The organism is Planctomicrobium mucosum (assembly GCF_051466335.1).
In the GTDB taxonomy this organism is placed as follows: Bacteria; Planctomycetota; Planctomycetia; order Planctomycetales; family Planctomycetaceae; genus Planctomicrobium.
In genome coordinates, this window is sequence record NZ_CP195793.1 from 3,791,340 (window position 1) to 3,906,682 (window position 115,343).

General features: G+C 52.4%; 86 protein-coding genes and 1 tRNA gene (1 of these 87 only partly in view). 44 read left to right on the forward strand and 43 right to left on the reverse strand.

From position 1 onward, the window contains the following. Positions 1-70 precede the first annotated feature (70 nt). Together SH668x_RS15090 and SH668x_RS15095 are read right to left on the reverse strand one after the other, a co-directional pair. Positions 71-2,686: a PSD1 and planctomycete cytochrome C domain-containing protein gene (locus SH668x_RS15090; RefSeq protein ID WP_437185894.1), complete on the reverse strand. Its 2,616-nt coding sequence runs from the start codon at positions 2,684-2,686 to the stop codon at positions 71-73. A 687-nt stretch (positions 2,687-3,373) separates the two neighbouring features. Continuing rightward, a complete protein-coding gene (locus SH668x_RS15095; protein WP_437185895.1) occupies positions 3,374-4,585 on the reverse strand; it encodes an AI-2E family transporter in 1,212 nt (403 codons plus the stop codon). Between the two features lie 793 nt (positions 4,586-5,378). Here SH668x_RS15095 and SH668x_RS15100 point away from each other — a divergent pair. The 3 genes from SH668x_RS15100 (at position 5,379) to SH668x_RS15110 (ending at position 8,881) form a co-directional block, all read left to right on the forward strand. Then, positions 5,379-5,858: a carboxypeptidase-like regulatory domain-containing protein gene (locus SH668x_RS15100; RefSeq protein WP_437185896.1), complete on the forward strand. Its 480-nt coding sequence runs from the start codon at positions 5,379-5,381 to the stop codon at positions 5,856-5,858. A 440-nt stretch (positions 5,859-6,298) separates the two neighbouring features. Then, positions 6,299-7,342 carry a DUF1559 family PulG-like putative transporter gene (locus SH668x_RS15105; RefSeq protein ID WP_437185897.1) on the forward strand — a complete coding sequence of 348 codons (1,044 nt, stop codon included), beginning with the start codon at positions 6,299-6,301 and terminating at the stop codon, positions 7,340-7,342. 90 nt (positions 7,343-7,432) lie between these two features. Then, positions 7,433-8,881: a sulfatase-like hydrolase/transferase gene (locus SH668x_RS15110; RefSeq protein ID WP_437185898.1), complete on the forward strand. Its 1,449-nt coding sequence runs from the start codon at positions 7,433-7,435 to the stop codon at positions 8,879-8,881. Positions 8,882-8,987: 106 nt separating this feature from the next. On the opposite strand, the gene SH668x_RS15115 is transcribed toward SH668x_RS15110, so the two are convergent. The 4 genes from SH668x_RS15115 to SH668x_RS15130 all read right to left on the reverse strand — a co-directional run bounded on the left by SH668x_RS15115 (position 8,988) and on the right by SH668x_RS15130 (position 14,218). Next, positions 8,988-10,274, reverse strand: coding sequence for a tagaturonate epimerase family protein (locus tag SH668x_RS15115; RefSeq protein WP_437185899.1), 1,287 nt, complete (start codon positions 10,272-10,274; stop codon positions 8,988-8,990). Between the two features lie 305 nt (positions 10,275-10,579). Then, a complete protein-coding gene (locus SH668x_RS15120) occupies positions 10,580-11,074 on the reverse strand; it encodes a ComEA family DNA-binding protein (RefSeq protein WP_437185900.1) in 495 nt (164 codons plus the stop codon). Between the two features lie 710 nt (positions 11,075-11,784). After that, positions 11,785-12,798: a CNNM domain-containing protein gene (locus SH668x_RS15125; RefSeq protein ID WP_437185901.1), complete on the reverse strand. Its 1,014-nt coding sequence runs from the start codon at positions 12,796-12,798 to the stop codon at positions 11,785-11,787. A gap of 94 nt (positions 12,799-12,892) precedes the next feature. Further along, positions 12,893-14,218, reverse strand: coding sequence for an ATPase, T2SS/T4P/T4SS family (locus SH668x_RS15130; RefSeq protein ID WP_437185902.1), 1,326 nt, complete (start codon positions 14,216-14,218; stop codon positions 12,893-12,895). A 468-nt stretch (positions 14,219-14,686) separates the two neighbouring features. Here SH668x_RS15130 and SH668x_RS15135 point away from each other — a divergent pair, with 468 nt between their 5' ends. After that, positions 14,687-16,294 (forward strand): Ppx/GppA phosphatase family protein, encoded by a 1,608-nt coding sequence (locus SH668x_RS15135; protein WP_437185903.1) that lies wholly within the window; start codon positions 14,687-14,689, stop codon positions 16,292-16,294. Here SH668x_RS15135 and mobA read toward each other — a convergent pair. The 3 genes from mobA to SH668x_RS15150 form a co-directional block, all read right to left on the reverse strand. Continuing rightward, positions 16,262-16,912 (reverse strand): molybdenum cofactor guanylyltransferase, encoded by a 651-nt coding sequence (mobA, locus tag SH668x_RS15140; protein WP_437185904.1) that lies wholly within the window; start codon positions 16,910-16,912, stop codon positions 16,262-16,264. The two genes, SH668x_RS15135 and mobA, sit on opposite strands and share 33 nt — an antisense overlap. Positions 16,913-16,995: 83 nt before the next feature. Next, the gene (locus SH668x_RS15145) at positions 16,996-17,805 is read right to left on the reverse strand and encodes an IS5 family transposase (protein ID WP_437185075.1); all 810 of its coding nucleotides are present in this window, start codon (positions 17,803-17,805) and stop codon (positions 16,996-16,998) included. A 65-nt stretch (positions 17,806-17,870) separates the two neighbouring features. Continuing rightward, entirely contained in the window at positions 17,871-19,010 is a 1,140-nt protein-coding gene (locus SH668x_RS15150) for an SPFH domain-containing protein (protein ID WP_437185905.1), read from the reverse strand. 367 nt (positions 19,011-19,377) lie between these two features. Between SH668x_RS15150 and SH668x_RS15155 the strand changes: the two genes are divergently transcribed. From SH668x_RS15155 to SH668x_RS15180, 6 genes are all read left to right on the forward strand, one after another. After that, entirely contained in the window at positions 19,378-20,196 is an 819-nt protein-coding gene (locus tag SH668x_RS15155; RefSeq protein ID WP_437185906.1) for a wax synthase family protein, read from the forward strand. Further along, on the forward strand, positions 20,197-20,598 hold the full coding sequence (locus SH668x_RS15160) for a hypothetical protein (RefSeq protein WP_437185907.1): 402 nt from the start codon (positions 20,197-20,199) through the stop codon (positions 20,596-20,598). It begins immediately after the preceding gene. Positions 20,599-21,194: 596 nt separating this feature from the next. Further along, a complete protein-coding gene (locus tag SH668x_RS15165) occupies positions 21,195-21,692 on the forward strand; it encodes a general stress protein (RefSeq protein WP_437185908.1) in 498 nt (165 codons plus the stop codon). A gap of 115 nt (positions 21,693-21,807) precedes the next feature. Further along, complete coding sequence (locus SH668x_RS15170; protein ID WP_437185909.1) at positions 21,808-24,006, forward strand: catalase; 2,199 nt, start codon at positions 21,808-21,810, stop codon at positions 24,004-24,006. Positions 24,007-24,117: 111 nt separating this feature from the next. Beyond that, positions 24,118-24,342, forward strand: coding sequence for a hypothetical protein (locus SH668x_RS15175; protein ID WP_437185910.1), 225 nt, complete (start codon positions 24,118-24,120; stop codon positions 24,340-24,342). 105 nt (positions 24,343-24,447) lie between these two features. Next, positions 24,448-24,960: a ferritin-like domain-containing protein gene (locus SH668x_RS15180; protein ID WP_437185911.1), complete on the forward strand. Its 513-nt coding sequence runs from the start codon at positions 24,448-24,450 to the stop codon at positions 24,958-24,960. A 331-nt stretch (positions 24,961-25,291) separates the two neighbouring features. On the opposite strand, the gene hmpA is transcribed toward SH668x_RS15180, so the two are convergent. After that, on the reverse strand, positions 25,292-26,530 hold the full coding sequence (hmpA, locus tag SH668x_RS15185) for an NO-inducible flavohemoprotein (RefSeq protein WP_437185912.1): 1,239 nt from the start codon (positions 26,528-26,530) through the stop codon (positions 25,292-25,294). A gap of 135 nt (positions 26,531-26,665) precedes the next feature. On the opposite strand from hmpA, the gene SH668x_RS15190 reads away from it, so the two are divergent. Continuing rightward, positions 26,666-27,121 (forward strand): RrF2 family transcriptional regulator, encoded by a 456-nt coding sequence (locus SH668x_RS15190; RefSeq protein WP_437185913.1) that lies wholly within the window; start codon positions 26,666-26,668, stop codon positions 27,119-27,121. Between the two features lie 377 nt (positions 27,122-27,498). On the opposite strand, the gene SH668x_RS15195 is transcribed toward SH668x_RS15190, so the two are convergent. From SH668x_RS15195 to sppA, 5 genes are all read right to left on the reverse strand, one after another. Next, positions 27,499-27,572 (reverse strand) — tRNA-His (locus SH668x_RS15195). A 155-nt stretch (positions 27,573-27,727) separates the two neighbouring features. Further along, positions 27,728-28,846 (reverse strand): magnesium/cobalt transporter CorA, encoded by a 1,119-nt coding sequence (corA, locus tag SH668x_RS15200; RefSeq protein WP_437185914.1) that lies wholly within the window; start codon positions 28,844-28,846, stop codon positions 27,728-27,730. 34 nt (positions 28,847-28,880) lie between these two features. Then, positions 28,881-30,041, reverse strand: coding sequence for a DNA-processing protein DprA (gene dprA, locus SH668x_RS15205; RefSeq protein ID WP_437185915.1), 1,161 nt, complete (start codon positions 30,039-30,041; stop codon positions 28,881-28,883). Between the two features lie 77 nt (positions 30,042-30,118). Further along, positions 30,119-31,006 (reverse strand): tRNA pseudouridine(55) synthase TruB, encoded by an 888-nt coding sequence (gene truB, locus SH668x_RS15210; protein WP_437185916.1) that lies wholly within the window; start codon positions 31,004-31,006, stop codon positions 30,119-30,121. Between the two features lie 92 nt (positions 31,007-31,098). Next, positions 31,099-32,115, reverse strand: a complete 1,017-nt coding sequence (gene sppA / locus SH668x_RS15215; RefSeq protein ID WP_437185917.1) for a signal peptide peptidase SppA — start codon at positions 32,113-32,115, stop codon at positions 31,099-31,101. 328 nt (positions 32,116-32,443) lie between these two features. Here sppA and SH668x_RS15220 point away from each other — a divergent pair, with 328 nt between their 5' ends. The 6 genes from SH668x_RS15220 to SH668x_RS15245 all read left to right on the forward strand — a co-directional run bounded on the left by SH668x_RS15220 (position 32,444) and on the right by SH668x_RS15245 (position 40,941). Then, positions 32,444-34,114 carry a hypothetical protein gene (locus tag SH668x_RS15220; protein ID WP_437185918.1) on the forward strand — a complete coding sequence of 557 codons (1,671 nt, stop codon included), beginning with the start codon at positions 32,444-32,446 and terminating at the stop codon, positions 34,112-34,114. Positions 34,115-34,534: 420 nt separating this feature from the next. Then, the gene (locus SH668x_RS15225) at positions 34,535-36,841 is read left to right on the forward strand and encodes an ATP-binding protein (protein WP_437185919.1); all 2,307 of its coding nucleotides are present in this window, start codon (positions 34,535-34,537) and stop codon (positions 36,839-36,841) included. A gap of 334 nt (positions 36,842-37,175) precedes the next feature. Then, a complete protein-coding gene (locus SH668x_RS15230) occupies positions 37,176-38,708 on the forward strand; it encodes a sigma-54-dependent transcriptional regulator (protein ID WP_437185920.1) in 1,533 nt (510 codons plus the stop codon). Positions 38,709-39,193: 485 nt separating this feature from the next. Next, entirely contained in the window at positions 39,194-40,081 is an 888-nt protein-coding gene (locus tag SH668x_RS15235; RefSeq protein WP_437185921.1) for a DUF1571 domain-containing protein, read from the forward strand. Positions 40,082-40,185: 104 nt separating this feature from the next. After that, on the forward strand, positions 40,186-40,353 hold the full coding sequence (locus SH668x_RS15240; protein WP_437185922.1) for a DUF1328 domain-containing protein: 168 nt from the start codon (positions 40,186-40,188) through the stop codon (positions 40,351-40,353). Between the two features lie 219 nt (positions 40,354-40,572). Then, a complete protein-coding gene (locus tag SH668x_RS15245) occupies positions 40,573-40,941 on the forward strand; it encodes an Hpt domain-containing protein (RefSeq protein WP_437185923.1) in 369 nt (122 codons plus the stop codon). Positions 40,942-41,059: 118 nt separating this feature from the next. On the opposite strand, the gene SH668x_RS15250 is transcribed toward SH668x_RS15245, so the two are convergent. Beyond that, a complete protein-coding gene (locus tag SH668x_RS15250) occupies positions 41,060-41,995 on the reverse strand; it encodes a hypothetical protein (RefSeq protein WP_437185924.1) in 936 nt (311 codons plus the stop codon). Positions 41,996-42,507: 512 nt separating this feature from the next. On the opposite strand from SH668x_RS15250, the gene SH668x_RS15255 reads away from it, so the two are divergent. Continuing rightward, complete coding sequence (locus SH668x_RS15255; RefSeq protein ID WP_437185925.1) at positions 42,508-43,815, forward strand: glucose-1-phosphate adenylyltransferase; 1,308 nt, start codon at positions 42,508-42,510, stop codon at positions 43,813-43,815. A gap of 116 nt (positions 43,816-43,931) precedes the next feature. On the opposite strand, the gene SH668x_RS15260 is transcribed toward SH668x_RS15255, so the two are convergent. Further along, positions 43,932-45,251, reverse strand: coding sequence for a CCA tRNA nucleotidyltransferase (locus SH668x_RS15260; RefSeq protein ID WP_437185926.1), 1,320 nt, complete (start codon positions 45,249-45,251; stop codon positions 43,932-43,934). A gap of 134 nt (positions 45,252-45,385) precedes the next feature. Here SH668x_RS15260 and SH668x_RS15265 point away from each other — a divergent pair, with 134 nt between their 5' ends. Then, positions 45,386-46,117 (forward strand): SDR family oxidoreductase, encoded by a 732-nt coding sequence (locus SH668x_RS15265; RefSeq protein ID WP_437185927.1) that lies wholly within the window; start codon positions 45,386-45,388, stop codon positions 46,115-46,117. Positions 46,118-46,294: 177 nt separating this feature from the next. Continuing rightward, positions 46,295-47,671 (forward strand): 3-deoxy-D-manno-octulosonic acid transferase, encoded by a 1,377-nt coding sequence (locus tag SH668x_RS15270; RefSeq protein ID WP_437185928.1) that lies wholly within the window; start codon positions 46,295-46,297, stop codon positions 47,669-47,671. A 119-nt stretch (positions 47,672-47,790) separates the two neighbouring features. Here the strand turns inward: SH668x_RS15270 and smc are convergent, their stop codons facing one another. Continuing rightward, positions 47,791-51,549, reverse strand: a complete 3,759-nt coding sequence (smc, locus tag SH668x_RS15275; RefSeq protein WP_437185929.1) for a chromosome segregation protein SMC — start codon at positions 51,547-51,549, stop codon at positions 47,791-47,793. 191 nt (positions 51,550-51,740) lie between these two features. Continuing rightward, complete coding sequence (locus tag SH668x_RS15280) at positions 51,741-53,513, reverse strand: flagellar basal body P-ring protein FlgI (protein ID WP_437185930.1); 1,773 nt, start codon at positions 53,511-53,513, stop codon at positions 51,741-51,743. 541 nt (positions 53,514-54,054) lie between these two features. Between SH668x_RS15280 and SH668x_RS15285 the strand changes: the two genes are divergently transcribed. The 5 genes from SH668x_RS15285 to SH668x_RS15305 all read left to right on the forward strand — a co-directional run bounded on the left by SH668x_RS15285 (position 54,055) and on the right by SH668x_RS15305 (position 57,706). Then, a complete protein-coding gene (locus SH668x_RS15285; RefSeq protein ID WP_437185931.1) occupies positions 54,055-55,107 on the forward strand; it encodes a hypothetical protein in 1,053 nt (350 codons plus the stop codon). Positions 55,108-55,283: 176 nt separating this feature from the next. Further along, complete coding sequence (locus SH668x_RS15290; protein ID WP_437185932.1) at positions 55,284-55,439, forward strand: hypothetical protein; 156 nt, start codon at positions 55,284-55,286, stop codon at positions 55,437-55,439. 53 nt (positions 55,440-55,492) lie between these two features. After that, on the forward strand, positions 55,493-55,738 hold the full coding sequence (locus SH668x_RS15295) for a hypothetical protein (RefSeq protein WP_437185933.1): 246 nt from the start codon (positions 55,493-55,495) through the stop codon (positions 55,736-55,738). 199 nt (positions 55,739-55,937) lie between these two features. Next, on the forward strand, positions 55,938-56,441 hold the full coding sequence (locus SH668x_RS15300) for a hypothetical protein (RefSeq protein WP_437185934.1): 504 nt from the start codon (positions 55,938-55,940) through the stop codon (positions 56,439-56,441). Positions 56,442-56,533: 92 nt separating this feature from the next. Further along, entirely contained in the window at positions 56,534-57,706 is a 1,173-nt protein-coding gene (locus SH668x_RS15305) for a THUMP-like domain-containing protein (RefSeq protein ID WP_437185935.1), read from the forward strand. A gap of 324 nt (positions 57,707-58,030) precedes the next feature. Here the strand turns inward: SH668x_RS15305 and SH668x_RS15310 are convergent, their stop codons facing one another. Continuing rightward, the gene (locus tag SH668x_RS15310) at positions 58,031-58,519 is read right to left on the reverse strand and encodes a division/cell wall cluster transcriptional repressor MraZ (RefSeq protein WP_437185936.1); all 489 of its coding nucleotides are present in this window, start codon (positions 58,517-58,519) and stop codon (positions 58,031-58,033) included. Positions 58,520-58,926: 407 nt separating this feature from the next. On the opposite strand from SH668x_RS15310, the gene SH668x_RS15315 reads away from it, so the two are divergent. Then, on the forward strand, positions 58,927-59,577 hold the full coding sequence (locus tag SH668x_RS15315; protein WP_437185937.1) for a YIP1 family protein: 651 nt from the start codon (positions 58,927-58,929) through the stop codon (positions 59,575-59,577). Between the two features lie 75 nt (positions 59,578-59,652). Here the strand turns inward: SH668x_RS15315 and cobA are convergent, their stop codons facing one another. The 3 genes from cobA to SH668x_RS15330 form a co-directional block, all read right to left on the reverse strand. Next, the gene (gene cobA, locus SH668x_RS15320; RefSeq protein ID WP_437185938.1) at positions 59,653-61,167 is read right to left on the reverse strand and encodes a uroporphyrinogen-III C-methyltransferase; all 1,515 of its coding nucleotides are present in this window, start codon (positions 61,165-61,167) and stop codon (positions 59,653-59,655) included. A 107-nt stretch (positions 61,168-61,274) separates the two neighbouring features. Then, positions 61,275-62,129 (reverse strand): sugar phosphate isomerase/epimerase family protein, encoded by an 855-nt coding sequence (locus tag SH668x_RS15325; protein ID WP_437185939.1) that lies wholly within the window; start codon positions 62,127-62,129, stop codon positions 61,275-61,277. Between the two features lie 179 nt (positions 62,130-62,308). Next, positions 62,309-65,134 carry a hypothetical protein gene (locus SH668x_RS15330; protein ID WP_437185940.1) on the reverse strand — a complete coding sequence of 942 codons (2,826 nt, stop codon included), beginning with the start codon at positions 65,132-65,134 and terminating at the stop codon, positions 62,309-62,311. Between the two features lie 192 nt (positions 65,135-65,326). Between SH668x_RS15330 and SH668x_RS15335 the strand changes: the two genes are divergently transcribed. Both SH668x_RS15335 and SH668x_RS15340 read left to right on the forward strand, forming a co-directional pair. Then, the gene (locus tag SH668x_RS15335; RefSeq protein WP_437185941.1) at positions 65,327-65,719 is read left to right on the forward strand and encodes a DUF2292 domain-containing protein; all 393 of its coding nucleotides are present in this window, start codon (positions 65,327-65,329) and stop codon (positions 65,717-65,719) included. A 168-nt stretch (positions 65,720-65,887) separates the two neighbouring features. Next, complete coding sequence (locus tag SH668x_RS15340) at positions 65,888-66,358, forward strand: hypothetical protein (protein WP_437185942.1); 471 nt, start codon at positions 65,888-65,890, stop codon at positions 66,356-66,358. A 71-nt stretch (positions 66,359-66,429) separates the two neighbouring features. Here SH668x_RS15340 and SH668x_RS15345 read toward each other — a convergent pair whose 3' ends face one another. After that, a complete protein-coding gene (locus SH668x_RS15345; protein WP_437185943.1) occupies positions 66,430-67,419 on the reverse strand; it encodes a glycoside hydrolase family 18 protein in 990 nt (329 codons plus the stop codon). A gap of 299 nt (positions 67,420-67,718) precedes the next feature. Beyond that, a complete protein-coding gene (locus SH668x_RS15350; RefSeq protein ID WP_437185944.1) occupies positions 67,719-67,883 on the reverse strand; it encodes a Sec-independent protein translocase subunit TatA/TatB in 165 nt (54 codons plus the stop codon). 514 nt (positions 67,884-68,397) lie between these two features. Between SH668x_RS15350 and SH668x_RS15355 the strand changes: the two genes are divergently transcribed. Then, on the forward strand, positions 68,398-68,724 hold the full coding sequence (locus tag SH668x_RS15355; protein WP_437185945.1) for a hypothetical protein: 327 nt from the start codon (positions 68,398-68,400) through the stop codon (positions 68,722-68,724). Positions 68,725-68,893: 169 nt separating this feature from the next. On the opposite strand, the gene SH668x_RS15360 is transcribed toward SH668x_RS15355, so the two are convergent. The 3 genes from SH668x_RS15360 to SH668x_RS15370 form a co-directional block, all read right to left on the reverse strand. Then, complete coding sequence (locus SH668x_RS15360; protein WP_437185946.1) at positions 68,894-70,345, reverse strand: MFS transporter; 1,452 nt, start codon at positions 70,343-70,345, stop codon at positions 68,894-68,896. Positions 70,346-70,705: 360 nt separating this feature from the next. Continuing rightward, the gene (ruvC, locus tag SH668x_RS15365) at positions 70,706-71,245 is read right to left on the reverse strand and encodes a crossover junction endodeoxyribonuclease RuvC (protein ID WP_437185947.1); all 540 of its coding nucleotides are present in this window, start codon (positions 71,243-71,245) and stop codon (positions 70,706-70,708) included. Positions 71,246-71,486: 241 nt separating this feature from the next. Beyond that, a complete protein-coding gene (locus SH668x_RS15370; RefSeq protein ID WP_437185948.1) occupies positions 71,487-72,917 on the reverse strand; it encodes a DUF1254 domain-containing protein in 1,431 nt (476 codons plus the stop codon). On the opposite strand from SH668x_RS15370, the gene SH668x_RS15375 reads away from it, so the two are divergent. Next, positions 72,916-73,044: a hypothetical protein gene (locus SH668x_RS15375; protein ID WP_437185949.1), complete on the forward strand. Its 129-nt coding sequence runs from the start codon at positions 72,916-72,918 to the stop codon at positions 73,042-73,044. The two genes, SH668x_RS15370 and SH668x_RS15375, sit on opposite strands and share 2 nt — an antisense overlap. A gap of 21 nt (positions 73,045-73,065) precedes the next feature. Here the strand turns inward: SH668x_RS15375 and SH668x_RS15380 are convergent, their stop codons facing one another. Continuing rightward, a complete protein-coding gene (locus SH668x_RS15380) occupies positions 73,066-74,025 on the reverse strand; it encodes a beta-propeller domain-containing protein (protein WP_437185950.1) in 960 nt (319 codons plus the stop codon). A gap of 602 nt (positions 74,026-74,627) precedes the next feature. Here SH668x_RS15380 and SH668x_RS15385 point away from each other — a divergent pair. From SH668x_RS15385 to SH668x_RS15405, 5 genes are all read left to right on the forward strand, one after another. Continuing rightward, positions 74,628-76,883 carry a BatA domain-containing protein gene (locus SH668x_RS15385; RefSeq protein ID WP_437185951.1) on the forward strand — a complete coding sequence of 752 codons (2,256 nt, stop codon included), beginning with the start codon at positions 74,628-74,630 and terminating at the stop codon, positions 76,881-76,883. Positions 76,884-76,964: 81 nt separating this feature from the next. After that, the gene (locus SH668x_RS15390; protein WP_437185952.1) at positions 76,965-79,055 is read left to right on the forward strand and encodes a DUF2079 domain-containing protein; all 2,091 of its coding nucleotides are present in this window, start codon (positions 76,965-76,967) and stop codon (positions 79,053-79,055) included. Positions 79,056-79,563: 508 nt separating this feature from the next. Further along, positions 79,564-80,487: a hypothetical protein gene (locus SH668x_RS15395; RefSeq protein ID WP_437185953.1), complete on the forward strand. Its 924-nt coding sequence runs from the start codon at positions 79,564-79,566 to the stop codon at positions 80,485-80,487. A 409-nt stretch (positions 80,488-80,896) separates the two neighbouring features. Then, the gene (locus SH668x_RS15400; RefSeq protein WP_437185954.1) at positions 80,897-83,029 is read left to right on the forward strand and encodes a terpene cyclase/mutase family protein; all 2,133 of its coding nucleotides are present in this window, start codon (positions 80,897-80,899) and stop codon (positions 83,027-83,029) included. 187 nt (positions 83,030-83,216) lie between these two features. Beyond that, positions 83,217-84,245, forward strand: a complete 1,029-nt coding sequence (locus SH668x_RS15405; protein WP_437185955.1) for a DnaA/Hda family protein — start codon at positions 83,217-83,219, stop codon at positions 84,243-84,245. A gap of 36 nt (positions 84,246-84,281) precedes the next feature. On the opposite strand, the gene SH668x_RS15410 is transcribed toward SH668x_RS15405, so the two are convergent. Next, a complete protein-coding gene (locus SH668x_RS15410; protein ID WP_437185956.1) occupies positions 84,282-85,700 on the reverse strand; it encodes a DUF1598 domain-containing protein in 1,419 nt (472 codons plus the stop codon). 425 nt (positions 85,701-86,125) lie between these two features. On the opposite strand from SH668x_RS15410, the gene dapF reads away from it, so the two are divergent. From dapF to SH668x_RS15425, 3 genes are all read left to right on the forward strand, one after another. Beyond that, positions 86,126-86,971, forward strand: coding sequence for a diaminopimelate epimerase (gene dapF / locus SH668x_RS15415; protein WP_437188567.1), 846 nt, complete (start codon positions 86,126-86,128; stop codon positions 86,969-86,971). A gap of 169 nt (positions 86,972-87,140) precedes the next feature. Further along, positions 87,141-87,386: a hypothetical protein gene (locus SH668x_RS15420; RefSeq protein WP_437185957.1), complete on the forward strand. Its 246-nt coding sequence runs from the start codon at positions 87,141-87,143 to the stop codon at positions 87,384-87,386. A 341-nt stretch (positions 87,387-87,727) separates the two neighbouring features. Continuing rightward, positions 87,728-88,474 (forward strand): FHA domain-containing protein, encoded by a 747-nt coding sequence (locus SH668x_RS15425; protein ID WP_437185958.1) that lies wholly within the window; start codon positions 87,728-87,730, stop codon positions 88,472-88,474. Between the two features lie 88 nt (positions 88,475-88,562). Here the strand turns inward: SH668x_RS15425 and SH668x_RS15430 are convergent, their stop codons facing one another. The 3 genes from SH668x_RS15430 to SH668x_RS15440 form a co-directional block, all read right to left on the reverse strand. Then, positions 88,563-89,459, reverse strand: a complete 897-nt coding sequence (locus SH668x_RS15430; RefSeq protein ID WP_437185959.1) for a MotA/TolQ/ExbB proton channel family protein — start codon at positions 89,457-89,459, stop codon at positions 88,563-88,565. A 149-nt stretch (positions 89,460-89,608) separates the two neighbouring features. Next, positions 89,609-92,767, reverse strand: a complete 3,159-nt coding sequence (locus tag SH668x_RS15435) for a tetratricopeptide repeat protein (RefSeq protein ID WP_437185960.1) — start codon at positions 92,765-92,767, stop codon at positions 89,609-89,611. A 389-nt stretch (positions 92,768-93,156) separates the two neighbouring features. Then, positions 93,157-94,614 (reverse strand): pilus assembly protein TadG-related protein, encoded by a 1,458-nt coding sequence (locus SH668x_RS15440; RefSeq protein WP_437185961.1) that lies wholly within the window; start codon positions 94,612-94,614, stop codon positions 93,157-93,159. A 595-nt stretch (positions 94,615-95,209) separates the two neighbouring features. On the opposite strand from SH668x_RS15440, the gene SH668x_RS15445 reads away from it, so the two are divergent. Next, on the forward strand, positions 95,210-96,712 hold the full coding sequence (locus tag SH668x_RS15445; protein WP_437185962.1) for a hypothetical protein: 1,503 nt from the start codon (positions 95,210-95,212) through the stop codon (positions 96,710-96,712). Positions 96,713-96,831: 119 nt separating this feature from the next. Here the strand turns inward: SH668x_RS15445 and SH668x_RS15450 are convergent, their stop codons facing one another. From SH668x_RS15450 to SH668x_RS15460, 3 genes are all read right to left on the reverse strand, one after another. Then, positions 96,832-97,824 (reverse strand): deoxyhypusine synthase family protein, encoded by a 993-nt coding sequence (locus SH668x_RS15450; RefSeq protein ID WP_437185963.1) that lies wholly within the window; start codon positions 97,822-97,824, stop codon positions 96,832-96,834. Positions 97,825-98,285: 461 nt separating this feature from the next. Beyond that, the gene (locus tag SH668x_RS15455; RefSeq protein ID WP_437185964.1) at positions 98,286-99,272 is read right to left on the reverse strand and encodes a DUF1559 family PulG-like putative transporter; all 987 of its coding nucleotides are present in this window, start codon (positions 99,270-99,272) and stop codon (positions 98,286-98,288) included. 148 nt (positions 99,273-99,420) lie between these two features. Further along, a complete protein-coding gene (locus SH668x_RS15460) occupies positions 99,421-99,888 on the reverse strand; it encodes a hypothetical protein (RefSeq protein WP_437185965.1) in 468 nt (155 codons plus the stop codon). Between the two features lie 345 nt (positions 99,889-100,233). On the opposite strand from SH668x_RS15460, the gene SH668x_RS15465 reads away from it, so the two are divergent. After that, positions 100,234-101,685 (forward strand): APC family permease, encoded by a 1,452-nt coding sequence (locus tag SH668x_RS15465; RefSeq protein WP_437185966.1) that lies wholly within the window; start codon positions 100,234-100,236, stop codon positions 101,683-101,685. 307 nt (positions 101,686-101,992) lie between these two features. Here SH668x_RS15465 and SH668x_RS15470 read toward each other — a convergent pair whose 3' ends face one another. From SH668x_RS15470 to SH668x_RS15480, 3 genes are all read right to left on the reverse strand, one after another. After that, positions 101,993-102,316 carry a DUF6793 family protein gene (locus SH668x_RS15470; protein WP_437185967.1) on the reverse strand — a complete coding sequence of 108 codons (324 nt, stop codon included), beginning with the start codon at positions 102,314-102,316 and terminating at the stop codon, positions 101,993-101,995. A gap of 148 nt (positions 102,317-102,464) precedes the next feature. Continuing rightward, a complete protein-coding gene (locus tag SH668x_RS15475; RefSeq protein ID WP_437185968.1) occupies positions 102,465-104,384 on the reverse strand; it encodes a GspE/PulE family protein in 1,920 nt (639 codons plus the stop codon). A 74-nt stretch (positions 104,385-104,458) separates the two neighbouring features. Further along, entirely contained in the window at positions 104,459-105,637 is a 1,179-nt protein-coding gene (locus SH668x_RS15480; RefSeq protein WP_437185969.1) for a type IV pilus twitching motility protein PilT, read from the reverse strand. 303 nt (positions 105,638-105,940) lie between these two features. On the opposite strand from SH668x_RS15480, the gene SH668x_RS15485 reads away from it, so the two are divergent. Next, positions 105,941-107,239 (forward strand): outer membrane protein assembly factor BamB family protein, encoded by a 1,299-nt coding sequence (locus SH668x_RS15485; RefSeq protein WP_437185970.1) that lies wholly within the window; start codon positions 105,941-105,943, stop codon positions 107,237-107,239. Positions 107,240-108,283: 1,044 nt separating this feature from the next. Next, positions 108,284-110,011, forward strand: coding sequence for a sigma-70 family RNA polymerase sigma factor (locus SH668x_RS15490; protein WP_437185971.1), 1,728 nt, complete (start codon positions 108,284-108,286; stop codon positions 110,009-110,011). 250 nt (positions 110,012-110,261) lie between these two features. Here SH668x_RS15490 and lpxA read toward each other — a convergent pair whose 3' ends face one another. The 3 genes from lpxA to SH668x_RS15505 all read right to left on the reverse strand — a co-directional run bounded on the left by lpxA (position 110,262) and on the right by SH668x_RS15505 (position 112,298). Further along, positions 110,262-111,095, reverse strand: coding sequence for an acyl-ACP--UDP-N-acetylglucosamine O-acyltransferase (lpxA, locus tag SH668x_RS15495; RefSeq protein WP_437185972.1), 834 nt, complete (start codon positions 111,093-111,095; stop codon positions 110,262-110,264). 231 nt (positions 111,096-111,326) lie between these two features. Further along, positions 111,327-111,617 (reverse strand): 4Fe-4S binding protein, encoded by a 291-nt coding sequence (locus SH668x_RS15500; protein ID WP_437185973.1) that lies wholly within the window; start codon positions 111,615-111,617, stop codon positions 111,327-111,329. Between the two features lie 297 nt (positions 111,618-111,914). Next, complete coding sequence (locus SH668x_RS15505; protein ID WP_437185974.1) at positions 111,915-112,298, reverse strand: rhodanese-like domain-containing protein; 384 nt, start codon at positions 112,296-112,298, stop codon at positions 111,915-111,917. A gap of 378 nt (positions 112,299-112,676) precedes the next feature. Between SH668x_RS15505 and SH668x_RS15510 the strand changes: the two genes are divergently transcribed. Further along, the gene (locus SH668x_RS15510; protein WP_437185975.1) at positions 112,677-113,768 is read left to right on the forward strand and encodes a hypothetical protein; all 1,092 of its coding nucleotides are present in this window, start codon (positions 112,677-112,679) and stop codon (positions 113,766-113,768) included. A gap of 981 nt (positions 113,769-114,749) precedes the next feature. After that, a complete protein-coding gene (locus SH668x_RS15515; protein WP_437185976.1) occupies positions 114,750-115,076 on the forward strand; it encodes a hypothetical protein in 327 nt (108 codons plus the stop codon). Positions 115,077-115,342: 266 nt separating this feature from the next. Here SH668x_RS15515 and SH668x_RS15520 read toward each other — a convergent pair whose 3' ends face one another. Next, position 115,343 carries a 1-nt sliver of a UvrB/UvrC motif-containing protein gene (locus SH668x_RS15520; RefSeq protein ID WP_437185977.1) on the reverse strand. The gene runs 503 nt beyond the window's last position, so only 1 of the gene's 504 nt is visible here; the start codon falls outside the window, past its right edge — the gene reads right to left on this strand; only part of the stop codon is in view: it crosses the right edge, with 1 base visible at position 115,343.

A 115,343-nucleotide genomic window follows, 5' to 3' on the forward strand; every position in this document is an offset into this window, starting at 1 on the left:
GACAGCCGTTTACTTTTCCGGAACGTGAGGTCGACGAACATGCCGCCGAATCAGTTCTGAATAGGCTTAATTAATCGATGTACAGGAATTCGTTGGAACAAAATAACATCTGACACAAACAATCCAGGGCGCGCTGCTGCGCCGTCAATGTTTCAGGAAGGTTGACATCTTTCAGCCGTTCCTCAAGCAACGTCGCTTCTTCCAGAACAAACGACGTCGCTGATGCAAGTTCTGAGGAGTCCGGTCTGCGGCAGTAAACCGCTTGCCAGGCTGCCTCAATTTGAGCACTCAGATTATCTGGAGCGATCGATTCGAGATGCCGTGCGAATTTGCCCGAGTAGTCGAGAATGAAGTCGCTATTGATAAGCATGAGTGATTGTGGGCTGGCGGTCGAACTGCGACGAATAATGCAGTTCGGCGTCATCACCGGCATATCGAAAGGTTCAAGCACTGAATATGGACGACTCCGTCTCGCTTCCACGTACACACTGCGCAGGTTCTCGCGACCATTCAACGGGATCACGGGACCAGGATATCCTGTCACGAGATTCTCAATCCCCAGCACCCAAGTCCCTGTCTGATCCGCAATCACCTCGACTGGAGGACCGTACATCGTGGCGTTGAGCGTCTCACTGATCGTGAGGATAGAATCGCGGAGCGTCTCTGAATCCATTCGCCTGACCTGAGCCCCGCCGTACAACAGATTGTCAGGGTCGACCTGCTCCAGATCTCCCGGTAAGCGGGCGGCTTGTTGATAGGCGGCAGACTTCATAATCAGCCGGTGGATATGCTTCACGCTCCACCCTGAATCAATGAATTCGCTTGCCAGCCAATCGAGTAACTCAGGGTGGGTCGGCTGAGCACCGAGAGAACCAAAATCGGACAACGTCGCTACAATTCCTTGTCCAAAGTGATGGTGCCAGATCCGGTTGACGAGGACACGAGCAGTGAGAGGATTGTCCGGGTGAGTGAGATATTTGGCGAGCGCGGTTCTTCGCCCGGAACTCTGCGAACTTGATGGCGTTTCGACGTTGACGTTCAAGTTTTGGTTCATCGAAACCACTGACAACGCGCCCGGCTGAACTTCCTCCGTTGGCTGATTGAAATCACCACGATAGAACACAAAGCTCGCAGGGATGTCGCCCGTTTCAGTGAGGGCATGTACGAAGTTTTCTTTTGGTTTTGTGTTTCGAACTTCTGTAGCCTGCTCCGCCATCTTCTTCAGCTCTTCAGCCGCAGCAGAATCGTAGAGGTACAAGGTCCCTGCATTGATCTCGAGGGAAGGGTGCTGTTTGATCAGCGCGATCTGCTCTTCAGTCCGTTCCGCCATCGGAATGGAAGGCAATCCCTTCCCGATCGCTTGAACTTCGACAGGCAACTTCGCCAGCTCTTTTTCGAACGTCGCTTCAATGAGAACCTTCTCTCGGGCACTCCGCTCGACTTCAATTGCAACAGCTTGTGCTTCAATTTTCGCCGCCTGTTCCCGATCAGCAGCAGTATAGGTCGAGACCAGTCGCTGCTGTGGCGTCCGCCACTGGTTGACGTTGAGCGCCGGCGCTAAGACCGCACGAATCTGATAATAATCGCGAGTGGGAATTGGGTCATGACGATGGTCATGACACTGAGCGCAACCGACTGTCAGGCCCATCAAAGATGAGGTCACAATCTTAACCGTTTCAGCCAGCACATCATTTTTTGCGACGTTCGGATCGTCGACATTGCCTCCGGTCCCATCGGGGGCCATTCTCAAAAACCCGGTCGCTGTCAGCAGTTCAACGTCTTCAGGAGTGAGGTTATCGAGGGGGGACGTGATCAGCTCATCACCGGCAAGCTGTTCGAGAATAAAACGATCGAACGGCTTGTCCTCGTTGAAGCTACGGATCACGTAGTCCCGATATCGCCAGGCGTGCTTACGCTGCTGGTCCACGTTCGTATAGCCATCGGAGTCCGAATAGCCCGATACATCAAGCCAGTGTCGCCCCCAGCGCTCCCCATAATGTGGCGAAGCGAGTAGGACCTCAACAACCTGATCCCATTTCTCCGGAGAAAACTCGTTATTCGCCACATCAATCTCCGCGACCGATGGCGGGAGACCTGTTAGATCGAGAAACCCGCGGCGGACCAACTTCGCCGGGGCAGCTTGGGGGGAAAATCCAAATCCCTGTTCTTCCAGTTTCGCGAGCAGGAATGCATCAATAGGCGTGCGGACGCGATCCGTATTCTTCACCGCAGGAACAGCTGGGCGAGTAATTTTTTGGTAGGCCCAGTGACTCAGCTCTTCCTCGGTAATCAGCATCCCAGTGATGGTTTCGGGTTCAGGTCGCGCAGTCTGAGCCCCGGCGTCAATCCATTTTCCAATCAGTTCCACTTGATCAGTAGTCAGCTGGTGAGCTTTGTCGGGTGGCATCTCGCCATCGCGGACATATTGAAACAGGAGACTCTCTTCTCTATCTCCCTTCACGACTGAAGGGCCAGAGTCTCCCCCTCGAATCGCGAATCGGGACAGCCGCAAGTCCAGCCCCCCTTCTGGAGTGGGCGACTCTCCATGGCAATGGAAGCAAGCAGCTTTGAGAATCGGACGGATATCCTTTTCAAAGAGGACATCCGGTGTCTCCGCCAGAACGGGAGAGATCAGGAACGGCAGCAACGCCGCAATGAGGACAGCTCGAATTCGTGTGGTTCTCATGGTTCACTCAGGCTTCGAGGAGGGAACTCAAACAACTCCATGCATCCACTCGATTGACGCTTTACAAACGAGCATGTCAGTAAAGTCGCCTCATTCCTTGAGCGGAACACAAAATTGCCGTGGGGTGAGTCAAACTGGGGATTCTGGCGGGGCGACAGACGTCGGTTTCCCAGTCTGCCGTAACAGCGAGATATTACCGCAACACTTCGGAATTGAACAGTCTCGCCCCCCCGTCACACTGGACAGGCCGCCTTGAAAAGTCCTCTGAGACTCTACGGTTACGTTCATAACGACAGTAGGAAACTAATAGCGGCCTCATTCACGAACTTTTCTCGTTCACTTGCAGCTACTCCCCAAACACTCCCCCCCGTCAGGACGAATCCTCATTTTGGAGACATCACTGCCCGGCGAGAACGCAGCATGAATGTCACCCCAAAAATCCAAGCGATGTGATCGTAAATTCCGTCGACCCGCGATAAGCCGATTCAAAACGTCGACGCCATCTAAAAACCAGCCAGCGAGTTTACTGCCTGTGTGCCCCAGCAGGCGGAACCACTCCCTTTCCAGAACGCCCTCATCGAGTCGGTGATCCACACCGGCTGCATTCACCCGAAGCACAAGCGACTGAAACTCAAATGTACACACCAGTCGTTTATCAGAGGACCACAGGAAGTGGAGGTAAGCTGCTCAGGCTTTCTTGCTGTCTGCTGGCACAGCGGGAGTGCACTCGGCAGGAGTTGGTACGACCGCCGCAGGCTGAATCTCGACGACAGGAGGCTCAACTGCGTCACCATTGCCACTGCGTTCCACCGACAGTTGAGAGAGCTCTTTATTGAAGATCTTGAGCAGTGCGTGCAAGCAACATGCCACAATGGGACCGATAAACACTCCCCAGAGTCCCATCACTTCAATGCCACCAAGGACGCTGATGAAGGCGAGCAACGGATGCAATTTCGTACTGGAGTTGAGCACGTAAGTTCGCACGACGTTATCGATCAGCCCGACGAAGATGACGCAATAAAGGCAGAGAAAAATCGCCTGACCGGGGCTGCCACTGGCGAACAGCCAGATCGCACAAGGGACCCACACGATGGCTGTCCCGATCAGTGGAACCAAGGCTCCGGAAGTTGCGAGTGCGAATAGCCCGATGAGCTGGTGAAACCCGAGGATTCCAACCGCAACCGTCGTTGCAAGCCCCTGAGCAATCGCTGCCAGGAATGTCGCGATCACAACGCTGCGAACGACCGAACCAAACTCGACCAGCATCTCGTTCTGGTAATTGAGATGAACGGGAATCAGCGATTCAGTCGCTTTAACCAGTTTTGGAGCATCCGCGAAAAAATAGAACAGGGCGATTGCGTACATGGCCAAAGCGACGGCCACTTTCACGACGAATCCGGCAGCTCCTTTCAGAACTCCAAAAGTCGTCCCGGCGGCTGCCCCCATGGATCGATCTCCAAAATTGTTGAGCGATCCTTTCAGCCATTCTAACGCATTTCTAGAAACATCTGCCGCGACAAGCTGCTCGTCTTCGGCCCGAAACTGATTGACCTTTTCGACCCCCCAAGTGACGACTTTGTTGAGAACAGGCTTTACGCTTTCGTGATCCAAGTCTGTTGCGTATGAGTAGAGTTGCAATGAGGCTAGCAACGTCCCCACAACAATTGGGACCAGACCGATCGAGAGAATGATTGCTGTCGCTAATCCGGCAGACCACCCTTCTTTGTTTCCGGTCCGCTTTAACAAGTAACGGTAAAGCGGCCGGCAGACGACGACCGTCATCGCAGCGAGAAAGAGGGGAAGCAAAAAAGGAAACACGACCTGAAAAAACGTGATTCCCAAAGCCACGATCACCGCCAGGATGACTCCCAATGAGACGAGACGTGGCATATTCGACATCCGATTCTCTCCCCGAAGACTTTGCAATAATACTGACCAAAGCCAGCATATAAAGTTCCACAGTTGGACCAAACCGTCTCACAAGCTAATTCTTGAACAGAATCAACGATGATCGGATATTGCATCTTCGGACCGCTGAATGGGCTCGAATTCGGGAACGACAGGAATCAACCCGTGATGGATTCGCGTTCAGCTTTGGGGACCGAAACGCTTCGTGTCAGCCGTCGAACGCGAGTCTTTCATAGCGGTTCTTGACATGCACTAATTGCAATTTCAGTTGAATGCACCTGTAAGTGTTACATGTCACCGACTCGTCGCCATTGATGCGACATTACCCCAACTTCCCATAACCGACTCTACAGTCAAAGGTTAGGACCGATTCGGCCACAAATCTCTGGCCGTCTGGCACGATGTCTGCGTAATGACGTTTCGGTGATTGAGAGCCTGGAGGTGAAAACCGAAAGGTCGATTGAGGAGTCCACCGCCCCTTGAGAAAGGGCACCTCCTGCCGAATTTCACATCGTGAATCACAAAAGAGCCGCGTGACCCTGAGAGAGTTACGCGGCTCTTCGTGTTTTGAAGCTACCCCGCTCTCCCCCAGTGCCACCGCAATCGATTTGAAATCGCCGGGCTATCGGTTGCATCTCTGTCTATTCAGGAGACTCAAGAGATTCATCAAAAAATACAATCAAACGGATTGACGAAATTTCGCACTCAAATAAAATTACGACTTAGTCGTGCTACATTAGTCGTGGCACTTCGAATTTCCTCTGCGACAGGGATTCCTACTCCAATGGGCCACACACTGATGATCCGGGCCAGCCTCGTTTCGCTCTCAATGCGACACATCGCTTCAAGGAAATGCCTCACCCTTCTCCTGTTGGCATCACTTGCACTTGGCTGCTCGCAAAAGAACGACGACCTGGCCACAGTCACAGGGACGGTGACACTCGATTCCGCGCCGCTCAAAGATGCGTTCATCGTCTTTACCCCAGTCCAGAGCGGGACGACTTCCTACGGAAAAACCGATGCTCAGGGAAAGTATGCGATGGTCTTCTCTGAGTCCCAGAGTGGAGCCTGGCTCGGAGAAAACAAGGTTCAAATCAGTACTGCCGACGTTGGCGGCGGAGACAGACCGGGTGCAGCAGAACTTGTCCCGGACGTCTACAACAAGAAAACCACGCTCTCCGCGACTGTGGAGAAGCGTCACAACGAATTTCATTTTGCATTGAAATCCAAGGAGGGAAAAATACGCAAAGCAGCGATCGAGTAACGGCTCAGTTCACTGATTGCTCTGATTGAGTGAGGAGTGGGTCCGAAATCGGAGATGTCAACGACACTCCCATCCGTGCCCACGCCATGGCAGCACGAGCAACTGCTGCCCACCTTGTGACCGTTCGGGATTCCAGACTCGCTCGACTCATCATTGAGATGAGCCATTCGACTCGAACCACCCCGCCCCGCTAATACAGGGGTGCAGACCACGGATTGAACTGGATTCGATCCATTCTTTGGAACAGCTTGACCCGAAATTCGAGAGAGCGTTCGACGCCGTTTCATATATCGCAAACTGAATCGTTCCGTTTGCTTTCAACAAAACTGCTTCGCTGATCGAACGTCTCAGAATTGTCTCTTCGAATCAACCGATTGAGGCCATTCGCGGATACTCAGTTCTCTGACCCGATCTGCATGCCTGACGAACAAGGTCTCATCATGTCCAAAAAGACAAGTGTGCGTTCCAAAGCCTCCTCAAGCGGCTTCACGTTAATCGAATTACTTGTGGTCATCGCGATTATCGCTGTGCTGATTGCACTGTTGCTCCCCGCAGTACAGCAAGCCCGCGAAGCGGCCCGCCGATCTCAATGCAAAAACAATCTCAAGCAAATCGCGCTCGCGATGCACAATTACGAAGAGACATTCCGCCAGTTTCCACCGGGATTTCTCTTTCAGAATCCGAAAATGAGCATGTCGGGGAACATGCTCAACCGAGGGGATCGACCGAATCGATCTCCCGGTTGGGCATGGTCAACAATGATACTTCCATTCATTGAACAGAGCGCTCTTTACAATCGAATCGTCTTCGATGGTCGCGGGCTTTGGGAATCGCCAAATGATGTTGTCGTGCAAACACCGATTCCGCTCGCGAATTGCCCATCGGCTCCCAATCCATCACATCTAAAAATTGGAACGAGTTCGACAACCCCAAACCTCGTCAACCCCGGGTTAGCAGCGACCAACTACCTTGGCTCAGCTGGCTCGTTCGAAGGGAGCGCGTACTACAACCAGCCGACCAACCGAAGAAACGGAATTCTAATCGAAGATGGAAACATCAAGATGCGAGACATCACTGATGGCTCCTCTAATACTGTCCTCGTGGGTGAAGTCAAGTTTTGGGGAAATGGAAACAACTCAGGTGCCGGTGGATTTCTATGGGATCCCAGCTGGTACGGTCGCTTTCAAGCGGCGAATGGAGGCCGGGCAGATTCTCCTGAATCACAGATTCGCACAGGCGAATACCGCATCAATCCACCGAATCTGGCCATCATTTCTGATCTCGTGAAGCGCAATTCATTTGGGAGTCACCATACCGGTGGAGCCATGTTCGCGATGGCAGACGGTTCCGTCCGGTTCATCTCGGACAACACCAATCACACGCAATCGACATTCGAATGGGTGAACTCAAACAACTGGAGCGGAGTTGGAACTTTCCAACGACTTTGCAGCCGCAACGATGGAGAAGTGATTGGCGAATTCTAGTCTGGCCAATCCTTCATCATTGCTCTCAGCAGAAATTTCGTTCATCGTTTCATTCAATCCGCCCCCTTACACGCTCAGGGATTTTTCAAAATGATCAGGTTGAAAAAGCTGACATTTCTCGCTGCGACGATCGTCGCGGGACTGGCAACGTCGTTGTCGCTTGCGGCCGACCGTCCGAACGTCCTCTTCATCTTCGCGGACGACCAAACCTTCGCCTCGCTTCACGCAGGCGGCAACGAAGAGATCCAGACGCCCAATCTCGATCGACTCTACAATTCCGGGACGGTCTTTACTCATGCTTACAACATGGGTGGATATCATGGCGCTGTCTGCGTCGCGAGCAGGACCATGCTGAACACGGGGCGGTCGCTGTGGCATGCCAAGGAAGCTGACGAGAAGCTCGGTAAGAAGGAATACGATAGTCCGTTGTGGGCGCAGCGACTCGAATCCACTGGCTATCGAACCTACCTGACGGGAAAATGGCACGTCGCGACCGATGCGAGCAAGATTTTTCAGACCACCCGCCATATCCGTGGTGGAATGCCGGCTCCTTTGAATAAAACGCTCTACCAACGCCCCGTTCAGGGAGAGCCCGATGCGTGGAGTCCATCTGATCCTGAACAACTTGGCTTCTGGACAGGTGGCAAACATTGGAGCGAAGTTACGGCCGACGACGCCATCGATTTCATCGACTCATCGAAAGATCATCAAGAGCCGTTCTTCATGTACGTCGGCTTTAATGCTCCGCACGATCCCCGTCAATCTCCTCAAGAGTTCGTCGATCGCTACCCTCACGAGAAGATTCGTATCCCCAAGAGCTTCGTTCCAGAGCATCCAAATAAAGATGAAATTGGATGCCCAGCCGACTTACGAGATGAAAATCTGGCTCCATTCCCTCGTACTGAATACTCGGTACAGGTCCATCGCCAGGAATACTACGCGATCATTACACACCTCGATGAGCAGGTTGGCCGCGTACTCGATGCTCTCGAAGCGTCTGGAAAGAGAGAGAATACCTACATTTTCTTCACAGCCGATCACGGCCTTGCCTGCGGCAACCACGGACTCATGGGGAAGCAGAATCTATACGACCATAGCGTGCGGGTTCCGTTCATCGCCGTTGGCCCACGCTTCGAAGCAGGTAAAAAAATCGATGCACCGATTTACCTGCAAGACGTTCACCCAACGACGCTCGAACTGGCCGGAGTCGAAAAGCCTGACGATGTCTTCTTCAAGAGTCTCTTACCGCTCGCTGAAGGGAAAGTCGAGCAGAATTACGATTCCATCCTTGGCAGCTACCGGACTCACCAGCGTTCAGTAACCCACGCTGGCTGGAAGTTAATCGTATTTCCAAACGTTCCCCGCATCCTTTTATTCGACCTGAAGAACGATCCTGAAGAACTGAAAAATCTGGCAGAGGACGAACAACAGACCGAACGAATCGCTGACCTCTGGGATCGACTCATTGAGCTCCAAAAAGAAGTGGATGACCCACTGACCCTCAATCGCAATGAGTTGCTCGCGGCGGATGCGAAGTAGTCCCGAATTGACCGGACAACGTAACGATGCCCGATCAGACTGGGGATCGTTACGTTGTTCATTCTGGAAGAACTTCCGCTGCGGAATTTCCGTCAACGGGGAGGAGTCATCCGCGATTCAGCGCCTGCAAGTGACGCACAAAGTGTTCTTTCAACACCTCTTTGTAAGTTTCCGCGTGCTCTTTCAGAATCTGTTTGACAAGAGGGCCAAACTCAGCGTGAGTCAACACTGAACCGAATGTGCAGTGCAAAACCTGTCGCCCAAGTGCAGTGAACCCCCGGCCTTGCGGAACATCCGCCCAACATTCCAGATAAAGCTGTTCCAACTGCTTGGGGTTCGCGACCAAATCAGGGGCCGTCGTATTGGCCAAGGTCGCCGAAACATGATAAGTCGCTTTATCGACGTCATATCGGCCACGTGCAAAGTTCACGATGCGCCGAAACTCTTCCGGAGCGTGCAAGGCGATCACCCGGAGTGCCTCAAGATAGCTCGTCCCCGCTGTTTTGACGTGAAACTGGCCTTCGGTTTGTCGCGCCAGAATCCCATACATCGACAGTTTGTCTGAACCGGAATGCAGACTCAGCTTATAAGGACCGAGTGTACGGGCGATGGCGGCGTGATCGCCGAGTGACGACTCCAGCTGTTGCAGATTTCCAATGTAATCGACTCCCTTTTCCATCTCTCCGATGAAGCGTGGAGCAAGGCTCACTAGATGCACGCCGTGACGCCGCAGTTGATCCGCAATGATGTAATGCTCGGCGAGGCTGGTTGGCTGATCCGTTTCATCAACGCTCAGCTCAATTTCGTACGGCTGGCTTCTTTTCTCAGCCTCTTCGCGGATGTGCTGTGCCAACGAAACCGTCTGGTTGATCGCGCTTCCGTATTTCACAGCAGCCCGCAGGACGGTTTGATCATCAAACCGAATAACAGGCCCGCGATCAAGCGCAATCTCCTGCCCGCGATAAGTGGAACACCAGTCAACCTCATGTCGAATGGCAGCGAATTTCTCTTCCAATGTCGCTGCGTCGTAGTCATCTGCTTTCTGATCGACAAACTCACTGGGATCGATCGTGTAAAAGACGAATCCAGCATCTGCTGTGACGTCAATATCGTTTGTAGTCTTCAGATGATCTGCATCTGCTCCCCAGGCGCCAACGTAGTTCTCTGCTTCGATGGACGCTTTGGCGGCATACATCACCTCGGTCGCTGATCGCTGGGTGCGGGCCATTTCACGAATTGATTGCTGGGCAAAAATCCCCTGAATTGGACCGCCCGCTTCCTTCAGCGCAGCGAGATGTCCGGGAGTTGCGAGCCCGAGTCGATCACCAAAGCCAAAGCTCGGGGTTAAGCCAAGTGCGGAAGGCTGTGAAAGAACTCCAGATTGCAGACTCACGATTACGCCTTTCCTGAAGATGCTCTGATTTCAATGGAGGATCGTCGCCGGACGATGCCACCACACCATTCGCGACAGTAAACTCAAACCGCGAGGTCTCGCTGCGAGATTTAGCACTTCCCTGAATCGCATCAAATGCTTCATCCCACCGGACATAAAAGCTATCAGTTTCCTGATCCGTTGAGGAGTCTTTTACATTGGCTCAACTCTTCGTTTGATGAATTGTTGAGCCTCGACTCGAAATGAAACCTGGAGCAGTCGTCGTCCACTTCAATTACACCGAGACTTCAAGTTCTTTTCGCAGGTCAATCCACTGCTGACGACTTCTGGTTCGAAAGCAAATCTGATTTCTGAAGTTCGTCGACCACGAGAAACGATCTCACCGCGGCCATTGTCGCAGGACCGACCCCCTTCACGCGGGTCAGATCCTCTACCGCTAAAAACGGCCCGCGCTGGTCGCGATCGGCAACGATGTTGCGGGCAGTTACTTCGCCAATCTGTGGAAGCTGCATCCACTCAACCCAAGTCGCGCGATTCATCTGAATTTTGAAATCGATGTCATGTTGAGGAAGTCGAACAATTTCGACTCTCGGAGTTCCCTGCACGGACATGCGGACCAGATGAGCCAGAATCAACGCGACAATCACTGAGCAGAGAAATGTTACAAATAGGCGATCGGATCGATTGAATCCAAGTGCAACGGAATCGGCGCTGCCTGGAGGCGACTTCGGCTCAGGCTGCAAAAGCTCGTTGTTCTCCTCAATAGGATGGAGATGCGACTCGGCAATGTGATCGTTCACGATTCTCTGCCCGATAGAACCTGATTGATATCGACAGAACCTGATTGATATCGACCGCGATCTTGGCAAAAAAAACATCCCCCGACAATGCTGTCTGATGGAGGTGGAACTCACGATGCCGACTAAAAGCACCGAGCCAACGGATGCCGGCGGTAAGGAAACACCAATCCTGAATTGGAATTGCGTCGACACTCCTGTTCAATTTGAAACTTTTGAGTCCAGACAGGAGAGCCGGAATTACCGTCTTCATCTCAGAAAGAAAAATTGCGAACCTGATTGAAATTGGTCTTGTCTCAGATGTGATTTTTGCAAGAATCAAGTTGTGGTTTCGAGCCCTACGCAAGCTCGGAGTGACTAGAGCTCGTGAAGAATCCGGAATGGCTAAGCCGGAAGAAGCGGGAAATCTTGGCAATGGAAGGAGGTGGTCTTGATGCAATCTGATAGTTGTAGCCAAACACGAGGTGATACTGTCTAAGGCAGTCGGCGGGCTGTCGTCGACAGTCACCGGGAGAACGGTGTCGGATCTGGCTCCGACAATTTTTCTCGTTCTCCAGCTGTAATTTCTATTACAGCATCCTCGGGATCACAGATCCTCGAGCATATCGGGACCCGATACTGAAATCAGTATCGGGTCCTTTTTTGTTCTCACCCTCATCGCCGAGTGCTGTGGCTTTTCAATGCTGGATCGCGAACAACAAACGGCCATGCGATCAGGTTGCTGCCCGCGCAGGCTGGACTCCCAGGCGTCCTTGTGGGCGAAACAGTTGTTCGATCAAACCGTTTCGTGCAACGATCCCCAGAGTCTTCCCTTTATGTTCGACGACTCCGTAACTTGCATCCGCCACCTGCAAACGATGAAGAGCTTCCAGCTTGCTGGTTGTATTTTTAAAAACGGGCATCGAATAGATCAGTGGAAGCTCTCCTTCGGTGGTCAGAAGTTCAGCCACAAACGCATACCCGTACCATTTCGTCTCATCCTGATTGCGAAAGACCGCCACGGAAGAGACCCCAAACTTCCGGGCAAACTCTAACATCTCCTTTCGGGAGGCTCGATCTGAAACGCCCAGGACGCGCGCGGTTGGAATCATCGATGTGTCGACGGTTTGAGGGGCCAGATGCAGCAAGCCATTCGCCAGCCGACTCTGAATTTCGGTTAAAACTCCCTCGCTTCTCCCTCGCTGCAGAAGTTGCATGAGCCGAGTTCGCCCCAACTGAATCTCTGGAGCCTGATCGACTTCGCCTTGGAATCTCTCAATCAATCTGATGAGCTGCATCAGCGGCCAAGTGACCGGCAGGAAAATGAAAAAGATGATCCGGAACCACTTCAGTTCTCTCTTCAATGAGGAATAGGGGATCTGATAGTAGACCCCCTTGGGCAACAATTCACCGAAGATAAACAGAATCGGCGCCAGAATCAGTGTAGAGGCAATCTCAACCGTTTCGTTGGACCGCCCCAGTATGAAGACAATCAGAGAGCTGACGGCGCCAGAACAGAGATAGCTGGAGACATTGTTCCCGATCAGGCAAGTCCCAACAAAGTATCCCGGTCGCTGAGCGAACCAGAGTAACTTTACTGCCTTCTTATCTCCCGCACGCGCGTCGATGTTCAGGCGTGGCAAGCTAAGGCGGTAGAATCCGGTCTCAGAGCCGCTAAAAAAGGCACTCATTCGAATCCCGACAAGCAGCAGGACCAATGAGAGAGCAAATTGCATCCAATTTTGCATCAAACAGATTCCGTCTGTTCAGACTCCCCTGAATGCCAACAGCGCGACACATTCATTCCTGAACACGCCGCGCTTGTGAATGATGCCCATCAGGTCAGGCTTTGAAAGCACGCTGCAATTCTTCGAGCGAAGTGCTTCCTTCGAGCACAGCACGCAATCCTTCCGACTGGTAAGACTGCATCTTTTCAGCTCGAGCGGCTGCACGAATCGCTTTGGAATCTCCGTTTGACAGGATGACCTTCTTCACCGCCTCGGTGACTTCAATCACTTCAAGCAATGAAATCTTGCCGAAGTATCCGAGCCCGTTGCACTGCTCGCAGTACTGGACGTCATCCTTCGATTCTTCATCGTCCTTCGAGTGTGCCCCTTCGATTGCAGGGCGGTACAGCACGCGTGTTTCTGGCGGCAACCCGATTTTCTTGAGGAGAACTGGATTGGGGCGATACGCCCGTCGACATTTCTTGCAAAGTGCGCGAATGAACATCTGGCTCACAACCAGTCGCAATTGCTCTGCAACCAATTTCGAATCTTTGGTTGCTGCCACTAGTCGGAGAATGGCATCAGCCGCGTCTCTTGACTGAAGATCCGAGACAATTGCAGCTTTCTTGGAAAATTCCAGAATCGCCTGTGCATCGGCTGCACCTTCGATCGGAGGCACTGCAATCACATCGGCGTCTTCTCGCAGAGCACGCTGCATCGTCTTCGTTAAGTCGTCGTCGGGGAGTGGCTCAAACATCTTCACATAAGACAACTCGCGCCCGCCAAATTGATCCAGACAATAGATCGAGTACTGGTACGCATCGGTACAGCGGATCAAGCCAATCTTCAATGTGGTCAGGCCGGAGAATGGTGGTCCCGCAGCCAGAACCAATCCATTCTTCATCGCCCCGAATTCTCGCACTCGCTCAATAAGTGGTTCTGGGAATCCCAGATCGCGAGGTTTCTCGAGGACAATCTTGGGATCGAAGACGCGAACAATCAACCGCTCAGTTCCACCTTCGATAGGTTGAGAATTCAACTTCAACTCGTAGGTTTTGCCTTTGTACTCTGCTTTGACCGATCCGACCTGTGGTTTCGATTTAATTTTGATATCGAGACCGGCGAGCATTTTCAGCATCTGAATGATTGCTTGCCCTTGCTGACCTGGAAGTCTCGCAGGGGCTGTCGGTGCGCCGTCAATGAATACTGTAGAGCCAACAACTTGCCCCTTCGGGTCGAGGCGAATCATGTCGGCCCTGGCAGCCAACGCGTCGCTGATCAACTGCTTCGCAGGGACCAGCCCAACTTGAACTAATCGGGGATTGGCAGAGAGGTCCGGGTTATTCCCGTTCATCGCTCCCTGAAAGAGGACCAATTCCTCTTCTTCATCCAGGTCTTCCTTTTTGACTTTCTCGCTCTTGCGTCCAAATCCAAAGATCACGTTTCGGTCCCGATTAATGATGTCGGTCAGTAGAAGTCACAAGGCTTCGAACAGTTCCAATTCGCTTGGTCACTGTGTTTAGTAAATTGGTCACTGTGTTTAGTAAATCATATTGGGTAAACCTGCCGGCTGGCACGTTTACCCAATACGCATTCTGACAGAGAGGTCAAGAAAATCACAGTCACAATCCTGTTCACCGATACAACTTCGGCTGCCCGAAGTTCAATTTGATTCGATAATGCAGTTTTGAGCGTTTCCTGGAAGAACATTGCACCTAAAAACTGCAATTCGCCTCAGCGTTTGCGTCTCACTCCACAGTTCCTCGAGTCAGCAGACGCCATGCCAATGAACGCCCCAAAGCGAGCAATTCAGTGGTCCCTCTCAGAATAATACTGGCGAACAGGAACTGGAACTGCGATATTGCATTCTCGGCTGGAACAATCAAGAAATGTCAAGGAAAGTCATAACGTGAACGCCCCAACGCGGACAGGCTCGACGCGAGTCCGAACAGTCGCTGTGATCGATATTGGTGCTGCTTCCATTCGAATGGCGATTGCCGAAATCAAGCCTGATGGAGCGATTCGGCTACTGGAGACACTTTCGCAAGCCGTTCACCTTGGCAAAGACACCTTCAACACCGGGGAGATTTCTCGAAAAACCATCGAAGAATGCGTGTCAGTTTTTCGGAGCTACAGGCACAAACTCGATGAATACCGTATCAATCGCCAGGAAGACATTCGAGTCGTTGCCACCAGTTCTGTGCGTGAAGCAAGCAACCGCATCACTTTCATCGACCGCGTCTTCGTTGCGACCGGGCTATTTATCGAAACCCTCGACGAAGCCGAAGTTCACCGCATGACGTACCGCGGTGTGCAACCACTTCTCAAAGCGCAGCCCGCGTTGTTCAAATCGCGATCAATGATCATCGAAGTGGGCGGAGGAAGCACTGAAGTCCTGACGCTCGAGCAAGGGAACGTTTCCTACTCCCATGCATTTCGACTCGGCTCATTGCGGCTCTCGCAAACGCTGAGTTCCTACCGTGTCCCCCGCACGAAAGCACGTAGCATCATTGAAGGTGAAATCCACAGCCACCTCGAACCTTTCACAGAGTTACTCCGTTCAGAGTCAGAAGTGAATATGGTCGCGATGGGCGGGGACATCCGATTTGCCGCGGAAGAAATTCTTGAGGAGTCGATCAGCGATTCCGGGTTCTTGGAAATCAGCGTGGTCGAACTGACCAACTTCGTGAACTACATTTTCTCCCGCACAGAAGACCAGTTGGTCAACGAATTCCACCTCACCTATGCCGAGGCGGAAACCGTCGGCCCTGCGCTCATTTCAAACCTGAAAATGGCTCAGCTGCTCGGGGTGGACAAAGTACTCGTCTGCAATGTCAATCTTCGAGATGGTCTGATTCGAGATATGGCTGAAGCGAGCGGTGCCTGGACTGACGATTTTCAGAAGCAGATCATTCGCGCGACTTGGGAGCTGGCGAATAAGTACGACGTAGACGAAGACCACGCTCGAAACGTTGCGGAACTCTGCCGGCAACTTTTCCGCCAGCTTCGAAAAGAACATGTTCTTGATGACCGTTACGAAACGCTGCTCTACGTGGCAGCCGCACTGCACGAAACCGGCAGCTACATCAACACCAGCAGCATGCACAAACACTCGATGTATCTGATCATGAACAGCACGCTGTTCGGGATCACCTCGGACGACCTGCAATTGGTGGCGGTCGTCGCGAGATATCATCGCCGCTCCATGCCCAAAATCACACATCAACTCTACGCATCGATGGACCGGTATCGCCGAGTCATCATTTCGAAATTAGCGGCGATTTTACGGATCGCTATCGCACTCGATGCCTCGCGAAGTCAGCGGATTCGTTCGATTGAATGTCGTCGTGTTCGTAATCGCCTGATTATCTCCGTCCCGGCGGTAGAAGATCTCTCGATTGAGCAAATCGCAGTTCGACGAAACCGACTTTTCTTCGAGACAATCTTCGGACTGGAAGTGCTTCTTCGAAATCAGGTGAAGCCGTCAGCTGGAGTGTCTCAAACCAGCCAGCTCTAACAATCGGTGGTAGTCGTCGACGGTGTTCATATTCAGGAACGACTGCAGACCGGGATCTACGTCCGCAAGGTCACTCTCGCAGATGATCCGTCGCTCACAATGTTTCAATAGTGCCTGCAGGCTGCGTTCTCCCGACTCCAGGAGCGAAGTGACCTGCCTCGTCACAGAGAGTTGATACAGCGCCCCCAACGGTTGGAGCCGATCTGCCTGATGGACGACGACCACTTCCGAATTGACTTGGAGCTGAGTCATTAAAAACCGGAGTAGGTCCGACCGAATCATCGGGGAATCGCATCCCAGCAGAAAGGCTGCATCGGCTTGATTTTTCAGTGCTTCAAGTCCGGTCGCGAATCCGGAAAGAGGCCCTTGAAACGGTGTTTGATCACGGACGAATAGCGTCTGTTCAGAAAGGATGGGACGCTCCATTTCGGGGTAACCGACGACAACAACGGGCGACGCAACTGCACTCACGATCCGGACGACTCGCGCTAAAGAGGTCTCATCTCCAAACGGCAGTGACCATTTCGGCCTTCCCATCCGTCGACTCTCTCCCCCACAGAGTACGACAGCGCCAATACGCCGTTGCATCGCTAAAGTTTCGTTTTCACCGCTGATCATCACTTCTCCAGCGTCTTCGCCTCGGTAAAAAAACAGCGAGTGTATGGGCAATACACTCGCTGAATGAGTCTCACTAGAGCCTGTTATGAACTCTGGACGACGATCGGCGTGTATTTGAGCAGCAGTGCGACCATGGCCACCCAGTGCCATCCGGCCAAGACTTCTGCCAGTCGTTCGTAGTCACGTGCCAGCCTCCGTGATCGTCCTAGCCAGGCAAAGGTCCGCTCCACGACCCACCGACGTGGCAATAATACGAATCCTTTCTTGGCATAAGGGAGTTTCACGACGCGCAGTTCCACTCCCTGCTCAGCGGCAGCCTCTTCCGCGTTCTCGCCAGTATAACCTTGGTCCACATAGGCGACTTCAATGGCCTGATCAGTCGCCTCCTGCACAGCGACACATAAGTCGGAAACCTGGGCTCGCTCCTGTTCATTGGCTGGGGTCACTTTCAAGGCGAGAAGGTGCCCGAGCGTGTCAATGGCCACGTGAACCTTCGAGCCCTTCCGCCGTTTGCCGCCATCGTAACCGGCTCTGGCACCACTCTCGGGAGTGGATTGGATGACTCGCGCATCTAAGATCGTTGCTGAGGGGGGCTCATCGCGTCCCTGAGCCACGCGAGCCACTTCCCGCAGGTCATGAGCGATGTGCTCAAACACGCCAGCCTCCAGCCAACGGCGAGCCTGCTGATAGACCACGGGCCAAGGCGGGAACTCATGGGGCATGAACCGCCACTGCGCCCCGGTGCGTACCAGCCACCGCATGGCATTGAACACGGCTCGAAGGGAGTGAACCCGCTGCGGCGAGTCCTCTTTCACCAGCGCCAAATAGGGGGCTAAAAAGGCCCATTCGTCGTCCGTGACGTCACTGGGGTAAGGCATCCGGGGCTTGCTCATCCACGGAAACTACTTCAAAACCAACACTTAAGTCCATAACAGACTCTACTCACCTACCGTAGTTATCAGTGCACGGGAGGTGCTGACGGTGGAAGCGGCGGTGGGGGCGGAGGAGATTTCTGGAACGCGGATGCCAATGCCCCGACCTGTCCTGCTGCGGTCCACCCGGACAATGCAGGATTCCAAACAAGCGTATCCGCTGCAATCTGGCCGACTTGAATTCCAGAAAGAACCTGTTGAACGCTGAAAGGTCCTTGGCTCTGTCCATTGGCCGCAACGTGCCAGACAGAATCAGCCGGCAACGGAGGCGGAGCCATCTGTGCACCCGCTCCTGCAGCGGGAGCACCTTGCATTCCAGTGGCCATGCGATTGGCCATTGCAAATCCCAAACCAAGCCCCATGCCTTCCGCGGCCCCCCCACCTGAGGGGTTCTCGGCTGCAAGGGTCATGGCTTTCCCCATCTGGAATTGCTGGTATTTGTTCATATCACCGATGACCCCCATGCTGCTGCGGGTATCGAGGGCTTTTTCCACCTCTTCTGGAAGCGAAACATTGACGATGAACAGCTGTGGAATATCCAGACCGTATTCGTCATCGACACGCTCCAGAGCAGCCTTCCGCAGTTGCTCGGACAGGTCGGAATAATGTGCAGCCAGATCCAGCGCACTGATTTTGGACGTGCCGATCAAGTCCGCGAAAGCTGTTGCGATGATCGATCGCATCAGTTCAGTGATCTCATCGACAGAGAAATTCTGCGTCGTCCCGATCAACTCCTTGAGTAGTGCTTTCGGGTCGACTGCCTTCACGGCGTACGTTCCGAAAGCTCGTAATCGGACAGGCCCGAAATCCGCATCGCGGAGCATAATTGGATTCGGAGTTCCCCACTTCAGATCAGTGATCTGACGAGTCGAGACGAAGTAGACTTCCGCTTTGAATGGGCTGTTGAACCCATATTTCCATCCTGCAATCGTGCTCAGGATGGGGAGATTGTCCGTCTTGAGTGTGTAATGTCCTGGTTCGAATGCATCTGCGAGTTGGCCGTTCAACACGAACACTGCAACCTGCCCGGGACGAACGATCAGCTGCGCGCCGTTTTTGATCTCGTTCTGGTAGCGGGGAAATCGCCAGGCGACGGTATGACGTCCATCATCAATCCACTCGATGATGTCGATCAGTTCATTACGTAACTTGTCAAAAATGCCCATTGGGATCCCTTAGGCTGATGCGAACGTAGATATGAAGCCCGAAATGAATCAATCTGTGACGCAAACAATTCATCACGTGATCGTTGCGTAGTCTACTCGATGATCGTATCGACACCACCAATGAACGATCAATAACGGATTTCAAGATCAAAGATTTCCCAAGCCTCCGAAAGATTTCTGAGATTTCGTCGACGGCTTCTCATGAGTACGCAGGAGACCTTTCTCAGCAGAGTTCCACGATTCGAGAAATCAGGAAAGTTCGAACCAAAACCGCCAGCAGCCCTCATTCATTCTGTCTCACAGCTTATACAAGGAACGGGCGACGCCCAAACTGTGAAATCGTTGCCTTGGACCTAAGAACCAACACATGCCTGACAAATTGCCCAACAACCCGGTCTCTGCCTGGGCGGTGATGGTTCTGCTTGTCGCATTGATGTACTTTGCGCTGAAGTTCCTCACTTGGCGGAACTGCAAATGGAAAGGTCCCCCCGTTTGGAAGCAGGCAGCTTACCTGTTCGCATGGCCCGGAATGGACGCTGACAAATTCCTTGATCCCCATCCAATGCCCATCAATCCGCCCTCCTCCATTGAGTATTGCTTTGCGTTCGGCAAGTGGATCCTTGGAATCTGGCTGCTCGTGATTGCGACCACCTCCAATCTGCACTGGTACCTCACCGGCTGCCTTGAAATGATCGGCCTCCTCTTCTTCTTTCACTTCGGGTTATTTCATCTTCTCTCCTGTTTTTGGAGACGAATCGGACTGAATGCCAAGCCGATCATGAATGCTCCGATTCTCGCTCAGGGGGTTGGAGAATTCTGGGGAACCCGTTGGAACCTTGCATTTCGCGACCTGACGTACACCTACCTATTCAAGCCGTTGAACCGAATCTACAGCCCCTCCACGGCTCTCTTAGTCGGCTTCCTGATCAGCGGACTCATTCATGAAATCGTGATCTCGGTTCCCGCAAGAAGCGGTTACGGGCTCCCGACCCTTTACTTCCTGATTCAAGGGGCTGGCATCCTCATCGCCAAAACATCTGCAGGGAGATACTGGAAACTCAGCCAAGGGTTCTCAGGGAGGCTTTGCTGCTTCTGCATCGTCGCAGTTCCATCTGCACTCCTGTTCCATCCTCCATTTCTCAAGAACGTGATCGTTCCCTTCTTTTCCGCCATAAAGGAAATCTGAATGTCTCTTTCACAGGCTATTTTTACCATTGGAATCGGACAGTTTTTTGTGCTCATTGCTTCCGCATTGGTTCCCGTCCAGCTCGACTGGAAGTCGACGCTCTCTCCTCTTCCAGTATTAGTTCGACAACTCTTTTGGATTTACGGTGGGTACGTTGTCATGGCGATCATCGCACTCGCGACGATTTGCCTTGTAGCAGCAGGTGAGATCGCTTCCGGTACCGTTCTCGCTCGCGCTGTCTCTGCTTACGGGCTGATCTTCTGGGGCGTCCGCGTATCGTTGCAGCCCTTTCTATCAGCGAAGCCTCACCTGAAATTTTGGTGGCTCCATGCAGGCTACCATCTACTGACAGTCATGTTCTTGAGTTTTATGATCGTGTTCGCATGGGCGACATTTCACTGACTGAGATGATCGACCAGAGTAAGTCGACCTCAACGTTATGCTTGTTGCATCAACGCGTTCAATCAAACGGGCAAGGTAAAATCTTCATCGCAGATCCAAGCAATCTACGAATGCTCGCTGATCTCACGTTCGCAATCAGTCGCTCCCGCTCAGCAACGAGAGTGTCGCGTTCCCTTGCTATTTTTGATGACGTGATCATTCCGACCCGTAGCGCACAGCGAATTACGCCCAGCGCATATCCGCTGCTCCTGCACGCAGAAAGGTCAGCATAGAGCCCTTTTCCCGCTGCTGACCGATTGCAGTCCAGCATGGTCAGCTGGAGAACAATAATCGCTGGCATTGAGTCGCGGATGGATTATTGAAGAAAATCTCGATCAATTTCTCGAGTGCTTCGCCTCAAATCGCAAATATCGGTGAAGCGAGTCATTAACGACGCCATTACGTTTGTCGCATTCACTTAGAACAAACTCGATTGTGCTCAATCGGCTCACGTGCAGCGACGACTCGAGAGGCTGAAGGTACGACTTTTGCGACACATCATTCGACTGCCTATCAGGCCAAAGAAGATGATCGTCCACCAAACCGAGGAGGCTGTTATGTCTACGGGATCAGCGACCGATACCGTGATCGGAGTTTTCAAGGATCGGTCTGAAGCTCAGAGAGCAATCGCTGAGTTAAAGAGACTGGGCTATACCGACGAGCAAATTGGCGTGGTGTCACAACACGTTGAAGGCGAAGTGCTCGAGGATTCCAGCACCAAAGTCGAAGAAGGGGCTGTTGCAGGATTGGCGACGGGCGCTGGAATTGGTGCTTTGTGGGCGATCGGAATTTTATCAAACGTTCTTCCGGGAATCGGTCCAGCGATCTTTGGCGGAACTTTAGGTGTGCTTCTTTCCAGCGCCGCTGCTGGGGCGGCCGCCGCAGGGATCGGAGGTGCCTTGGTTGGTCTCGGAATTCCTGATGAAGACGCCAAGTACTACGAGGAAGAATTTAAAGCAGGACGCACCATTGTCACCGTGCACGGGACAACAAACATCGCCCAGGCAAAAGACGTCCTAACCCAATGTGGCGGTTACACTCGGTCGCCATCGTAATAATAAAACCCAAAAGGCTTCCGCGACCAACTTGAGGTGCGGAGGCCTTTTTTCGTAGTTGCAATGTGTGATCACTCACAATGAAGTCGCGTTCTCTTCGAGAAGGAATGAAGCGATGAAAAAAGGGCCACAACGTTCCAGCGCAAAAAAAGGGGCGAAACCCTCGAACCAAAAAGTGAAAGATCTTTCCCAGCATCTGGAGGGATCTGACGACGGCTACCTGTCGACAAACCAGGGTTTGCCAATCAACGACAATCAAAACTCACTCAAAGCGGGTGAGCGAGGCCCGTCGCTGCTGGAAGATTTCATCCTTCGAGAAAAGATCACACACTTCGACCATGAACGAATTCCTGAGCGGATCGTTCATGCACGCGGGAACGGTGCACACGGCGTTTTCCGCGTTTACAAATCGATGGAGAAATACACTCGAGCAGGATTTCTTCAGGACCCGAACAAGGAAACGCCAGTCTTCGTGCGATTTTCGACAGTCGCCGGCTCACGAGGATCAACCGATCTCGCACGTGACGCACGAGGATTCGCTGTTAAGTTTTACACTGACGAAGGGAACTTTGATCTGGTCGGCAACAACGTTCCGGTCTTCTTCATTCAGGATGCGATGAAGTTCCCCGACTTGATCCACGCGGTCAAACCGGAACCCCACAACGAGATGCCACAGGCAGCGTCCGCTCATGACACGTTCTGGGATTTCATCTCGCTCACACCAGAATCGGCACACATGGTCATGTGGGTGATGTCCGACAGAGCCATCCCTCGCAGCCTCAGAATGATGGAAGGATTCGGTGTTCATACATTCCGTCTGATCAATCAACAAGGGCGCTCCCACTTCGTTAAATTCCATTGGAAGCCTCTCCTTGGAATGAGTTCCGTGTTGTGGGACGAAGCCCAACGCATCTCGGGTTGCGATCCGGATTTTCACCGTCGCGATTTGTGGGAAGCAATCGAGAATGGCGATTTCCCCGAATGGGAACTCGGCGTCCAAATCATACCTGAAGAAGATGAACACAAGTTCGATTTCGACCTACTCGACCCGACGAAACTGATCCCTGAAGAATTGATTCCCGTCGAGCGCATCGGAAAAATGACCCTCAATCGCAACGCGGAGAACTTCTTCGCTGAAGTCGAACAGGTCGCGTTTCATCCCGGTCATCTCGTGCCGGGGATCGATTTTAGTAACGATCCGCTCCTCCAAGGACGCCTCTTCTCGTATACGGACACACAGTTGATCAGGCTTGGAGGTCCAAATTTCCATGAAATTCCAATCAATCGCCCAGTTGCTCCGCTGCACAATCATCAACGAGATGGTTTCATGCGGCAGATGATCAACCCCGGTCGAGTCGCCTATCAGCCGAATTCACTCAACCAAAATGCTCCGCTTCAGGCGCCAGCAAGAAATGGTGGATTCGTAAGCTACGCGGAAAAGGTCGACGGAGCGAAGCTTCGAGCGAAAAGTCCCAGCTTCTCCGATCATTTCAGCCAGGCTGCGATGTTCTTCCACAGCCAGGCTCCGCATGAACAACAGCACATTATCGATGCGTTACGTTTTGAATTGGGGAAATGCGAAACGCCGCATGTCAGGGAACGGATGGTTTACGTCCTGTCGCAAATCGACGCAGGTTTAGCACAAGCGGTCGCAGACGGTCTGGGAATCAGCGTTCCATCCAAGATCGATGGACCGCTCAATATGGCGATTGGAGCTGATGCAGAGGCGGGAGAGCAACAACCTCGCAAATTCACCGGCAAGCCTGTTATTTCCCCTGCTCTGAGCATGGCTAACTCGGTAACTGGGACGATTGAAACGAGAAAGATTGCGGCACTGTGTGCAAACGGGGTCAACGAACGAAGCCTTCAATCAATTCGAAAAGCACTCAAGGAGGCCGGAGCCACATTGCACGTAGTCGCGCCTCTCGGTGGTTCGATTGTCGGTGAGGATGGTCAGGAAATTCCAGTAGACTTCGCCTTACCCACCACAGCCTCCGTTCTCTTTGATGCGGTGATCATCGCAGATGGAGAGGCCAGCACAGTGGCGCTGCAAAAGCTCCCGAAAGCGGTCGGTTTCGTCGAAGAATCTAATAAGCACTGTAAGCCGATTGGCGCATTCGGAAGTGGAATCGATTTTCTGATGCAGACTCGCGTGGTCTCTCTTCTGGATACGACATCCTCGACCCAGAAGGGAGTTACGAACCAGCTTGGAGTGATCTGCTCCTCAGAATCGTCCACGGCAAAAGGAATCAAAGAGTTCATCGACACTCTTGGTCAACAGCGAATCTGGGAGCGTGAGTCGATGGTGAATTAACTCTCTTTGGTTCTCCTGATGACGAGTCCGATTCATGAACTCACGTCCGACAGAAGTGAATTCCGTTCCATCGACCATCGGGCACTTCACCCCTAGCTTGAGGAACCTCTCATGAGCAGTGAGGCAATCACGATTTACATCTGGTCCGAACAGACGGTCCACGCTGGCGACATGGCTGAGATCACGCCTAATGAATATGCAACTGCTCCCGATGACTATGACAAAATCACCGGGACAAGGGAGGAACTCGAGGCCCTCGCTGCTAAGTACAGCAAGGGAAATACGGTCTATGAACTTAAAGCGTCTCAATCCATCCGGGACTCTCTCGTGTCGTAGTTCCGGCTGAGCTCATCAAAGCGAGATCTCCCGCAATAAATCACTGGTCTACAAATTGCTCGATCGACTTCTGGTTCAAATTTCTTCCATCCTAGGAGCAGCGACATGGCTTTGAATTCATTGCAAGATGCCTTCATTGATGAACTTCGGGACGTTCTCAGCGCTGAAAAACAGCTACTCAAAGCGCTCCCGAAAATGGTAAAATGTGCGTCGGGCGACCAGCTTCGTAAGGCTCTCCAATCGCACTTGGAAGAGACAAAGGTTCACGTCGAACGTGTCGAGACTGCGATGGAATCGCTTGATCTGAAACCGCGGGCAAAGAAGTGCGAAGCAATGGCCGGAATCCTCGAGGAAGGCGCATCGGTCCTCGAAGAAGAAGGAGCCCCCCAAGTTCTTGACGCCATGATCATTGCTGCCGCTCAAAAAGTGGAGCATTATGAAATTGCGACCTATGGAACTCTTTGCACTTGGGCAAGACTATTGGGACACGATGCGGCCCTGAATGTATTGAAACAAACAATGGGCGAGGAAGAGGCGGCGGACAAGAAGCTAACGCAAATTTCCGAAACCATTAATCCCGCTGCTGTTGAACCGCAAGACGCCGTTGAAGCGGATTAGAGTTAAATCTTGCCGCAAACCATTTGAAAGAACGTCCTCGGTCGAGATGGATGTTGCTGATGCAGCCACACTGTTATTTTGGCGGCGATCCACCCCCGAGGTTCAGCAGGCACCGTTCACTTCGTTGAGCGGTGCCTGTCGCCATTCAATTTCTTCTGTTCGAAGACTGCTACCAACTTCGCTAAATTCCATGTGATAGCAGCATCCTCGTCCGTAATAGGTGACGAGAAATTTCCTCGGTGATCCGCAGATCTGTGCGCTGGAGACGTCGCCTAGAGCAGTTCTTTCCACGCGACGTCTGGAGGCCCAGAACCATTGATCGCATTGATGGTTAAACAACACTTGCAGGTGTCGTGATTTCCTGATGGGGACCGAAGAACTCGAACGCAATCCGATCGTCATCCACTCCTAACTCCTTCAAGCCAGAATAAACCGACTGCATGAACGGTTTGGGCCCACAGAAGTAGAATGATGCCTGCTTGTAGGGGGTGTGACTTTGAAGGAATCCCAGATCAATCGTGCCAACGCTATCGCAGCGTCGCCCCGACAAATCGTCGTCCAACGGGGCGTTATAGATGACGTGCGTCGAGACAGTCGAGTGCTCTCCCAGGGTGCGAACCTCATCAGCAAGCGGATGAACTCGACTATTCCGTGCTGCGTGAACGAAGTGAACTGGCGTTCGAGCCCCCTGCCTGACCAAAGTTTTCGCCATCGACAGCAGCGGCGTCACCCCAATTCCACCCGCGAGAAAGACGACCGGGTTCTCTCCGCAGGATTCCGGAGTCATTGTAAACGAACCGCAGGGAGGACCGATTTCCAATGCGTCGCCAACTTGAACCGAGTCGTGCAGGTAGTTCGAAACGACTCCATCAGGTGCTTCGTCAACAAGTCGCGACTCACGCTTGACGCTGATTCGATAGTGTCCATTTCCGGGAGCATCTGAAAGGCTGTAGTTGCGAGGAGATGTCGGAATTTGGGGATGATCGATACGGACTGTGACGTACTGTCCCGGTTCGTATGTAGGCAATTCCCCATCATCAGCAGGGCGGAGATAGAAGGAAGTGGCGATCTCACCTTCGGGGACTTTCCGTTCAACGATGAACTTCCGATAGCCATTCCACCCTCCGGCGGCGACACGCTGCCGCTGATAGATCTCCTGTTCTTGTGCGATGAAGATCTCTGCAAGGAAGCCATAGGCCTCCGCGACGGCAGCGATAATCTCTTCTGTCGCAGCCTCTCCGAACACGTCCTGAATCGCAGCCAACAGATGTTTACCGACAATTGGATAATGTTCGGGCTGGATGTTGAGAGAGCAATGCTTATGAGCGATTAAATTCACTGCGGGACCGAGCGCCGCGAGGTTGTCGATATTCATGAAATACGCACAAATTGCCCCAGCTAATGCCCGCTGCTGCCCCCCAGAGTGCTGATGCGCCGGATTGAAATAAGCCTTTACTTCCGGATTTTCTGCGAACATCAGCTCATAGAACCGTCGAGTGACTTTTTCTGCATTGGCAGCCACCAGCGGGGTGATCTGTTTGACGATCTCAATGGTTTTGGGAGAGAGCATTCTGACTCCTTGAGTGCCAAAGAAGTTGTCAGCGTGTCGCTGATCAGGTAGAGTGAAATCTGTACAAAAATGTATAGATTTAATTCTGGACGTCAAGGTCCAGAATTATTTGAATCAGAATTGAGCGAATTCCTCATGCTTTCCAAAACGGCAGAATATGCCCTGAGAGCGATCATTTGTTTGGCAAGCACTCGCGTGCAACCGCAGTCTGCAGACGCCTTGGCGAAGAAAACACAGGCCCCTCGAGCATATCTCACCCGAGTGCTGCAGGATCTGGCTGCGCACGGACTCGTTCTATCTCGCCCAGGTCCCGGCGGAGGCTATGAACTCGCGAAGCCTACGAGTGATGTGACGATTTTAGATGTGATCAATGCAGTCTCCCCCATCGAGCGTATTCGTCGATGTCCACTCGGAATCGCATCACACACAGAGCTTTGTCCGTTACATGCCGAACTCGACAAGGCCTATGCCGCCACTGAAGCCGCATTTCAGGGGGTCACGTTGAAGGATCTTCACGAATCGACGAGCCAATTCACGCCACTTTGTGAAGTCGAGATAAAGAATTTAAAGGGCAGCAAAACTAAGAAGTAAATGCATTTGGAATCAGAAGCATCCGAAAGTGAACCGAGACAGCCTCGAGTAAATGCTGGGAATGAACTTAGAGCTTAATACCCAATCGAGGGCAGTGCCGATGCGCAGCATGAATTCGGGAGGCAGGAAGAAAGCGATTCGTTCCGCGGGCCCACTGCAAAACGCCGCTCAGAAATGAAAAAGAGAGTTTTGGAAGGAGGTACCAAGGCTCAAAACGGCAGAGGCTTTCGCCTGCTTCATTAACCCTCTTGATCGCAGTGACTTCGGGTAATTCGCAAGGAGGTACCAAGGCTTTAGCGTGCAGAGGCTTGCGCCTCATTACTGATCCCTCTACGTACCTCTACAGCACGTAGGCTCGCTCGCGAATTACTCGAAAGGGTGAGTAACGGGACTTGAACCCGCGACCCCCAGATCCACAATCTGGTGCTCTAACCAACTGAGCTATACCCACCATCTCATCCCGACACAACTTTCGTTCGCGTCAGGAAACGGAGAGAATAATCAAGCGGAGGGTTCGCGGCAACTCATCCGCGTCCTCCTGTTTTCACGATTTTTTTATTGAGAGATTTTCTCAAGAAATCGGATCCGCGTCGCTCTCCTCTGACTCTACCGACGGAACCACCCCCGCCACCAGAAGAAAATGAGCATCAAGAATCCAGTCCCGAACATCAACGCCAATGAGAACGGATACCCATAGTACCAATCGAGTTCCGGCATATTCATGGGGGAAATCTCTGTTCGAAAATTCATCCCGTAAACGCCAGCGATGAAGGTCATCGGCATAAAGACCGTGGAAAACAGAGTCAGCACTTTGACCACATCGTTCGTCTTTTGGCTCAGTTCGGAAAGATACAATTCCTGCAATCCCGTGCAGGAATCCCGATCAGTTTCCGACACATCAATTAACTGAACGACGTGGTCTAGTGTGTCTCGCAGATAAATCTGAGTTTCCGGCCTGACAAACATCGTCTCCTGTCGGACCAAAGTGTTCAGCGAATCCCGGTGCTGCCAAAGCAGTTTCCGTAGCTGAATCAGATGTCGGCGGATCTCATGCAGCTCACTCAAATGCGTGCGATTTGGCTTTCGAGTCAGTGAATCGTCAATCTCATCGAGTTCAGCACCGATCCGCTCGAATCTGGGGAAGTAGGCATCAATGATGGAGTCAAGCAGTCCGTAGACGAGATAATCCGGACCACGTCCTCGGATCTGGCCATTTTTTCGAATTCGTTCGCGGATGACGTCAAAGCAGTCACCGGGATCTTCCTGAAACGTGATCACGAAATTTTTCCCCAGAAACATGCTCACCTGCTCCGATCCTCCATTTCCATCTGGTTGCAGCATGCGGGCAACAATGAAGAGGAACTCGGGGTATTCCTCCGTCTTGGCTCGCTGATGAATATGGAGAACGTCTTCGAGTGCGAGGGGGTGAAGACGAAATTTTTTTCCGATCGCTCCAATCACGTCTGCATCAGCGAGGCCTGACACGTCCAGCCACATGACGTGTCCCGGAGTCGGTTCCGGGATTTTAGATATTTCAATCAATGGGTGTTCGATGACCTCTCCCCCCCCATAGATCATCAGCCTCATCTGTGTTTTATGTTTCGAAGTATCGGACACCAGCGTCCCCGGAGCAGCCCCCGGAATGGTCCGACGATGAAACTTTCGCTGAGTTCCTAGTTCACGGACATGTTCAGGTGCGTTCTGAAGAACGTCGATGAGTCCCACGCTGCAACTCCGAAAAAAGCCTTACTGGCCAATCTCAGCCAGTCACGCGTTCAATGTAACTTCCGGGAAGACGACGCACGAGACGCCTCATCTCCAGTACCGTTATTGTGGAGAGTGCCCGAGAAAACTCCATCCCAGCTTTTGCCAATACCGAATCGATTGACGTCGGAGCAAATTCAATCAGGTTCAGGATTGTGAACTCTTGCTCGTTGAGTACCAACTCTCTGGCCACTCCAACAACCTGCTTCCCTTTCGCTGGATTGCTCGTCGCATCCGACACCGGCACCGGCTTTACCGAAGGACCAAGCGACTCCAGCACGTCATCGGCGTGGCGAACGAGAATTGCTCCATCCCGAATGAGGTCATGACACCCCTCGCTCGCAATGCAATCGATTCGCCCCGGTACGACGAAGACATCGCGCCCTTGCTCCATCGCATGTCGAGCGGTGTGTAACGCCCCACTTTTGCGATTCGCCTCAACAATAAGAACTCCCAGCGACAGCCCCGCGATCACACGGTTTCGTTGAGGAAAGAGCCCACGGAGTGCGGTCCGCTGCAAGGGAGACTCAGTCAGCAACGCCCCGTGCTGCGAGACTGTTGATGCCAGGTCTCGATGCTCTGGGGGGTAAATCTGGTTCAGACCGGGAGCGCAGACAGCGAGTGTTCTTCCATTCGCATCAAGGGCTCCCTGATGAGCAGATGCATCAATCCCACGCGCCAAACCGCTGATGATCGTCACGCCAGCAAAGGCCAGTTGCTGAGCGAATCGGTGTGCCTGCGTGCGACCATAGTGCGTGCAGTTTCTCGACCCGACTATACCGACCGCCAACATATCCTGAGGTTTCAAATCCCCGCGAACGTAGAGAACTAATGGGGGATCGTGAATTTCCTGTAGCGAACCGGGGTAGTCGCTGGAATTGCGAAAGATCAGCTGAGTATTGGATTCAACGCAACGTTGCCATTCGAGTTCCGCTTCGAGAAAATTCTGCCCGTTCGTGATTGCGACAGACACCTTGGGGCCAATGCCATCGACTCGCAGCAGTTCGGTCCCCGATGCAGAAAACACAGACTCTGCATTTCCGAAATGATTCAAAAGAAGAGATTGCAGCCGAGGACCAACACCAGCCGTCAAATTCAGTTGCAGGAGTGCCAGCTTTTCACGATCAAGCTGCGGTTTCTCATCGACGTTCTGCATCAGCGGCCCGCTTTCGCATGAAGTTTGAAAGGACAGAGCGACGAACTCGAGTTGCCCGAATGGTTCATCACCCAAGTCTATTCTTTCATGCGAAAGACAATTTGAGGAGCGAGTCTCCCTGCTTTTTCTTCCAACATTCCGACCAGCCTGTGATCGGGGCTGATCGCAGCGTAATTCTGCTTCGCCTCGCTCGCCTGAGGAAGGTCGGCCGGCCAAGGGAGAGTTTGCCCGAACAGAAGTTGTTGAGCTTCAAGCTCCGAAACGATCACTTTCTGAATGTGATCTAACATGACCAGCGGAGAGATGAGTAATTCCCGCACTTTTGACAGAGAGAGTGTCGTTGTGTCAGCAGAATCTTCGACATGAAATGGACCGACATGAGTGCGCACAAGGCGACTCATAACAGCTTCCGTTCCCCACTTGCGGGCGAGGTCTCGACCGATTGAACGAATGTAGGTCCCTGTTCCACAGTCGATCGATAACGAAAACTTCGGGAATGCGAAGCTCGTAAGCTCGAGTCGGCTCACTTCCACCTCCCGAGCTGCCAATTCAAAGACGGCGCCTTCGCGAGCCACTTGATACGCCCGTCTGCCGTTAACTTTGACTGCGGAATAAGCGGGAGGAACTTGCTGAATTTTCCCGATGAACTCCGGGAGTGATTCTCGAATCTGCTCTGCACTCAATTCAGGGTCAACCAGCACTTCTTCCACGACACCGTCTGTATCATCAGTGTCGCTACGACACCCGAGAATGAACTCCGCCTCATAGCTCTTCTGATGTTCGTGGATGAAAGGTTCAAGCCGAGTCGCTGGCCCGACACAGACGACGAGTACCCCGGTCGCGAGCGGATCGAGGGTTCCTGCGTGGCCCACCTTGTAGTTTCGACCGACGAGTCGCGCCACCTTCGAAACCACGTCACGCGAAGTACAGCCAGCCGGCTTATTGAGATTCAAAAGTCCAAACATGTTCGCAGCAAATTATTCGTCAAAAAAGCTTATAAAAATAAAACTGCCGACGCCTGTCGTAAGAAGCGTCGGCAGTTCTCAAGTGCAATCGACTACTTCGCCAGTCCAATTGGCGAGCCAAAATAGTACATGGCCCGTGGAGTACTCAGATCGATGAGTCGAGAAACGGGATCTTGTGCTTTGGATAGGTCGGCAGTGGCACCGAGGAGAGTTTCCGAAAGCGATTTCGGGAACGTGAAGTCAACAACCTTGGCCTCGGAAAGCCCCAGCTTCAACTTGAGCGCTTCAATCGCGTCCTCCTCGTAGCCAATCTTGTCGATCAGCCCATTCTCCAACGCCTGATTCGCGGTATAAACCTGCCCCGTTGCGATGGCTTCGACTTGCTTGCGATCCAGGTTCTCCCGGCTGTCATCGATCACAGCCAGAAACCGTTGAAAGGAATCATTCAGAATCGCGTCCCAAACAGCCTTTTCACTCTCACTCATTGCTTTAAAAGGACTGAGTGTCTCTTTGAATGGTCCAGTCACAAGTGAGTCGCTCGTGATTCCTACCTTCTTGGCGAGCTCGCTGGCGTCATAGCGAGGCATGATGACCCCAATGGATCCGGTCCATGTTGTCGGCTCGGCGTAAATGGGAGATCCGGGCCCTGCTCCCATCGCGATGTAATAGCCTCCGGAAGCAGCGATTCCCTTCATCGACACATAAATCGGCTTAATTTTGTTCAGCTTCATCAACTCGTGGTAGATCTGGTGGCTATCAGAGACGAGCCCTCCCGGGCTGTCGATCACCAGCATGATCCCCTTGACGTCATCATCTTTCGCCACGTGCTTGATGGTGTCGATCAGACGATGTGTGTGGGGGGGCATGATCGTGAAATCAGTCACGATCCGAGCGATTTTTGCGGAAGCCTTTTTGTCTCCGGAGTGGTACTGCTCTATCGGAGGATCTTCGGTTGTCATGTAAACCGAAAGCATTGACCCGAGCATCAGATTCAGGGCGAATGAGCTGAGCAGCACAAGTACCAAGAAGCCAATCACCCAGGTCTTCCAGCCAGATCGACGGCCAGCGGTGTGGACAGGCGGATTCCCATCTGTTGTCAGTGCGTTCATGTGAAAATAGGGTACCTAAATAGGGTTTTTGGATATTTTCGCCTGTGCAGCTTTCTCACAATCTTCGGATCGAATCGAATTCAATTCGATCAACCCCCGTCACGTCATCTTAATCAGCCAGACGATATTTCCAAAGCAGCCAGTAGTAACGGCTGTAGGAATTGTCCGACTTCTTCGCAACGCTGCCGAAAGTTTCGGAACTCCAAGCAGATTCAGCAAGGTGCTGAACAACATTTCAGAATTCGTCCTGCCTGTCCCTCACGAGATCACAAGAGCGATCACCGCTGATCGGGACGTCGAATTCGATCTACCTGGGAGCACTCGAGAGATGACACTTCATCCCAACCTTCTCGCGCAAACTCGCCCCATTGTGCTGGCTTCAGCAACGGGGTTGGCACTTTGTTCACTCAACGCTCTCGCCTTCGCTCAAGTCCCGACCAACCCATCCGCTCCGGGCCAGTTGCAGCCAGTTGGGGCTCAGCAACCTCGACTGTTGCCGATCCAGAATCCGCAGATGCACTCCATTTCCGAGGCCCCGCAACAAGTACAGCTTGCTGCTGGGCAAGAGACACAGATGAGCAACTACGACTCATCTCGCCCTTCGGCGAACCACCCCGTCAATAACAACCAGACTTCGCGAGGGCCGGGATTCACTGAACGGATCGGTCGAATATTTAAAGGCGCTCCAACAACAGCGCCAGTCGACCCTGGAATGGTCTACCCAAAGGCCTCGGATCATCCTCAGGCGAATACACGATCTATTCCGAGCCTTCCTCCGGCATCGATTCCGAATTCTCCACCACCGGCGCCTGCCGCCTCTGGCATGGAGATCCCATCGATTCCTCCACGCATTCCGGGGATCGAACCTCAATTGATCAACGTCCAGAATGCTCCAATCTCAGAGAATAGCATTCCTCCGATTCCGCCACTCACAACTGGAAGTCGGGACCTTCAAACAGCATCAACTGAGACCGGTTCGTTCGAATCGCCCACCACTACAATCCCTCCTCTCAACGAATTGCCCCAGTCAACACTGACTGAAGTCGCATCGCAAGATGAGCCTGCCGGCGTTGTCCGTCTTCCGAAATTGGAATCGCAACAATCCATTCCGAGTATCCCTCCAGCAGTTGCCCCCGGTGAACCATCCGCAGCAATGTCCCTGGTCGTGCCACCACCATCGGACGCATCGACACCCAAACCAAATGCCGATCCATTCTTGGAGCTATTCCCCGCGGACAAGAAATCCGAGCAAGTCGCTACGAGCCCTGAAATTGCCACCCCTTCCCCGGCACCAGCGGTGGCGAAGCCCGCTGAGCCTGTGAATCAGCCCTATACCGGACTGTCGTTGGAAATGGACTCTGTCCCTTCCATGCCAAACGAAAATGCAGCGAGTTTGACCGCTCTGGATACATCGCTTCCGAAAATCGAGTCACCAGCGAGCAGCGACTCGAAACTTGTCGTGCATCCAATGGATTTGCCAGCACTCCCTGCAAAGCAAATGGAACCCGCTCCACTACAGCTTCCTGCTGAATCTGAACTCCCCATTGTGCAGCCATCTGCCAAGCCGACTCAGGTCGCCAGCAGTGCCCCAGACCTTAATCTCGGCGTTACTTCGACCCCCAAGGCCGAAAGTCCCGCTAGCAAACTCGAGAAGATTGCTTCTCGAAAAGACCTGAAAGGGTTAAAAGGATTCTGTCCTGTTGCCTTGCGTGACGAACGAAATCTGATTGAAGCGTCTGCGGAATTTGTTGTGACTCACAACGGAACGTCCTATGAGGTTTCATCTCCAGAAGCGATGAAAAAATTCCAGGCCGAGCCCAGCAAGTATGCTCCTGCCTCGAATGGATGTGACCCCATTCACGCAGCATTAACGGGAGAGCAGCTTCCGGGTTCTCTGGAGCATGCGGTGTGGTACAAGGGCCGGCTCTATCTGTTCTCCAGCGTCGAAACGATGGAAACTTTCACGGCAGCCCCAAGCAGCCACATTGATCTCGACTAAACTCGAGATCATTCGAGTTCATTCTAAGTCAAACCACTGCGGACAGTTCTGTTCGCAGTGGTTTTTGTTTGCGCTCTCGATCCCTCGCCGAATTTCAAGACAAATACTCGCTCCTGTTCAGCCAGGCTGCTTCAACTCAACTGAAAACAGGGGGCCTTCTCCGCAAAGCCATCCGATCAATCAATTGCCAAAACGGGCTTTTATTTTAGTTCTTTTTTGAATTCTGGCATATTCCGAAGGAATTCCTGTGAGAAGATTGAGTGGATCGCAGCGGGCTCCGACAAGGACAGGTGACCGGTCCTCAAAAAGGAGCGTTGCTTTCAACACAGGCATCCCAAAGCGCGAAGGATCGAAAGTGCTCAAATCTTCGATTACGTTCAGCTTCACAGGCAACTAGCAGGATCGCTGGAATCCGTAACTATGACTAATTGGATTCATGCAATCTCAGATGTGCTGATCTTCGCTTCTTTCGTATTGATTCCAATTGTTCTGTGGAGTCTGCTGAAAAAACGAACAGACGTTGCACTCGCCCGCGTCTGGTTTTTTCTCGCAGCCCTCTTTTTGACGACAGCGACGCTGCAACTTCTCGACTCCATCATCGTCGTCGGTCCTCTCGCCCCGTTCTCCAACACGATTAAAATCGTGACGGCAATTGTCTCTTGGGCGACGCTGATTGCACTCATCTTCGCTATGCCCGTTCTGAAAAAGATCAGACGTCAGACCGAGCTGGAACATGAAATCCGTGAAAGCGCTTTGGAGTTGCAACTCGTCAACCTTCGACTTCAGGAGCACGACGACCGACTCCGAATCGCAATGCAGGCTGGTAGAATGGGAGCATGGAGCTGGAATTTGCTCACGAACGCACTTTGGATGGATCAAGCGTGCCTGGAAATCACCGGATTGAAAATCCCTTCCAATCAACTGCGATTCGATCAGTTCATTAAGAATGTCCATCCGGACGACAAGGCGGAACTGGAACTGCAAATCCAGGAAGCAATTAACAAAAAGACGAATTTTACCAGCGTTTTTCGCTTTTACGTTGATGGCAAAGGATATCGCTTTCTTCAGACTCGCGGCGCCGTTTCCTATGGTCCCAATGGAGAAGAAAATCGCATCTATGGAGTCGATCTGGATGTGACCGATCTGGTCATCGACCAGGAATCGCTGCGAGTCAACACGCGAGCGATCGAAGCTGTGAAAAACGGGATCATCATCACCGATTCCAGACTTCCGCATAATCCCATAATTTACGTTAATCCTGCCTTCGAAGAACTGACCGGGTATCCATCCTCTGAAGTGATCGGAAGATCGTGCAAATTTTTACAAGGGGCCGGCACGAACGCAGAGACCGTGAAAACCATCCGTGAGGCGATCCGCGAGCGGAAGGAATGTCAGGTGACGATCCTCAACTATCGGAAGGACGGAACCCCTTTCTGGAACAACCTTCAAATCTCTCCCGTCGAAAACGACGAGGGTGAGATCAGCCATTTCGTTGGGATTCAGAACGACGTGACAGCACGCGTCCGCGCGGAGCGTCGACTCAAGGACGCACAGCAGACGGCTGAGCAGGCGAATCGGGCCAAGAGCGAGTTTCTGGCCAACATGAGCCATGAAATTCGAACTCCTCTCACTGCAATTCTCGGCTGTGCGGACAGCCTCTGCCGCGAACTGAAGCATGGAGACGCCCACGCAACCGCCAGCACCATCCGGTCTCAATGCCAACTACTCACAGGCATTCTGAACGACGTCCTCGACCTTTCAAAGATTGAAGCTGACAAGCTTGAAATCAACAAAGAACAGTGTTCGATCATCGCGATCATCACCGAGATGAAAGCGCTTTGGGAGCCTCAGATCAATGACAAGAATCTGGAGCTGCTCATCGAATACGACAATTACCTTCCTGAGACCATTCTCACCGATCCGATCCGGTTGCGACAGGTTTTGTTCAATCTGATTGGAAACGCCATCAAATTCACCGACAAGGGTCATATCGCTCTGAAATTCCAGTGCAGGACGGAAGGGAGTAGCCTGAACCTCGTCATTTCCGTCTCGGACACCGGAGTTGGAATTCCGCCCGAGCATCTTGAAGTGATCTTTCAAGCATTCAAACAGGTCGACGGACTTAGCCGCAGACGTGCCAGTGGCACCGGCCTAGGTCTCACGATCAGCCAACGGCTCATCAAGTTACTGGGGGGCAAGCTGACCGTAAGCAGTCAGGTCGGAGTCGGTAGTACCTTCACGATCGCACTGCCGATTGAGAGAGTCAGCTTTGTCTCGACGGACGCGGCGACCTACCAGCAACACCTCAAGGAGTCGGGCGACTCCGTAAATATCCAGATCCCCATCAAAGTCCTTGTCGCAGAGGACACCCCCAGCGTTCAGTTTATGCTGAAAAGAATGTTAGCGCCGGTCGTTCTGGAGGTGCGGGTTGTTGACAACGGCAAGGAGGCTGTTCAGGCCGTTCTCGACGCTGATAAATCCCAACCGTTTGATCTCGTGCTAATGGACATCCAGATGCCGGTGATGGACGGATATCAAGCAACAGAGAAACTCAGAGAACTCGGCCAGAACATCCCGGTAATCGCACTGACAGCCAGCGCGATGGAGGGCGACCGCGAACGCTGTATTGAAGTCGGTTGCTCGGGATACATCGCAAAGCCGATCCAACACTCATTGCTGATCAGTGCTCTTCAAGCATGCAGTGGTGAAATTCGGCAACGCTCGTAACCGTGCGCCAGCGACGAATCCACAAAAACCGAAATCTTTCGCTATTCGAGGATTCTCGTTTCTGCAAAGAGATTGGGTGATGTCCGTTTCGCCGCAGGATCTAAGTGATTATGATCTTTTTTACAGTGATGTTGATCACTTCACGTACGGGCGACGCAGACACTCCGCCACTCACTGAGGCAAAATACTTCAACTGTCTCCTTTTTCAGTGGAGGCGATCATCAACTAGCATATCGAAACGATAATGTAGAGAGACTCGTGTTGGACTCCGACAGCACGTGGTGGCGGCTCTCTCTTAAAATCTCAGGGCGACTTGACCTCCGAGAAATATCTCATGGCTTTAGTGTTGATTATTGATGACGATCGTTCCGCACTTCACATTGTGCAGCGATCACTTGAAAAGCTCGACATTGAAGTTCTGACTGCGACGTCAGCAGAAGAAGGCCTAAAACTCGTTGAATCGCGTCGGCCGGATGTCGTTCTCCTCGACATCCTGATGCCCCAGATGTCCGGGCTCAAAGCCTTCGCTCGCATCACAGAGATCGACCGGAGATTGCCGGTGATTTTCATCACAGCTGACGCGGGAAGCGAGACCGCTATCGAAGCGATGCAGATGGGGGCTTACGACTATCTCGCAAAGCCGCTCGAACTGGCCAAACTCAACAATCTCGTCGCAAAGGCACTCGAAACCCGTCGATTGATGAGCGTGCCAGTCGCCGTCTCGGTTCGTGAAGAAGAGAAGCTCAACACATCGACCGGTGACTTGTTCATTGGCCGAAGCAGTGGAATGCTGGAAGTATTCAAATCAATTGGACGAGTTTCGAAGCAGAACGTCACTGTCCTGATCCGTGGAGAAAGCGGAACCGGGAAAGAACTCGTTGCACGTGCGATTTACCACTTCAGCGATCGAGCCAACAAGCCCTTCATGGCAGTGAACTGCGCTGCTCTTCCAGACACTCTTCTCGAGTCCGAATTGTTCGGCCATGAGAAAGGATCATTCACTGGAGCAGAACGCCGCCGTATTGGAAAATTCGAACAATGCAACGGGGGGACCTTATTCCTGGATGAAGTTGGGGACATGTCTCCGCTCACTCAGGGAAAGGTTCTTCGACTGCTTCAGGAACAACGTTTCGAACGTGTTGGAGGCAACGACACAATCGAGACAGATGCGCGACTCATCGCTGCAACGAACCGGCCACTGGAACAGATGGTCGATTCCTCGGCATTTCGCGGAGATCTCTTCTACCGATTGAACGTCGTCACGATTACTCTCCCTCCGCTTCGCGATCGTCCGGCGGACATTCCGCTGCTGTTGCAGTATTTCTTGACTCGCATTCGCAAGGAGCTGAACAAGCCCGAGATTGAAGGGATCTCCAAAGACGCGATCAATCTGTTGCAGGATTACCCTTGGCCGGGGAACATCCGAGAGCTGCAAAGTGTCGTTCGACAATCAGTTCTCAAAGCAACAGGCCCGGTGATCGTGCCGGATTTCCTCCCTGATACGATTCTCGACGGAGGCTCGTCGACATCAGTCTCAGTCCCAAGCTCACCTGCGATTCGCGAAAAGTCACCTGATTCGACAACCGCAACGCTCCCCCCTGAAGGCAATGAAGACGACGGTGAGTTTCACCCCACGATTCAACTTCAGGAGTTCGTTGAATCACGACTTTTGCAAGGTACAACAGACCTGTACGCGGAAACCCTGGAAGTGATGGAGCGCTACCTGTTCACAAAAGTGCTGCAGGAGACCGGCGGCAATCAAACAAAAACATCTGAGATCCTCGGGATCACCCGCGGAAAGGTTCGAGACCGGATCGCCGCGTTCAACATTTCCTTTGGGAAGAAAATCACGATCGACAGCGAGTAGCGAATTGCTACTCGATTAGAGCGGATCTCGAGGACTTTGAACCCCGCCACTCAGCTGATTCTCAGAGTCGTTTTCTCCGACCTCCACAAAAGCCTCCATTGATTCAGGGAGGCTTTTCTCTTCGTCGTCGCACGATCTTCTGGTTCGCGTTGACAGCTCGCCACCTGTTCAAAATCGATTTAACCTCGAGGGGCTGGCGAGCACCTACCGGTCTTTCGACTCATCGGCCCTCAACTAACGCCGCACAGGAGTGGTGACGAGCGAGGCTGCGTACTCCCCGGGCGTTGATGGCCTGACGCTCAAAATGCGCGTTCAACGGCCATTTGGCGCCCTAAATGCGGGCGACATCGCAGTCGAACACCTCAGAAACTCGCAGGAATACACGTTTTTCCGAAAAAGCGTTTCCATATCACGTGTTCGGCACGGGGCTTGCCAGATACTCATCACAACAGGTTTCTGAGCCCCGATTTCAATAGAAGCCAACTATGAATTGGATCACGACGGCGAGGTTAGCGACAGCGGTAATCATTGTGCTGGCCCCGGCTTCAATTCGATTGGCGATTAGCAGTGATGAAGTTGTCGCCGAAGATAAGGCGACGGTTGTCACTGCAAACAAACCGACAATCAGAGAATCAGACTCTGGAGTGATCAAAAACACGTTAGCCCTCCCTGGACGTGAGCCGCAAAATCACACGCAGCTGATTGAGCTAAAAAGCTTCCTCAAGCGTTCCTTAGAGGCAATTTCGTCCAAACATGGTTATGTCGGAACCCTTCAACAGCAGGTAAAAAAGGGGGACGTGCTACACGATGTGGAGCTCATCGATTTCAAGCTGCAGAGAGCCCCGTTTTCTGTCTACATGAAATGGCAGGTGGATGGGCAGGAAGTTCTGTACGTAGAAGGACAGAACAATGGAAGACTGCTCGCTCACCCCACTCGTGGGATCACAGCGTTTCGAAATGTGTGGTTCCTGAAGCCTGACAGTCCTCAGGCGATGCAGAAGTCGCGATATCCCTTAACAAACATCGGAATCGAAAAGCTCACACAAACGGTCAACGACTTTTATCAGACGTCACAGGCCCCTGTTGCAACGTGTGAAATCCTGCGATTGAATGAGGAGGATCAAGGGGACTCGGTCATTACGTTTCAAGTCGATTTTAAGAGCCAGGAACACTCTCCGGAATACGCACGTTCGCGAATTTCTTTCGATGCGGATCACCACTATCTGATCAAGCTCGAAAACTTTGAATGGAACCCAGAGGGTGGCGAACCCCAGATTCTGGATAGTTACCGATACAACAACATTGAATTTGTCGAGCAATTCGAGTCCGACGACTTCGACGCCAAATCCAATCGTTACGGGTTTTATCCGTAACTACCTTAAGTAATTTCACAGCAAGGCAGTCAGAGCCACTTGAACTCCTATTCACGTCACTCAGTCAGCCTTGCGCCCTTTCACGATTAGCTTGGAGAACAGTCATGCTTTCATGGGCACTCACATTTCTGGTCATCGCTTTAGTTGCTGCAGTGTTAGGGTTTGGTGGACTGTCAGGGATGGCTGCCACAGCGGCGAAAATCTGTTTCGTGGTGTTTATCATCCTGTTCCTGATTTCAGCATTGACAGGCCGTAGAACCCCAGTTGCATAATGGGAACAGCGAACCGAAATTCCATGAGCGAAAGCTGCTCATGGAATTTCGAAATCACTGCTCCGGTCACCGAAGTTTGGATTTCGCGTAGTGTCAGTGTTGTGCGATGTTCAACAGAGTCATCGCTGTTAACGGGTTGGTCTTGTCTCATTTCCTGATTTTAGCTTTCATAGCGGGCGAGTTATTATTCGGAAGCAAGCAAATTGAAGTTAAACGATCATGGTAGCTAATCGACCGATGCTCATGACGAGCACTGTACTTCACCTGAATATCGCACTTGATCGACTCGGACAGGATGAGGAGTTGCTCAGGGAACTGGCAATCTTCTATCTGGAAGATTCGCCGGAACTGCTACGCGAGATTGAATCAGCGGTGTTGTCCCGAGATTTCGAGTCGATTACACGATGCGCTCACAGCCTAAAAGGCCTTTCCTCGAATTTCGACGCAGAGGAAGCCGTTTCGACAGCGTTTGAAGTCGAGAAGTGTGGCCGTCTTCACGATCTTCAAGGGACAGTTGCACGGCTTCCGGAATTGCGACGGACAATGCAGCAGGTCATCGAAGCGCTAAAATTGCAGGTGCTCAACTAGACGCTGGCGTTCCTTGGTGAAGTGCGAATGAGCACACGCGCTTCGACCGCTCTCTATAAGCGGTCCCCAATTGACGCTCGTATTGCCCACAGTCGAGAGAAAGGCAATGGATCTTTCGTCAGCCAGATATCGGTCTGACGCGAACTTCAGCCTGCTCATTCAGACTTGCGAAGCAGCTTGACCGGATCGCCCTGGCTTTGATGACGTCGGCGATCTCTGGCACAGGGACCAAGCCTCCCGCGAGCCGGCGACCGAACAGGTCGAACATCACATCTCCAGCAGATCGATCTGTCGAGAGCACTTCAGTTAGTGACTTCGACGCATGTTGCCAGGAGAGATTCTTCTCTCCGGATAACTCGAGCGATCCGTGTCGGCACTGGACCTTGGCGGAGATGATCGGAAACGCAGACGCCTGCTGGTCGTGAAAATTCAGAACCGCGGTAACGAACTTGCCTTCGCCATCGACACGGCGAAATATCAATGTTGTGCTCTTTCCATCACTCGCAGTTGACACCGCTTGACATTCCGACTGCATGACGTTGACGCACCAATCGATCGCGTTCTCCAGTTGATGGGAATCGAGATTTGTTGCGCACTCTACGACGACTCTCTCAATCGCCCCAACCTGAGTCGCGGTCAATTCTCGCAATCTGAGAGTTGATCGAGCCCAGCGATGCAACATCTCGGGCATAATCAGCACCCGCTTTTCCAGCGATAATTGCTGCAATTCCGCGAGTTGGTGACATTGAAGTCCTGCGAGCGCCTGACTGAGGATCAGAACAGGACGTTCAATTTCTGCCGCCCGAATTATTGGCTCCAGTTCCGTCCAACCGATACTGGCAACGACAATTCCCTGAGTTTTTTTGATCAGCCCAGCCAAGTTTGGGGAACAGGTCGCTTCAAACTCCTGAGCCTGCGATTCCGCAGAAGCCAGACACGTGTCAAAGACCTCCGTCAACCGCACGCGAGGCTGCCTGAGAAGCGAGTTGACGATACCTTTCCCTGAGAGTGAAACTTCTCCCACGAGCCCCAGGTTAAAAACAGTCAAGCCCATTGGTTCGCAAATTACCTTCTGGAATCAGGTCCAAAATTCACAAGTGATATCGCTCCCGAGTACGTTGAAAAACTCTCCAACGGCACCCAACACGCGCGAACTCTGGTCATCGCGACTCCAGACCAGGCCGTCAATACACCATGAATCGAATTCCGAGACAGCACCTTGAAATCGACACAGCAGTGCGGGAGAAACACTCTAAAAATTCGTTTCTACCGCAGTCGATTCCGAAGTTCTACGACCGCAATTGGAACTCACCGGCGTTTCTATTCAGGAAGATGCTACCGGGTTCCCCGGGGAATTCAAAGACTGATCCCCCGATGTTCCGCTTCTGATCGAAACGTGTTCTAACTGCGCAGTTTCTGGCGATTTCCCCAGACTTGATCTCGCGACAATGCAATCCCCAATTTGCGTGATGACTTCCTCAAATTCAGGCTTTCGTTTCTGCAATACGTTCGACAAAATAGCCAACATCAATCCCAGAATTGTATAAGCCTCCCAAAGGGAATTTTATGAGCAACATCATCTGTTTCATTCTCGGTGGAGGAAAAGGAACTCGGCTGATGCCATTAACGGCTGAAAGGTCGAAGCCTGCCGTTCCTTTAGGCGGAAAATACCGCCTCATTGACATCCCGATTTCCAACTGTATCAACAGCGATCTGCGACGGATTTACCTGCTCACCCAGTTCAATTCCGTCAGTCTGCACCGCCACATTCGACAAACATATAACTTCGATGCCTTTACTGGCGGATTTGTTGAAATCCTCGCTGCCGAGCAGACGAACGAGTCGGTAGATTGGTACCAGGGAACAGCCGATGCGGTCCGCAAGCAACTGCGATACCTTCAGCAGCCCGGAGTTGAATATGTGTTGATCCTTTCGGGCGACCAGCTTTATCGAATGGATTATCAGAAGATGCTCGAGACGCATCTGAAGAGCAAAGCAGAGGTAACGATCGCTGCCCTGCCCATCGATCAGGAACTCGCTTCATCCTTTGGAATCATGCGACTGGACGACTCCGGTCGCGTGCAGGGCTTTTTGGAGAAACCAAAAACAGAGAAGGAACTCTCCCAGTTCCGAACTGATCCCGCGTGGATCGAATCGCAAGGGATCCCGTCAAATGGTCGCCAATACCTCGCGAGCATGGGGATTTACCTATTCAATGCGAAAGTTCTGATCGAGGCTCTGGAAAAGACGACGTATCACGATTTTGGAAAAGAGGTCTTTCCGGCATCGATCCGTAGTAAACATGTGCAGACTCACTTGTTCGATGGGTATTGGGAAGACATCGGAACGATCAAGGCCTTCTACGAATGTAACCTCGAACTGGCATCGAAGAATCCACAGTTCGAAATGAACGTTCCCGGCCTTCCGATTTTCACCCGTCCACGATATCTGCCACCATCACGTATCGATGGAGCGAAAATCACTGCCAGCTTGATTTCAGATGGCTGCCTTGTCAGTGAAAACGCGGAGATCGATGAATGCTTGATCGGACTTCGCAGCGTCATCGGTAGCAGATCAACAATTCGACGATCTGTCATGATGGGCGCCGACTTTTACGACGGAGAAGCAGACAGTCATTGCGGCGGAGCCAACTTGCCACCAGTCGGAATCGGCTCCGATTCAATTGTCGAAGGAGCAATTATCGACAAGAACTGTCGCATTGGAAAGAACGTCGTCGTGCGGGCTCCTCAGGCGAATATGCCGGACGGGCAATGCGGCCCAGTGATTATCCGTGATGGCGTGATCGTGATCCCAAAGAACACCGTTCTGCCAGACGGTTGGAAGCTCGACAAAATCGAACCTCGCGATTTCTAGAGCGAAGTGTTCCTCAATCACCCCGAATCCCAGCTTGACTGGCCGATTCAGGCGTGCTTGAAAGAACGATGAGCATTCGTCGGCCGATTCATTCATGCAATGGGTCGGCCGACTTTCTAGACCTGATCTCCACGATCAGGGCCTGTCTGCGAGTCAGTTGTTGATTCTGGATTTGCGGCGAGATCCCTGACCAGCGCAATCGCTTGATCTTTGGTCAGGATCTGCTGATCAAGCTGTGCATTCCGCACGCGAAAGAGCCACTCTTTGAACTGAGGCCCGGATCGATACCCGAGTTCAAGGAGATCGTTTCCGGTCAGCAATGGTACGGGGTGAATCTCGTTCGGCGGAGTCGATTTGAGATACGCATCGAGCCATGCAAATGTCGTGAGGTCTTCGTTTTTCAATTGCGCAAGCGTCCGTTCCAGTTGCAGCAGCTCCGGAAATCCCGGCTCCACCACCAACCGCTTGACTCGGTGAGGCGGAGCTGAATCCAAACCTGAAAACGCTGCTTTATTCTCTGACAACCATGCGATTCGATTGGTTTCATCGTTCGACAATTTGAATCGTCGACAAACTCGACGAACAGTTCCCGACGTCACCGCGTCCCTCGTCGAGTGATCCAACGGCGCCGGAACATCTCTGAGTAACGCCGCCATCGCCGCCTCGAAGGAGACAGTCTTTAATTGATCCAGATGCTGCAGGATCTGACTCCACCGTGCTGGCGATGGGCAGGACTTCTGTTCCACTTCGGGAAGGACCACTCTCAGCAGTCCCAGTTGCTGACATAGCTCCATTGCGGTCGCTCGGGATCGGTCGACCAGCATCTTTCGAAATTCCTGGGAGATCCGTTCAGCGCTGACCATTCGAATCTGGTCAGCCATGCTAACCACAGCAGAAGCGGTTTGCGGATCGAGCGAGAATTCGAACTTGGCCGCGAATCGAACTGCGCGGAGCATCCGCAATTTATCTTCGGTCATTCGGTCGAGAGGCTCGCCGATTGCACGTACGATGCGACGCTTCAAATCTTCCTGGCCACCGACAAAATCGTGCACCTGCCTCGTCATTGGATCGAAGAACATTCCGTTGATCGTAAAATCGCGGCGACTCGCATCTCCTTCCGCAGTACAAAACTCGACAGTTGACGGATGCCTGCCATCGAGATACTCCCCTTCCTTCCGGAAGGTAGCGACTTCGATACTTTCGCCCGATCCTTTTGCCCCGAGCACCACAACGACGCCAAAACTTTCACCGACTGCGAGAGTTCGTTTCGCACCAAACAGATTCCTTACCTGCTCCGGTGTGGCATTGGTTGCAACATCATAATCGTGTGGAATCTCACCGCGAAGTAAATCGCGTACGCACCCACCTGCCCAATACGCGATGAACCCTGCATCAACAAGAGTGCGGACGACCTGAGTGGCAAAATCAGAAGACATTTTCAATCAACACAAAACCAGATCGACGGTGGAAGAATTCAGTAGGCCCACTGTGAAGTTATTGATTCCGGCGTTACATTGACACCTCATTTGAAAGATTGACTTCACGAATTGATTTTCAAAGGCGACTGGCGATGTCGATTGCTGGAAAAACAGTGTTGATTACAGGCGGTGGATCAGGAATCGGAGCAGCCTGTGCGGTCTCTCTCGCTCAGGCTGGCTGCAAAGTCGCAATTTCGGGTCGACGACGTGAGCCATTGGAAAAAGTTGCTGCCAGCTTTTCAGGAACTCCTGCGATCGAAGTGCATCCAGCTGACGCTTCGGTGCGAGAACAAGCCTTTGAACTGGTCGAATGGGCCACTCAGACGCTGGGGCGAATCGATATTCTGCTCAATGCAGCAGGCATCAATACCCCGAAACGGATGATGTCGAATATTTCTCCCGACGACTGGGATAAGGTGATGCAGGTCAACGCGACCAGTGCCTTCAACACCATCTACGCCACGCTGCCCCAGATGCGGGAACGTAAAGACGGAATCATCGTCAACATTTCTTCCGTATCTGGATTGCGAGCGAGCCCATTGGGTGGAGTGGCCTACAACGCATCAAAATTTGCGATGACCGCTCTGGGAACCTGCGTTGGGCACGAAGAACGCAATAACGGAATCCGTGTCACCAATGTGTACCCCGGTGAAGTAGAGACTCCCATCATGGAGTTCCGCCCCGTCATGCCGACTGCGGAACATCGTGCCACAATGCTTCAGCCTGAAGACATTGCAGCGATGGTCCTGTCGATCGTTCAGCTTCCACCACGTGCACACGTCCCCGACATCATCATCAAGCCGACTGTCGCTGAGTTCATCTAATCACAAATCGAACTCAAAAACGCAGGCTCCTTACCTGAGCGGAGAATCACGGACATCAGCGAGAGCTTTTCGCGACGCTGATTGCGGACTTCATCGAATCCCTCAAGGAAATTCGCCTGTTACCAACGGTTCCGGCTGGTGTAGTATCCGCAAGTGCTAGTCAGGGAAACAATACCCTTGCCAGCACTTCCTGCATCCCTATGCCCCATCCGATCAGGGAAGATCGTGTTGTCGCTCGTGCTGAATCTCTGCTATGGCCTTCTCGTGATCCTGGCGTTGCCAATGGTGATCTGGAAGCGGGTTCGCACTGGCAAGTACAAAATTGGATGGGGACAAAAGCTGCTTGGCCGACTCCCCACGTCACAATCCAACGATGAGCGGATCGGTCCACGGATCTGGTTACATGCCGTCAGCGTAGGAGAAGTCCTGCAACTCCGACAGATCGTCGACCATCTACAAGTCTCTCTGCCCGACGTCAGTATTTTCATTTCGACCACGACAGAAACAGGGTACGCGGTCGCCAAAGAGAAATTGACTGGTTGTGATGTCGGTTTCTTTCCACTCGATTTCAGCTGGGCTGTGCGGAACGCACTTCGTCGCGTTCGTCCGGACATGATCGTACTTGTCGAACTGGAGATCTGGCCGAACTTCATTCTGACCGCATCTCGCCTACAGATTCCGCTCGTGCTGATCAACGGGCGATTGAGCGAAAAGAGCTTCAAGGGCTACTCGAAACTCGGTCCATTGATCCGCAGGATTTTTTCCGCATTTACTGCAATCGGTGTCCAGACGGAAGAATATCGCGATCGGTTCTGTGCATTGGGAGCAAATGCACAGACGACTTGCGTCACCGGGTCGATCAAGTTCGATGGAGTTGCAACAAATCCAGCGAATCCTGTCACTTTGGAGCTTCGAAACTGGTTGCAATTTGACGAGTCCTCGCCCATCTTCGTCGCAGGCAGCACGCAGGCGCCTGAGGAACGCTATGCACTCTCCGCTTACCTCGCTCTGATTCAGGAATTTCCATGTCTGCGGATGATCATTGTGCCGCGTCACCCTGAACGTGGTCGCGAACTTGTCGAAATGATTCGACAGAGCGGCGTTTCAGTGCTTCAACGTTCGAGCCGCGAATTGATCAAAGGAAGTTGCGACATTCCAGCGATTGGATTACTCGACACAGTTGGAGAACTCGGAGCATGCTGGGGACTGGCCGACATCGCCTTCGTCGGAGGGAGTTTCACAAACCGAGGTGGACAGAACATGCTCGAACCGGCCGCATTCGGAGCCGCTGTCTGTTTTGGTCCCAACACGTGGAACTTCAAACAGATCGTGGAACTTCTGCTTGCTCAGAATGCATCACGCCGAGTGCAGACGGAAATAGAACTGGAAAACTTTGTCCGTGCGATGCTGACTGATCAGCCGGCGGCAGAAGAGATGGGACGCAAAGCCAAAGAGCTGGTACTCAGCCAAAAGGGAGCGACAGAGCGAACGATCCGCCTTATCCTGAACTCTCTCCCAGCGAATTTCAGTCGTCATCCAAAACAGGTGCAGTAACGTCTGCATCAGTATGATGTCGTAATTCGTGGGAGCAGCAACGCCCCCCTGAATTGTGTCCATTCAGACCGGCCCTGCTCATCCCTGCTCATCCCTGCTCATCGATCGCCTGAACCGGTCTACGCGGCAGAGCGAATCTCACCGTTGTCGCGGACGTCTTCGAACTTCACAGCGATGCGTTTCGACACCCCAGCCTGTTCCATTGTCACCCCATACAGGACGTCGGCAACCGTCATCGTTCGTTTGCGGTGAGTGATGACAACAAATTGAGTCATCGCCACGAACTCTTTAATAACCGTGACGTAGCGGTCGACGTTGGCTTCGTCGAGTGCCGCATCAACTTCGTCAAGAATGCAGTACGGGCTGGGCTTGCTGCGGAACATCGCAAACAACAATCCAACCGCAGTCATGGTCTTTTCTCCGCCGCTCAGCAATGACATTGAACGGAGTTCTTTTCCGGGTGGACGCGCGACGATTTCAATTCCGCATTCGAGCACGTCATCGGTATTTTCCAACAGAATATCCGCGTCACCACCCCCGAAGAGCTTTCGAAACAACTCCTGAAAGTGACCCCGAATGACTTCGAACGTCTCGAGAAAGATTCGCTGACTCTCGTGGTTGATCCGGCGGATGATATCTTCGAGCGATGCCTTGGCTTCCTGCAGATCCTTCAGCTGGTTCGCGAGAGTGGAGTACCGATTTTCCAGGGCTTCCAGATTCTCCAGCGCATCGGTATTGACGTTCCCCATCATCTTCAGTTTTCGGCGAAGGCGATCGACACGTGCTTCAAGCTCCTCTCGCACGTCTTCATAGGATGGCCGAGGAACAGACGACAAATGATGCGAACCTTCTTCTTCAGTTGCAAATCCCTCTTCAATTGGGTGTTGCGATTCCACTTCATCGACGGACCCGTACCGTTCGATGAGAAATGCCCGGTATGCAGACACATCGGAATCGACCAGCGTTTCCAAAGAGATCTGGTATTCTTCCTGAATCCGTTCCGCAAGTGTCGTCAGTTGCATTCGCTGCTTTTGAATCTCGAAATTCAGCGAGTGTTCCTTCTCCTGAATCTTACGACGTGATTGGTAACGAGCCTCTTCCTCTTTGGCGATTTGCGATCTGGCCGCGCGGAGCTGAGCACGTTCATTCGTCAAAGTTCTCGCAAGGGTTGTTGCTTGTTCCAGTGTTAACGCCAGTGAAGCGATTGCTCCTTGAGCATTGAGTACTTCGAAATTCAGACGACGGCGAAGCTGTCGAATCTCCGAGCAGCGTTGAACCAACTCTTCAAGCTGCCGGAGACGCTGTTCCTGATCGCGATTCAATCGCGCCTGAATCTGACGCAACCCGCGTTGACGCTCTTCATGCTGCCCCAACTCCAACTGTTGCGATTTGATTTCAAGCTGCGTCTGATCAAGAAGCCGCTGTAACTCGATGGTTTGAGTCTCGTCTTCATCCAGCTTCTTTCGAAGTTCGCTGATCTGCGAATCACTCAAATTTAGCTGGGCAATTGTATTCGTAGCATCAACCTGAATCGATTCACTACGTTGACGATGCCCATCGAGAACCTGCTGTTGTTCTGCCAGTTCTCGCTCGATTCGCTGCACATCGCTCACTTGACCGGCGAGCTGGGTGGCCCGTTCTGTGGCCACTTGTGAAAGCTGTTTGAGTTGATCTCCGAGCTGATCAAGTTCCCCCGTTCGGGCTTCGTGTTTTTCGCCAAGAATTTCAACTCGCTGGGTCGCGGTTTCAATGTTCCGCTGCAGCTGGTGAATTTCATTCTTGAGCTGTTTGAGCTCGCTCTTCCGAGAGATGATCGATGCCTCGTGCGGCATCGTTCCAACGTGCAGTTGTTGGCCTGTGGAGATGACCTCTCCTTGCAGCGTCACCAATCGCAACGGAATCTGGTGAGCTGCGATCAAGTTCCTCGCGTGTGAGAGCGATTCGACGATCCACGTGTCGCTCAGGACTCGTTCAGCAAGTCCGGTGCATCGTTCTCGCTCCTGAACCAGTCTATCCGCACGCCCGTAAACCCCGGGCAAACCAGTTAAATCAACGTTGTCAATTACGTTGCCGAAGGCGTTGATGTGAGTCGGCTGATCAGCTTCCTCCCCTGCTTCGACCGGACGAATGGAGACAAACCCGACGCGTCCCTCAATCGGAGGCGCACCGAGGTTCAAATAGTCGAGCAATGGCCCCAGATCGCTCATGGCGATCAGTTGTGCTCGATCTCCCAGCGCAGCGTCGATAATCGGAGCCAGGTCCATCGGCACTTCTAGAAGATCCCGAACTGTTCCGAGGATTCGATTCCACGGGGGATAGTGCGAATTTTCTGCCCGATGCAAAATCTCCCGAACCCCGATTGCAATTCCCTCTTGCTTGGACTCGAGCTCTTCCAACACCGTCAAACGGGCTTCAGCCGCACTGCGACGCTCTCGCATGGAAGCCAGCTGTGTTTCAGTCTCTTCTCGTTGCTGAATCGTCTTCCATTGGGCCTGCTGGGCCTCTGTCAGAAGAGAATGTCTAATCTCGAGTGCCGCTTTCGCTTCGGCGAGGTCTGCTTCGTTTTTTGCTTGCAGGGCGCGGCTGTGTTCAAGCTGCTCAATCAAGCTTTGCAATCGAATTTCTTCAAGCTGATAGTTCTGCGCGATCGATTCCGTTTGAGATTCGAGAGCAACCTTCCGTTCATTGAGCTGCAGTTTTTCCTTCTGGATGGTCGCTAATTCGGATCGGCGAAGTTCCAGTTGAGCTCGTCGTTCCTGCGCGAGCTGCCGTAACTGGGTCAGCTGCTCTTCGCGTTCTTTCACTTCTTGTTGCGATGTATGCAGGCTCAGTTCGAATGCGTGTAACTGCTCTGATGTCGTCTCGAGTTCGACCTTTGCCAGTTCCGCCTGCCGTGTCAGCGGATGACGCTGTTGCAGCAGCTTCAGGTAATCTGCTTCAAGTTCATGCAGTCGGGAAGACTGGTGCCGGATTGTCGATTCATTGGCAGCAATTAATTCACGAGCATTGGAAATGCTGCGTTCATGCTGCTGCAACTGTTGATCCAGTTCGACAATCCGTGATTCTGTTTCACGCTTTCGCAGTTCAACTTCTTCGATCTCAATCTGCATCGCAGACTGGGTCGATTCGATCTGCTCCAGTTCGGTGAGCTGAAGATCCAGTTTGTTAGATAACATCCGGCAATCGTCAGCAGCCAATCCTGTCCAGGCAGCCTTCAGCTCATTCGACACTTCGCGGTACTTGGCAGCTTTGCTGGCCTGAGTTCTGGTCGAGTTCAGCTGCGATTCAACCTGATCGACCAGATCGGTGAGACGGAGCAGGTTTTGAGCGACACGTTCCAGTCGACGTTCCGCTTCCACTCGACGCACTTTGAATTTGCTGATTCCAGCCGCTTCTTCAAAGACCGCTCGACGGGCTGTTGGATTCGCCTGCAGAATCTGATCAACGCGGCCTTGTTCAATGATGCTGTAGGCGGCGGTCCCTGCCCCGGTTCCCATAAACAGGTCACGAATGTCCTTCAACCGGACGGGAGCACGATTGAGTAGATATTCGGAATCACCGCTCTGATAGAGCCGACGTCCGATCTGAACTTCTCGAGTATCAATCCCGAAAAGTCCCTGGCTGTTGTCAAAAGTGAGCGTCGCTTCTGCAAAGCCGCTCCCTCGACGCCCAGCCGATCCATTGAAGATGACGTCAGACATTTCCTTGCCGCGCAAACTCTTTGCACTCTGGTCTCCCAGAATCCATTTGATTGCGTCGACAACGTTGCTCTTGCCGCTTCCGTTCGGACCGACAACACAAGTAATCCCCGGCGCGAATTCGAACAGTGTTCGATCAGCGAAGCTCTTGAATCCAAAGAGTTCCAGGGACTTTAACATGTGATTGGAAGCGTGACCTGTACCAGTTTTCGTGTGGTTCCGGTGGATGCCCTCTCGAAATTCGAATGAAAACGACGTTCGAACGGGAGAGGAAAAAATCAGGAACCAAAAAGTAATCGAACTTGAGGAACTTCACGCGGAGTGAGTGAAACGTCCAGCATGCTCGATGCTGGACGTTTTACCTCAAAACACTATTCGCGGAGAGTCGGCTTTTCTGGTTTTGATGGGACTGGCTTAACCTGCTCCTTAATCACCATGTTTTCGGGTGGCTGTTCATCGAACAGGTTCGGCAACAATCCTTCACTGCCGACGGCGACTCCTGAAGGTGAAACGCCCTCATCCTTCGGTTCAGACGTCGTTGAGCCCGCTTTTGGCCGATCATAAATTCGCCCAGATTCGGGGAGTCGGTCAATCGCAATTTGACCGGGGAGATTTCGTTGCCGTTCAGCCTGAATTAGCATTTCGACCACGTCCGGATAATTCGCGCCAAGTTCGCTGCAGGCCCGAATTACATCCACAACACGAGTTGACACTTCCCGTTGTTTGGGTTGCTCGCCCACTGCGATGCGTTTGATGATGACTTTATCACCATGAGCATTATTCTGCAGAATGATTCGGTGGCCGGCACGCAGAACTAGCGGAGTCATGAATTCCTGCTTGTCACCGAACACAACAATTTCCGCTTTCTTAAACCGGGTCAGATGGACCAGCGGTTTGGCTGTTGATTCGATGGGATGAAGCGAGAAGTTGCCTTCGAGTTTCTCGCCCACAATAAACGGGTCGTCTGGAGCCATTGTCGAAAACGCACGGAACGCACCATAACGCGTTTCCACGCTCTCGTTATTCATCAGCTCACGCAGTGCCCCGGCAGCGTCCCCGTCGGTAATCGTCGAGAGTGCTGCTAATGCAAAGACACGGAACGCAGGCTCTTTCTCCGCTGCTTCGTGGAGAACTTTGACACCATCTGTATGTCCGAGATAAGCCAACGCCACTCCAGAGTGGAACCTCGCTTCTAAATCCGGGGAGGAAAGCCCCATCTTGAGTGCAGGAACCGCTTCGGATCCGATCGCTTCCAATTGAAGGGCAGCCCATTCAGACGTCGGACCGAACTGAACTTCATCCTGCAGTTGTTGAATTCGGATATGTCGATCGACAGGGGTCTCGGTGAGCGACATCGACCGGATGCACTGCAGATAACGTGGATAATTGTTCGTGTATCTGTTGTGAACGATGAGATCGAGACGGTTATTCGTCTTAGGGACAGCCAACGGTCGTCGGATTCCATGCTCATTATAATCGTGGAACCGGGTTCCGATTCTGTCTGCAATTTGTCGGGACATACGCACTGTCGCGTAGTCGCTGCGAATTCCGATCGCCAGATCCCGGTTATCACCCAGATAGCGGGCTCCCCCTGGAATTCGGCCCTTTTTATGGGAAACGGCTGATGAATCTGTGTTTTCAGAAAGTGCATCGATCAGAACCGGACCGGACGCAATCGCAATCTGGCGTCCTTCATGGACATGGCCTTCCAGTTTTTGCATCTCCCGCAGGTAACACGGCATCAGCCATCCACCAGCCAGGCTGGTTGCTTCACTTCCATCTGGAAGCACTACTTCAATATCGATCAACTCGTCTTTTTTGCAGATCGGGGGAATGTATGCCTTCACAACAACGAGTGCTGTATTCGGTGAAGCCAGGTAAGCTTGAGGCTCGCTCACTTTGTGTTGACGCAAATCTTCAAGCAACATGGTACGAAGTGCGCTCGCGGGCGGATCTTCTCCAGTTCCATTCAGACGGTCGACCAATCCGACTCCCTGAACAAGAATGTACTCGTTTCCACCAATCTTGATGTAGTCTCCCAATAATTTGGAATGACCATTATCTCCCTTGATGGCAGAGCGCACTTTGGCGTTTCGTGCTTTCTCTTGCGCTGCTTCCTTATCTCCGAAGGAACCAACTTTCATCTCGCTGCAACCAATGCTTATCAGCAGGAGAAGCGAACAGAGTGTGAAGAGGCGTCTTGCCTGCATGGGAATCACATTCCTGAAGGATCTGCACATCATCCTGATGGGCAGCGTCATTCAAATTGAAGGTGGGATTGGGAATTCGGGGGGGAACTTTGAAGTGACTGGCATGGATATCATGAACAGAAAACGGCGAGCAATAGGAAATGAGGTTGGAAGCTGTGAATGCTGCAATATTCACCGATCGCCAGCAATTTTCGCTGAAATCCCTCTCCGAGAACCGGCAATTTCAATTCCTATTGACCCTGAACAAGACACTGTTTTATGTTCCCGATCCTTCCGGTCGTCTTTCATTTGTGCGGTTTCCCGATGACTCCACACTCAACTTCCATTGAGCACAGTTCATCTTCCGAGAATCTTCCAGGATGGAAGTGACCACAACTGAGTGATGAGGTTTCTGCATTTCATGTCTCATGAAGAGATTTGGGCAGACTTCAATACTCACCATGGATTCAATAGGGCGCCTAGCAGGATCACAGGGATGTGGTGTGAACAATGTTTATCTGACGTCGCGACAGAAATTTCTGCGGACGGTCAGCAATTGCTCTGCACGAACTGCGGTCAACCGGTTCGCAAGGTTCTCGCTCCCAGCCTTCACCCTGAAACAAAATCCGCGCGGGAATTTCTGGAGCGATGGGCACGGGAACAACAGTCGCTCGGCACGAAACCTGAGAAGACAGAAGGGCTCCCTAGCAGCGCCGCTGAGACTCAGCCTGTACTGACTCCGGCCCCGACTCCAGTTGAAAAACCCCGATTCGTTGCCTCAGTCGCGGGTCTGTCCCCCGTAACTACTCCAACAACTCCCGCTGAAGAAATCGCCAGAGTCGAGAAGACTGTTCCAGCCGCTGTTGAATCGACTCCCGCTGAATCGGCTCCTAAAAAGAAACTCCGACTGGACAGTCAGCACGATGCTCCTGCTGGACCGATCCCGACTCGAAAAGATCCGCTGCAACGCCCACAAAAACTCGAGAAAGTGATCGCATCCGGAACCGGAGAGTCGACCGCTCCTCAAACTTCGTCAAAGTCGGTCGAGACATCTGCAAAGTCTTCGGATGAACCTATCAGGTCTGAAGCAACACAGACCCGTCGTAAGAAGAAGCGACGGATCGACCAGCCACAGCCTGTGATTCAACCTCCCCACTTCGAACTCAGTTCAGTGGCACCTCAGAAAACCATCTACCCCGGAAAAGCAGAAGCAGTTTGGGGCCAGTTGATGGCGTACTCCGGCGTCGGTCTCCTGACCGTCGGCACCGTCTTTGTGCTGTGGGGATACTTTGGAGAGATCGAACAATACGCATCCACTGGCTGGTTGATGTCAACCGCCGGACAGATGCTCCTGTTGCTGGGAGTCGTCACTCTCATCGGCGGTGGGATGCAGCAGACGACACATGAAGTCTCGCAGCGAATCGAACATCTCGGTGGACGCATTATCAGGATTGAGGAATCAACTGTTCGCATTCTCAATTCCCAACAACCTCGACGAATCAGGAAACGATCTCGACCAGAAAATTCTGGCGACCAGGAAGCAGCGTAAATTTGCAAGCGAATCACTGTCCGTGTGCGGAATTTGAACTGTCTCAAATCAAATATTCCAACGTTCGGAAATTCAGTCTTATCAATTCGTAATGCACTGGTTGAAAGACGTTCCTTCGTTTATCTTGAACGATCGGTCAGTCAGACACCGGAAACACCAGCACCAGTGAGTAGGCAATGACGGGTTACACAGTACACACAGGGTCGAACGACAAGTTTCGCGCCGGTTGGGACGAAATTTTCAAAGCCAAAAAGAAACCCGCATCGTCTGAAAAGAAGTCCGGGGAGAAAAAGCCCGGTAAAGAGACTGGCAAAAAGGGACAGAAGAAATAACACAGCAAGCCATGATGGCTTGACAAAAATATTGACATCGGAGGTCGCTGAACATGCCCATGAATCATCACAACTCAGAAAATCCAACACTTTCCATCGATGGATCAGACGAAGACTACGAAATCATCACCAGTGATGAGGTCGATCGGATTCTGGATGGTCTTGACCAGCTGATTGCTTCCACAAACAGCGAAAACATCCGCTCCACACTGGAAGAAGCGGCTGATGCGATCTTCTCTCTGGTTTATTCAGAAGACGCTGAAGCTGGCATGGAAGACGATCAGGAAGAAGCCGCCTGATACGGTGTAGCGACTGTCGATTATTTCACCCAAGAGACCGCATGTCCCCCGGAAATGCGGTCTCTTGGCTTTTCCTACTGGTTCAAAGTTTGCCAATCATTTACGATGATGTGCGGTAGACTTTGTTGATCGCGGGGTTTCCTGCCAACATAAACATGTCCCTTAACAGCTTACCGTACAGGTTCAAGGAATAGATCTGATGCAGACCTCAGCACTTGATCGACGTGTCGCCTGGCTGGCAGCCGGCATGATTCTCGGAATGGCTGTCGCCTATTATTGTCCCGCGGAACCTGCATACGCAGGAACAGCGGCATCCGGGGACAAATTCTCGATGTGCACCGTCCCGACTCTCGCCCTCAACAGTGAAGCAGTCTTCATCCTCGACGGCGTTTCGGGCCGTCTGATTGGTGGCGGATACAGCACAGCGGCAAACAGAATCGCTCATTCGTGGGCACGCAACCTCGCTCTCGATTTCAAGACCGGAAGCAAAGCGCAGTACGTCATGGTGTCCGGTCAGGCGAATATCGCTCAAGCGGGAGCCGGAGGGGGAGCACAGCCTGCCTCTGGAGTCGTCTACGTCGCTGAATTGACATCCGGGCTTTGCAATATGTACGGCTTTTACTACCCAGCATCGAACGTCGTTCTTCCCACTCAGGAATTGATTCCGATTGGATCCTTCCCGTGGCGGCAGGCGGTCAATTAAACCAATTTCAGTCTCGCTGGTCTTCGCTCAATTTTTCATCCATTCAATCGATTGGTGAGTGCCGCACGCAACAATGTGCGGCTTATTTTTTTATGGACAACGAACTCGAAATCGTGAAACAGCTGGTCCTGACTCCGGAAGTGTTTCATCGCGTCAAAGATGTCTCAGGAACTGAACTGCAGAAGCAAGCTGCGCTACGTGAAGAATTTCCTGCAGCGCTCGTTCGGATGGCGCTCCTTCTGAACGATTTGCGAACCCGGGCACAAGGAAAATTCAGCCGTGCGGAAGAGATGTGGTTTGACCGCACCGGACTGGAACAATCGACAGCAGAGATCGTCGCAAAACACAAAGCGAAGCGATTCTCACAAAGCACTCGTCGCATCTTCGATCTGTGTGGAGGAATCGGATCGGATTCCATCGCAATGGCTTCCACTGGAAGAGACGTGACGCACATTGACCTCTCTCCGGTCATGGGGCATCGTGCATTTCTAAATGCGGCCGTTTACGGCGTGGCTGACAAAGTCAAAATTGAGACTGCAGACGCAACCACTCTCGATTACACAGAAGCACTTGTTCACATTGACCCTGACCGTAGAGCGGGGAAGCAACGGGCACTCAAGCTTGAAGACTACTCCCCGCCATTGGAATTTCTCCTGCAATTGCAGCAACAATCGGCCGGAGGTGCTTTCAAATTGTCTCCTGCGAGCAACTTCGGCGGGAAATTCAACCACTGCGAAATCGAATTAATCTCGCTGGACGGGGAATGTAAAGAAGCCACAGTCTGGTACGGGGAACTGGCGGGAGAGGCTGCGATGCGTGCCACAGTTCTGCCGAGCGGATTCAGTATCGCTGGGAACCCGTGGGAACTCCGCCCACAGGTTGGCCCAATCGGACGATACGTCTACGACCCGGATCCAGCGATTGTTCGAGCAGGACTTCTCGACCTGCTTGTCGAACAACTTCCAATCCACCGCATGGACGATGCCGAAGAGTACCTGACGAGCGATGAGTTGATCGATTGCCCAGCCGTCACAGCCTTTGAAGTGCTGGAGAATCTCCCCAACAACGAACGTGGGTATCGCATCGCCATCCGAGCACGCGGGTACGGCGATGTGGAAGTGAAGTCGCGTCATATTCCGACCGACGCTCAGGCAATCCATCGCAAGATGAATCTCACAGGAGCTGGAAGAGCGACCCTGATGATTGCAAAAGTACTCGGGAAATCCCGGGCGCTGATCTGCAATCGTGTACTAAAACAGGCGTGAATTCATTACGAACTCTGGGTCGCGATCCAGGACGATGCAAAAAGAGCATGCCCGGCGATCTCCGAGAAAGTTGGCGTCCTTGCCGATATCCATCCATGTAAACCGAGTGTGGGGCTCGAGAGTGTTGAGTCACTTTCTCTTCCTTCGCCGGACATGTGCATTGAGTCCGACAGTGGGAATTCAAAGATTGAAAGCACTTCAATTAGCAGCGACGTCCCAACACAGTCGCGGGGCCGGTCAGCTGGAGAGATCGCACTTCAATCGATTTCGATCAACACTGCGTTGCACTTGCAAAGCAGTTCGGCGCTCTAGCATTCTTTACTGCTAATTTGATAACTGCTTGAAGAGTTCTCCGAACTCCGGCATGTCATTCTTGAGCTGTTCCATCCAGGCAGCAGGCTGCCAGATTTCGACACAAATCACCGCACCGACAACGATTACTTCTCCCCCCTTCTCGACTCCCAAAAATTCGCGGAAACCTTCCGGAATCAATAATCGGGATCTGTTTGCGAGAGTGACATCAACACTGCGTGTTGAAAGAAGCCGGCCGAGCCGTTGGACGTCGGTCCATCTCTGTTCCATACGTCCGGCACGGATCTTTTCGCGAATCAACGACACTCCGTCGTTCATCCGCTGACGCCAGTTGCCTGCTTGCCACAGGCTGAGACACCCATAACGTTCCTTCGCCAGGATGGTCTCACCAGCATCGTCTGTCACCCCGGTAGCAAACTCGGTGGGGAGAGTCAGTCGAAATCGGTCGTCCAATGCACGACGAAATTCTCCATTCAGAAATGATTGAGAGAGCTCGGGCATGTGGACACATTGAGTGAGTTCGGTTCACGAAAGTGAATTTGAGTCTATTGGGTTGAATTCCCACTTGCAAATGTTTTCAAAGAGCGATTTGGGCGTCTATCCCACTTGAGCACGATATTACTCTGCGGGCCGAGATGGTCAATCCGGTTGAGCTGATTTTGACGGATTTCAGATGAACTTTTCGTAAGTCCAATCGCTGCAGAAATGAACAAAATTCAATCGCACGGAACGGTATAATTGCACTTCTCCAGGGATGAAGCGGACAAGCAACCGCGAATTGTCGCGTATTCGATGCCCTCAGAGCATGTCCTTCATTGTGAAGGCTCGTCACAATAAGATGCTGGCACGCCGTCCCGCTGGTGTGATGGCAGCCGAGTTTCAACAAGAAGGTTGCAGTAGCTGCTCCGATGCCTGATTCACCGTTCAATACGATGTGGCTGCAGCCGCGAGCCACCATTCGCCAACTCATCGAGACCGATCCAACTCGTCATGTGTTGCTGTTGGCAGCCCTCAGCGGAATTTCAGAATTCCTGAACCGATGCGCGTCGCTGCACATTGGCGACATTGAGAAGATTACTCAGCAGTCGATTGTCCTGGGTGCTGGTCTGTTGGGACCAATTGCCGGGCTGTTGAGTCTGTATATCACGGCGTTCCTGATTCGATTCACAGGACGCCTCTTCAGCGGCGTTGCAACGACAGCTCAACTGCGAGCAGCCCTCGCTTGGGGATCGCTCCCGAATATCTTCACCCTGCTTTTGTGGGGATTGCTGCTCAACAACTTTGGAAAAGATCTCTTCGTAAGCGGAGGGTTCAAAGGAGAGTACACCGCTTTCCAGCTCAATCTGTTCCAGACGTCGCTGACAATCATGGCGATCTGCAACGTCTGGGGAATCATTCTGATCAGTAAGTCGGTCGCTGAAGTTCAGGGCTATCGGTCCGCCTGCGCAGGTTTGGCAAACATCATCCTTGGCATTTGTCTGCTGGCAGTCCCGATGCTCATCATCACGATGCTGATTCTGGGTCCTCCCCCCGCCGCAATCCCAGGCCCGACAGCTTGAGCTCCCCGCGAGAGTCTCAAGAGAGCATTGCCACGTGCGACAGAAGCCTGCAACGTGGCAACGCAGGTTTGGCTATCACACGTGTGCAGCTACAATCGCGTCAAAAATTCCCTGCCAAGTATATTCCTGCGCGACAGCCGAGATAAGAAGCCCTTCCGCTTGGCCCGCTGCCTCGGTGACAGGGCTGATGGCAGCAAACTTCACGCGGCTTCGCTGTTGGTAGTCCAGCAGTCTCGCGATGTTGACAGCGATCGTCGGGCTACTCAGAGCGATCCAAGTGAGTTCCCCTTCAGAAATTTGTCTCAGTACGTCTTCCGGAAACGACTCCAAATCGACGTGCTGATAGACGACGAGGCTCTCAAACTGCGCTCCGGCAGCCTTCAACTGCTGCGGAATCACTTCGCGCCCACGACTTGCCCGAGCCCAAAGAACTCGCTTCCCCTTCACATGGGGTTCGAGAGCAGTCGCCAATGCCTCACCGCGATAGCTCGTTGGAACCAGATCTGCGCGAAGTTGATGGTGTCGAAGACGTTCAGCTGTCGCTGGCCCAATGGCAGCCAACTTCACTCCAGCCAGGACTCTCGCATCACTTCCTCGATCCCAGATTCGATTGAGAAACGCATCAACTCCATTCACGCTCGTAAAAATCAGCCAGTCATAGGACTGAATGTGATCGATTGCGTGATCGACTTCAGTCCAGTCCTCGATTGGGCGAATCTCGATCGTTGGCATGAGCACTGGATGTGCTCCGAGATCCATCGCCATCTCAGCTGCGCCATCGAGATGTCCCTCTGGGCGTGTAATTCCAATTGCAGTACCAAACAGCGGCAAGTGCTCGAACCAGTTGATCTGACCGCGAAGTGAAACGCATTCACCGACGATAATCAGCGACGGAGCACTGAGTCTGCTGGATTCAACGAGAGCTGCGATGTTCTCAAGCGTTCCAGTAACTGTCTTTTGAAGCGGAGTGCTGGCCCGTGAAATGACAGCTACCGGTGTGGACTGTGCTTTTCCATTTGCAAGCAATGCTGCAGTAATGTTGCGAATCCGATGAAGTCCCATATAGAAGACAAGTGTTCCGGGAAACTTCGCCAACTCTTGATAGTCGAGTGCAGATTCCGGCTTTGTCGGGTCTTCATGTCCAGTGATAAACGCGACAGCGGATGCGAATTCACGATGCGTGAGAGAAATGCCGGTATACGCCCCTGCGCCAGTGGCCGCAGTTACGCCCGGAACGACTTCGAATGGAATCCCAGCCTTTCGGAGTGCAGCAGCCTCTTCACTTCCACGCCCAAAGATAAACGGGTCGCCTCCCTTGAGTCGAACTACAGTCTTTCCCGTGAGAGCCTCCGCGATGAGTTGCCGGTTGATCTCAGCCTGATCCAGTCGACGGTTCGCGCCGTCCCCTACACGACACGTTCGACCAGCCAGAGCGTGAGTGTGCCTTAAAATTAATGGATTGACGAGACCGTCATAAAGCACCAGATCTGCTTCAGCAAGACAGCGTTGCCCCTTGAGTGTCAGCAGTCCGGGATCCCCCGGACCAGCTCCAACCAGATACACTTTCCCGGGTTTCACAGCGTTAGTCATTGATGAATCGTTGGTCGTTATTCGGTGAATTGATTCGGCGTATTAAATGAGGATAGCCCTCTACGTGACGCAGAGGGCTTTCCAGTTGACGCATCAACGAGGTCGACCTATCTGGTCAACTCGCCTTCCCAGCGTGACTTCATGAACTCGAGTCCCTTTGTCGCAAGGTACTCTTCATTCGGGAACATCTTACGCCAGATCTTGGTGGCTGCTGCAATTGCAGGAAGCGCGTTCCCGAACGCCTCGATGACGAACCAGCCATCATAGTCGATTCGTCGCAACGCTTCGAATGAAGCGTCCCAATTGACCTGACCTTCACCGGGGGTGGAACGGTCGTTTTCCGAAATATGAACATGGACCAGCTGATCTTTGCACGATTCGAGCGCAGCAAAGGGATCTTTTTCTTCGATCTGAGCGTGGAATGTGTCGTACATCATCTTCAGGTTTGGATGATTGACTTCACGGCAGAATCGAGCGTTATCTTCAGAACTATTCAGGAAGTAACACTCAAATCGGTTCAGGTTTTCGACAACGAGAGTCACGTTGTTGGCCTGAGCGTAATCAGCTGCCTGGGCCAGGGTTTCCTGTCCCCATTTCCATTCATCCGCTGTCGGGCCAGTGCCGGAGAATGTCCCGATTGCTGAGTGAATCGGACCGCACAGGTGTGTCGATCCCGCCGCAGTGCACATATCGACTGCTTTTTTCAGTCGAGCAATCGCAGCCTTGCGAATCGAAGCATCCGGGGAAATTGGGTTTTCTTCATCCGTGCAGATAGTGACCGCGGTGCTTTCCAGTCCGAGTTCCGCCAGCTTTTTCCCCATTTTCTGATATTGGGGCAACTGCATATCGAAGATGGGGAGCTCGACGCCGTCGTAGCCCCAACCTTTGATTTTTTCGAGTGTTGGGAAGATGGCCTCATCCGCACTTGTTGTCCAAAGCAACAGGTTTAACCCGTATTTCATCGCCTCACTCCAAAGGGGCATTCGCTGCCAAACAGACTTCGAAAACAACTCCCGAATTTCGTCTTTCAGTGCGCACATTGGAATTGATGAACATATCAGAGTCCAGCGACTTGACCCGCTCAGACACAACTCATTGCAATCAATCCGCCCACCAAAGAGATTTTTCTCATTCGAGTGCCCTAAAACGACAACTCGACGTCACAAAAGCCGTAAGGTGCCATCTCGATATTGACGGCATCATCAGTGATCAGTTCGTGCATGACATTTCCTTCGAAATCAAGCTGCCGGGCGCTCCGAGGTGTCCGGAAGCATTGAAGACCGACTGTCCGCCCGCGACCTTCGGTTTCGAGCAACCGAATGACGACGCTGTTGGGAAGATCTGATGGAATGATTTTCTGAATCTGCACGTTCGCTGCACTTAACCCGAAGAACCACCCGGTGCGACTTTCCTCGCGCGGCCTTGTGGAGGTTGGGATCACCACTGGTTCTGAATACTGATCTATTGCAGATTGCATCGGATAGTTGGAATCGATCGCGATTGCAAAGTTGAACGTCCGTTTCGATTCCCCTTCTGGAATCAGAATCGTATCGAGCATCCTTTCCCCGGTCTTGCGATGGAACGGGAGCCCCGGAGTCAGAATTGTAGTCCGGAAATTATCGTCGGCGATTTCAAGGTACTGCGGAGCCTCAATCCGTTCCTTCAGGACTTGATGGGCTCCTTGCTGCATCGATGCCGTTATCGCGACATCTTCGTGCTTCCACGCGAACCGACACCCGTAGTAGTGCAACCACGGGTTTCCTTCGACCTCGACTGCGGGGGAAATTTCCAGATCGACTTCGACAACATTCTTCCCCCGAACAACGCGTGTCGATTGACGAAATGTGCCGACAACCTGTTGATTGCTGTCATCGACAATGTCACCAAGTGTCTCGATTTCACCAATCAATGGACCAGCACTCAAAATGCGAAACTCACGCATCTGCATGCTGGTGTAGTGCGTCTGGTAGGACGACTGTTCGCCATCCTGATCACTCCAGACCTGCTTTTCGTACTGATATCGCAAGCAGACTTGCTGACTGATGCGGTTCGGACTCCGCTGATAGGTCTGAATTCCCGAGATCCCACCTGTAACTGGACTCAAACGAACTTCGAAGAATTCATTTCGCAACAGCAAGTCTTCTGCCAACGGAGTTTTTCCGGGCGCCGTCTCTTTCGCTGATGCCGAGCCAGCAGGGAACCAAACGAAGCCACTTGGGGGCAGATTCACGAGAACGCGAGTTCGCCCATTCTCCGTCTGGACGCCGAGGATGTCGGGATCTTTACCGGGGGTCCAATTCTGCGGCCATTGAATCAGTGCTTTGCGAGGAAATGAGAGCGAATTCACGACCAGCACGCCCGGCCCCTCTTCACCTCCAGAAGTCAGTACCGGAAGAAGCGACTCCTCTGCTTTGTGCTGGTAAGCCTCGAGCGCCGCATCTGCTGCGTTTTGAGCGTCGGGAGTCGATTCTGGGTGTGCCGCCTGAACGATCACTTCCAATTCATCTCGCGTGGAATCCGGACCAAAATCGGATTTCAGCAGCCGGGCAATTTGCCGAGTCCAATCCGCCCGTTCGTATCTTCGTTCACGATCCCAATACTTCTGAAAACGTGAAACAGGATCTGCCTCGCGAGTTGCGACCGTTTGAATCAACGCGGGAGAAAGGTAGTCACCAGCATTGTTGACAGCGGTACGACATGGGCCACTTGCACGGAGAAAGTATTCTTCAAGGCGAACAAAAGTTCCGAAGACTGGAGCGTAGCGATGCCCTCGTCGGAGGTCTTCGAGATAAGGGGTTCGCAAGTCAGGCCAACGGGCAAACACCACCGCTGCCACATGGTCCATGTCCATCGATTCGGACATCCGCTCCGGAAAACGGAAGATTCCGGTCGCACCATCTCCGGGGAGTGGAATACGACTAATGGCGTCCAGAGTTGTCCCATCACTTCCTTGCCAGCGAATCTGTGATTGCTCTTCGTCCGGATAACTTCCATCATCGAGAACAACATGCAACGCGCCCACATAGCCGAGACGCTGAATCAGTTGAGGAATGTGCGGCCCAAGCCCGAATCGCTTTCGGACAAAAGTCACGGGTCGACTCCCAAACAAATCTTCGAAGATTTTTCGTCCTGATCTCAAATGGAAGAGCGACGCGTCCAGCGACATCAGTGGATTCGTCAGCTCAACGTCATCACCACCGATCAACTCAACGATCTTCCGTTTGATGGACGATTGAATGCGATCTTTCCATGCTGGATCACCAGCAACAATCGTTTGCCAGTCGCTGGCAGTTGCGAACAAATTGACCGCCGAATCTGCTTCCAGCAACTTGTTTAGAGAGTCATCTACCACATCGGGAATCACCAGGCACAAATCAATGAGATAGCAGTCGACGGGATAGAACCGCTCACGACATTCCAGCAGTAGTTCATAGCAGTACTTCAAGTGTTTCCGGGCTGCAGCGTCGTCATGTTCCATGGCCGCTTCTGCCGCGGCGATCATCTCCCGTTTCAGTCGAATCTCATCGACGCTGAGGTAGCTGCGCATCTTCCTGGTCAGCAACTCAAGCAGGAGATATGTGGTCCCGAAGGCCATAAAATCGGCCGCGAGATCTGGATCTGGCTCAATCCCCTCCTCGAGCGGAACGAACGCCTGAGCGAGCATTTCAGATCGCTCAATCTCCCCGACGACAACGACTCCTCCTTCATTCCGAGTCCGCTCAATCCATCCCGGGGGAACAATGTCCTGACAGGACAATGGAATCACCACCAGTTTATCTGTCACTGGTGTCTGGGGAGCGTCGGCGCGTTGCCAATTCGGGAGAACTCCCGATTTCGCGATGAGTTTAGGGTGCCAGAGAACCGCAAACGAGTTGAGGAGGCTGGACGCTGGTTTCTCTGCGAGGTCCGTCTGCAAATCTTCCAGCCCATGTGATGGGATCAGGACCGTTAGCTGATTGTAGCTCATACTGGCGACACATATTGGAGGGATCGAGAGTGATCTGCCCGGATACTGTACCTCAATGCCACCTATTTTCGAATTGTGTGGCGTCTCCCATTCGACCGAAATTAGAAATCCGTAACATTCTTTGACAGTGCGAGTTATGCGATAAAATTCGAGGAAGGAGGATCGACAACAACACCGCGTTATGGAGCTCACATGGTGACGACCGGAACTTCGCATCGGGCCGATTTTTCACTCATCGTCTTGACAAGAAACGCCGAACAATATAAACACTACCCCATAGGTGTTACTTCTGTTGCCGCTCCAATCGACATTGCAGCCACCCAAGTATACCGGTCACTTCACTGGAGCCGTCCGGGAAACAAAGCGTTCCCGCTTGATAAAATTGGGGCGAGAGAAAACATGACAGAACAAATCTCTGTCGCGAACGGGAAAGCGACCCACCGTGTCAAAGAACAAAACCTCGACAAAGCCCTCAATCAGGTTCGTGAAGCACTGAACGGACTTCGATATGGGCAAGTCACTGCTGTCGTGCAGGATGGCGTTGTCGTGCAAGTCGAACGGATTGAGAAGAAGCGAATTGTTTAGCTCATCACAGCGACAAGCAGTTCCAGACGCCCCATCACGCTCCAATAATGTCCCAGATACAGATTCTTCCAGAGAAACCAGGCGGCCCGTCGATCACCGCACGTCGAGCGAAGACTCGCTCAAATTTTTCTGATCGGCTAATGAGTTCGTTGTCACTGTGAGCTTACCATGATTGCCCGAGAACCAATTTTCACCACTCAGACGCCGGAGAAGACATTGCCAGTCGCAATGGAGTTCTCGGTCTGCTGTCGTGCCGATATTGATCTCGTTGTTCGCTGGATCATGAGCTCAATGCGGCAGTTTCCGTTCAGCGTCTCAGACGGTTTTGGTGTTCAAACCAGCGTGGCGGAATCTCTGAATTCTCTGCTCAAGCTGAATGAATCCGGATCACAACGGACTCAGATTCAGGTTCGTACACACATTACGGCCCTTTTCGTGCGTGTGCAGATCAACGACCTGACCAGCGACGACGAGCACCGGACACTCACGCCGGAGAAGTTAGAGACGCTGAATTTGACACGAACATTCATGTCGACAGTCGAAATTCAGAAGACGGGCCGGCAGATTGTCCTGTTCCGGAGAAAGGGCCAAGGGGCTGCGATTTCCGGTCCGCCTCATGGATACGACTTCCAGATCTGAGCCGCAGGCAAACGGCGGCTCTCGACATAGAGCAGCTTACTTTCTGACGGGAATGGCAAGCAGGCAGCGGGTTAGTTCCGGCGCGTCGCCTTGGGACGCGATTCCAGCTTCGCACGACTTACTGTTCTCGAAATCGTATTGATCAGGGAGTGTTCATTCATCATGTCCTGACCGATCTCCCAGATCATGACCCCGCCAATCCCAGCATCAAGAGCCAGGCGAGTTTTCTTCGCAACGGTTTGAGGTCCATTGAAGAAGATGTTGTTGACTTCATCGACTTCAGGAGCAGGCTGAAACTGATCGACAACGCGTGAGTACGGCATCGCCTTCCGGTCGTCGATGTTGCGTCCATAGAACGGAATTCCAAGGACGATCTTTTCAGGTGGAATCCCCTTCTTCACAAACGACTGCACATCCGACTCAGCGTGTTTGACTGTGGAATGTCGTTGACCGTAGTCGTAGCACATCAACTGCACCCGATCGACAGTTTTCCATGCCTCTATCGGGAGCTCCTTCCACGGAGAAATCGTCAATGAAAGGGTATAGTTTTTCTTGCTGAACTCCCCTTTGAGTTCCTGAAGCAACTTAATGTACCGCTCCCATTCCGCTTTTGATTCTGGATACTCCCAATCGAGATCGAGACCATCCAACTTGTACTTTTCCATCTCACTCAGAATGGATGTTGCGAACAGCTTGCGCGATTCGATTGACGCGACCGCTTTGGAAAAGTAATCCGACTTGCCCCACCCTCCGACACACAGAATCAGTCGGGTATTGAATTCCTGACGATAAGTCCAGAGCTTTTCCCACGGAGCCTGAGCAATTTTCGACATGTCGAGTTCGCCCTCAGCATTCGGCTCTGCAGCGAAGAGAATCAAGTCTGTCAATGGAGCTGCGTGCTTGGCGTCGAATTGCTTAAAGCGATAATCCGGAAGATATCCAATGACTCGAAATTCTGGCGTCGTCGCGGCAGCCTCCGCACGAATGATCGGAAATTGGACAGCAACGAAGAGAATAGCAGCCAAGGCTGCCAAAGGCATTGGCGACAAGAAATGCTTCACTTTCGTCTACTTTCCGAGTGCTCATCCATCTGATTGCCACCTTGTTCCAAAATTCTGAGAAAAAGAGGCGTCGTTTCACTGCAATTCAAAGGAGTGACCCCCTGCTCAGAAGCGAATGGACGGCAGGAAGGTACTTCGGTCAGGGGGGATGTGTGATCAGACTTCGAGGCGTGTCAAATTCATCGATGCAGCTAGAGCAATTGGCCAGTCTCTTGAAAGGAAAGACTGCGATCTCTCTTCGCCACAGCGTGTCGTCGGATGCGCTCGATCGATTGTGTCGAGCCAGTCCTGGTGGCGACCTATTTCTCCAGTTTTTCGTCTTCGTCCTCTCCCTCTTTCAGCCCCTTCTTGAATTCGCTGAACGACCCTCCCAAAGACCGCATTGCGGAAGGAATCCGGCTACCAAACAAGACAATCACAATCACCGCAATGATGACCATCTCAGGAACACCAAGACCAAACATGAAGGACGCTCTTTCAATATGATTCTGAAAACCGAACGAGATCGGACAACCATTCAAAACTGAACTCTCAGATTCTACTCGCCGCAGATCCATGCTTAAACCCAGAGCGAGTTTTTCCGTCTTTTCGCCCGAGACTGACCGCGATTTCGATCAAAAACCAAAAGCTTTATGCAGTTGGGAACATGAGAACGTCAAATTGGAGTCAATTTCACACCAGTCAATCCGCTCATTGGGCATGAATAAGCAAGTCACAACGCTGTACTGTTTCCGTTCAGACAGTCGTTTTTTCCTCCAAGACACCTTGCACAACAGAACAAGAAGATCGACCTATCTCATTTACAGAAAGAATTTTACAAAAACGTCCGTAATTCCAACTCTGTTTACACAGTTCATTGGCATGTTGATTGCAACGTCAGTGAGTTACAGAAATCAGTCATTGACTACTCACACTCGCAGTGAGAATGAGGCAAGGCACCATTTGCTTAGCCGCGTCCAAGATAAGGAGTCAGATGCTATGAAGAACTTACTGATTGCAGCAGCAGCGGCGGCCGTGATGTTTGTCGGCATGGGTATCGAAAACACAGCAGAGGCACGCGGACGTGTGTATGTGCGTGGACCGGGAGTGACGGTTCGCTCTGGCCCTGCTGGAACTCGTACCTACCTCAATACAAACGGGTATGTCCGACCAAACTATTACGGCGGATACAATCAATATCGTGGCTGGAACTCTCCCGGGTACCGCAACTATTACAACGGCGGCTACTACAACCGAGGGTATGGGTACGGTGGATACGGCGGTTGGGGTGGTTACCGAGCACCCGGAATTTACCTCCGTTTCTGACCTGAAATGAGTCGAGGCCGCTGGTTGCAAGGGCGCTTGCATCAGTGAGTCTCGCAAAAGATCCAACTGAAACAAGAAATCCCACATCGACCACTGTTTGAGTCGATGTGGGATTTTCTTTGGTGTCAGCACAAAGAACTAAAACATCAAGCCCTGAGGCCTTGATGTTTTACTCGTGCTCCTCCGGCGGTGGCTCAGGAAGAAATGCTGTCAGGATGCAGGCGACGACCGTCAGGAACAATGTCACGCATGCTGCGCTCATTGCGATCTTCGATGTGCCACTGGCATTCTGGATTGGAATGAACTGCGCCATTTGAATCGTGATGAACGCAAAACTGGTTCCGATCAATCGACCGCCGACATTGGCAGCCATGCTCTCCCCTGTTCCTCGCAGATGAAGTGGAAAGACGCGCGGCAAATAGTTCCCCCAGAAGCTCATCTGAGAAATCACCAATGCCCCTCCGATGAACGCCAGAATCGACAGCAGGCTGAAGTCGATGTTCGCACCAATCTTGAAGTAATGCACGTTTTCACCTTGCGAGAACGTGTAGAAGATCAAGGGCAGCATGAACAACGCTGGAACGACAAAGACCCAAAGCAATCGTCGACGACTCAGGATTCGCATCGCGAGAAACGCGAGCAGGAACCGGCCGAACAGTCCACCAACTTCCTGGAACTCCGTAATCTTGGCAGCCTCTGCCTGCAATTTTGCACCCGCCGCTGGCTTGGGAAGATCTTTCACTTTCTCAACGACTTCTGGGAGCCCCTTCACGATTGGTGTGAATTGTTGAAGGCCGCCGAAAGCCATCCCGTAAGTACAGCCGACCAGCAGTGTCGACACAATGGTTGTGCGTCGTAGCTCAGGGGTAAAGAGTTCCATCAACGATGGACGTTTCAGTTGTCCAGCAGCCTTTTTCTGCGCCCACTTCGGCGATTCAGGAAGAAACGGACGGACCAGAATCAACGGAATCGCGGGAAACAGTCCAGACATCAACGTGTATCGCCAGACGACGTCCGGATTGGTGAGTTCCCCAAGAAGAGGAACCGCGAATGCAGGCATCGTAATCCCCGGCAGATGTCCATCATGACCGAGATGACTCAGGTAGTGATTGACGAATGCCACCATGAGACCACCGAAGGAAGCAAATGCCTGCGTGTATCCGATCACACGCTCGCGAACCTTGGGATCATCAAAAAGCTCGGACAGCCAGGCAACAGCGGCCACGAATTCAACGCACACTCCGACGAACACCAGACAGCGGCAGATCAGCAGCATCATCATTGATGTGGAGTAAGCAGAAATGAACGCAGCACCCGCATAAAGCAGAATACTTCCTGTCAGCACGCGGCGACGACCAAAACGGTCTGTCAGCCATCCGCCGAGCAATCCGAAGACCGCTCCGAAAATTGCGGGGACGAAAAAGAGTGCTGACAGCCAGTTTTTGAACGTTGCAGAATCCGGCGTCACTCCGGCCAATTCACGGATCGCAGAGGACGCGATCAGTGGGAGCATCAAGAGTTCGTACGTGTCGAATGCAAAACCAATTGCAGCAGTCAAACAGACGAGAGTGTGAATCGTCGTCCACTTGAATGTCGAGGCAGGCTGGGAAGAACCGACCATGAAATTGTCTTCCTTCAGGGTGAGGAGAGCGGCTAATGGGAAATTTAGATTAGTTCAATGTTCGCTCATGGAAAACCGAACAACCCTCTTTTCCGCAGGAACCCGCTACTCTCGCTGGCCTCCCGAGCGAGCCAGCTTCAGAAAGAACTGACAACTCAAGTCGACGAGCGTGGTAATTCAGCCCCTATCGATCAAGGATGCATGCCGATTCGCTGCATTTTCTCACCAGCGGAATGTATATAAATTCACAGTATACTCTGGCTGAATTGGCAGCAACGCCAAGAGTTTCTGCGAAACAAAGCAGGGAAATTGGGACGTCGGGCGAGCCTGACAGAACCATTCAGCTCGCGATTCCATCAATCACGATGCGAAAACGTGTTTCTCGACCCGCAGGCTGTGATAGTGACACAGCGCAATCGCACAGGCGTCAGCGACGTCATTCGGTTCCAGCACACTCTCCATACCGAGTTCTCGCTGGATCGCCATCTGGACTTGGTCTTTACTTGCTGTTCCCGCTCCGGTCAGTAGCTTTTTGATCTGTCGCGGACTGTAGTGGACGACTGGAAGGTTGCTGCTGGCAATTGAAAAGAGGATGGCGCCGCGGGCATGAGCCATCAACAAAGCAGATTTCGGGCTGCGAACCATGGAAAAAACCTGTTCGATCGCCACAGCGTCTGGCTGGAATTCTTCGATCAACTCACGGATTCCAGATCCAATCTCCAGAACTCGTTGCGCCAGTGTTTGGCTGCGATTCGAGCTGATAACCCCCCCTTCGAGCAGAATAGGGCGAGATGCAGACCTTTTGAGAAGTGCGTAGCCAGTGCGGTTCAATCCAGGATCGATTCCAAGGTAAATCGATCCGCGACCACCGACGAAAGCGTTTCCAGCATGCATTCCCATGGAGGGGCCCCTTCCGTTGGGGTCACTAGGTGATGCCGTATTCGCAAATGACACAGCTCATCCCTCCTTGTTTCGCACTTTCGTGGTCGTCACTTTGGTGAAAATTCCAAGAGCATCAAGATAACACAAAGTTCCCCAACACCTGCACACAAGATCAGTAAAAAGTGTGAACTCCGCAGGAACTCCCATGCAGATCAAAGTCAGTCGTTCGCTCCGCGGGACCAGGCAATCGCATCAGTCGTTATTGCTGACTTAATTTCCTTGGAATCGGTTGACCATCAATCCGCTGAACAGGTGGAGGAGACCAGTCGCCGATCAACACCTCATCTTCCGGCCAGTACAAGCGAAGGTTCATCGTGAAGTTGCCAGATTCCGGGGTCGGCAACCAATTCATTTCTTTGTCGGTACCGGGAGAGTGACGCTGAATGTAGACATCAAGCGAACCATCCTCGTTGAAGCGAAGTCCAGTTTGCGGGCTGATGGAATATCGATTAACGGGGTTTTCAGCAAATCGCTGCTCGTCATTGTACATCGTGAGTGACCAGAAGGCACGCACAGGCGGCAGCTCATCCTTCTTGAAATGTAGCAAATAAGACCTTCGGCTATCGAATTGCTTCCCTTTGGAATCGAGAATCGCTGTCGGATAGACCGCATCAGCCGGAATGTTCGCTCCGAGTGCAGCGAAGGAAGTCCCCGCCCTCTGCATGTAATCCGTCCCGTAGACTCCAATCGAAGACAGTTTGGTCTTCCACCCATTGGCGGCGGTTCCTGAAAGCAGCCAGGAAGCTTTAATTTGAAACATGACGATTGGAGCAGCGTTGAGTGCCCCCTGAATCTCCTGCGGTGCATGTGCGAATTTGAAGTTTTGCCCCGGAACAATGCCAATGCGAGCCAGACGCGAAATGATCTCTTCATCCTCAGGATGAGGGGGGTTTTCTTTCATCGCCTCGACAAAGATCTCAAAGAACCGCTCTGCGGAAAAACTGGCGATCTGCTCCGGAGGAGGCGACATATCCTGCTCTGGACGGTAGGTCCCCTTCGGCAATGCATAAGGTTTTCCGAAAGAGCTGAGCGGAACACACGACATCCCATCCTGAAATTCGTGGACCTCCCGATAATCCGCTTTCCCATTCGTCTGTGCCCTGACGAGCATTAAGCCTTCGCCGGTGGGGCTGCGGTATTCCTTCAGTCCTTCAGGGAGTGTCCCTTTCCAGTCTGGACCAGTGATCGCAAAGGTGATTGCGCCATTGCCGGTCGTTCTCGTTCCGGGAGTCGCAAAGACCTCTGTCCAGGCATCAAGCATGGGCGCCAGATAGTAGCGTCCCTTGGAATCCGGAATATGCACAACGACCGGTTCAGCACACACGTTGAACGAAAGTGCTGAATACAGCGTGTCCGAATTTGGTCGAACGACAACCTTAAATGAAGGGTCAGGAAACTCCCTGGCATGTCCAAACTGGTTGACAGGCGCTCGCAACCCCTGCGGGATTTCGCAGTTTTTGGCGACGTCTTTCGTCACCTTCATCAGAACGATCGGGTAAGCAAAAACATACGCCTCCCGAGCAATTGATGCTGCCTCAAAAGCAGACACGGGCTCATTCGCGACCCCAGTTCGAGAATCAACAAGCAAGACCACCAGCAAAATTGCCGCAACAATACGATTCAACAACATGGTCGCCTGCTCCTTCATCCTTGATGTCGGCGTCGCCGACCTGTCACCGTCTCCGTTGGTGACCAATCTGAAATTGAAGTCAACTCTCCGACTCACCGTCCGACTCACCGTCCGACTGTCTGCTTAGAACGATGACTTCGCAAAAGAACTATCTCAGCGTTCCTGTCGTCACAGTCGCTGAAGCTGCCGTGTCGTTTCCCAATGTCTGATGATCTTTAAATGTCCACAACACAGTTTTGTCTCGCGAGACTTCAATGAGCTGCGGCTGATCCGGGCCAGCATGGCAGTTCCCGATGATCAGATTTCCGTTCTCCAAAACTTCCAGCGAGGTGACCCAGGCGAGCGTAATCCCGGGCAAATCATTCTGGTGCAATTCCCAGACGATCTCTTTCGCAGGGGTCACTTCGATCACGCTGTGGCCATTCCCCGTGGCGATGAGGGTATTGCCGTTCTTCAGTCTCAAGGCGTTATAGACCTGATTTCCGAATGCTTCAGGGCCATGCCCTCCTCTACGCTCTTTACCGAACAAAGGGACATCAAACGACCAGACAATTCCACCATCACCGGAATATTCGACAACGCGACCGTCCGCTTCGTGGCAGACGAGGTAGTTTCCATTATCCAGTTGATGCGCCCGACGAACATCACTGTGTGCATTCGGTTTGCTAACCTGATAGTCGATCGATTTGACGAGTTTCCCGTCCGCATCAATTTCAATAATGCGACCAACACCGTTTTCCACAATCATCGTGTGGCCGTTTTCCAGTCGCTGAAACGTGTGGACTTCCAGCTGTTTTCCTTCATTTCCATTGGCTGTCGATGAATCGTAGGTCCAGACGATGCGACCTGAGGGATGAATCTCGATCAACTTGCTGTAGTGCTGCTGAGTCAGCAGATTTCCGTTGGAGAGGAGTTCAAAATGGTGAATGCTCGACTTGAGGTCGTACGACCAGATGAGCTTTCCTTCTTCATTAAAGCGCGAGATTCGTCCCTTGTCGGCTGCAATCACCGCATGCCTTGATGAGCTGACTTCAGCTGCCAGCAACGACGAACCACAGAACGCTATCGCGGCCATTGCGATCAGAATCCGATTTCCCCATCCTGACATTTCCCGCCCACTCCTCTCACGATCGACGTTTCGTCCAAATCACTAAACTTCTCAGCCACACAGAGCAGCTATCGCAAACGGCAGCTCTCTCATGTTTCCGGGAGTAGTCCGCGAAATGGCATCTCCACAGTCTTACGCAACTTCATTACGTAACCTGCGTCACACCGTTCCATGATGGAGAAGTGTGTGGTCAAATGCAATTTCGAACGGACTGTGCCCGCGGACCTTTAACGAGAGTACCCAACTCCCGAGGCATCGACAGGATTCGCACTGCTGAGTTCTCTCGCACCATCCGCGTCCCGGACAATAACAGCGAGGACCTCGGGCCCCTCGACAATCATGGGGAATCCCCCGACTAAGGCACCATCAACAACGAGCCTGCCAATTCAGAGCGATCGCCGCCTACCTCACAAGTGCGATGGCTTCCACCGGGAGGTTCGATCCGACTCGCCCCGGGTGCGTTTCTACAGTACACTCACATTTGATCGTTGTTCAAATCGAGTCGTCAGGGACTGGCTTGTTCTGCGTTTTGTTCGGTAAAAACCGGAAGAAGTGCGAGTGTGTCAGGTCGCCAGCAGTATCAATTTCGGTAGACGGATCATATGTCTTCATGGATTCTTCAGCACTTTCTGAATCCTGCACTCTTCTGGCCGGGTGTCGCATTGCTGGCCGCCCCGATCATTATTCATCTGATCAATCGGATGAGATATCGCCGGGTGCGATTTGCAGCGATGGAATTTTTGCTGACCAGCCAGAAGCAAAATCGACGTCGCGTGCTGATCGAGCAACTTCTTCTTCTGCTGCTTCGCATCGCGATGATCGCCTTGATCGGAGCACTGGTCGCCCGACTGATTACGAATCCAGACCAGCTCTCGTTGTTTCAAGGTGCCCGTTCACAACACGTCGTGATTGTCGACGATTCTGCGTCCATGCAGGATCGCGTCGGGGAAACCTCAGCGTTTGACGCAGCCAAAGACGCCATCCGAAGAATTGTCGCAGAAGGAGCAAGACGCCCCGGATCGCAGCTCCTCACTATGGTTCTGATGTCTGCTCCAGATCGGGTCGTTTCAGGACTCAGCGAGCGAGTAATCGACGACGCCCTACTGGCTGAGATTACCGACCGCCTCACCACGTTGAAGTGCACGAATCAGGCTTCTGATCCAGCTGTTGCTCTGGAGGCAGCCCAACGTCGCCTGCTGGAAGATCGGTCATCTGTTCGCACAGTGCATGTCCTCTCGGATTTCAGAAAATCCAACTGGATCGACAACAAGGGAGCCATTTCGTCACTTCAAGGACTTGATCAGGCAAAAATCGGCGTCAACCTCGTACGCTGTGTCCCGGGCGCTGATGAGAATCTATCCATTTCCGACCTTGGCGGTGCGGTTGAAGTTGCTGCAGCACGAGTGCCAGTGTCACTCTCAGCGACAGTCAAAAACTGGGGCACCCGAGAGTCCCAAAACGTCTCCGCTTCTGTCTTCGTCGATGGAGACAAACTCCCACGAACGATCGACTTCCAGACAATTCCAGCTGGACAATCCGCGACCCGTCGATTCGATGTTGTCTTCGAAACTGCCCGACCGCATACGGTTAAACTGATGATCGGTGAGGATGCACTCGCTGTCGACAACAGCCGATTTCTCGCTGTCGATGTTCCGGAAGAAAATCCGGTTCTGATCGTCGACGGTTCACCCGGAGTTGAACAGGCGAGTTACATTGCGGATGCGCTGGCTGCCGATCGATCGGTCACTGGCCTTGCACCAGATATTCGCAGCCCGGAAGAACTCCGCCAAGTCGATCTGGAGCGGTATCACCTGATCTATCTGATTAATATCGCCGAAATCGCACCGGATGCGGTCGCGGCTCTCGAGAAGTATGTGCAGAACGGCGGCGGGCTGATCTGGTACCTCGGAGACGCGGTTCGGCCCGCGTTTTATAACGAAAAACTCTTCGATGCAGCCGGGGGACTATTCCCAGTCCAACTGGGAGTTGCACCCGCGGATTTCGTCCGGCCTGAAGATTCTTCGAGTTCTTCAGGAATCGAAATGATGAAAGATCCACTCTTTGATTTGTTCACTCAGTCGCAATCCACGATTCTGGATCAGGTGTTTCTGAACCGCTTCTATCCGCTCGCTTCTGTAACTGCAGATCTCCCGAATATCGCCAAAGATGTTCGGGTTCTCGCGAAGCTCGGGAATGATCCTCTGATGCTCGAACATCAGTATGGCAAGGGAAAAATCTTCACTTGCCTGACGTCCGCTGGCCCGCTTGTGACACCGGATGGACGTTCATGGTCGAACTGGGCGAACGGTCCCGCGAGTTTCAGCTTCGTCGTTTTGCAATTGGAACTGACCAAACGCCTGGTTCGCAAAGACCTCTCCTTCCCTCAACTCGCAACGGGTACCCCCATTGAACTCGAGTTCAGCCAAGCCGCGTTCCAGCCAGAGATCGAAATTCAAACTCCGCAGGATCAAGTAACCCGAATCACCGCCGCTCCCGCTCAAACTCAAGGGGAGCAAACTGATTCCTCCATTCCGAGCCTGGAGGCGGTTTACCGCGATACGGATGAACCGGGTGTTTACAGTGCGACATTGATGGGACAGGATCAGACTTCCGAACGACGTCTTTTCGCGATAAACGTGCCGGTTGAAGAAGGGGCTTTGCAGGTCATTGACGATTCGTCGTTGATGGAGGAACTTGGCCCTGAAACGAATATTCGAATTCAGGCTGCCGGCAATTTTGATTGGATCCGCAATGAATCCCCCGGCTCCGAAATTCGATGGCTGCTGCTCATCTGTCTTGCACTTGTCTGCATCGCCGAGCAATTCCTGTCAGCCCGCCTGAGCTACACCCCGGTTTAATTTTTTTTCAGCGTGATGACTCTGCGATTCAGACACGTCATCGACACGTGTCGATTGCATCTGTTTCAGTGAGCAACTCCTTTGGCACGTCCTTCAATATCTTCAAACAAGTCAGTCCCCCTTGCACCGGTCGCGGGCATCGGATGGTCGTTGCTGCAAACACTCGGATTGACGATATTCGGGCTGTTCACACTGGAAAACGAAGTCGTCGCGCGGGCATTCTTCAGCATCGAACTCTGGGGATCTGTCCTGAGAACTTTGGGTGGAAGTCTGCAGGCCGGACCGAATGGGTTCCAGCCGAACGTCTCTCTGGAAGGGATCGGAATTGCCAGCGTGCTGTTGGTGAGCAGTTACAATGCCCTGTGTGCGTGGAAATCGAAGACCAACGCTGGAAGTTTGTTCTGGGATCAGTTCAACCAAAAAGCGAGAATAAATGCTCTCTGGACCGCCCCGATTGCTATTTGGAGCGTTCTCTGGATGTTCTCGTTCCTGTTCCCTGAGACCGGGTTATCGAGACTGCTCCTCCTCACAGTAAAAATTACTGCTGCCATGACTCTGGCCGGTTGGGGATACGACTTCTTGAAAGAATTCTGGTCGGGGACGCGGCAGCAATTCCCGACAGACGCCGTAGACCTCTCCAGAAAATCTTCCCTGATCATCGTCCTCACGGGCATGGCCGTTTACACAGCAATGTTCGTTGGAATGAACTGGGGACTCTGGTTCAACCTGCAACTTCCACATGGTGATTCCTCCATGTACGAAGAACATCTCTGGAATTTTTGGCACGGCAAAGGATTCCGCAGCTATCTCGATCAAGGTCTATTTTTAGGAGAGCATATTCAGGTCATTCATCTGATTCTGCTTCCATTCCATTTGCTCTGGCCATCTCATCTGATGATGGAACTCGCAGAGTCCGCGGTGCTCGCCCTGGGAGCAATTCCGACTCTCTGGATCGCCCGGCGTCATACCGGAAGTGAACGTGCCGCGACCTTCGCTGCACTGGCGTACCTCCTGTATTTCCCGATGCACTATCTCGACATCGCGATCGATCTCAAGACATTTCGTCCGAGTGCATTCGGCATTCCTGCTCTGCTGTTCATGATCGATGCAGCGGAGCGCCGTCGTTGGGGATGGATGACATTGTGCGTCTTACTGGGACTCGCCTGCCAAGAGGATTTCGCGGTCGCCATTGCCCCCTTTGGCGTCTGGCTCCTACTCGATGGATGGATCAGATCTCGTGCTTCGGCGAAAGAGCGTGACGCGTACTCTGGTCAAGTTCTCGCTGGCGTGATCCTTTCGATCACGATGCCGCTCTACGTCATTATCGCTGTCAAATACGCGATCCCGTGGTTTCATGAAGGACACGTCGTCCACTACGCCAGTTACTTTCAGGCATTCGGTAAAACTCCGTTCGAGATTGTGATGAACATTCTGTTCAATCCACTTCTCCTATGGACCAATCTTGTCACAGCAGCATCGACGGCGCTGCTTCTTGACCTCATCGCCCCGGTCGGATTTCCACTACGGGCGTGGCGCCAACTGCTGGTGGGCGTCCCACTTTTCGTTTTGTTGTGCCTCAATGAGCTGCTTCAGCAATTCCCCGGCCCGTTTCACCATTTCCATGCAGCGCTCATCCCTACGATCATCTGGGCAGGATGCGTTTCGCTGAAATCGAGTGCTTCGGATGAGAAATCGATTCGATCGGACGCAGAGAAACGTGGGCTATGGATGTTGGTCTGTGCAGCAACGACCTCGTTCTTCTTCAGTCTGTCCCCAGTCGGAATCCAATTCTGGGATGCCGGCAGCCCGTTCCACTGGAAGAGGCTGTACGTTCCTAATGAGCGAGCGGCAGAGTTTGAAAAAGTGTTGCCACTCATTCCGGTCACTTCGCGGGTTGCATCTACCGATTTCGTACACCCGCGATTTACACATCACGAGCGTTCATACGACTACAGCCATTACCCCCGTCGTGTGGCAAATTACGAAGATAAGGTTCCGGACGATACTGAATACATCGTGATCGATACCGGTCATCGGTACAGCGAAATTAAATCGTTCAGCGACACACGAGAGTTCCGAAATCAACGTGACCAATGGGAAGTAATTCCAGTTGATACCAAAGGATATTTCATCATCCTGAAACGCGTGAAATCCCCTGAACTCACTCCATAGAAAGCAACCAAAACGCATAGACAAACAGTTTCTGATTGTTTCTGATATGATTGTTTCGAGTTTCCGCAATCATATCCATTGAGAATTGCAGCCCTTCAGCTGGCTGACTTTCTCACACAGTTTTCTAACATCGCGTTCTGAGATTTTTCACGTCTTTTCACATCCGTGATGTAGATAACCGTGTACAGCAAAAGAACGAATCAACATGTCTATTCAGACATATTTTCGGCTCGGGTATCGAACACTTCAATCACTCTCTCGCGACAGGATTTCAAAGTCGCACGTGATGACATCTTTCAAGAGTGCGTCTTCATGGCGAATGTTGCTATCCGTCATGCTCGCGTCAGTCGTTCTATTCTCTAGCTGTTCAAATAACTCAACTGATTTAATTGTCGCCGAAGATATTGTCAGCCCCATATTGCTCGTCAGCGAATTGATGCAGGATTCTGTAGCGGGGACCAGTTGCCGAGTCGACCTTCGAAATCCAGGCTCCGACAGTGAGACCCTGATGATCACGAAGATTCCATTCGGGGTATCGTCCGTAAAACATGGAGATAAAATTCTGAACGTTGGAGATTCCGTTTCGATCCCGGGGAATTCCAAATCGGAACTGCAGGTCACTTTCGCCCCAGTGAAATGCCATAGCGACAAAAATCATGCTTTGGATTTCGCAATCATTCTCCCGGAAGGGGGCCACCAGCCCCACCGTGTCTCCTGTCGCCAACGCGTCTATTCCGACATTCGAATGAGTCCGGGGGCACTCGTGGTCACATTGGACGAGGGGAGCCGATTCAGCACGCCTCACACACTCAACATCCAACACTACTTCCGCTCATCAACCGGAACCCCTCCGAAACCACGCTTCGCCAATCTTCCCTCCACCATGACGGTCGAAAGTGTGGTCGCTGACGGAGAATGTGAGCAGTGTGAATCTTCGCTGTGGCTTCAGAAGTGGAATGTCCTGTTCAAAATCGAAGTCGGAGAATCCGAGCATCCAGTTGAAAAGTCGACTTCGCTGCAGGTCAACTTCGATTCAGCCGACGGAGAATCACAATCCTGCAAATGTCATGTCGTCTACCACACACGGCAAAAAGCAGTTTTCCCGCAAAGCGTGAACTTTGGAAGAGTACAAATCGGGAGCAATCGCACGAGAACGGTCATTCTGAGAGGCAATCAATACGGACTCTTTCGACTGATCCAGCAGAAAGATCTTCTTCCTCCGTATCTAAAACTTCAGATCGGCGAGGCTCCCTCTGAACGCCACCATGTCGATCTGATCGTCAGTCCCAAACAGACCGGCCCGTTCAATGACCGGATCACATTGAAAACAGACATGTACGACATCTGTGAAATTTCAATCTGGATCAAAGGGGAAGCGATCGGCGATCCAGAGGTCACGTTGACTTCGAACGTGAATGAATTTCAAGAGTGATCCGCTTTGAAGTCTCATCAATCATCGTCGATCACTGTCGTCAACTGCCCCGATCGTCGATCCGGTGCCGCGATGCTCAAAAATTTCTCTGCTTCGCACTGGGCAAGAAAAGATTGCGGCGTTTTGGGTATCACCAACGCCGAACCGACAATCCCCCAACCTCTACAACTCATCCAAACTCACCACTCGTCGACCGTTGGGCAATTGCTCTTGTCCCTTAAAGCGAATCAGGTTTACTATCACAACCTTCTGACCCCTTGAGAGTTAGATCGGACGCCAAATTTGCGGGTGGTTTGACCGTCTTGTCGCTCTCCAATTCAGCTCAGATTTGCAACCTGGTTCATCCTGCCGACAACGCTCCATGATGGAAGTGCAGCAGGATCCGACGACATTAAATGGAGTGCCTGGAATGAGTTCAGGTGAAACGAGATACGGAAATTCAAGAGCCGAAAGTCGCCTCTCGCAACACGTCGCCCCGGTTGAACAAAAACAAACTCGAGGCAGAGTCGATGAAGCGATCGACGCTGCAACCAGCTGGCTTCTCGAACGCCAATATCCAGAAGGTAACTGGCTTGGCGAACTCGAAGGAGACACGATTCTCGAATCCGAGTACGCACTCTTGTTGACTTGGATGGGCCGCGAGCGCGATCCACTCGTCCAGCAATGTGCTGAGTACATTCGTCGTCAACAACTCCCGACGGGAGGCTGGGCGATGTTTCCCGATGGGCCGCTTGAAATCAGTGGGTCCGTCAAAGCGTATTGGACTCTGAAAATTGCCGGGGATGATCCCGAAGCGGAACACATGGTTCGTGCCCGAGAAGCAATTCTCTCGCACGGTGGTGCAGAACAAGTCAACAGCTTCACTCGTTTCTACTTGGCGCTGCTGGGAATCATTTCCTATCGTCAGTGCCCGGCAGTTCCGCCCGAAATCATGATGCTCCCCCGCTGGTGTCCGTTGAACATCTATGAGATGTCTTCGTGGTCCCGCACAATTGTTGTTCCATTGAGTCTCGTCTGGGCCTATCAACCCAAACGCGAACTTCCACCTGAGTTCAAGATTGACGAATTGTTCGTCAAGAGTCCTCGGGAACTGCCCGTTGTCATGCAGAAATCGTCGCAGCTGGATGACATGAAAGTGAAAACCTGGATCCCGTGGGATGCAGTGTTTCGTACGGTTGATGTCACGTGGAAATTCTTTGAGCGGCTTCGCATCAAGCCGTTCCGGGAACATGCCCGTCGGCTCGCTACAAAGTGGGTGCTTCGACGCCTGCAAAAGAGTGATGGTCTAGGTGCCATTTTCCCACCGATCATCTGGACAGTCATTGCACTTCGGTGTCTAGGTTATGCAGAGGATTCGCCAGAGGTCATTGAACAGCTCAACGAACTGGAAAAGTTGACCATCCGCGAGGGGGACACTGTTCGTCTCGAGCCCTGCCGGTCTCCGGTCTGGGACACAGCGATCTCGATCAACGCACTTCGTGAAGCAGGTGTTCCAGCCCAGCACCCGAAAATCACAAAAGCGGTCAACTGGCTTCTCTCAAAGGAAGTTCGCTCTCCGGGCGACTGGTCAGTGAATCATCGCGATGTTGAACCGGGTGGTTGGTATTTTGAATTCAATAATGAATTCTACCCAGACATCGACGACACGATTATGGTCACGATGGCACTCTCCCGTTGCCTGACGGGGAGCGATCATTCCAGCTGGACCGCTTCGGTAATGGAGAAATCGAGCAACTCCAGAAAAGCCGAATTCAACATGGCGATCGTTTCCGGAGGAACAGGAGATTCCGCGGAACGAGCAGTCGCTGACGTCGAACGGATGCAACCGATCCTCGGTGCGATTCGCCGCGCCGTGAATTGGACGGGAGCCATGCAGTGCCGCGACGGTGGCTGGGCGGCCTTTGATGCCAACAATGATCGCGTGATCCTGACACGTGTTCCGTTCGCGGATCACAATGCCATGATCGATCCTCCCACCGCCGACATCACCGCCCGCGTCCTGGAGATGTACGGACGACTGGGAATCCGTGGCGGGAATCCGATGTTTGAAAAAGCCATTCAATTCGTCTGGGATGAACAGGAAACTGATCACTGCTGGATTGGTCGATGGGGAGTGAATTACCTGTATGGAACATGGCAGGTACTCGTCGGACTGACAGAGTTCGGGGTGTCCCCAGAAGACGCTCGCCTGCAAGCGGCAGCACGTTGGCTGAAAGAGAAACAACAGGCAGACGGCGGTTGGGGAGAGACTCCACAAACCTACGAAGAGCCAGCACTGCGAGGAATGGGGACGACGACTCCCTCACAGACAGCGTGGGCTCTCATGGGTCTGATGGCTGCTGGAGAAGTCGAATCAACAGCAGTCAGAAAAGGAATCGCCTTCCTGCTGAACAGGCAGAAAGAAGACGGTACTTGGGACGAACCGGAATTTACAGGAACCGGTTTCCCACGAGTTTTCTACCTGCGATATCACCTCTATCGACATTACTTCCCGTTGATGGCGTTGGCGCGTTTTGCGAATCTGTCACGGGGAAAGAAGTGATCCAAAACTTCTCCCGGAATTTGCAGGAAACTTAATGAAAAATCACAGATTGGGTTTCTTCTATTGAAAACGGTGTTTTTCCGGGACACGATAGATAGAAGCCACCGATCTGAAATCCGTCGATGAAAGCACCTCCCGGTTCTTCGGGACATCTGCGTCAGAGTCGACACAACTCCCATTCAGCATCTTGAGCCATAAGATCCGGCAATCCGACCAGCGCGGCTTTCTGGTACTTCCAGAGAATGAGTTGGCAATTGCCGCCGTGAAGAGGCTCGCTCCGGGAGTCAAACGTCGACGGATCTGGATGGTCACGATTGTCGGTGCGTCGGGCAGCGGCAAATCCCATTTGGCGAGACAACTGCTCCGAAGCTGGGAGGCTGAGAATGCATCTGACGGCAAACTCCTGTTGCTGACTGCCTCTCAATTCGCAGCTCAATTAGCAGAAGCCTCTGCTGCTGGAACAATCTTGCAGTTCCAGACGAAATATCGAAACGATGTGAAATTACTGATCTGCGAAGACATCCACGTACTAGGCAATTCCAGAGAAACGCAAAACCAGTTGCTCGCTGCTGTCGACGAGATCACTGCAAATGGCGGGGTCGTCCTGTTCACATCAACAAAGATGCCAGGATCAGTCAAGGGACTCACACGCCGACTTTCAAATCGAATGCACGGAGGACTATGCATCGAACTCGGACTTCCCGGTCCCGCCAGCCGTCGAAAACTGATTGATCAGTTTCTCGAGTCCCAATCATTGCCGTTATCGCTTGATGAAATCGACAAGATCGTCATTGAATCGACAGGCTCTCCACGCGAACTGATCGGGTTGCTGAACCAACTTCTTTCGGAAACCAAACTGACTCGCGGAAAGCGCCGCGATTCGCAAATCAATCTCGGTGCGACTCTCAAAGAGCGTCAGAAGCCGACGGACATTCGCCTTCAGGATATTACTCGAATCACAGCAGAACGATTCGGAGTCAAACCGGCCGAGCTGAAAGGCCCCAGCCGTGCCCAGACCCTGTCACTCGCTCGGCAGACAGCGATGTACTTGGCCCGTGAACTGGCACAGCTACACTACAGCGTGATCGGCGAGCACTTTCAGCGTGGAAACCACAGCACCGTCATCCACGCCTGCCAGAAGATCTCCGAACGCCTGCAGATCGACACCGGTCTGCTGCGGCACATCCAAGCGATCAAAGAAGAACTGCAGGCGTGACGAGTGTTCGATCCACGATCGTTCCCCGTTAAAGGTTTACTTCTTTTTGCCGTCCCGCTTGCCGTCGGGATCGGGTCTGGTGGCTTCCGGTCCATCCCCGAACAGCGAGTTTTTCGTCACGCTTCGAATCAGTGTATCGGCACTCAGACTTTCGCTGAAATGTGGAGCCCGTAGTAGCGGTTCGACGTTGATATTCACTCCACCGACCAGTCCCAAGACGGTGTTCCCTGCATCCCGGTAGTTGACCTGCGAAGGGATGCGTTTTGGTGCGATCGACTGAGGGATCGCCAGCCGGCTCTCTGTCATGAGTATCGGAAACTCATTCCCTTTCAGATGACGCTTCCCTTCGATCTGAATCAATGCCCCGACGACCGCGAGATCGTACAGATTCTGCAATTCGGCGAAAGGAGCAGACTTTTCGGCCAGATCTTCAAAATGCTCTGTAAACTTCTGGGCAAACCTTTCGGTGCTCACACGTGTCACAGCGGCGTCTGATCGGCGGCCGCCAGCATCGGTAATCTCTTCCTGCGACAACAATTTTGCACGTTGCCCTTTGAGTCCAAAAATCGTTCGCTCGCTGTTGGTTTCCAACGGTTCGAACATCGGAACAAACCACCATCGTTGTAAACTGTTTCCCTGCGGTTTCAGCATGGAAAGATGGCTTTTAATTTGCGGAACTCCTGACGGCTCCAACCCCAGGGAAATTCGCTTCATACGAATGTCTGCTTCAACCAGAGCGGTGGCAAAGTGAGAGGTTTCAGGCACGCCCCACACCGAGATTTCTTGCTGACCAAGAATACGGCCCATCTGTTGAAATCGCGCCTGAATCAAGTCCGTTGTTGCAGGTGTCGAATTCGCACGCAGAAAGTTCTGAAGTGATTGCATATTCTGAGGCTGTGGGTCAATCGAGCAGCCGATGGAAAACTCATTTTGCGACGTGACCCGAAGAGCCACTAATAGATCATCGAGTCGCAATGCGGGCCGACCACTGCTGAGTCCGATCATTCGGCCTGCTGCATCGGGACCAAAGGCCTCGGCCGGACCGACAATCAGTACATCTCGCGTTTCTGGATTGAAGACAACGAAGTCAATTCGTTGAAGGCCCGCGAGATACATGAGTTCCACCGGAATCGGCTTCGCAGCGTCAGACAGCCCCTGAAGTTGTTCTTCAAGATTCTTCAAGGATAACACTCGCTGCGCGGATTCCACGACGACATTGGTGGGCAACGTCGCGTTCGCAAACTTTTGGATCTGCTTCTTCAACTGGCCCACATGGACCGGACGAGCGTCTTGAACCTGCACGACCCCGTTTGCATCGATGATGATGCCGGAAGCGGGTCCGTCAGTCCCGGGCCCGAACGGTCCGCCGGGAAAACCGAATTGCGCATGAGCAAATGCTGGAGCCAGAACCAACCCAATCATCACTAAGAACGGCGAAAACATCGTGCGAAGCATCACGCTTCTCCTTCAATTCGAATCGAACACGGAGTACCGGCCAGCCCCTGCAATATCCATTTGCTTTGACTCGATGATAAAAGAGGAAGTTCCAAATTTATGGGGGAAATCTGGGACTTCACACGAATCGAGGAAATTCCCTTCCCGCATCATGTGGAAGATGGATCAAATGGGCAGATACCTCCAATCTGCGAAATCACCTCGCAGCGAGGTGCGGTGTCAGTTCGCCACATCCTCAGCGACACTCCAATGCTCCAAGGATTCCGTAGAAAAATGATGAGCAAACGCTCTATTCGACGAGCAAGATCGCCACGCGACGCCTCTCCAGATGGAAAGTGACCTCGAAGTCTTGCCTGCCCGAGGAGTTTTGAGACAATGGAGCATTCGCTTTATTGCCAGTTCAGTTGGATTTGATGGGGATGTCGATGCGGTTCACGAAGATGCACGGGGCAGGAAATGATTACGTTTATGTGAACTGCTTCTCCGAAGATGTCGGACAGGATATCCCAGAACTCGCCCGAAAAATTAGCGACCGACACACCGGAGTTGGCGGTGATGGACTGATTCTGATCTGCCCCAGCGAGATCGCTGATGCTCGCATGCGGATGTTCAACGCGGACGGTTCAGAATCCGAGATGTGCGGAAACGGTCTTCGTTGCGTTGCCAAGTACGTCTATGATCATGGAATTGCCCGAAAAGAAGAATTGAAGCTCGAAACGGGTCGCGGCGTGTTGACGGTGCAGGTCTACCCCGAGAACGGCATCGTTCACTCTGTTCGTGTGAACATGGGCGCCCCAATCATGGAATCCGCTTTGATTCCGACAACTCTTGCCGGCACTCCACCGCTGATGGTTCCACTCGAGGTCGCAGACACTGTTTTGAAAGTCAGCTGCATCTCGATGGGAAACCCACACTGCATCACATTTGTGGATGAGATCACTGATGAACTCGTGCTGCATATTGGACCGCAAGTCGAAGTACACCCAGCGTTTCCTCGCCGAGTCAACGCAGAATTCATCAAGATTATTTCCCGCAACGAGATGCAGATGCGAGTCTGGGAGCGGGGCAGCGGGGAAACGCTCGCGTGTGGAACCGGTGCGTGTGCAGCAGCAGTCGCAGCGATTCTGAACGGCCTGACAGACAATCAGGTTCTTTGTCATCTGCCTGGCGGCGATTTGACGCTGGAGTGGACCCCGGGTGGTGAAGTGTTCATGACCGGCCCTGCGGCAGAAGTTTTCAGCGGTGAATGGAATCTTTCTGAATCGAAGTGATTCTACTGATTCGATTCCGCCGAGCTGATTTTTCAGCTGAATCAACGATGGTCGAAGTCCAATTCTCCGATTGAAGGAAACACGCTGTACCGTTTTCTTCGATCGGAGTGTTGAATGCGGGCGACTCTGTCTCGCCTGCTCACAACACCCCCACACAGGGATTGGCTTCATGTCAAATGCGACTTACTTTGCAGTGGGAACGTTTCTCGCCTTGTTTGGAAGCCAGATTTTGTTCGTCGACGATATCGCACTGAACAAAAAGGTATCGCAGGGCGCCTCCCCGATGCTGAAGTTAGTCGGGCATTTCGACGATCTAGGGAGGTCTCATGTCCGCCCCCCAAAATGGCTTCCCACGACGCTGCTGGCCTGCGGTTCGATTTTCATGGTCCTCGGTGTTTTCACTCCCAAAGACTGAATGGGATTTCTGAGGCGCCATCTGGATCCCGGCCATTCCAGCGGTATTTTGAGGAACTCGACGGAAATTTTTCGTCATTTCCTTTAAGGACTCTCGTTTCGTCCGTTTTTCTTCAAGGGGATTTCCCCGGCAGCGACGATTGGAGTGAAGCGACTGCAGCAATCATGCCGATTTCATGGAGGAGGTCGCTCAGGCTTTCTTGAAAACGAAAGCCGTTTCATCCTGGACCCGCTCAAATCGTCATCGTTTTGAGCAAACCTGTTGACGAACAGGAGGATGTCAATCGATGTGGTTGGAGCGACCTGCAAAGACGTTCCATCTCCATGCGAGAGGAAGAGAGAATGCCCACCGATTCATCAAGTCACAACACCTCCAGTGTTCCTCAGCATCAAGCCCCGTCTGCCGGCTTCGCACTCCAGATTGAACGCGGAATCTCTCGCTTTCCGACCCGGCCGATCACGACGACCCGCTATCTGATCGGAGCAGGAAGTAACTGCCATCTTCAGTTGGGCGGCAATATCCCCATGATGCATAGTGTGATCATTGATCAGGGGGAGTGCTTGTGGATCGATGCCGTCGTTGCGACCCCGGAACTTCAGGTGAATGGCAAGAAGGTTCGAGAAAGCGAATTGAATACTGGCGACCTGCTGGAGATCGGCGAATTCACTTTTCGGGTGATCCAATCGAATTCTGGCGATCGAGTCGCCCCGCAATCCAAAGCACTCGATGCCCAAGAGATGAACGCCGAGCAGCTTGTTGACCATCTTCACGATGAGATGGAAGCACTGAACGAGTTCGAGGGGAATCGACGCCACGCTGCCGCTGCCATGTTGGACGCCGCAGTGCGACAGGCCGAAATCCCACTGATTTCGCAGGATACGCCTGACCCTCGAGCAGCAGTTCTAAAGCTTCTGGCAGAGCTTCACGAACGTTCGACGGCCCTGGACCGACGTGAAGAGGACCTGAAGGCGCACGCGAAACGTCTTGCGCAATCACACGAAGAACTCCATCGCCAGCTTCAGGTGATTCGGACTCATATCCAGGCGGACGACGACCGAGATCGGGATGATCAGCGGATTTCGGCTTAGCCTGAGAACCATGACACAGATTCGATCATGAGCGTCCGGATTCACTCCAGGACGCTCATTTCGCATTAGCAACGACGTCAATGACGAATCAGGCTTTCTTGGCTGCCGCTTCCGCCGGCTCTTTAGTCCTGCGGGGTTTTGCCATCCGCTCGGAGATCCCTTCCGCACAGATGTTGTGAACGACTCGCATCGCGAGATCGTCCATCTCCGCAACGAGAGCATCAACTCTCCCGCACAGGTACATGTAGGAGACCAGGCATGGAATCGCGATGATCAGTCCCGCCGCGGTTGTGACAAGCGCGAGTGCAATTCCAGAGGCCAGTTGCTCTGTCTGTCCCATCGCCCCCGCCTCAGCGATCTTATTAAAGGACTCCAACACGCCCCACACGGTCCCTAGTAACCCCATCAGAGGGGAAATTGTCGCAATCCCATTGATGACTCGAAGATGCTTCTGGAGCGCGGAGACCTGACGTTCCCCTCCATCAATCATCGCCTGCTCGACTTCGACGCTGGATTTCCCCCATTTTCGCACCCCATGTGCGAACACCAGTGCCACTGGGCTCCCGTTTTCTTCACAGATCTGCAGCGCTTCATCGCGATTCAGTTCGCCATCTTCAATGAGCTTCATGAACCGCTGCACGAACGGCTTGGGAATCACTCGACCACGTCGGAGAACCACAATTCGTTCCGTGGTGAACCAGATTGCGACGAGCGTCAACAGTCCGAAGGGAATTGCAAAATAACTCAACGACTGGACTAATTGCAGAATGATCGCCGCGGGAGAAGCCCCGGGCTTGATCACCATGTTTTTCACGTTGGGATCAGCAGGCACATCTGCCGCTGCATCTGAAGGTGCCTGAGCAATATCATTCGTATTCTGCGTTGTGGCCGGATCTCCCAGAGTGATCCCCTGTGCATCAGCATTCGAGCTGAGCATCAACATGCTGAACATGCACAGAGACCAGATAAAAAATCGAAAATCCATAGTACCTATTTTCTGTGGGGTGCCCCCGCTGCGCGGCATTCAAACCCAGTGAATCCCGTGCGAATTCAGTCTTCGTCTGTCCAACCGGACAGCTCATATTCAACGTCCGCTTCCCAGAAAATCAGGTCAACTGGCGGGAGTAGATGGATCTACTTTCCAGTAGCTGCGTTGATTTCCTCGATTCTTCTGGTGGCCATCTCAGCGTATTCACTTTCGGGAAACTCGGCAATGAGCTTGCGATATGTATCCAGCGCCTGAGGAAACTGCTTGAGCGAAACATCGCACGCTGCAGCCTGATACAAAGCAGCTGGTTGATATGTGAGAGACTTATAGCCGGCGTACACTTTGTAATACTCGCGCAGAGCGACTTGCAGGTTGTTTTCTTTCAAGAAGGACTCTGCAACGCGAAACTGTGCTTCAGCCGCTGCTTCACTGCCACGACTCTGTTCGGAATTGATGATCCGCATGTACGCAGCCCTCGCCTCAGGAAACTTGGCCTGATTCTCGAGTCCACGACCGAGAATGGAGTCTGCCCGATACAGCAACGGGGAATCAGGCGCCCGCTTCTTCAGATCAGCAATCGTGGCCTCGCTTGTCGCGTAGTCTTTTAACCAGAATTGACTTTCAGCCAGCAGCAACCAGACCTCCGCCCACCACACTGGAGCCTTCTCGAAGTTCTGCGAAATCTCCTCACTCACCTGACTGAAAATCGCGGATGATTCCGCATATTTCTTGAGCTTCAAGTCTGCTTCACCACTCCGGAATTTGGCGTAAAGCGACTGACTTTGATTTGGAAATCGAGCGATGTACTGGTTTGAATACTGCTTGACTGCTTCCCAATTTTCCGTTTCAGCGTAAAGATCGAGCAAATGGGTCAGTGCTCTCTGTCGAACAAAATCATCTGCGTTATCAAGTTCCGCCAGCTTCTGGAAAGCGGCGAGCGCTTCATCCCGCTGATTCCCGAATCGAAGGCTTTCAGCAAGAATCAATCGTGCATCATCAGACAACGGGCTGGCGGGGCATTCAGAAATCAACAAGGTGTAGATTTCATCGGAACGCGTGAAATTCTTGGCGTTGTAGTTGAGATCCGCCCATTCATTAATGAGAAGATCCAATTCAGTGCGAGCCGATTCTGGCTGCGTTTTCAATTCACGGTATGCCGCTTCGTAGAGCTTATCTGACTCGACCGTTTGCATCAGTTCACGGCTGACGCGAGCCCCCGCCTTCGCAAGCCGGTACGCATTCAGCCCGATGGCCGCTTGATCAGAGGTCAATGGAAGGGTCTGACTCGCCTGCGAAAAACTTCCCACCCCAGCCTCGAAAACGTTCAGCGCCTCACCGGCTTTCCCTGCATGTTGCAATGAAAGTGCCTGCATATAGGTTGCGTGAGATCGAAGTAGTTCATCAACTCCCGGCGAGGTCGCGAGTTTTCCAAAAGATTCCGCAGACTTCTGGAACTCCTTTAACTCGAACTGAGAATGTGCGACGCCGGACATCGCTGAATAGGCGGAAGACTTGCCTTCATTCTTCGCAATCACACGCTCAAAACAAGCAATCGCAATTGACCAGATTTGCTGATTGAACGCCTGGTCCCCGGCACGCAACGCAGCGACCGAGTACTGCTTGTCATTTGGATCCGCCTTGGAGAACTCGTCCAGTGCGGCATTGAGCAGATCCCACTTTTTTGATTCCACAATGACTTTGATGAGCCCAGTGAAACCGATCAGTTTGTCTTCTTCCGTGAGCGGTTGTGCGAGCAGCTTTTGATAATCAGCGAGTGCTCCGACTGCATCTCCTGATCGCATCCTCGCATTAGCAAAGAGAATCTGTGCGTTGATGAGTTCTTGCGTTCCGTTTAATTCTTGCGAGTCGATAATCGGCTTCAGAGCCGCCATCACTTCGGAATGTTCTCCCAGCCGTTCTGAAATACGTGCCAGCTGAAATCGAGCGATGTTCTTTGTACGTTCAATCGTAGTGGTTTCAACCACTCGTTTGAGAACGACTCTCGCCTGCTCATAGGCTGATTTTGCAGCTTCGGTGGTTGTCCCTGCCGCATCCCCTTCTGCAATCAGAATTCGCCCCATCAGTAACTCTTGCATCAGCGAGAGTCCACCAGACGAATAACTCTTTTGAAACTGGTCGTTCAGAGCCTTCGCCTGAGTCAGTTCGCCAGACTGCAACGCGACTTCGCAAGCTGCCTGAATGGCGTCATCGGCCAAATCCCCGTTCGGCCACTTCTCGGGAATGCTGGCGAATGTCGCGATGGCTTTGGAAGGCTCTCCCTGTCGCGATTGCACGTCTCCTAACTGAAACGTCATTCTCTCAGCCATGTCCGAAGGAGGAAGTCGTTGCAGCCCGTCCGAAATTGTCGCCGCTGCTGCGGCAAAATCCCCGAGTGACTTTTGACTGAGAGCAATCCAATACGTGGCATCAGACGAAAGTGGAGATTCCACTGGGACCTGCTTGAGTTCAGCAATCGCCTCGGAGTACTTCGCGAGATAGTAGAGCGCGTAACCAGCATTGAGTCGTGCAGCGGGAATCAGCTGATGCCCCGGAGCCTGAGTGATCAACTTCTGAAACTCCGCATATGCCTGATCGAATTTTCTCTCGTCGAACAATCTCGCACCGAGACTGAATCGCGCTTCTGCACTTCGTGGGCTATCCGTTCGATTTGCAAGATTTTGCAGCATCTCCAGCGCTTCAGGTTTGCGATTCAATCCTTCGAGAGTCATGGCCAGACCGAAATAAGCATCTGACGTCAGTCGACCATTGGGGAAACGTTTGATCGCAGCATCAAAATTCGCTGCTGCCGCCTCATATTTTTTCAGACGAAGCTGTGATTCAGCAAGATAGACGTACGCCCACTCTGCAAGATCATGCTGATCGTAAGCCTTCAGAAACTCGGTGAGTTCAGCTTCGGCGGCGGCATAGTCATTGAGAAAGTAACTGCACTCACCCTTGCGATACATCGCCAATGGGCGGTCAGCGTGATCTGGAGCCTGTTGTAAAAACAGCTGAAACTGAACGCGAGCCTCCTGGAATTTTCGGAGGTGGACGAGAGATTGAGCCCAATAGATCCGCATCGCGACCGCACGTTCATCGCTCGGGTTCTTTTCGATGAACTCAGCACAGGCATCCGCAGCCAGATCCCATCGCTGTTGTTTGTAGAATTCAACAGCCACGTTGTAGTCAGTAACAGGATCCGCCATCAGCCCTTGCGGAAAGGCGAATAGCAGAAGCATGAACGTACAGAGACAGGAGAAGTATCGATCGATGCAGTGATGGCCAGCCAGATTCAAAATCTTCACTCGAATGAATCCTCGATGGTCAATGGCGATGCCTGTGCATCCATTCTCACAACATCGCAAATAATCTCTGAACACGACAAATCGAATCCCCCAACTTCCAACCAACTACGAAACGAACTCCATTCCGCTTCTGAAAGAGCACTGGAGATTGAGCTTGTCCGCAACACGAATTTGGCACGCCGGCGCGATGCGCAGCCGAATTCGGTCGCTTCGCTCAATTGTACACTATTTCCAGCTGAGGCAATCAATTTGCCCGGTAAGTCATTCGGTTTCAGAGAGAAGTGAAGGGTCGCGAGGACTGGGGAATCCGGGAGGGAAACGAACCGATCCGATGCCCAAGCAATTCATCTTACCCAGTTAGCATGTCCTGAAAATTCGACCAAATCTGATCAGCGGATCAGCCTGGGAGTGGTATAGACCCCATCACTCATACAGGAATCGGTCACCGCTGAATGCGTACTTCCTGCGGGAAGCACGCTGTGTCTGGCGTAAATGGCAGGTTGCACGTTGATGTAACGGACGGGTCCGCTGAGATTCACTTCTGTGACAACGACTCCGGCCCATCCGACTAGTTTGAACGAATGCGACATTCCGAGAACATCAGTCAACTTATTGACTGTCCCCGGGAGAGTCGCGTACAGCGGCATGATCCGAGGTTGCCCAATAATTGCTTTCAGATCTGCTTCGCAGGCCGTGGGAATTTCAAAATAGCCCTTCGCGTGAAATGGCATCCAAAGCTCTGTCGCATTGAGGTTCCCGGAGAGATTTCGGATGTCGTTTTCACTCAGCCCATTTCGTATCACTGAGTTCATCCGTTGGGCATTGGGGGAGGAGTCGCCACTCGAACCGGTTTCGAGAGAGATCATCAGACTGGGAACCCGCTGAACGGTTTGCAGCAGTGCTCCAAGAATTCCGAGCTTATTCGTGATGTGAAGTTGATCCGCGAGAAGGACGACTTCCAAAAGTCCATCTGGCCCCGCTGTCACAGTGGGCATTCCCCTTGCGTAGGTGTAGCCATCGAGGATGTTGACAGGAGAGCCAAGCACTGCGAGGGGAAGGTTGTTATTCAGCAGATTGAGAATGCCGTTTGACCCCAGCAGTCCGGAAAGAGTAATGCTGTCGAGATCGATCCCCAACGGCTGTAGTGTCACCGCGTTCAGCTCACTATTTGTGAATCTCAACGCATTCCAGATCGTAATGTCCATCGCGAACGGCAAGAGCTTGTCACCTGCACCGATTGCATAGCCACGATGAACTGCCGCGGATGCTGAACACTGAAATGTCTGAGTGGAACAACCCAGAAAAGGTGCGAACATCAGATTCAATGGACTATTGGCAAGGGCATCCTTCCTCACCGTGACTCGGCACGAATTCACGAAGGTATGACTTTTTGTTTGCAGGTGAAGGATCTGCAACAACCCATCCACCAGCGGAAGAGTGGGAGGTGGCCCCACTAAAATCCCTCTGTCGTATATAAAAAATGAAACATCCGAATCGAGGACTTCGATGGTTTGATTATTTCCACAGGCATTCGCCTGCCCGATTCGCTTCGATGCCGCAATCGCGGGGTCAAGTTGAAACCTTGGACGATAGGGCTGGTAGATTGGCAGTTGCAGCCCAAGAGGAAGTTTCAATGCCGTTTGTGGCAGCGGATTAGGGTACAATTCAGCCGCCGCCGCCAGCGCTGCTGCGTCTGCGCAATTTTGAGCTTCCGCACGCGACTTACAGAGATATCCAAGGTCAATCGCCATCCCGGCAAACCCCAACAGCATCGTCAGACACAAGGCCGCGATGGGAAGCACGACTCCTCGGTTTTCCGAATTTTTGGTCTGGACTGATTTGCGCATTTTGGTCCCCTTATGCCCCTGAATCATTTCAACGGTAGGTCCCGCAGCGCCACTGACGGCGAAATGGACCGGACTTCGATTCACCTGCAGAGGAATTTCTTGATGCAGCGAGTTTCCCACCAAGGAACAATGAGTTTGTACTCAAGCAGGAGTTTCAGGCTCGTGTCAGGTCTTTAACGCTTTAAAAAAAACGGCCACGCCAGCCAAAGAACGGTAATTGCAAACAATTATTCCGAATAAACTTGCATCGACTTCACCTCATATCACATGGACCGCGACGTCCTAAAAAACGGCTTAGACTGACGGACGAAATTCATGTCCAAATTGTGCGTTCAATTGAGAGTTGTCACTCAATGAGTGGGATCGCTCCCCTCATTACTGACTCGCTTCATCGCTACCTGTGGCGGAGCGAGTACCGAACCGATCTTGCGGCATTTCGGAGGAATCGGGTATCACCCCGACTTCCCACCTCCTTTCCACTCCAAAACTTGAGCTTGTTTTCAGATTTGCGACCGCAATTTTGAAGATTTCCTCGCTCATTTCCCGGACCCTAATGCCAACTCAACTCTCTCGTTCCTCAAAGGAGCGGATAATTATGATCCGAAAACTCTTTGAAGCACTGACTCCAGCGTTGCTGATTGTTGGTTTTATTTCTTTTGGGGACGTTCAGGCTGCTGAGCAATTTCCTTATCAGGCGGTTGTCGTTGGCGATAAGGTAGATGTGCGATGTGGACCTGGTGGAAACTTCTATGTCACCGGGATCGCCAAAGCGAATGAGCAGGTCACAGTACACCGCCACGATCATGGCGGCTGGTACATGATCTCTCCACCTTCAGGGAGTTTCAGCCTGATTGATGCAGCACTCATCACCCGAGACGCTGGGAATCGCGGGCAAGTCACATTGAATCCCGGAAGTAGTGAGACCAGCCGGGCGATCGTAAGAATCGGCAGCCAAGTTAGCAACGAAAACACCTTTTACGGACGCGAACTGTCTCACGGAGAAATCGTAACAATCCTTGGTGAAACGACGATCGCTGGCCCGAATGGTCCTCGTTCGATGTTAAAAATCGCGCCACCTGCCCAGGAATTTCGCTGGGTCAAAGGGGAATACCTTGTTCCGATGAGCAAGCAGATTCAACAACAACTTGCGGTCGACCCATACCAGATCCCCGTTCAGCATCGCCAGAGATATGTTCTGAGCACACCGACTGAAAAACTCGAGGGAATTGAACAGGTCAGCTATGCTCAAGCCGAGACTCCCAAACGGACTGCTGGTCTGATGGCACCGTCTACAGAACCTGTAACCGTGAATACGGTTTCCACAATTGAAACCTCGCGGATGCCCGCTCCAGATCAGGTCGTTCAATCAGCGCCAGCGATCAGTTCAGCTGAAAACGATCGAAAGAAACAGGACTTCGCTCGATTGGATCAGTTGGACAAATCCTTCCATGCCATGCTGGCGCAAGATCCAGCGAACTGGGATTTCGCAGAAATTGCCCGCGGGTATGAAGAACTCAAGCGAGTCGCGAACTCGCATGTGAGCTACATGGCGAACGAGCGGCTGGAATCTGTGAACAAACGGCAGGAAGTCGCGCAGCGATACAAACGATTCGTCCAGATCTCTGTAGAAACGTCGCAGCGTGATGCCCAGCTTCTCTCACAACGTCCCGGAGCCCAGTCAGCACAAACTCTCGAAGCTCCCGTAGTCTACCAAGGTGAAGGTGAAGCCTATCCAACAATGGTGGCAAACTCTGATCCGGGGATGAATCTCGGAATGACCACTGAAGGTTCAATCCCAGCGCCGACCTTGACGGTCCCCGTAGAACAAAGCTCCACTCCTCTCCCTAGCGGAGTCACTCCAGAGTTGAACGGCGCAGGAATCCTGCACCATGTTCAAGCCCCTCCCGGGTTCCCCAAGTATGTTCTCGTTTCTCCCGATGGTCGAATGCTGGCTTATGTCGAACCGGGAACAGGTGTCAATCTTGAGGCATGGGTCGGAAAACCGGCGGGGTTGATTGGAGCTCGTAACCGAGAAGAAAACTACGGAGCAGATCTGATCCGGGTGAATAAAGTGGTCCCGGTGAAACTGAGCAAGTAGACTTCCTGTCGCCCGTCGGGGCTGGAAAAATAACTCGCAATGCGAAACGGGCGGAGATCTTCAAGTGATCTCCGCCCGTTTCTTTATTGGATGATACCCATCTGAGTGGCAAAACCGTCTTACCAGCCTAGAACGCTGGCGAAAACGAGTGGTGCGACGATCGTTGCATCGGATTCGATGATGTACTTGGGAGTTTCTCCACCGAGTTTGCCCCAAGTGATTTTCTCATTGGGAACCGCGCCGGAATAGCTTCCGTAGCTTGTTGTGGAATCGCTGATCTGACAGAAATATCCCCACAACGGTACGTTGTCACGGAGAAGGTCCTGGTGCAGCATCGGGACGACGCAAATCGGAAAATCACCCGCGATCCCGCCGCCGATCTGGAACATCCCGATTGAGTGCTTCTTGGTTCGTTCGGTGTAGAATTCGGCGAGCCATGTCATGTACTCGATGCCGGTGCGGACCGTATGAACGTTTCTGACGTCCCCACGAATCACTGCTGCGGAATACATATTTCCGAGTGTCGAGTCTTCCCAACCCGGAACGATCATCGGCAGATTCTTTTCTGCTGCTGCCAGCATCCAGGAGTCTTTCGGGTCGATCTGATAGTGTTCCTGATATTTGCCGCTGAGAAGAACCTGATAAAGGAATTCATGTGGAAAATAGCGTTCGCCAGCCTTGTCTGCTTTCATCCAGACTTCGAGCATCGCGGATTCGATGCGACGCATTGCTTCCCCTTCCGGGATGCATGTGTCCGTAACGCGATTCAGATGTCTGTTAAGGAGATCGACCTCTTCCTGAGTGGAAAGTGTGCGATAGTGCGGGACCCGTTCATAGAAATCGTGAGCAACGAGGTTGAACACGTCTTCTTCAAGATTGGCCCCTGTCGAGGAGATGAGGTGAACTTTGTCCTGCCGAATCATTTCAGCGAGTGACAACCCCAACTCTGCGGTGCTCATGGCACCAGCGAGTGTCAGCATCATCTGCCCCCCCGCTTCAAGATGTGCAGAATAACCATCTGCAGCATCGATCAACGCGGCGGCATTAAAGTGTCGGTAATGATGACGAATAAAGGCGGAAACCGGTCCGCGAGGCGCTGATTTCTGATTCATGAATCGTGCGTCCGAAAATCCGATTCGAGTGAAACTTCAAATCTGCAATGAGTTGTATTGGGTGTCAGCTCGTCATGAATCGCATAAACGGCCATTCAAATAAAGCAGAACATCCCCCATTACAGGAGTAGTTGCACTACAGGGCAACAACTAACCAAGGTGATTGACGCCCCGAACTGGGGCATTTTAGACGATCTTGCAGCGAATTGATAAGGGTTCACAAATACATGTGTGCAAAAAGCACAGAAACCCGAAACTTCGCGGATGCGATCATATGCATTAGAAGTTGCAAGGCGCAGAGTTGCTACCCTCGGGCATGCAGGATTTTGATTCTGCTGGATGAAAGTCCATTTAGACCATCAATAGTGACCTTAATGGGGCTTTTATTTCCCAAATTTTCATCCAACAGATCAAACGCGATCCCAACAAATCAAACAACCCGGATTTAACCGAAAATTTGATCAGAATTCGCCGACAATTTCTCCTCCATTTCGAGTGGCGATTGCTTTCCAGATCTGGATGCTGACGCTGTCGCCGACAAACCGAACCGCTCCGTCACACATCAGCAGATTGACTCCCCCCGTGTGCCGACTTCGAGCAGCAGTTAAACCGTAATTGTGACTGCCGTTGCCGCAATCAAACTGCTTGGAATTCGGTCCATAGTGATGGTTGTAAAGCGTGTCCCCGAAATGGCCGTTCATCCATTTCGCACCCCGATTTCCGGACCAAACACCGCTGGAGGCAGTCGCGATACAAGCTTCGTCCGTCGTCGGCGTTGCGCCCGTCAGTTCGAGGACATAATCTGCGGGATTCCCGGGGATTACCCCTGCCGCAGGAATCACCGAGCCCGGGCCGAGAGTGTGCTCCGAGAAGGCGACCGTGTTTGACAATCCATCAGTCACATCTCGAAACCGCACGCTGCTGGCGTCGTACATCACTCCATTCCCCGAACGAATGAAATTTGCCGTTGGAGGAGACCCGCTCCCTGTGTTCGCGACGTAGTTCGTTGGACCGAAGACCATCCCAGAAACTTGTCCAAAATCACTCGGGCAAAGATAGAGAGGAATTTTGACTCTCGCAGCCTTTTCGTTTTGGTCATCCGGATTGGTCGGTGGCTCCGTAAAACGAGGGCGTATATTGAAGTCAATCAGATTGTAAAGTGATGCACTTTCCAGATAGGGCAAGATATGAGCCTGTACCGAAAAGACCATCGGGAAGCCGCAACGGCCCGGAGGAAATACGGTGTGAGACGATTCGTAGTTGTGAATCGCCAGTCCAATTTGCTTCAAATTGTTTTTGCATTGCGATCGTCTGGCAGCCTCGCGGGCTTGCTGGACTGCTGGTAGCAGCAATGCAATCAGCACCGCGATGATCGCAATGACGACAAGCAACTCAATGAGTGTAAAGGCGGCCTTTCGACTGCCGACTTTTGTTATTGAACAAGACATAAGAGTTAATCCTGATCGAATTCACCGCGCAGCGGCGAACGAGTCCACGGAAGAGAACGAGTGGCGGACCAGACTGATGCCCCCCTCCCGCGACTCGATAACAGCGCGCAGGGGAATACACACAGACGGACTTCGCCAGTCCAGAACTTCAAGCAGAACGGACGCGTGGAGGAGGTGTGGCAGGTTCGCGAGTGATTCCCACGAATTGCAGCGAAGCGGGAACAGACAGGAATTCAACCTGCATATCACCGTTCAGCGATGTTGCAGAAACGATGAGCCGAGGATCGAGATTGAGTGCGAACCCGGAATCGGTGGGACGACCGCAATGACAGTCGCTGACCACTACGGTTTCCGTCTTCTTCGCACAGCAACTCTTCGAACGGGATTCAGGAGGACTCTTCTTGGCACAACAGGATGCCCGACTTTTCACTGGGGGAGATTTCAATTTCGCTGCACAGCAGCCACCTGCCCCCGAGTCCTGTCTGCCAGCCAGAGCAGAATTGATGCAACAGCAAGTTCCATTTGCTTTTGATTCCGAAGCGCACTGGCAACCTCCTCGAATGCTTCCAGCCCCAACCGGTGCCCCGAAGATCCCCAGACAATACACGAGGACCATGAGACAAGCCGTCAATCTTCGGGCGTGCCGCTGCGTAGGTCGGATGATAGTGAGGAGTTCACTCATTTTGATTGAGCCGCTATACACTTCAATCTACACAACCTCCAATCAGGAATCACTCATCTACAGGAAATTCCCGATTTAATCCGGAGTGTCCTTCAAATTGAGAATGTAATGTGGAGTGTGCTGCTGCGGCGAAAACGAAAAACAATCAAAGCCTACATCGTTGATGCCTCTCAACGGTCCCAAATCTACGAAGAGAAAGAAGACCTACCCTCTCAAATTCGCTCAATTTGAGTTACGTTGTTGACCAGCAAGCCGACCTCCGATTCCGGGAGTTAAAGAGTGAACTCAACTTCTCCATCTGACAACCCGATGCAAAACTCCATTCATCTCGCCAGATTGAGCCTTTGGGACGTCGTCAACCTGATCATCGGTATCGTCGTAGGGGTCTCCATTTTCAAGGTACCTGGACTCGTGATGGAAATGTCAGGGACTCCATCTCTCGGTCTGGCGATGTGGGTTCTCGGAGGGGTTCTCGCGTTATCTGGCGCTTTATGTTACGCGGAACTGGCAGCGACCTATCCACGTTTTGGAGCGGAGTACGTTTACCTGCACGAAGCCTTTGGTTTTCGAGTCGCCTTTCTGTTCGGCTGGCTGCAGACATTTGCGATCCTTCCAACGAGCATGGGAGCAATGGCCTTCGTCTTCGCTGATTATGCAACATCGATTGACGCAGGGTTGCTGAAATATCAGGGCCTCATTGCAGTCGGTTCCATCCTGCTACTAACCACATTACAGATGTTCGGGTTCCAGGTAGGAAGAATCAGTCAGAACATTCTGACCACTTTAAAAGTGATTTCAGTGAGCGCATTGATCCTCTGCGGACTCTTTTTCTCAGGGGCGACCGAAGCGTTTACTCCCGGCGCCAGTGAGACAGCGAGAGGTGCTCCCTCTCTGTCGAGCATGGGATTGGCTTTGGTGTTTGTGCTGTATGCCTACGGAGGCTGGAGCGATGTCACCTGCCTGACTCCAGAAGTCCGAGATTGCCGCAAAACTGTTCCACGTGCACTTATTCTCGGGCTACTGCTCATTTGCGGGCTGTATCTACTGCTGAATTTCGCTTACCTCAGAACTCTCGGCTACGAGGGCCTGGTGAACGCCAAAGCGCCGGCAGCAGAGTTGATCCGTGGGACATTAGGAGACAGATTTTCGTTTGGAATGAGCCTGATCGTGATGACAAGTGCGCTCGGAGCGATGAACGGGATGGTCTTTGCAGGTTGCCGCTTACTCAACGCGGTGGGGACCGATGTGCCGATGTTTCGTAAATGGAGCATCTGGACGGTCAGTGGGGCTCCCATTTGGGGACTGTTGACGTTATCAGTGATCTCGGTTGCACTCACTTCACTTGTCGCCACAACTCCCGGACAGCAGTTACTCGAGAAGTCGTTCGAAATCATTCACTACCCGCGACCAGATTGGGAGAAGTTTGGAGGAGGATTTGAGCTTCTCGTTGCTGCCAGCGCCCCGATCTTTTGGGTCTTCTTCGCACTCTCTGGAGTTGCGTTGATCGTCCTGCGAATCCGTTCACCCCAGCAGGAGCGACCATTTCAGGCTCCGCTCTACCCGTTCACTCCGATTGTCTTCACCATGACAGCCGCCTACATGTTCTGGAGTAGCGTGCAATACGCTGGAAACGTCACGGTGATCATGACGCCAATTTTCCTGTTGGGACTGTTGGTGTCGTTGTTCTGCAAAGCCCCCAAGCCTGACAGTCAGATTCCAAGCAACCAATAACCATTGCGAAATCGCATCTGGGTGATCCGGGAGTCGACCAGATTGGACCGCTAAGATCCTGAAGACTCGAAAGCAGCCCTCAATCCGTCAGAGACGCAGGCGCATGTCAGTCGGCGTGATGCGGCCGAGCGCGACCGCTCTAGAAACGTGAACCCACAGCGTCGAGCCAGACTTCTCGAGCTGTGACCTAGCCCCTGTCTCAGGGAGGGCGTGGCGGCGAATGGTGGCGAAACTCGTTCAAACGCTGCGTTTCTCGCCTCCGAAACGCCTCACTCTCGTGAGAGACGCTCTAGACAGACCGATCCCGTTACCAACCGAGAGACATGTTGGTCTCAATCGTTTTCTGAGCTTCCAGAAGGTCCACACCGGTTTCGTGCATGTAAAGTCGAATCGCGTGGACCTTGTCACCCGATGCTTTCGCCAGGCAATCGCGAGCGGTATCGCAGGGATCCGCGACAGTTTCCAATCCCAAGAGTCGCTTCGAAATCACCCAGACGTCTCGAGGACGGCGTGTCACCCGGGTAATTTCTTCTTCCGGATAGTGTTCATGGGCGAAGCTGCGCGCTTCTTCATCGTTTTCCGCCCAGCCAATCATAATGTGAGCGCTGGTTTCGATTTCGAACAATGGCATCGGAATCACTCCTGTCTGGTACGGCTATGCAAAGCGGACCGCTGATTGACAATCCCGTCGAGAAATAGTTCGGATGTACCGGCCCAATTTCAACTGCTTCCGACAGACTCTTCGATTCTGACGGAAGCAGACGATTTGAAAAGTACCTTTACATCGCAACTCGACGAATTTCGTCCAGAGAAGTCACACCTTTCACAACAAGTCTAAGCCCTTCCTCAGACATGTACAACATCCCATTCTTCCGTGCTTCATTTCTGACGGACGACATCGTGGAGTTATCGCGAACCAGATCCTTGATTCGATCGTTCAGAGTGAGCAGTTCGTATACCCCGACACGACCGTAATATCCCGTCCCGCTGCACTTGGTACAGGTGTTCTCTTTCCCCGTCGGCGGTCGGAAGAACTCTTTCACTTTGCCCACCGGCAGCCCCAGAGATTTCAGCAAATCTGGCGTCGGCGCGTAAGATTCCTTGCAGTTCGGACAGAGTCTTCTGGCCAGTCGTTGTGCGAGAATCGCAGAAATTGCAGTCGACAACATGAAGGGTTCGACTTTTAAGTCGAGTAAGCGATAAAGCGCTGTCAGCGAGTCGTTGGCATGGACTGTTGAAAACACCATGTGTCCAGTATTCGCAGCCTGGCAGGCGATCTTGGCGGTCTCTTCATCACGAATTTCCCCAATCATCACCACGTCTGGATCTTGGCGAAGAATGCTGCGAAGCGACTGCGCGAATGTCGTCCCCCCCTTCGTGTTGATTTCAATCTGCGTCACATTCGGCATCTTGTATTCAACAGGGTCTTCGACGGTGATGATATTCTTCTCGTAAGCGTCCAGTTCGTTGATCGCGGTGTAGAGAGTTGTTGATTTCCCCGCCCCCGTTGGTCCACAGACGAGCAACAATCCGTGTGGCTGATTGATCACCTCGATCAGTTTATCCTGAACCGCTTTCCGCATCCCCAAGTCGACCATCTTGCTGACCGAGTTGGACTGGTCAAGAATTCGCATACTGACTTTTTCGCCATGCCGCGTCCCTTGGGAGGCAACACGGAAGTCAATCTCGCGACCATCGACAACGGCCGCGAAGCTTCCGTCCTGCGAGCGGCGTCTCTCAGTGATGTCCATTGCGCACAACACCTTGATGATGTTCGTGATCGCTTCACCAGTTGCACGATCGAACGGCTCAGCAGGGAACATCACCCCGTCGATACGCAGGCGGACTGCGAGTTCAGTCTCTTTTGGTTCAAGGTGAATATCAGTGGCTCGCCGCATCAATGCGTCGTACACCAATTCCTTCGCGCCGACATAGCCCTTCGATGACTCGACCTGCTTGGAGCGACTCGCATCTTTTTGGCCTGTTCTGGACTTCCCGAGAAACTCGATCGGCGGGCCCGTTGTGGGATCGACTCTGTCCGTACGATTGAACCGGATCCCGAGTTTCGCGAGTTGTCGACGCGCCCAGTTTTCCAGATGAGCCGGGGTCATGACCCGACGTGCTTCAGGGACAACCTGATTCCGCTCCCAGACATAAATTCCGAGCGGGCATCCCATCGCGAGCGCGAATCCACCGACTCCAAAAAAGAAGGTTGGGAAGCAAAGCATGAGCAGCAATGCTAACACTCCTCCTCCCAACATCAGGCTGTTCCAGAATTCGGGACGCACCTTCAGCCCACGGCTATCTTCGTGAACCCAGTTCGAATAGTGCAGCCAGAACGCAAACAGTCCAATTAAAAAGACAACTTTCCAATCTGCCAGATATCGCCCCGCCTGTGGAGGGGCATTCACCTGAAGATTCGGATGATCTCCTCGAGAAGGAACGGCGTTGCCCCGAACAAACGGATCGAGCGAGGTTGGATATTTCAGAGTCGATGAAAATGATGGGGCAGGGACTGCAGCACCAGTTGGTGGAGTTCCCGGAGTCGATCCTCCGGGTGCATTCCCTGCTCCCCCCGCCTGCGGTGGCGGAGGTCCCTGCGCGAACCCAACGTCCGGCACGATGATCGCATTGGCAACCTGCGTCCCGACCAGAAGGAGTAGAAAAAAGGTGGATGCATGGGATCTGGTGGAATTCACAATCACTGCCTGAACCTGAGGTAAGAGACCCTGAAAACCAGTAACGATCTGCTTTGACAGCTTGCGAAACTGAACTACAGAATCGCCGGAGCTTTCACCTGAATTCCCTTGAGCATCATTTTCAACTCTTCCACGTTCGGGGAAATTTCGAACGCGTCACCTCGGCTGATTAACTCACGCTGCACGAATGAATACAGGGAATCGTTGAAGACCTGCATCCCCTCGTCTTTTCCGATACGAATCCCCGCAGAGAGCTTTTCGTCCATCGATTCAAGCACCAACTTACGAATCGTCGGATTGAAAATCATGATCTCCACGATCGGCACTCGCGATGGCTTGTCCACAATCGTCTTCAAGAGCTTTTGCCCGACGATCGCTTTCATGTTCATCGCCATACTCGCACGAATCGCGCTGTGCATGTTCTGTGGGAACAGGTCCAGAATACGCTGAATCGTTCCCGGAGCACTTGAAGCATGAATCGTCCCGTACACCAAGTGTCCAGTTTCAGCCGCGTGAATCGCTGTCTCGAACGTTTCCTGGTCTCGCATTTCTCCCACGAGAATAATGTCGGGGTCTTCTCGCACCGCGTGTTTCATCGCGATATGGAAGTCGACAACGTCCATCCCCACTTCACGCTGATTGATGAGACATTTGTCTGCGGTGTAAACGAATTCGATCGGGTCTTCGATCGTCAGGATATGCTTACGGTAATTCTGGTTGATCCAGTTCAACATCGACGCAATGGTGGTCGACTTTCCTGAACCGGTCACCCCTGCAAGGAGGACCATCCCCTGATCGTATTTACAGAGGTCTTCCATGATGGGGGGAAGATACAGCCCCTCAAATGGCGGGATTGATTGCTCAACTTTTCGAGCCACCATTCCGGGCTTGCCCAACTGTTTAAAGAGATTCACACGAAAACGCCAGTTGCGTCCTTCGTGCGGCACGATGTGAGCAAAGTCAGCGCCTCCATCATGCTCCATAATTCGTTTGTTGCGGTCGTCCATCGCCTCATAGAACATCGCCCAGAGTTGTTCTTCGGAGATCGCAGGCATACTCAGCTCGCGGATTTCTCCTTTTACGCGGAGCATCGCTGGCTTGTCTGTCTGAAGATGTAAGTCCGACGCACCATGCTTGATCTGAAGCCGGAACAACTTGTTGATTTCCGGCTCTGGTTTGTTTTTATTGGCGACCGGTGGCCCCATAATTTCAGCAGGTGGTCCAGCGGGGGCAGCAGGCTTAGAAGATGACATGGCTGATCCTGAAATCGAAGCGTTGGGAATCGCTGAACGAACCTAAGACGGGCTGTGCGTACACGTAAGCATTCGCAGTGAACAGTCTAACAACGTTTTAGAATGCGACAACACGAGCAGAGTCCTGCCAAATTCCCGAATGCACAAAAATCATGACTCAATCTTCTTGACTCAGACCATGTCCAGATGAATTCGTTGAAGTGGATTGTCGTCAAAGTTGATCCCGATTATTTCTTTTCTGAGTCATGTTTGCTTCACCGAGAGCTTCTGCGTCAGTTTCCGAGTGTTCATGGAGGAGAGAAAATGCGGGACCGATTCTTCCCATTCTTCGTTATTGCAGCGATTCTGACATCCACCACACCAGCAATTTCCGGCGACTGGCCGCAAATCCTTGGCCCGAATCGCAATGGAATCGCAGAAGACGAAAAGCTCGCCCCAGGCTGGCCAAGATCGGGACCGCCTGTGCTTTGGAAGAAATCGGTCGGCAGTGGCTACGCAGGCCTGGCTGCGGTAGGTAAGCGAGCCTGCCTTTTCCATCGCATTCAGGATGAAGAAGTCATCGAATGCCTCGACATGGCGGATGGTAAAACACTCTGGAGTGATGCCTCGCCGACAACCTTTTACCCGCAAGTTGGCGGAGGAGACGGCCCTCTGTGCGTGCCGGTGATTCACGAGGATTTCGTCATCACTTATGGAGCTCAAGGGCTTCTAACGTGCCTGAATTTCACGACAGGTCAGAGAATCTGGCAACGAGATACCCATCAGGATTTCAATGCTCTCGAGGGGTATTTCGGTGCAGGGAGCTGCCCAATCGTGGTCGGCGACCGTGTGATCGTCAACGTTGGGGGCAGGAAATCAAACGGAGGAATTGTTGCGTTCTCTTTGCAAACCGGCGAGACGGTCTGGAACATGTCCAACGAGCCTGCCAGCTACTCATCACCTGTTGCTGTCGAGATTAACGGCGAAAAACTGGTGATGATGGTCACCCGGTATCAGTGCCAGCTTTTCGACGCAAAAACCGGGACAATCCTGTTTAAATTCCCATTCGGCCAGCGCGGGCCAACAGTGAATGGAGCCTGCCCCGTGGTGATAGGCGACCGCCTACTGGTGACATCCAGTTATGGAATTGGCGCAGTTTACGGTCAATTCGATCTCTTTGGGTTTCAGAAGGTGTTTGACGGTGAAACGCCGCTCGCGACGCAGTACTGCACCCCGATCGTTGTTGACGGTTTTGCCTACGTCATCGACGGGAGAGATGACGCGCCACCCGCCGATCTTAAGTGCATTGAGCTCGCTGGGTTAAAATCGAAGTCACGTAGTTCGGAAGAGCCGGCCAATAATGCAGCCAGTAGGACTCCGTTGAAGTGGATTGAGCATAATTTCGGTTACGGAACCCTGCTGTTTGCAGACAACAAACTGATCATCGTGAAAACGAACGGCGAACTCCTGCTGGTCAACCCGAACCCAGATTCGTTCGCATTGGTCTCCAAGTGTCAACCACTCAACGGGGTTGTCCGAGCGTTGCCGGCGCTTTCCAATGGACTCCTGTTGATGCGTAACGAAAAGCAACTGATGTGCTTAGACCTACGAAAAGGGTTGTGAGGGTGACGCCAGAATTCCCTGTGTCATCGGCACGAGAACCCCTTGAATTAGTGAACTGGGACAACTCGTTGAATCGATGTTGCAATTTGCAGCGGAACGTTGATTTCTAGAACCATTCCATCAGCACAGCTGAGATCGCAAAAACTGGAAGAATTTGAAGCTGTGTAAGATGCAGTAAATTTTCTTCCGAAAAAGTGATTCATTTTTGAAGAAAAGTTAAAGTCGACAAAAAAATCTGCGTGGACTGTGATTGGTCTTGTGTTACGATGAGAGCTTCAATGCGTGCTTTACCGCCGGTTACTCACACTTTCTCGAGTCATCTCACCGTTTTTTGTGGTAAGTTGTTCTCTGAGGAAGGACGTTGGGCGACAGGCATTAGCGTTATTCTCGGGAGAATAGCAGGATGCAATCGCCCCGAATTTGCTCTGTCGGTTTCGCAAAGACCGTCACTTTGCGGTTCGTCCCGCATACAATTTGGCCGAAAGGTTTAACAGGGAAGTCTCGATTATCCAGAATCGAGTGAGCAGAGGAAGAAGGCGATTGCTCGGGAGCATTTCCTGAGGGTGTCGCGGCAACGGTTAGTGTTGCCAGTTTGAATTCGAGTTGGTTTTGAGTCACACAAGAAGTTGTGAAATTGAAATTAAAATAGTGATTGATTGTGTGATTTGACTAGGTGATTGCAAAACAGCTCTCGAATTCCTTCCCCATCCCGTTGAACTGTTCTTTCTTGGCCGAGTTTTTCAATGTTTGCATTTCGCGTTTCTTCGAATTCGACTCTGCGATTATGTCAAACACCGAGCAGGAATTCTCTTCTCCGAACGGATGCGCGCCTGAATCAGATTTGCTCTATTTGCCTTTTCGGAAGAAATCAAAACAATTTTACGCCAACTGGTAGCTCAAGGCTGCATAGTGGTGTGACAACGATTTTTTAGGACTCACAGCTCGTTCTTGAATCGAAAATTATCGTCGCCCCCTTTCGATTTCAGTTATGAACTTTGCTGATCGACATATTACTTGAAGATAACTTGTGTAGGAGCAGAACCAGTGCATCGACTTGACTCCGGATTAGCCGACCTGATGAAGAAGGCCTCCAAGAGAGGCTATCTGACATTTCAGATGGTTGATGAATATCTGCCGGACGAAGGGGGTGACCCGGTCATGATGGACCGGATCATTCAGGCATTGGAAGAGCTGGAACTTTCGCTGATCAACGACCCGAAGGAACCTAAGACGGTCGCTGAAAAAACACGAATGGAACAGACAACGACTGAGCGCGATGTCACCGAAATGGCCCTCGCACGTGGCCTGATCGAACCAGACGCTCCCATGTCTTCCCGCGATCCGATTCGCATGTACCTCAGCCAGATGGGCAACATCCCACTGCTGACCCGCGAAGATGAAATCTTCCTCGCCAAGCAGATCGAAATCACACGTAAGCGATACCGCCGCACTCTGATGGAATCGGATTTCTCGCTGACAACAGCAGTCGAAATCCTTGAACAGGTTCACACCAACGAACTCCCGTTCGAGCGAACTCTGCGTACATCAGATACAGAAAACACCAAGAAAGAACAGATTCTCGGACGTATGCCGGTGAATCTGCCGACAATCCGTCATTTGCTTTCCGAAAATCGGAACGACTTCGAACTCACCCGTGCAGAGAACGCGACACCAGAGGAGAAGGCCGAAGCAAAGAACCGCATGAAGGTTCGCCGTCGCAAGATGTGTTCTCTGTGTGAAGAACTCTCCTTGCGTACGCACCGCCTGCAACCTGTTTACAAACGGATGCAGCAGATCGGTGACCGCATGGCTGAGCTCGTTCGCGAAATCAACCTGATCAAGCGGAAGCCAACTGCGGTCAACGAAGTGGCCATGCTGCGACGTGAACTGCAGGAACTCGTCGACCTCACCTGTGAGACGCCGGAAGAGTTCAAGGCTCGACTCAAAACAATTCGCGAACGGTTTGATGCTTGGACACACGCCAAGCAACAGCTTTCAGGCGGTAACCTCCGTCTGGTGGTTTCGATCGCCAAGAAGTACCGAAACCGTGGATTGAGCTTCCTGGACCTGATCCAGGAAGGAAACGCGGGTTTGATGCGCGGTGTCGAGAAATACGAATACCGCCGTGGTTATAAGTTCTCAACTTACGCCACATGGTGGATTCGCCAGGCGATTACACGAGCGGTCGCAGACCACGCTCGCACAATTCGTATTCCAGTGCATATGTTCCAGAGCATCTCCACTCTCAAAGCCAAGAGTGAGCAGATTCGACAGGAAACCGGCCGAGAACCGACGACCGAAGAGTTGGCAGAAGCAGTGGGACTTTCGGTTGAAGAAACCGAACGCATCATGAAGACATGGAAGCATCCAATCAGCTTGGATACTCCAGTCGGTGAGAGCGAAGACTCCAGCTATGGTGACTTCCTCGAAGACAGCAGCGAAAGCACTCCTGCTGACTCCGCGATGCACCAGATGCTTCGTGACAAGATCACCCACGTGTTGAAGAGTCTGACCTACCGCGAACGCGAGATCATCAAGCTGCGTTACGGTCTGGGAGACGGTTACAGCTACACGCTGGAAGAAACCGGTCGCATTTTCAAAGTGACTCGCGAGCGTATTCGACAGATCGAATCCAAGGCTCTTCGCAAGCTTCAGCACCAGACTCGTGCAGAGCACCTGCGAGGCTTTGTGGAATCACTTTACAACGGTGAACCGGGCGAAATGCCGATCATCGAAGTGGAAGAAGAAGTCATGGAACCAGCAAGCCTGTAAACGGCGACCTGAAAAAACAAACAGCACGACTCGCAATCACGGGTCGTGCTGTTTTCGTTTTGAGACTCTTAATCGGACGACAACTTCAGGCGTCCGCCTCCTAGTTCTTTCGGCGGCCCTGAATCGATCACTCCGTGCTGGCAATCGTCGGACGTCAACACTCAGAGTCACGGGCATGGACATTGCCAGTCACTCATGTGGCAATAATGCTGCGATTACTGAGAGCCGATTGGGACGAGAGGCCGATTCTCTATTCCGTTGGTGGAACGGCGTCTGGTGATTTTGAGTTTGCAGACTTGGTCAACTGGGAATAAGCCGCAGCTGCCAATCCGCGACGGGATTCAGCAGCCAGAAACGCCTGCAATCGCTTGCCGGCATCCGTGGTGATGAGACTTTCCAATTGGCGGTTGATCTCCGCACGGTCGAGCCCTGATCGGTAGATCACCTTGTACGCTGCCTTGATCTCATCTCGCTCCTTAGAGGTGAACCCACCGCGAATCAGTCCAACCCGATTCACACCAACCATGGCCCCTTCGTTATCAGTCATAAAGAATGGTGGAATGTCCTGCACGATCTTGCCCAGACCGCTGATCATGCTCGCTTCGCCGATGCGAACAAACTGATGGACAGCGGCGTTTCCGGAGATCACAGCACGTCGTCCAACATGCACATATCCACCAAGAAGCGATCCACTGATCATGACCACTTCATCTTCGAGAACGCAGTTGTGGCCAACATGCGAATTGGTCATCAGCATGCATCTGTTCCCTACTCGCGTAATGGAACCAGGTGTTGACCCACGGTGAACGGTGACACCTTCGCGAATGATGCACTCTTCGCCAATTTCAACGGACGAGTCTTCACCTTTGAATGCACGATCTTGAGGAACGTCTCCCAGCACAGCATGTGCATGAATCTGTGTCCCTGCTCCGATCACGGTCGGACCGTACACCACGACTCCCGCTGCCAACCGGCAGTTTGCACTAATGGTGACACGACCTTCGATGACAACGTAAGGACCGAGTGTTGCTGTCGGGTCAATTTGAGCTAGCGGATCAACGATCGCAGTGGAATGAATTGGCATCTCTGAGTGTTCCATTAAAGAATTCGTAGATCGAAGCATTCTCGTTTCCGCAGTTTCTGTCAATTGCAGGGTCAAAAATCATGACGGCGGTCGATCGAGACTCAGCAGAAACCGGAATTCGCAGCCACGCACACCCACAATTGGAGCACAGGCGTCCGCTTTCAATGAAAAAACCGCGGATGTAACCACCCGCGGCTATTTCGATTGGCTTCAAGAACAACACATCAGCAACTATTGTTTTGGAGGATTCTCTCCGAGCGGTTCTTTTCGCTCGGTAATCACTGAGCACTGTGGAGCCATCTCGGCATTCAATGCGAGATAATCGGCCCACTGCTCTGGCAGATTGTCTTCATGGAAAATCGCAGCAACCGGACACTCAGGAACACATGCTTCGCAATCAATACATTCATCTGGATGGATGTAGAGAATTGCCTCTCCTTCGTAGAAACACTCTACGGGACAAACCACGACACAATCTGTGTATTTGCAGTTGAAACACGGTTCGGCAACAACATGAGTCATCTAAAACGTCCTTAATCAATCGTGTGTCATCCAAATCGACCACTGGAGAGAACTGCGTGCCTCTCAAGCGAATTGACGAAGCGAATTTCAGGGGAGGACGCCGTTCGCGTCACCCGAATGTTCATTCCGTCCAATTTCTGTCATTGGAAGTTGCGAGAAACGAGGAACCGCACTCGACTTTTTTCAATGATATTCTTGTCGTTTGACTGTATCGACTGTTTTTATGGCTGTATTTCGTCAGTGTCAAGATGTGGCGAGATTCTCTTTGAATTGGGGCGAAATTCTCGCTCAGGAACTTCAGGACTGAGGCTTTTCGACTGGAAATTGAGATTCAGTCCAGCCTCTCCAGCCTCCATCCATTGAAATCACGTTCTTGTACCCCATCTTCTGGAGAGCATCCGCAGCCAGTACTGATCGGTAGCCGCCACCACAATAGAGAACTATCGGAGTCTCCGGGTTCGGGATTTTTCCCTCAATATCCCGCTCGATGACCCCTTTGCCGATGTGTCTCGCCCCGGGGAGATGCCCATTTGCGAATTCGCTTTCTTCTCGGACATCGACAAGTTCGAAGGTCTCGCCTGCATCCATCCGTTTCTTCACGTCTGCAACGGTACATTCCGAAACGCGAGAGCGGGAATCGTTCACGATCTCCAAAAACCGAGGAGTATGTTGTGCTGCCATTCCTGCCCTTTCAAAACGAAATTCAGTTGGAACCACGGTTTATTCTCTGACCTCAACCGCGACAAATCTTCTAACAATCTCTCAATCGATTCAACAAACGGACCTGCAGGAACCGCTGAATTCATGATCCGAGGTGCGTTTTTCCGCGAAAACTGCAGGTAATCTCCCCAGGAAAGCGGCTGAAGATGCCGAATCCGTGTAAGAGTTGCAAAGCGCCTCGGCAGAAGGGCTCCTTCATCTTGACCCTTTTTTTTGATTCTCGTAAAAAACCGTCCCACAACGTCCCGCGACTGACTCATCTCCTCACAGACGCGACTTCACATCATTCGACTCGATTCGCCTCTTCAATCGTCCTCCCCCTCAATCAGGAATTTTCAGATGTTCGGATTTCGCACACAAGCCTGGACCGGGATCACGCTTCTGGCTGTTAGCTGCGGCCTGGCGGGAACTGCCGAGGCTCAACTCTTCCCTTGGATCAACTCTTGCGGTTGCAGCGCTCCCGTCATGCAGCCAACCTACGTGCAGGCACCTGTCATGCAGACAGTTTCAGTCGCAGAATGTGCTCCTGCGATGCGTCCAGTGACCGAGACTGTCTATCAGGACGTCGCTCGCGTCGAATACCGCCCAGAACAGCGTGTCCAGAAAGTCGCCAAGACTGTCACTGTGATGGAAGACCGACCTGTCACGACTTACCAGACCGTCAACGAAACCCGCACAGCTGAAGTCCCTCACACAGTGGCACAGCAAGTTACCGAAATGCAGTGTGTCACCAGCAACCAAAGCTACTGGCAGACACAGTGGCAGCAGGTTCCAAAGTACTCCCCATGCACCTACGACAATCGTGCAGGCTTGATTCCTGAATTGAACCGCATGGGCTACGCAATGCGTAACGCAATGACACCAAACTACACTGCCCGCCGTGAATTTGTTCCGAATGTTGTTGCTCAGCAGGTGCCAGTGACACGAACAGTTCACATTCCAACGACACGACAGGTCACTTACAACGTCGCAAAAGTTGTCCCCGTGACAACGACTCAGCAGGTCCCAGTTCAGCGCACTGTATGGGAAGATCAGACTGTCACCGTGCAAGTTCCTTTCACAACAACTCAACGAGTTGCTGTCGGGACTGTCACAAAGATGGTTTACGCTGGTGACTACACTCCACCATCTGTTTCCGCAGGTCTGGAACCACAGCCAACCGCTGCAAACCCAGCAACTCCAAGCACGACAGCAGGTGGTGAAAAAGGAACCACTCGTCTGAACTCAACCACAAAAGACGAGATGCCAATCCGCTACCCAACGCACCAGAAGAACCAGAGCGAAGAAAAGGCTCAGCCATCGACCAACGGCGGACCAATCGCAACCAGCGATTCTGCTCCAACGATTAAACTCGCTGGCTGGCGTGCAACTCGCGGAACAGACACCAACCTTCAGAACAACGCTCCTGTGCTGTCTGTCGTCAAGAAGTAGTTCCTGACAACAATAAGTCCAGTTGATTTTCAAGCGGCGTCGATTGAGTTCGATGCCGCTTTAATCATTTCTAGAGCCAGCCGAGTCGCCACACGCCCCCTGTGCGACTTAATCGTTCAGGACTTCACGAGGACGTTTCACTGCCCTCGGCAAATTGCCGAGACGTCACAGAGGGCGAGGCAACCTAGATGGTCACTGAAGTTGGTATCCTGAATCTTGTCGCGGTTGGCACCCGCTGCCGCGACAAGATTCCTGACGCTTCAAAATGAAAGTGCTTCGCAGAGTTCGCTTCACGCATCATTCACGGAGCGAATAAATCTCACCGCTAACTTTACGACAAGACCAGCAAAACCCATATTATCGCCACGACAGCTACGATCGTCAGCTAAACGCCTCACCCAGGCATCCGTTGATCTAAATTTGCATCAATCGCCACCGGAGCGGATGGATCGCACTCTTCATGACCCCCAAGCATGATCAAGAATGTGATCATTCGAACGGCCATCTTGATAAGAGGCGCTAGCGCAGAACACCATTCAAGATGCTGGCGAGGGAATTAGTTCACTCGACGACGGGATAATTTTAGGAGTCCAGGCGACGATTTCCCGGAAATCCCTCAAGCAATTCCCCAACAGATGCCGAGTCGCATCACTTCCCGCCGCGCCGTCGCTTTTTCGGCACGCCCCATGCTTTCCTCTTACATCATGACCGCTCTGAACAAGACGAGCAGTCTGACGCTAACTCGAGTGTCGCTCCTCAGGGAGACGGACTGAGTTGGTGTCAGTGAGGTCCATCTTCTGTCCCTGAAGTAAGCAGCTGATGGTCTATTCACTCGAGACGCTGCAGGCTGACCCCTACAGAGTTTCGGCGCATTCACGGGTCGGCGTGATGTCGTTTGCTTTTTCTTCGGAGGATCAGCCCGAAGTGAAGGTCATTACTTCGAAAATACCATCACATAAATTGCAAACAGGAATTCACACAATGTTGCGCCAACTCCTCAATGATGAAGCAGGTTTCATCGTTTCTGCAGAACTCGTTCTGATCGCTACAATTCTCGTCCTCGGCCTGATCGTTGGTCTGAGCCAGGTTCAGCACGCTGTTGTTGAAGAACTGAACGACGTTGCTCACGCTATCGGTTCACTCAACCAGAGCTACGTTTTCACAGGCTTCCGTGCTACCAAGGGTAACAACGCTACCAAATCCGCTACACAGGGATCTGGCTTCCACGACGGCGTTGACACATGCGACGTTGCTTGCAACGCAATCGCTTGCCACGCTCCAGTTGCTGAGTGCCAAGGCAACCCATAATCCCCACGGATTCATGAGTTAAAAAAATGAAGTCCCGCAGGGTCAGTCCTGCGGGACTTTTTCGTTTTCATCGAACACTGCGAGTCGAAGAATCAGATTTACAAGTAGAAACCGCTTTCCGAATACAACTGATCGCTGCGCCATGAAGACCGTGGCAATCCACATCCCCCAACGTCACGCTGATGACGGTGCCGGTTTCAGCAAAAATCAGAACACACTGCGATTGTCTTTGCTAGCTCACCGCGACAGTCCGGTGACACCAGACGC

Excerpts from the sequence above, each read along its gene's own strand:
- SH668x_RS15430 (WP_437185959.1), bottom strand. The coding sequence starts at position 89,459 with ATGGATTTTCGATTTTTTATCTGGTCTCTGTGCATGTTCAGCATGTTG.
- SH668x_RS15370 (WP_437185948.1), bottom strand. The coding sequence starts at position 72,917 with ATGTTGTTGAATCGTATTGTTGCGGCAATTTTGCTGGTGGTCTTGCTT.
- SH668x_RS15180 (WP_437185911.1), top strand. The coding sequence starts at position 24,448 with ATGGCTTTGAATTCATTGCAAGATGCCTTCATTGATGAACTTCGGGAC.
- SH668x_RS15410 (WP_437185956.1), bottom strand. The coding sequence starts at position 85,700 with ATGCTTCGCACGATGTTTTCGCCGTTCTTAGTGATGATTGGGTTGGTT.
- SH668x_RS15250 (WP_437185924.1), bottom strand. The coding sequence starts at position 41,995 with ATGGGCTTGACTGTTTTTAACCTGGGGCTCGTGGGAGAAGTTTCACTC.
- SH668x_RS15295 (WP_437185933.1), top strand. The coding sequence starts at position 55,493 with ATGCCCATGAATCATCACAACTCAGAAAATCCAACACTTTCCATCGAT.
- SH668x_RS15500 (WP_437185973.1), bottom strand. The coding sequence starts at position 111,617 with ATGACTCATGTTGTTGCCGAACCGTGTTTCAACTGCAAATACACAGAT.
- SH668x_RS15225 (WP_437185919.1), top strand. The coding sequence starts at position 34,535 with ATGACTAATTGGATTCATGCAATCTCAGATGTGCTGATCTTCGCTTCT.
- SH668x_RS15440 (WP_437185961.1), bottom strand. The coding sequence starts at position 94,614 with ATGCGCAAATCAGTCCAGACCAAAAATTCGGAAAACCGAGGAGTCGTG.
- SH668x_RS15240 (WP_437185922.1), top strand. The coding sequence starts at position 40,186 with ATGCTTTCATGGGCACTCACATTTCTGGTCATCGCTTTAGTTGCTGCA.
- SH668x_RS15125 (WP_437185901.1), bottom strand. The coding sequence starts at position 12,798 with ATGCAAAATTGGATGCAATTTGCTCTCTCATTGGTCCTGCTGCTTGTC.
- truB (WP_437185916.1), bottom strand. The coding sequence starts at position 31,006 with ATGTTTGGACTTTTGAATCTCAATAAGCCGGCTGGCTGTACTTCGCGT.
- ruvC (WP_437185947.1), bottom strand. The coding sequence starts at position 71,245 with ATGGGAATGCATGCTGGAAACGCTTTCGTCGGTGGTCGCGGATCGATT.
- SH668x_RS15350 (WP_437185944.1), bottom strand. The coding sequence starts at position 67,883 with ATGTTTGGTCTTGGTGTTCCTGAGATGGTCATCATTGCGGTGATTGTG.
- SH668x_RS15100 (WP_437185896.1), top strand. The coding sequence starts at position 5,379 with ATGGGCCACACACTGATGATCCGGGCCAGCCTCGTTTCGCTCTCAATG.
- SH668x_RS15515 (WP_437185976.1), top strand. The coding sequence starts at position 114,750 with ATGTTGCGCCAACTCCTCAATGATGAAGCAGGTTTCATCGTTTCTGCA.
- SH668x_RS15325 (WP_437185939.1), bottom strand. The coding sequence starts at position 62,129 with ATGAAATACGGGTTAAACCTGTTGCTTTGGACAACAAGTGCGGATGAG.
- SH668x_RS15305 (WP_437185935.1), top strand. The coding sequence starts at position 56,534 with ATGGACAACGAACTCGAAATCGTGAAACAGCTGGTCCTGACTCCGGAA.
- dapF (WP_437188567.1), top strand. The coding sequence starts at position 86,126 with ATGCGGTTCACGAAGATGCACGGGGCAGGAAATGATTACGTTTATGTG.
- SH668x_RS15095 (WP_437185895.1), bottom strand. The coding sequence starts at position 4,585 with ATGTCGAATATGCCACGTCTCGTCTCATTGGGAGTCATCCTGGCGGTG.
- SH668x_RS15145 (WP_437185075.1), bottom strand. The coding sequence starts at position 17,805 with ATGAGCAAGCCCCGGATGCCTTACCCCAGTGACGTCACGGACGACGAA.
- SH668x_RS15300 (WP_437185934.1), top strand. The coding sequence starts at position 55,938 with ATGCAGACCTCAGCACTTGATCGACGTGTCGCCTGGCTGGCAGCCGGC.
- SH668x_RS15455 (WP_437185964.1), bottom strand. The coding sequence starts at position 99,272 with ATGTCTTGTTCAATAACAAAAGTCGGCAGTCGAAAGGCCGCCTTTACA.
- SH668x_RS15190 (WP_437185913.1), top strand. The coding sequence starts at position 26,666 with ATGCTTTCCAAAACGGCAGAATATGCCCTGAGAGCGATCATTTGTTTG.
- SH668x_RS15280 (WP_437185930.1), bottom strand. The coding sequence starts at position 53,513 with ATGAAAGTTGGTTCCTTCGGAGATAAGGAAGCAGCGCAAGAGAAAGCA.
- SH668x_RS15480 (WP_437185969.1), bottom strand. The coding sequence starts at position 105,637 with ATGTCATCTTCTAAGCCTGCTGCCCCCGCTGGACCACCTGCTGAAATT.
- SH668x_RS15375 (WP_437185949.1), top strand. The coding sequence starts at position 72,916 with ATGGTCGCCTGCTCCTTCATCCTTGATGTCGGCGTCGCCGACCTGTCA.
- SH668x_RS15245 (WP_437185923.1), top strand. The coding sequence starts at position 40,573 with ATGGTAGCTAATCGACCGATGCTCATGACGAGCACTGTACTTCACCTG.
- SH668x_RS15425 (WP_437185958.1), top strand. The coding sequence starts at position 87,728 with ATGCCCACCGATTCATCAAGTCACAACACCTCCAGTGTTCCTCAGCAT.
- SH668x_RS15420 (WP_437185957.1), top strand. The coding sequence starts at position 87,141 with ATGTCAAATGCGACTTACTTTGCAGTGGGAACGTTTCTCGCCTTGTTT.
- SH668x_RS15105 (WP_437185897.1), top strand. The coding sequence starts at position 6,299 with ATGTCCAAAAAGACAAGTGTGCGTTCCAAAGCCTCCTCAAGCGGCTTC.
- SH668x_RS15290 (WP_437185932.1), top strand. The coding sequence starts at position 55,284 with ATGACGGGTTACACAGTACACACAGGGTCGAACGACAAGTTTCGCGCC.
- SH668x_RS15285 (WP_437185931.1), top strand. The coding sequence starts at position 54,055 with ATGTGGTGTGAACAATGTTTATCTGACGTCGCGACAGAAATTTCTGCG.
- SH668x_RS15485 (WP_437185970.1), top strand. The coding sequence starts at position 105,941 with ATGCGGGACCGATTCTTCCCATTCTTCGTTATTGCAGCGATTCTGACA.
- SH668x_RS15470 (WP_437185967.1), bottom strand. The coding sequence starts at position 102,316 with ATGCCATTGTTCGAAATCGAAACCAGCGCTCACATTATGATTGGCTGG.
- SH668x_RS15360 (WP_437185946.1), bottom strand. The coding sequence starts at position 70,345 with ATGGTCGGTTCTTCCCAGCCTGCCTCGACATTCAAGTGGACGACGATT.
- SH668x_RS15400 (WP_437185954.1), top strand. The coding sequence starts at position 80,897 with ATGAGTTCAGGTGAAACGAGATACGGAAATTCAAGAGCCGAAAGTCGC.
- SH668x_RS15255 (WP_437185925.1), top strand. The coding sequence starts at position 42,508 with ATGAGCAACATCATCTGTTTCATTCTCGGTGGAGGAAAAGGAACTCGG.
- SH668x_RS15110 (WP_437185898.1), top strand. The coding sequence starts at position 7,433 with ATGATCAGGTTGAAAAAGCTGACATTTCTCGCTGCGACGATCGTCGCG.
- hmpA (WP_437185912.1), bottom strand. The coding sequence starts at position 26,530 with ATGCTCTCTCCCAAAACCATTGAGATCGTCAAACAGATCACCCCGCTG.
- SH668x_RS15355 (WP_437185945.1), top strand. The coding sequence starts at position 68,398 with ATGAAGAACTTACTGATTGCAGCAGCAGCGGCGGCCGTGATGTTTGTC.
- SH668x_RS15160 (WP_437185907.1), top strand. The coding sequence starts at position 20,197 with ATGTCTCTTTCACAGGCTATTTTTACCATTGGAATCGGACAGTTTTTT.
- SH668x_RS15445 (WP_437185962.1), top strand. The coding sequence starts at position 95,210 with ATGATCCGAAAACTCTTTGAAGCACTGACTCCAGCGTTGCTGATTGTT.
- SH668x_RS15385 (WP_437185951.1), top strand. The coding sequence starts at position 74,628 with ATGTCTTCATGGATTCTTCAGCACTTTCTGAATCCTGCACTCTTCTGG.
- SH668x_RS15450 (WP_437185963.1), bottom strand. The coding sequence starts at position 97,824 with ATGAATCAGAAATCAGCGCCTCGCGGACCGGTTTCCGCCTTTATTCGT.
- SH668x_RS15175 (WP_437185910.1), top strand. The coding sequence starts at position 24,118 with ATGAGCAGTGAGGCAATCACGATTTACATCTGGTCCGAACAGACGGTC.
- SH668x_RS15505 (WP_437185974.1), bottom strand. The coding sequence starts at position 112,298 with ATGGCAGCACAACATACTCCTCGGTTTTTGGAGATCGTGAACGATTCC.
- SH668x_RS15310 (WP_437185936.1), bottom strand. The coding sequence starts at position 58,519 with ATGCCCGAGCTCTCTCAATCATTTCTGAATGGAGAATTTCGTCGTGCA.
- SH668x_RS15230 (WP_437185920.1), top strand. The coding sequence starts at position 37,176 with ATGGCTTTAGTGTTGATTATTGATGACGATCGTTCCGCACTTCACATT.
- SH668x_RS15395 (WP_437185953.1), top strand. The coding sequence starts at position 79,564 with ATGATCACGAAGATTCCATTCGGGGTATCGTCCGTAAAACATGGAGAT.
- SH668x_RS15510 (WP_437185975.1), top strand. The coding sequence starts at position 112,677 with ATGTTCGGATTTCGCACACAAGCCTGGACCGGGATCACGCTTCTGGCT.
- SH668x_RS15220 (WP_437185918.1), top strand. The coding sequence starts at position 32,444 with ATGACACTTCATCCCAACCTTCTCGCGCAAACTCGCCCCATTGTGCTG.
- lpxA (WP_437185972.1), bottom strand. The coding sequence starts at position 111,095 with ATGCCAATTCATTCCACTGCGATCGTTGATCCGCTAGCTCAAATTGAC.
- SH668x_RS15170 (WP_437185909.1), top strand. The coding sequence starts at position 21,808 with ATGAAAAAAGGGCCACAACGTTCCAGCGCAAAAAAAGGGGCGAAACCC.
- SH668x_RS15090 (WP_437185894.1), bottom strand. The coding sequence starts at position 2,686 with ATGAGAACCACACGAATTCGAGCTGTCCTCATTGCGGCGTTGCTGCCG.
- SH668x_RS15155 (WP_437185906.1), top strand. The coding sequence starts at position 19,378 with ATGCCTGACAAATTGCCCAACAACCCGGTCTCTGCCTGGGCGGTGATG.
- SH668x_RS15165 (WP_437185908.1), top strand. The coding sequence starts at position 21,195 with ATGTCTACGGGATCAGCGACCGATACCGTGATCGGAGTTTTCAAGGAT.
- SH668x_RS15315 (WP_437185937.1), top strand. The coding sequence starts at position 58,927 with ATGCCTGATTCACCGTTCAATACGATGTGGCTGCAGCCGCGAGCCACC.
- mobA (WP_437185904.1), bottom strand. The coding sequence starts at position 16,912 with ATGATCAGCGGTGAAAACGAAACTTTAGCGATGCAACGGCGTATTGGC.
- smc (WP_437185929.1), bottom strand. The coding sequence starts at position 51,549 with ATGTTAAAGTCCCTGGAACTCTTTGGATTCAAGAGCTTCGCTGATCGA.
- SH668x_RS15235 (WP_437185921.1), top strand. The coding sequence starts at position 39,194 with ATGAATTGGATCACGACGGCGAGGTTAGCGACAGCGGTAATCATTGTG.
- SH668x_RS15265 (WP_437185927.1), top strand. The coding sequence starts at position 45,386 with ATGTCGATTGCTGGAAAAACAGTGTTGATTACAGGCGGTGGATCAGGA.
- SH668x_RS15460 (WP_437185965.1), bottom strand. The coding sequence starts at position 99,888 with ATGGTCCTCGTGTATTGTCTGGGGATCTTCGGGGCACCGGTTGGGGCT.
- SH668x_RS15260 (WP_437185926.1), bottom strand. The coding sequence starts at position 45,251 with ATGTCTTCTGATTTTGCCACTCAGGTCGTCCGCACTCTTGTTGATGCA.
- SH668x_RS15340 (WP_437185942.1), top strand. The coding sequence starts at position 65,888 with ATGATTGCCCGAGAACCAATTTTCACCACTCAGACGCCGGAGAAGACA.
- cobA (WP_437185938.1), bottom strand. The coding sequence starts at position 61,167 with ATGACTAACGCTGTGAAACCCGGGAAAGTGTATCTGGTTGGAGCTGGT.
- sppA (WP_437185917.1), bottom strand. The coding sequence starts at position 32,115 with ATGAACGCACTGACAACAGATGGGAATCCGCCTGTCCACACCGCTGGC.
- dprA (WP_437185915.1), bottom strand. The coding sequence starts at position 30,041 with ATGCAGAACGTCGATGAGAAACCGCAGCTTGATCGTGAAAAGCTGGCA.
- SH668x_RS15335 (WP_437185941.1), top strand. The coding sequence starts at position 65,327 with ATGGTGACGACCGGAACTTCGCATCGGGCCGATTTTTCACTCATCGTC.
- SH668x_RS15330 (WP_437185940.1), bottom strand. The coding sequence starts at position 65,134 with ATGAGCTACAATCAGCTAACGGTCCTGATCCCATCACATGGGCTGGAA.
- SH668x_RS15150 (WP_437185905.1), bottom strand. The coding sequence starts at position 19,010 with ATGGGCATTTTTGACAAGTTACGTAATGAACTGATCGACATCATCGAG.
- SH668x_RS15380 (WP_437185950.1), bottom strand. The coding sequence starts at position 74,025 with ATGTCAGGATGGGGAAATCGGATTCTGATCGCAATGGCCGCGATAGCG.